The sequence below is a fragment of the Aeromonas sp. R7-2 genome, from assembly GCF_040908105.1.
Lineage (GTDB): Bacteria > Pseudomonadota > Gammaproteobacteria > Enterobacterales > Aeromonadaceae > Aeromonas > Aeromonas caviae.
On record NZ_JBFODC010000016.1, the window covers coordinates 1 to 110,930 of the forward strand.

Genomic DNA, 110,930 nt, shown 5'->3' on the forward strand with positions numbered 1-110,930 from the left:
TTACGAGGCTTTTTCGAGGCACCGACTGACTTGTTTGCGTTGCCGCTTGCCCTGTCGATGGAGGCGCATTATAGGGAGCGAATTCGTTCTGGCAACCCCTCCTCTGCAATAAAATTGCAAAAATCGGTACTTTTTTAGTTATTCATGTCCAAGCACAGCTTTTATACAGGCTTATCCACAGGAGAAGCCCTCAACGGCACTACAGCAGCCACACGCCATGACTCACGGCCTGCTTAATACGTCAGATGGACAATGACATTGCCCTACTCTGGGCTATGTAACACGAACCGCTGTCGTTCAGGTAGAGATAAAGACTTAATATAGAGACTATTGAAAAATCATCGCTCACTTACAAAGTAAGGCAGTAGAGGCAGTAGAGGCAGTAGAGGCAGTAGAGGCAGTAGAGGCAGTAGAGGCAGTAGAGGCAGTAGAGGCAGTAGAGGCAGTAGAGGCAGTATCAGAATCCACCAAAAGAAAAGCCGGGACAAGCCCGGCTTTTTCTTTTATCACTCAGCAGCTGCTTCAGCAGCGGCCGGGCGGTCTACCAGCTCAATGTAAGCCATAGGAGCGTTGTCGCCAGCACGGAAACCGCATTTCAGAATGCGAGTATAACCGCCGGCGCGCTCCAGGTAGCGCGGGCCCAGTTCATTGAACAGCTTAGCCACGATCGCGTTATCGCGAGTACGGGCAAATGCCAGGCGACGATTAGCAACGCTATCAGTCTTGGCAAGGGTGATCAGCGGTTCAACTACACGACGCAGCTCTTTTGCCTTAGGCAGAGTCGTCTTGATGATCTCATGACGAACCAGGGAGCTGGCCATGTTGCGGAACATAGCCTGACGATGGCTGCTGTTCCGGTTCAGTTGACGACCACTCAAACGATGGCGCATGACCTTATCCTTCTAACTAAATCTGTGAAACCCGTAATCTGGATTACTCGTCAGCGATGCTGGCGGGCGGCCAGTTCTCAAGGCGCATGCCAAGAGACAGACCACGGGAGGCCAACACGTCCTTGATCTCAGTCAGGGACTTCTTACCGAGGTTAGGAGTCTTAAGCAACTCAACTTCGGTACGCTGTACCAGATCACCAATATAGTGGATAGCTTCTGCCTTCAGACAGTTCGCTGAACGAACTGTCAGCTCCAAATCATCGACAGGACGCAGCAGAATCGGATCAAACTCGGGTTTCTCTTCTTTCTTCTCGGGCACGCTGACATCGCGCAGATCCACGAAGGCTTCCAGTTGCTCTGCCAGAATAGTGGCTGAACGACGGATGGCTTCTTCCGGATCCAGAGTACCATTGGTCTCCATGTCGATAACCAGCTTGTCCAAGTCGGTGCGCTGTTCCACACGTGCCGCCTCGACATTGTAGGCGATGCGAACGATGGGGCTGAACGCGGAGTCCAGCAGCAGGCGACCGATAGGACGCTCTTCATCATCGTTGTGAACACGAGCAGAAGCAGGCACATAACCACGACCGCGCTGAACTTTCAGGCGCATGCTGATCTCAGCATTTGCACCAGTCAGGTGGCAGATTACGTGCTCCGGGTTTACGATCTCGACTTCATCACCGTGAGTGATATCACCAGCGGTAACGGGGCCTGTTCCAGACTTGGTCAGGGACAGAGTTACCTCGTCCTTGCCTTCCAGCTTCACAGCGATACCTTTCAGGTTGAGCAGGATTTCAAGAATGTCTTCCTGTACACCTTCTTTGCTGCTGTACTCGTGCAGTACTCCGTCGATCTCGACTTCAGTAACCGCACAACCGGGCATAGATGACAGCAAAATACGACGCAGGGCATTGCCCAGCGTGTGGCCAAAGCCACGCTCAAGCGGCTCGAGAGTCACTTTCGCGTGAGTCGGGCTAACTTGCTCGATGTCAACTAGCCGCGGTTTAAGAAAATCTGTTACAGAACCCAGCATTGTGTCCTCTCTTTAGAAGCTAGCTTTACTTGGAGTAAAGCTCGACGATCAGCTGTTCGTTAATGTCGGCAGACAGGTCGGAACGCTCCGGCAGGCGCTTGAAGGCACCTTCCATCTTAGCAGCGTCAACCTCTACCCAAGTCGGCTTCTCGCGCTGACCAGCAACTTCCAGGGAAGCTTTGATACGCGCTTGCTTCTTAGCCTTCTCGCGAACGCAGATCACGTCCTCAGGGGATACCTGGAAAGAAGGAACATTCACAACGCGGCCGTTTACCATGATGGCTTTGTGGCTCACCAGCTGACGAGATTCAGCACGAGTGGCGCCGAAGCCCATGCGGTAGACGACGTTGTCCAGACGACCTTCCAGCAGCTGCAACAGGTTTTCACCGGTGTTACCCTTTTGACGGGCAGCGTCGCGGTAGTAGTTGCGGAACTGTTTTTCCAATACGCCGTAGATACGACGTACTTTTTGTTTCTCGCGCAGTTGCACACCGTAGTCGGACAGACGCGCTTTACGCGCACCGTGTTGACCAGGAACGGTGTCAATCTTGCACTTAGAATCAATCGCACGAACACCAGACTTCAGGAAGAGGTCGGTGCCCTCACGACGGCTAAGCTTAAGCTTAGGACCGATATATCTTGCCATCTTCTTTCTCCAACAATCCTAGACCAAGTAGCTACAGCGTTACACGCGGCGCTTCTTGGGAGGACGACAACCGTTGTGCGGGATCGGAGTCACATCAGTAATGTTAGTGATGCGGAAACCAGCCGCGTTCAGAGCGCGGATGGAAGACTCACGACCGGGACCCGGACCTTTGACCATGACTTCCAGGTTCTTCACGCCGTATTCTTTGGCGATCTCACCAGCACGCTCAGCAGCTACCTGGGCAGCAAACGGAGTGGACTTACGGGAACCACGGAAACCGGAACCACCAGAGGTAGCCCAAGACAGAGCATTGCCCTGACGGTCAGTAATGGTCACGATTGTGTTGTTGAAAGATGCATGAACGTGCGCAATACCGTCGCTCACTTGCTTTTTAACGCGCTTGCGAGCACGAGTCGGAGTTTTAGCCATTTTCTACCTTCCCGTTACTTCTTGATAGCCTTGCGCGGACCCTTACGGGTACGAGCGTTGGTCTTGGTACGTTGACCACGAACAGGCAGGCTACGACGGTGACGCAAACCACGGTAGCAACCCAGATCCATCAATCGCTTGATGTTCATGGAAATCTGACGACGCAGGTCACCTTCAACGGTGAATTTACCTACTTGTTCACGCAGACTCTCGATCTGAGCTTCGTCCAGGTCTTTAATTTTCACATTCTCAGCGATACCGGCTGCGGCACAGATTGCCTTGGAGCGGGTACGACCGACGCCATAAATAGCAGTCAACGCAATGACTGCATGTTTATGGTCAGGAATGTTAATGCCAGCGATACGGGCCACTATTCACTCCTACATATAGTAGATAACGACCACCACAAAGCCCGTGAGCGGATACGTGGCGGTCAACCAATACACAACAAAAGTTGGCTGGCTATATTAGCCAGCACAACTATTTGTTGCAAGTACTAACCGTAAAAAATTAGCCTTGGCGCTGTTTATGCTTTGGCTCGCTGCAAATCACACGCACCACACCGTGACGCTTGATGATTTTGCAGTTACGGCAGATTGCCTTAACGGAAGCACGAACTTTCATTGCTTAACTCCGTAACTACGCCGACCTTTAGCGGCCGTAGCCCTTCAGGTTGGCCTTCCTCAGGACGTCGCCATATTGATGAGACATCATATGGGTTTGAACCTGAGCCATGAAGTCCATGATAACTACCACGATAATCAGCAGCGAGGTGCCACCGAAGTAGAACTGTACGTTCCAGGCAGTCATCAGGAACTGGGGTACCAGACAGATAAAGGTAATATAGAGCGCACCTGCCAATGTCAGGCGAGTCATAACCTTATCGATGTAACGTGCTGTCTGCTCGCCCGGGCGGATCCCCGGGATAAAGGCTCCACTCTTCTTCAGGTTATCTGCTGTCTCGCGGGGGTTGAACACCAGCGCGGTATAGAAGAAGCAGAAGAAGATAATGGCTGCTGCATAGAGCATCTCGTACAAGGGCTGACCCGGCTGCAGGACCATAGAGACCTGTTGCAGAATGTCAGCGATCTTGCCCTCGCCCTGACCAAACCAGGAGGTAATGGTACCCGGGAAGAGGATGATGCTGGATGCGAAAATCGCAGGAATCACACCGGCCATATTCACTTTCAACGGCAGGTGTGTGCTTTGCGCAGCGAATACCTGGCGGCCTTGTTGACGCTTGGCATAGTTAACGACGATACGACGCTGACCACGCTCCACGAACACCACAAAGTAAGTCACAGCGAAAACAATCAAGCCCAGCAACAACAACAGCAGGATGTGCAATTCCCCTTGACGTGCCTGTTCGGCCGTAGCGCCAATGGCATGAGGCAGACCGGCGACGATACCTGTGAAGATAATCAACGAGATACCATTACCAATCCCACGCTCGGTAATCTGTTCACCCAACCACATCAAGAACATGGTACCGGTGACCAGACTCACAACGGCTGTGAAATAGAAGCCCAAACCCGGATGAGTCACGAGTCCTTGCATCATATTCGGCAGACCTGTTGCAATACCAATGGCCTGGAACGTTCCCAAAACCAGCGTGCCCCAACGGGTATATTGGCTAATCTTGCGACGGCCGGATTCACCTTCTTTCTTGAGTTCAGCAAGAGCAGGGTGAACCACAGTCAGCAACTGGATAATGATCGACGCCGAAATGTACGGCATGATCCCCAGTGCAAGAATAGAAGCACGCGAGAGTGCACCACCACTGAACATGTTGAACATCTCAATGATGGTGCCCTTCTGTTGTTGGAACAACTCGGCCAGTACGGCGGCGTCAATACCAGGGATCGGCACATAAGAGCCTGCACGGAACACGATAATTGCCCCGAGAACGAAGAGCAGACGGCTCTTCAGTTCGCTCAGACCACCTTGTGCTTTAACATCCAATCCTGGTTTCTTAGCCATTGTACTGATTATTCCTCGATTTTACCGCCAGCGGCCTCGATGGCTGCACGTGCACCCTTGGTGACGGACAGACCACGAACGGTCACAGCACGGTCAATGTTGCCAGACAGAACAACTTTAGCGAACACGATGTTTTTGGTAATAACACCGGCTTGCTTCAGAGTGCTCACGTCGACCACATCACCTTCTACCAGGGCGATTTCGTTCAGGCGCACTTCGGCAGAAACCAAAGATTTGCGAGAGAAGAAACCGAACTTCGGCAGACGGATTTTCAAAGGCATCTGGCCGCCTTCGAAACCGTTGCGGACCTTGCCGCCACCGGAACGAGAGGTTTGACCTTTAACACCACGACCACCGGTCTTGCCCAGACCAGAACCGATACCACGGCCCGGACGGTGCTTGACGCGCTTGGAGCCAGCGGCCGGAGACAGAGTATTCAGACGCATGCTTAGCCCTCCACCTTAACCATGTAATAAACCTGGTTGATCATGCCGCGTACGCAGGGAGTATCTTCCAGCTCAACGGTGTGACCAATGCGACGCAGACCCAGACCACGCAGAGTCGCCTTGTGCTTTGGCAGACGGCCGATAGAGCTGCGAGTTTGAGTTACTTTTACAGTGTTAGCCATGTCGCATTACCCCAGAATTTCTTCAACGCGCAGACCACGCTTGGCCGCGATCTGTTCCGGTGATTGACCGTGAACCAGAGCGTCGACAGTTGCGCGAACAACGTTGATTGGGTTGGTGGAACCGTAGGTCTTGGCCAGCACGTTGTGGATACCAGCAACTTCCAGTACGGCACGCATGGCGCCGCCTGCAATGATACCAGTACCTTGGGAGGCCGGCTTCATGAACACGGTGGAACCAGAGTGAACGCCACGCACCGGGTGGTGCAGGGTGCCGTTGTTCAGCTCAACCTTGTTCAGGTTACGCTTAGCCTGTTCCATCGCCTTTTGAATGGCGGCCGGAACTTCACGGGCCTTACCGTAACCGTAACCTACACGGCCGTTACCATCACCCACCACGGTCAACGCGGTGAAGGACATGATACGACCACCTTTAACAGTTTTCGAAACACGGTTTACTGCAATGAGCTTTTCTTGCAGTTCGCCGGCTTGAGATTCGACTTTAGCCATCTTCGACTCCTAGCTTAGAACTGAAGACCAGCGTCACGAGCAGCGGCAGCCAGAGCGGCTACACGACCGTGATACTTGAAACCGGAACGATCGAAAGATACGTTCTGAACGCCTTTGGCAATAGCACGCTCAGCGATAGCCTTACCTACAGCGGTAGCAGCATCTGCGTTACCGGTGTATTTCAGAGCTTCACTGATGGCTTTCTCTACTGTGGAAGCAGAGGCCAGAACTTCGGAACCGTTGGCTGCAATAACCTGCGCATAGATATGACGCGGGGTACGGTGAACAACCAGACGGGTAGCTCCCAGTTCCTGCATCTTTTTCCGAGCACGAGTAGCACGACGGAGACGAGCTGCTTTCTTGTCCATAGTGTTACCTTACTTCTTCTTAGCTTCTTTAGTACGCACTTGCTCGTTGGCATAGCGTACACCCTTGCCCTTGTAGGGCTCCGGAGCGCGGTAAGCACGGATATCGGCGGCGACTTGGCCAACCAGCTGCTTGTCCACACCACGCAGAACGATCTCGGTGGCGGACGGACATTCAGCGGTGACACCAGCCGGCAGCGCATGCTCTACCGGGTGAGAGAAGCCCAGTGCCAGCGCAACAGCATTGCCCTTGATGGAGGCTTTGTAACCTACACCAACCAGCTGCAGCTTGCGCTCGAAGCCTTGGGTAACACCGACTACCATGTTGTTGACCAATGCACGGGCAGTACCGGCCTGAGCGTCAGCACCAGCGATGCCGTCGCGCGGGGCGAACTTCAGTACATTGTCTTCTTTGGTCACTTCTACACCGGCGTGGATGGAACGAACCAGGGAACCCTTGCCACCTTTGATGGACAGTTCTTGGCCGTTCAGAGTCACCTCTACGCCAGCAGGAATAGTGACGGGTGCCTTAGCAACGCGAGACATTTCCGACCTCCTATTAAGCGACGTAGCAGATGATCTCACCACCCATGCTTGCCTTGCGGGCAGCACGGTCGGTCATCACACCTTTAGACGTGGACACGATAGCAACACCGAGACCGCCCATGACTTTCGGCAGATCAGTAGTGCGCTTGTAAATACGCAGGCCGGGACGGCTCACGCGTTGGATCAGTTCTACAACCGGCTTGCCCTGGAAATACTTCAGTTCGATTTCCAGTTCCGGTTTCACGTCACCAGCTACGTTGTAGCCAGCGATGTAACCTTCTTCTTTCAGCACTTTGGCGATAGCCACTTTCAGCTTGGAAGAAGGCATGGAAACCGCAACTTTGCTCGCCGCCTGACCGTTACGGATGCGGGTCAGCATATCCGCGATCGGATCTTGCATGCTCATAGTCTAACTCCCGAGATTCTTACCAAGAGGCCTTTTTGAGGCCCGGAATTTCGCCCTTCATGGCATGCTCACGCACCTTGATGCGAGAGAGGCCAAACTTCCGCAGGAAACCGTGCGGACGACCAGTGATGTTGCAACGGTTACGCTGGCGGGACGGACTGGAATCACGGGGCAGCTGTTGCAGTTGCAAGACAGCATCCCAACGCGCTTCTTCAGAAGCGTTCATATCAACGATGATAGCTTTCAGCTCGGTACGCTTGGTCGCGAACTTGGCTGCCAGCTTCGCACGCTTTGCTTCACGTGCTTTCATGGATGTTTTAGCCATAACCCTAACCTTACTTGCGGAATGGGAAGTTAAAGGCAGCCAGCAGAGCACGGCCTTCTTCGTCGGTATTCGCGGAAGTGGTGATGGTGATATCCAGACCACGGACGCGATCGACCTTGTCATAGTCGATTTCCGGGAAGATGATTTGCTCACGCACGCCCATGGAGTAGTTACCACGGCCATCGAACGCCTTGGCGTTCAGACCACGGAAGTCACGGATACGCGGTACGGAGATGCAAATCAGCCGTTCCAGGAACTCCCACATACGCTCGCCACGCAGGGTTACTTTACAACCTATCGGGTAGCCTTCACGAATCTTGAAGCCCGCAACAGATTTGCGTGCTTTGGTGATCAGCGGTTTCTGACCGGAAATGGCAGCCATATCGGCAGCAGCATTTTCCAGCAACTTCTTGTCAGAGATCGCTTCACCAACACCCATGTTCAGGGTGATTTTCTCGATCCGAGGGACTTGCATGATAGTCTTGTAACCGAACTGCTTGGACAGTTCATTTACTACATCGGATTTGTAGTAATCATGCAGTTTCGCCATCGTTAAACTCCAATTACTTCACAAGTTCGCCGGTGGATTTGAAGAAACGGACTTTCTTGCCGTCTTCAATCCGGAAACCAACGCGGTCAGCCTTGCCAGTGGCAGAGTTGAACAGCGCGACGTTAGATACATCGATGGGGGCTTCTTTGGTGACGATGCCGCCAGCCTGACCCAGTGCGGGTACCGGCTTTTGGTGTTTCTTCACCTGGTTGATGCCTTCCACGATTACCTTACCTTTTGCAATCAGGACTTGAGTGACTTTGCCACGCTTGCCCTTGTCTTTGCCGGTAAGAACAATTACTTCGTCTTCGCGACGGATTTTAGCTGCCATCGTTCGACTCCTTACAGTACTTCGGGTGCCAGGGACACAATCTTCATGAACTTCTCGTTACGGAGTTCACGGGTCACCGGGCCAAAAATACGAGTACCGATTGGCTGTTGGTTGTTGTTAAGCAACACAGCCGCATTGTTGTCGAAACGGATGACAGAGCCGTCCGGACGACGAACGCCTTTACGGGTGCGTACGACCACCGCGTTATACACATCACCTTTCTTCACTTTACCGCGAGGAATGGCTTCCTTGATGGAAACCTTGATGATGTCGCCGATGCCGGCATAACGGCGGTGCGAACCACCCAGAACCTTAATACACATTACACTGCGAGCGCCGGAGTTGTCGGCAACACCCAGCATACTTTGCATCTGGATCATCTTAGTGCTCCGCTTTGTTTACTTCTTATCCCTGATGGGATCTGGCTGCCTTCAAAAGGCGCGAAACTATAACACAGCTATTTTTGAAAAGGTAGCCTAAAAAACAAACGGCCCCGATGGGGGGCCGTTTGGGCTAAAAAGTACCGAATTAGGCCTTTTCTACGACAGCAACCAGGGTCCAGGACTTGGTCTTGGACAGCGGGCGGCACTCGCGGATTTCCACGAGATCGCCAGCCTTGCACTCGTTGTTCTCGTCATGCACGTGCAGCTTGGTAGTACGCTTGATGATCTTACCGTAGATCGGGTGCTTTACCTTGCGCTCGATAGCGACGGTGATGGACTTGTCCATCTTGTCGCTAATTACACGACCTTGCAGAGTACGGATCTTGTCAGTCATTACGCACCTGCCTTCTCAGTCAGTACAGTCTTGATACGTGCGACGTCACGACGCACTTGTTTCAGAGTGTGAGTCTGAGCCAGCTGGCCGGTGGAAGCTTGCATGCGCATGTTGAATTGCTCACGCAGCAGACCCAGCAGCTCCTGGTTCAGTTCTTCGACGCTCTTTTGACGCAGATCTTGGGCTTTCATCACATCACCGTCTTAATTACGAAAGTGGTCTGAACAGACAGCTTAGCTGCGGCCAGGGCAAACGCTTCACGCGCCAGAGCCTCAGGTACACCATCCATCTCGTACAGAACCTTGCCAGGCTGGATCGGGCAAACCCAGTATTCCACGTTACCCTTACCTTTACCCATACGAACTTCGAGGGGCTTTTCGGTGATGGGCTTGTCCGGGAACACACGGATCCAGATCTTGCCTTGACGCTTAACGTGACGGGTCATGGCACGACGGGCTGCTTCGATTTGACGAGCAGTCAGTTGACCACGAGATGTCGCCTTCAGGCCAAAGGTACCGAAGGATACTTCGTTACCGGCATTGGCCAGACCGCGGTTACGACCCTTGTGGGTCTTGCGGAATTTAGTACGCTTAGGTTGCAACATTTACCGAATCTCCTTACTTGGCAGCGCGGCGCTTGTTGTCACGCTTGGGCTTCGCAGGAGCTTGCTCTTGAGCAGCGGCAGCATTGACTGCAGCCAGACCGCCCAGAACTTCGCCCTTGAAGATCCAAACTTTAACGCCGATCACACCGTAAGTGGTGTGGGCTTCAGAAGTTGCGTAGTCGATGTCGGCGCGCAGGGTGTGCAGGGGCACACGACCTTCACGGTACCATTCGGTACGCGCGATTTCAGCACCGCCCAGACGACCGGAAACTTCCACTTTGATGCCCTTGGCACCCAGGCGCATGGCGTTCTGTACGGCGCGCTTCATAGCACGACGGAACATTACGCGACGCTCCAGCTGGGAAGTGATGCTGTCGGCAACCAGTTTGCCATCCAGCTCCGGCTTGCGGACTTCGGAAATGTTGATCTGAGCAGGCACGCCAGCGATTGCGGCTACAGCTTTGCGCAGTTTTTCAACGTCTTCGCCTTTCTTGCCGATCACGACACCCGGACGAGCGGTGTGAATGGTCACACGGATGCTCTTGGCCGGACGCTCGATAGTGATCTTGGACAAGGAAGCGTTTTTCAGCTCCTTGGTCAGGAACTGGCGTACTTGGAAATCGCTGTACAGGTTGTCAGCGAAGTCTTTGGTGTTCGCGAACCAGGTAGAATTCCAAGGCTTGGTAATACCCAGGCGAATGCCATTAGGATGTACTTTCTGACCCATTGCTTATCTCCCAGCCTTAGCGTCGGATACCACTACAGTGATGTGAGCGGTACGCTTGAGGATACGATCCGCGCGACCTTTGGCACGCGGGCGGATGCGCTTCATGGAGGGACCTTCGTCTACCATGATGGTGGCAACACGCAGGGTGTCGATATCGGCACCTTCGTTGTGCTCAGCGTTGGCAATGGCAGATTCCAGCACTTTCTTCACCAGAACAGCAGCCTTTTTCGGGCTGAAGGTCAGGATGTTCAGAGCCTTGTCTACGGACAGACCACGTACTTGATCGGCTACCAGACGAGCTTTCTGGGCAGAAGTACGGGCATAACGGTGTTTAGCGATAGCTTCCATCATTTATCCCTTAGCGCTTCTTAGCCTTCTTATCAGCAGCATGGCCGCGATAAGTACGAGTCGGTGCGAATTCACCCAGTTTGTGACCGATCATTTCTTCGGTAACGAAAACCGGAACGTGCTGACGACCATTATGGACAGCGATGGTCAAACCGATCATGTTCGGGATGATCATTGAACGACGGGACCAGGTCTTAACCGGCTTTTTATCCCCGCTTTCCACCGCTTTCTCTACCTTCTTCAGCAAGTGCAGGTCGATAAATGGACCCTTCTTGAGAGAACGTGGCATGGTGATTCCTCTATGTTAACAATTACTTGTTACGACGACGTACGATGTACTTGTCGGTACGCTTGTTCTTACGGGTCTTGAAGCCCTTAGCCTTCTGGCCCCATGGGGACACAGGCTGCATGCCCTTGTTACGACCCTCACCACCACCGTGCGGGTGATCAACCGGGTTCATCGCCATACCGCGAACGGTCGGACGAATACCACGCCAGCGGTTAGCACCGGCTTTACCCAGTTGACGCAGCATGTGCTCGGAGTTACCCACTTCACCGATGGTAGCGCGGCACTCGGCCAGAACTTTACGTACTTCGCCGGAACGCAGACGCAGAGTTACATAGTTACCTTCACGAGCCAGGATCTGGATGAAAGTACCAGCGGAACGAGCCAGCTGGGCACCTTTACCAGGCTTCATCTCAACGGCGTGAACGGTAGAACCGACCGGGATGTTGCGCATCGGCAGGGTGTTACCTACCTTGATGGCAGCATCAGCACCAGAGGCGATTGCATCACCAGCTTTCAGGCCTTTCGGAGCCAGGATGTAACGACGCTCACCGTCTGCATACAGCACCAGGGCGATGTTTGCGGTACGGTTAGGATCGTATTCCAGGCGCTCAACTTTGGCCGGAATGCCGTCTTTGTCGCGCTTGAAGTCGATCAGACGGTAGTGTTGCTTGTGACCACCACCGATATGACGAGTGGTGATACGACCGTTGTTGTTACGGCCACCGGACTTGCTTTTGCTGTCCAGCAGAGCGGCGAAGGGCTTGCCCTTGTACAGCTCTTGGTTGACGATCTTGACGACGTGGCGGCGGCCCGGAGAAGTAGGCTTGCACTTAACGATTGCCATTTTTCAGAACTCCTCTTACTCGGCTGCGCCCATGAAGTCGATGTCCTGACCAGCTTTCAGGGTCACATAAGCCTTTTTCCAATCGGAACGACGGCCTACGCGTGCACCTGCGCGCTTGGTCTTACCCTTCATGTTCAGGGTACGGACGGTCTCAACTTCGACCTCGAACAGTTTCGCAACTGCAGCTTTGACTTCCGCCTTGGTGGCATCAACAGCAACTTTGAACACGATAGTGTTCTGCTTTTCTGCGACCATGGTGCTCTTTTCAGAGATGTGCGGAGCCTTCAGAACTTTCAGCAGACGCTCTTCACGGATCATGCCAGCATCTCCTCGATTTGCTTAACTGCGTCAGCAGTCATCAGAACCTTGTCGAAAGCGATCAGGCTGACCGGGTCGATACCGGCAACGTCACGCACGTCAACTTTGTACAGGTTACGAGCAGCCAGGAACAGGTTCTCATCGACTTCAGCAGTCACGATCAGAACGTCAGTCAGTTCCATTTCTTTCAGCTTGGCGATCAGTTCTTTGGTCTTCGGCGCTTCGATGCCGAACTTCTCAACAACGATCAGGCGCTCTTGACGTACCAGCTCGGACAGGATGCTACGGATAGCGCCGCGGTACATCTTCTTGTTTACTTTCTGGCTGTGATCTTGCGGCTTAGCAGCAAAGGTCACACCACCGGAACGCCAGATGGGCGAACGGATGGAGCCAGCACGGGCACGACCAGTACCCTTCTGACGCCACGGCTTTTTGCCGCCACCAGACACTTCAGAGCGAGTCAGCTGCGCACGAGTACCCTGACGGGCACCAGCGGCATATGCAACGACAACCTGGTGAACCAGAGCTTCGTTGAATTCGCGCCCGAAGGTAGTCTCGGAAACTTCAAGAGCGCTCTTGGCGTCTTTCATTACCAATTCCATTACTATCTCCTCAGACGTTACGCTTTGACGGCAGGTTTGACGATCACGTTGCCGTTGGTTGCACCCGGTACTGCGCCTTTGATGAGCAGCAGGTTGCGTTCAGCGTCAACACGAACCAGTTCCAGGTTCTGAGTCGTTACACGCTCAGCACCCATGTGACCAGCCATCTTCTTGCCCTTGAATACACGGCCCGGGGTCTGGTTTTGACCGATGGAGCCAGGTACACGGTGGGACAGGGAGTTACCGTGGGTCATATCCTGGGTACGGAAGTTCCAGCGCTTAACAGTACCGGCAAAACCTTTACCCTTGGATGTGCCGGTAACGTCTACCAGCTTAACGTCAGCGAGAAGATCTACTTTCAGCTCGCTACCAACAGTGAAAGTTTCACCGTTGTTCAGGCGGAATTCCCACAGACCGCGACCGGCTTCTACACCAGCTTTGGCGAAGTGGCCAGCTTCCGGCTTGGTTACGCGGCTGGCTTTCTTGGCGCCAGTGGTAACCTGAATAGCGTTGTAGCCGTCGGTTTCTACAGATTTGACCTGAGTTACACGGTTAGCTTCAACTTCGATAACAGTCACCGGGATAGAAACGCCATCTTCAGTGAAGATGCGAGTCATACCCACTTTGCGACCTACAAGACCGATTGTCATTGTTATCAACCTCTTTCCGTAATTAACCCAGGCTGATCTGGACGTCTACACCAGCTGCCAGATCCAGACGCATCAGAGCGTCAACGGTCTTGTCAGTCGGTTCAACGATGTCTACCAGACGCTTGTGAGTGCGGATCTCGTACTGATCACGCGCGTCTTTGTTGACGTGCGGGGAGATCAGAACGGTGAAACGCTCTTTGCGAGTCGGCAGCGGGATAGGACCGCGAACCTGCGCGCCAGTGCGCTTAGCAGTTTCAACGATTTCCGCAGTGGATTGATCGATCAGGCGATGATCAAAAGCCTTCAGGCGGATACGGATTCTTTGGTTCTGCATTGACAGAGCTCCAATAGATAAAAGAACATAAATCAACACCGCCCGACCGGGACTACTCCCGCCAGAGGTGTGATTTTTCACGTTTCCTCCCATATCGGGAGGACTGTATGGCTGGCAACTCGTAAACGGGAAGCTCAGCAAGCAGACATATCGTCTGGCTGCCTCATGGGCAAGCGGAGGGGATTATACGGATTTTTTCCACTCACGCAAGTGAAGGCGGACAGATTGTGCGCAATGTTGTGTGGCAGATGGATCTCCCTGCGATCGGCCCATCGCCCTCGGCAAGATGGTAACGACAATGTTGCAAACAGGCTGATAGACTGCGCCCTCGCCCCAGTTTGCGGAACGCATCCCATGCTCAAGAATCAGAAGAAAGCCTACCAGTACGGGCTCTGTGCCGTCGCCCTCTGGTCCACGGTGGCCAGCGCCTTCAAGATCTCCCTCGCCTACTTTGAACCGGTACAGCTGCTGCTGGTCGCGGCCTGCACCTCGACCCTGACCCTGGGGGTGATCGTGGCCTGTCAGGGCAAACTGCCGCTACTGCTCGACTACATCAAGAGTCGCCCCCTCTACTACCTCGCTCTCGGGGTCCTGAACCCCTTCCTCTATTACCTGCTGCTGTTCAAGGCATATGATCTGCTGCCCGCCCAGCAGGCACAGACTCTCAACTACACCTGGGCCATCACCCTCAGCCTGCTGGCCGTTCCCTTCCTCGGTCAAAAGCTGCGCCGCCGCGATGGCGTCGCCATCGTGCTCGGCTATTTCGGCGCCCTGGTGATCGCCACCAGGGGGGACGTGTTCGGTCTACAGTTCGACAGCCCCCTCGGCGTCACGCTGGCGCTGGTGTCGACCCTGATCTGGGCCGGTTACTGGATCCTCAACACCCGCAATCAGGGGGATCCCGTCGTCAGCCTGCTGCTCGGCTTCCTCATCAGCCTGCCCTTCATCATCGTGGCGACCTGGTTGCTCTCGGACTTTGCCATGACCGCCTGGCAGGGATGGGCTGGCGCCATCTATGTGGGGCTGTTCGAGATGGGCTTCGGTTTCGTGCTCTGGCTGATGGCCCTGCGCCACGCCACCAACACAGCCCCCATCAGTAACCTCATCTTCATCTCGCCGTTTGCCTCTCTGGTGCTGCTCAACCTGTTGATCGGCGAAACCATTCACCCGGCAACCCCCATCGGGTTGGCTCTCATCGTCGCCGCCCTGCTTATCCAGCAACTCAAATATGGCAAGCGCTACCGCAAGGTGAGCGACCCCCACCCCTGACAGACAAAAGGGCGCATCTCTCGATACGCCCTGCTTTCAATCCATCCACTCCAGCGGCTGGTTCTTGGGTAGCCGGATCTCCACCTGCAAGCCCCCCAGTTCGGAGCGCCCCAACCTGATGGTGCCGTGATGCTGGGAGACTATCTTGGCAACGATGGCCAGCCCCAGCCCGCTGCCGCCACCGGTGCGCGCCACATTGCCCTGGGTGAAGGGCTTGAGCACCCGGGAGTAGTCCTCTTCTGCGATCCCCGGGCCATTGTCGGAGAGTCGCAGCCGCACCCAGTGGCCATCATCCCTGAGCTCGGCCTGCAACCGGGTCGCGCCATAGCGCAGGGAGTTGCCCGACAGATTGTTGAGGATACGGCGAATGCTGATGGGATGGCAGGCCACACGCACCGCCTCCTCCGGCAGGAGCAGCTCCACTTCCAGTCCCTGATCGGTCTGCATCAGCAACGCATCGTGAATGAGCTGGGTCAGGTCGACGGGCCGGGCATCGAGCCCCTCGTTCGGGCGAATGTAGTCGATGAACTGATCAATGATACCGTTCGACTCATCGATGTCCGCATTGATGCTCTCCTTGAGGTACTCATCCCCCGAGGACATCATCTCGGTCGCGAGACGAATGCGGGTGAGAGGGGTGCGCAAATCGTGGGATACCCCGGCCATCATCAGGTTGCGCTCCTCGATCAGCCCCTTGATGGAGCTCGACATGTGGTTGAAGGTGCGGGTCAGGCGGCGCACCTCCCGCGAGCCCTGCTCCCCCAGGGCATCGGGAAAGTTGCCGCGCGCCACCGCCACGGCCCCCGCTTCCAGATCCTCCAGCGGTCGCACCAGCTGACGGGCAAAACGCCAGGCTGCAAACAGGGTCACCACCAGCAAGACGCTCATATAGAGGATGAGCGGTTCGATGTCGTCATCTTCAATTTCAGTCAGGGGAATGCGCACCCACATCTGGCTGGCCTGGGGAGGCTGGATCCAGATGATGTAGTGATCCTGGATTTCAACTCTGACCCTGGTATCCCCTTTCAATTCGCGGCTGATGCTCTGCTCCAGATAGGGGTAGGGCTTGGAATCATTCAGCCCGTGCTGCTCCGCCTCGCTCTGGGTATAGATGTCGCTGCCAGTGGTCACATAGACCAGCGCCTCGGCATCTTCACTGAGCGCCAGCTGGTTGTTGTCCACCGGAAAGATGAGTTTGACCTGGTTTGCCAGCAGGTGGCTGATCTGCTTGACGGTCGGCGCCAGCAGGTAGTTGTAGAAGGTAACGTAGGAGACGACTTGATAGACCACCAGCACGGCAGCCAGAAACCAGAGCATACGGGAGAACATGCTGCCCACTTTCTTCATGCGTTCTCACCGTCCGGTACGAACACATACCCCAGACCCCAGACGGTCTGCAGATAGCGAGGCTGGGCCGGGTCCTGTTCCAGCAGGCGGCGCAGGCGGGAGACCTGCACATCAATGCTGCGCTCGGTGGCCGTGTACTCGCGACCACGGGCCAGGTTCATCAGCTTGTCACGGGAGAGCGGTTCGCGAGGATGACTCACCAGCACCTTGAGCACGGCGAACTCCCCGCTGGTCAGGGCAACCGGTTCGCCATCACGGCTCAGTTCACGGGTCGCCAGATTGAGCTGGTAGGCCCCGAAACTCACCATCTTCTCAGCCGCGGAAGGGGCGCCGGGCAGCTCCACGGTATGGCGGCGCAGCACGGCGCGGATCCGGGCCAGCAGCTCACGGGGGTTGAACGGCTTGGGCAGATAATCGTCGGCCCCCATCTCCAGACCGACGATGCGATCCACTTCGTCCCCCTTGGCGGTGAGCATCAAGACAGGGATCTGGTTGCCGGCCTCGCGCAGGCGGCGGCAGATGGAGAGGCCGTCTTCCCCCGGCAGCATCAGATCAAGCACCATCAGGCTGAAGTTTTCACGCGTCAGCAGGCGATCGGCCTGCTCCCCGTTGGCGACACCTCGCACTACAAACCCCTGCTCGGTGAGGTAGCGCTCCAGCAAGGAACGCAGTTTCAGATCGTCGTCCACCACCAGGACCTTGTATTGCTGACTCATTGCCACCTCTCTTTTCTGTCTCCCCTCATACTAGAGCCGCCCCCTGCAACCACAAAGCATAAATATGTTACCGGTTATTGCCCTCATTCGGCCCCGGAGCCGGGAAGGATGGATGGCCAGCTCTGCTTTTTGCTCGACAGCGCGGCGACAATGACTAAGATCCCGAGCAACCGGATGCAATTGGCGAGGGAGTGATAACTCCATGAAAACCAAACTCATTACCCGTGAAGGCTACACCAGGCTCCGGCAGGAGCACGACATGCTCTGGCGGGAGGAGAGGCCCGATGTCACCAAAAAAGTGGCCTGGGCGGCGAGCCTGGGTGATCGCAGCGAGAATGCCGATTACCAGTACAACAAGAAACGCCTGCGGGAGATCGACCGCCGGGTTCGCTACCTGCGCAAGTGCCTGGAAGAGCTGACCATAGTCGACTACTCCCCCTCCCAGGAGGGCAAGGTCTTCTTCGGCGCCTGGGTCGAGGTAGAAAACGACGAGGGTGAGACCAAGCGCTTTCGCATCGTCGGCTATGACGAGATCTTCGGCCGCAAGGATTACATCTCCATCGACTCCCCCATGGCCCGTGCCCTGCTCAAGAAAGAGGTGGGCGATGAAGCCTTGGTGCGAACGCCAGTGGGTGACGCCTGCTGGTACGTCAATGAGATCAGCTATCCCAAATAAGCCAGGCCGACCCTGACTGCCAAATCGGCTGACAAGGCCAGGAGAGACCAAGCATGTCCGCCCACCGGGTATGAGAAACGTCATTTCTGCCGGGGTGGCATCCCGCTGCCCGACCCCATATAGTGCTCACACCCGGCGCCTTGCGGCGCCAACCGGCCCGCGCGGCAGTGGCCTGGCAGGTATCTAAAGTATCGCCAGGACAAACCCCCTGTTCGGCGACATAGCCCCACGCTGGCCAGTTAGACAGGACCCGACCAAGAGACCCTCGATGCAAAGCCACGTAATAGAACATCAGATCGCCGGTGAGCTGAATGCCCGCCCGGAACAGGTGCAGGCAGCCGTTCGCCTGCTGGACGAAGGCGCGACCGTTCCCTTCATCGCCCGTTACCGCAAAGAGGTGACCGGCGGTCTGGACGACAGCCAGCTGCGTACCCTGGAGAGCCGCCTCGGCTACCTGCGTGAACTGGCGGATCGCCGCCAGGTGATCCTGCGCTCCATTGAAGAGCAGGGCAAACTGACCCCCGAGCTGGCCCGCGAGCTGAACGACGCCGACAGCAAGACCCGGCTGGAAGACCTCTACCTCCCCTACAAGCCCAAGCGGCGCACCAAGGGGCAGATGGCCATCGAGGCGGGGCTGGAGCCACTGGCGGATTTGCTGCTGGGTGACCCCATGAAGGATCCCGAACAGGAGGCGGTTCGTTTCCTCAATGCCGAGCAGGGGATCACCGACGGCAAGGCCGCCCTCGACGGTGCCCGTTACATCCTGATGGAGCGTTTCGCCGAGCAGGCCGATCTCCTTGAGAAGTTGCGGGACTACCTGTGGCAGAACGCCACCCTGCGTGCCCGCGTGGTGGCCGGCAAGGAGCAGGAAGGGGCCAAGTTCAAGGACTACTTCGAACACGACGAACCCCTGCACAAGGCCCCCTCCCACCGGGTGCTGGCCATGTTGCGCGGCCGCAACGAGGGGATCCTCAACCTGGCGCTGGTCACCGGCGAGGATGAGGGTACCAGCCCTTGCGAGGGGATTATTGCCCATCACCTCAAGCTCAACCTGCAAAATCGCCCGGCCGACAAGTGGCTGCAAGGGGTGGTGAGCTGGACCTGGAAGATCAAGCTCTCCTTGCAGATGGAGACTGAGCTCATCGGCCGTATCCGCGAGTCAGCAGAGGAGGAGGCGATCAAGGTGTTCGCCATGAACCTCAAGGATCTGCTGATGGCGGCACCGGCCGGCATGCGTTGCACCATGGGGCTGGATCCCGGTATCCGTACCGGCGTCAAGGTGGCGGTGGTCGATGCCACCGGCAAGCTGGTCGATCACGCGACCATCTATCCGTTCGAACCCAAGCGCCAGGTTGACCAGAGTCTCAAGACCCTGAGCGAGCTGTGCCAGAAGCACAAGGTCGAGCTCATCAGCATCGGCAACGGCACCGCATCCCGGGAAACCGACCGCCTGGTGAGCGATCTGTTCGAGCGCTACCCGGCCGCCAAGGCACAGAAGATAGTAGTGAGTGAAGCGGGGGCATCGGTCTACTCCGCCTCCGAGCTCGCCTCCCAGGAATTCCCGGATCTCGACGTCTCCATTCGCGGCGCCGTCTCCATCGCCCGCCGGTTGCAGGATCCCCTGGCCGAGCTGGTCAAGATCGATCCCAAGAGCATCGGTGTGGGCCAGTACCAGCACGATGTCGGCCAGAGCCAGCTGGCCCGCCGCCTCGACGCGGTGGTCGAGGATTGCGTGAACGCTGTGGGGGTGGATGTGAATACCGCCTCGGTCGCCCTGCTCAACCGGGTTTCCGGCCTCTCCCAGACCCTGGCCCAGAACATCGTCGCCTACCGCGACGAGAACGGCGCCTTCAAGAGTCGTCAGCAGTTGCTGAAAGTTGGCCGACTCGGGCCCAAGGCATTCGAGCAATGCGCCGGCTTCCTGCGCATTCGGGGCGGCAGCAACCCGCTGGACGGCTCGGCGGTGCACCCGGAATCCTACCCGGTGGTGGAGCGGATCCTCGCCAAGCTGGAGCAGACCGTGGACAGCCTGCTCGGCAACAGCAGCCTGCTGCGCACCCTCAAGCCCACCGACTACACCGACGATCAGTTCGGGGTGCCTACCGTCACCGACATCATTGGCGAGCTGGACAAGCCCGGCCGCGACCCGCGTCCCGAGTTCAAGACCGCCACCTTCAAGGAAGGGGTGGAGAAAATCAGCGATCTGGTGCCCGAGATGGTGCTGGAGGGTGTGGTCACCAACGTCACCAACTTCGGCGCCTTCGTCGACATCGGCGTCCATCAGGACGGGCTGGTGCACATTTCTTCCCTCACCGATCGCTTCGTCAAGGATCCCCGCGAGGTGGTCAAGGCCGGTGACATCGTCCGGGTCAAGGTGCTGGAAGTCGACGTACCGCGCAAACGCATCAGTCTGACCATGCGTCTGGATGAAAAAGCCGGCCAGCCTGCACGCAAAACGGCCGAGCCGCGTCACACTGGCAACGCCCGACCGAAACAGGCGCCCCGTCAGAGCGCTCCGACCGAGGGTGCCATGGGCAACGCCTTCGCGGCTGCCCTGTCGAAACTGAAGAAATAAGCCCCCAGAATGCAAAAAAGCCCCGAAAGGGGCTTTTTCATGCCTGTACTGAGCGGGATCAAACGTCCTGACTCAGGCTATGCGGGGAGGCTGGCCTCACCGCTTGCTGATAGTGCCTGGCAATCACCTGGTTTCGATTGTCCATATAAGCACCGAGCGGGCCTGTGGTTTCCTGCCTGAGGGTCATCAGATCCTTGCGGGCCTGTGCCTCCTTGCCAGAGGCGGCACGGGCCACACTCATGTCTTGTGACGATGGTTCATCGGGAGCCAGCGCAGCGGCACGCACCTGCTGCATCTTGGCGATGGTCGCGGCGGGATCCCCGGGAATGGTCCCCATGTCGATGACCACCTCCCCCCCGGTGGCATAACGCTTGCCATCCGGCCCACGGGAAAACTGGTAGGTAGGGCTCCCCGCATGCTCGCCGCCGGCTGCCTGGTGAGCCTGCTCATGCTTGCGAACTTCGAGATCCCGTTCGACCAGCGCAGCCACCTGACGCTGCTGCTGCTTTTGCTGCTCCTGCTGTTCACCCTCCTGACGTTGTCGACGCTCCCCCTCCTCCCCCGTTGCCTCGACAAAACGGTGCGCCACCATCACGGGGCCGGTCTGGCCGTTCTCTTTCGTGGACGAGGATGGGGCGGCGGGATTGGCCTGGGCGGCCCGGGCTCTCTCTTTCTGGGAACCGACGCCTGACTCGGCGTTGGACGCCTCACTCTGGCGGCTGGGGGGCACCAGTTCTGCGCGGCGGTTGTCAGTCTGTGCCGATTCCGTCTGCGGCTGCAGTTGATTCGGAATGATGGTCGGCAGACTGACGTTGATGTTCATGTCACACCCGGATATCGATCAGGGTGCCCAGCATGTCGCTGGCCGTCTGGATCACCTTGGCGGATGCCCCGGCATGCAGCTCGGCCACCTTGAGATTCACCAGTTCATCCGGCAACTGCACCTGCTCACCCGCTGGCGTATTGAGACGGGCGATCTGGCTGGAAGCCTGGCCCGCCAACTGCTCGGCCCGTTGGAACCCCTGCACGCCCGCCGTCATGGCTGATTCGATACGCATTGGCACACTCCTCTGTAGGGTTGGCTAATTATCCATCAATCTGACGAGTTATTGAAGCCTGCCGCTCAAATCTCAGTCAATGAACCGCCGCAGGAGGGTGATGAACTGCTCTGGATGGGAGATGAAGGGGGCATGGGATGCCTTCTCCAGCACCAGACTGTGGCTGGCAGGGTAGCGCGCATCCAGCAAGGGAATGGCGGCCTTCGGCACCAGGGTATCCAGCCTGCCGTAAAGACGCAGCCAGGGCAGATCCAGGCCGATCAGTTCATCCCGCAGATCGACCTCGGCCAGCAGACCCAGACCTGCCTCCAGAGCCGCAAGCCGGGGAGCGGGTCGCTCCGCCAGCCAGTGACGCAACTGGCGAATGTCGTTTCTGGCGTGCTCGCTGCCCATGGCCTGGATCGCGAGGAAACGCTCTATGGTCTGCATGAAGTCGCCGGCCAGCATCTGGTTGAACCCCGCCAGCACCTTGGGGGCAATCCCGGGCCACTCGTCGCGGGCCATGAAGCAGGGAGAACTGGCTACGGTAATGAGAGAGTGAAGACGTTCAGGCATGGTCAGCGCCAACTGACTCGCCACCAGACCACCGAGGGACCAGCCGAGCAGATGGCATTTTTCAGGCAATATGGCCGCCACCTGCTCTGCCAGCCAGGGCAGGGTGTAGTCTGTTCCTGATTGCAGGGGGCTGTTGCCAAAGCCGGGCAGGTCCACCAGATGCAGCCGATAGTGGGCAGCCAGTTCTTGGGCAATACCGTGCCAGACGGCCCCGTTCATGCCCCAGCCATGCAACAACACCAGGTCCGGGCCCTGGCCAAACCGCTCAACCGATACGCTCATCTAGACTCAAGATCCCTGTTTATCTGCTTGGAGCCTGCATGTTAAAGCGGCTGCTCGCCAAAGCAAGTCCGATCCTTGGCACCCAGTCCGACTGGCTCGGTCTGTGCCTGCTCTGTCGCCAACCCTGTGACGAGACGCCTTTGTTGTGCTCCTGGTGCCGCCACGCCCAGCACCAGCACGACAGACGATGCCTGATGTGCGCAGTACCGCTGCCGGAGCAACATCGCGAGAGCGAACTGCTGTGCGGACGATGCCAGCGCAGACCCGCCCCCTGGGAGCGTTTGCAGGTGATCGGCGATTATCAGGCACCTTATGCCCAACTCATCCCCCGGCTGAAGTATTCCGGTCAGATCCTGCTCGCGCCGCTGCTTGCCCGCCTGCTGGCAGACCATCTGGATCTCGCCAACCCGCCGCAGGTCATCATTCCGGTTCCCCTGCACTGGTGGCGCCAGTGGTGGCGAGGCTTCAATCAGGCAGAAGAAATCGGCCATGCCCTGAGCGCACTCACCGGCATTCCTTGCGACACCCGCGTACTGCGCCGGACAAGGTCGACCCCGCAACAGACCCGGCTCAGTGCCGGCCAGCGGCGACGCAATCTGCGTGGCGCCTTCGAAATAGAACCTCACCACTACCGGCATGTGGCACTGCTCGATGATGTGGTCACCACGGGCGCCACCGCAGGTCAGCTCACCCGGTTGCTTCATGAGCACGGCGTCACCACGGTGGAGGTGTGGGCCATCTGCCGTACCCTCCGACACCTGAAATAACCGGGCAGGGATCCGGCCCGGGAGTCCGCAGGCGGCATGATTCCGATACGCCCGGGCTCACAGGCTCACCATCGGCACGCTACCCAAGCCCCGCCAAGCGAGTTATCATGAATACCCTAGTCGTACACTCAGGTTTATGAGGATAGTGATGATCAGCATTTCCGACACCGCCCAGGCCCACTTCCGCAAGTTGCTGGAGAAGCAGCCTGATGGCACCAACATCCGGGTGTTTGTGGTCAATCCGGGAACCCAGAATGCCGAGTGCGGCGTATCCTATTGCCCACCCGACGCGGTCGATCCGGAAGATCAGCACCTGCCCTTCAGCGGCTTCGACTGCCTGGTCGATCCCCTGAGCGCCCCCTTCCTGGTGGATGCCACCATCGACTTCGTCACCGATCAGATGGGCTCCCAGCTCACCCTGAAAGCCCCGAACGCCAAGATGCGCAAGGTGGCCGACGACGCCCCGCTGATCGACCGCATCGAGTACGTGCTGATGTCCGAGGTGAACCCCATGCTGGCCGGTCACGGCGGCAAGGTCACCCTGGTCGAGCTGACCGACGACAAACTGGCCATCCTGCAGTTTGGCGGCGGTTGCAACGGTTGCTCCATGGTCGACTACACCCTGAAAGAGGGGATCGAGAAGCAGTTGCTGGAGAAATTCCCGGGCGAGCTCAACGGCGTCAAGGATGCCACCGAGCACCAGCGCGGCGACCACTCCTACTACTGATTTGCCCCCTTGCGGCAAAGAAAAGGCCCCGCCAGCTGGCGGGGCCTTTTGCATGCTGCGGCTGGCAGATCACTCGTCCTTCTTGTCTCGCGACAGCAGGGCGATGGCTGCCTCTTTCGGGTTCTTGCCCTCGTACAGCACTTTGAAGATCTGTTCGCAGATGGGCATCTCGACGCCACAGCGGGCCGCCAGCAGATGCACTTCCTTGGTGTTGCGATAGCCCTCCACCACCTGGCCTATCTCGGCCATGGCGGTGTCAACCGACTTGCCCGCTCCCAGCGCCAGACCGAAACGGCGGTTGCGCGACTGGTTGTCGGTACATGTCAGCACCAGATCCCCGAGCCCCGCCATCCCCATGAAGGTCTTGGCGTCGGCCCCGAGGGCGGCGCCCAGACGCTGCATCTCCACCAGACCCCGAGTGATGAGCGCGGTTCTGGCGTTGGCGCCAAAGCCGAGTCCGTCAGAGAGACCGGCACCGATGGCAATGACGTTCTTGACCGCCCCGCCCAGCTGCAGACCGATGAAGTCCGGATTGGTATAGACCCGGAACGAGCGGCCGCAGTGCAGCAGGTGGGAGAGATCGTCGGCAAAGTCGTCGTGGGTCGAGGCCACCGAGATGGCGGTCGGCAGACCGGCGGCCAGCTCGCGGGCGAAGGTCGGGCCCGAGATGACCGCCAGTGGAATGGCATCCCCCAGCACCTCCCGCGCCACCTCTTGCAGCAGACGGCCGCTGTCCGGCTCCAGCCCCTTGGTGGCCCAGGCGATCCGGGTATCCGGGCGCAGGAAGGGTTTGACCCGGGTCAGTACCTGGCCGAACACATGGCTCGGCACCACCAGCAGCAGCACGGGAGCGGCTTGCACCGCCGCCTGCAGATCCGACGTCAGTTGCAGATCGGCCGGGAAGGGGACATCCGGCAAGAATGCCTTGTTGCAGCGATCCTGTTCCAGCTCGGCGACATGGGCAGGGTCGTGACCCCACAGCAGGGTCGGATGACCATTGCGCGCCAGAGAAATGGCAAGGGCGGAGCCATAAGACCCCGCCCCCAGGACCGAGATTGCGATCTGGTCGGCCATTATCAGGCTTCCGCAGTCGCCTGCTGGGCCTGTACCTGCGCCATGTGCTGGGCGAACAGGGCGTCGAAGTTGACCGGAGCCAGGTTCAGTTGCGGGAAGGAACCCTTGCTCACCAGGTTGGACACCGCTTCGCGGGCATACGGGAACAGGATGTTCGGGCAGAAGGCCGCCAGGCAGTGGGCCAGTTGCGGCTCAGGCAGGTTGCCGATGGTGAAGATGCCGGCTTGCTGCACTTCGCACAGGAAGGCGGTCTCGGTTTCCAGCTTGCAGGTGACGGTCAGGGTCAGCACCACTTCATAGACGCTGTCGGCCAGGACATTGGTCTTGGTGTCCATGTCCAGCTTGACGTCCGGCTGCCACTCTTTCTGGAAGATGTGCGGAGTATTCGGGGCTTCGAAGGAAACATCCTTGGTGTAGACACGCTGGATGTGGAATTCCGGTTGCACTTCCTGGTTGTTGATTTCGTCAGCCATTTCGTTTGATTCCTTTTTAAGATAATGAGTGGGCGCAGGCCCTTAAATCAGCGTTTTTTGGTCACCGGCAGATTGTCTGCACGCCATTGGGCCATGCCACCGCTGAGCACATACACCTGCTTGAAACCGGCCTTGCTCAGTTGGCGACCCGCGCCACCAGCGGTCATCCCCGACTCGCACACCACTATGATGGGGGCATCCTTGTGCTTTTCAACCGGACCCAGATTATTCGCCTGGATCTGGGCGAGCGGCAGGTGATGGGCCCCGGCCAGATGGCCCTTGGCAAATTCATCCTGACTGCGAATGTCCACGACGGTGGCATTTTCACGGTTGATAAGCAGGGTAGCGGCGTGGTTGTTGACCGCCTTCACCGGAGAAAAACGAGCACGCACAGTGGTATACACCAGAGTGCCTGCCAGGCCCAACCAGGCTGCGGTCAGCAGCGGATTGCGGGCCGCGAAATCCAAATACTCTTGCATCTTCTACTATCCAGGGACCAAGACAAGGGCCCGAGTATACATGGGGCCCTGCATAAGATCAGCCATCTTGGCGGCAAAGCGAGAGCAAGCTCCCATCAGGGATGGCTGCCGATTCTTCCTCCTCCAACCGGGCCGAACGAGAGGATGCGCCATGCCGAAAAGAGGGGGGAAACAGCGGAAAACCCGCCGCGGCAGACAAGCCGGCAACATGCCTAAAACAGCGGGATAACAGTTAAAAAGCGAGGCTGGAGAGGGACTTGGCTATCAGGTGACTATTTCGGCAGATGTAGTAATATTACGCTAGTTTCACTTCCCGCAATTCATTCCTATCCGAGAGGACATAGCCTTATGTCAACAGCTAAGAAACCGCTGGTTCTGGTCATCATGGACGGTTGGGGCTACAGCACCAAGCAAGAGTACAACGCCGTTGCTGCTGCCAAGACCCCCAATCTGGATCGCCTGGCCCGTGACTACACCAGCACCCTGATCTCCGGCTCCGGCCTGGACGTGGGTCTGCCGGACGGCCAGATGGGCAACTCCGAAGTGGGCCACACCAATATCGGTGCCGGTCGCGTCGTCTATCAGGAGCTGACCCGCATCTCCAAGGACATCCAGGACGGCGACTTCTTCCAGAACGTCGAGCTGGCCAAGGCTGTCGACGCTGCCGTGACCAAGGGCAAGGCCGTGCACATCATGGGTCTGATGTCCCCGGGTGGCGTACACAGCCACGAAGAGCACATCATGGGCATGATCGAGATGGCCGCCAAGCGTGGCGCCGAGCAGATCTACTTCCACGCCTTCCTGGATGGCCGCGACGTCCCGCCGCGCAGTGCCCAGTCCTCCATCGAGCTGTTCGACGCCCTGTTTGCCCGCCTGGGCAAGGGTCGTTTCGCCTCCATGATCGGTCGTTACTACGCCATGGACCGCGACAACCGCTGGGATCGCGTGCAGCAGGCCTATGACCTGATGACCCAGGGCAAGGGCGAATTCACCGCCGACAACGCCACCGACGCGCTGGCCGCCGCCTATGCCCGCGACGAGAACGACGAGTTCGTCAAGGCCACCCGCATCGGCGACGCTGTACCGATGATCGACGGCGATGCGCTGATCTTCATGAACTTCCGTGCCGACCGCGCCCGCGAAATCACCCGCGCCTTCGTCGATACCGACTTCACCGGCTTCGCCCGCACCGCCAACCCGGCCCTGCACTTCGTGATGCTGACCGAATACGCGGCCGACATCAAAACCGCCTGCGCCTATCCGCCCACCGCCCTGGTCAATACCCTGGGTGAGTGGCTGGCCAAGCAGGGCAAGACCCAGCTGCGCATCTCCGAGACCGAGAAGTACGCCCACGTCACCTTCTTCTTCAACGGTGGCGAAGAGGCGTGCTTCACTGGCGAAGATCGCGAAATCGTGGCGAGCCCGAAAGTGGCTACCTATGACCTGCAGCCGGAGATGAGCTCCGAAGAGCTGACCGACAAGCTGGTTGCGGCCATCAAGAGCGGCAAGTACGACGTCATCATCTGCAACTACCCGAACGGCGACATGGTCGGCCACACCGGCGTGTTCGATGCGGCCGTCAAAGCCTGTGAAGCGGTCGACCACTGCATCGGTCGCGTCACCGACGCCCTGGCGGAAGTGGGTGGCGAGTGCCTCATCACCGCCGACCATGGCAACGCCGAGAAGATGATGGACGAAGAGACTGGTCAGGCCCACACCGCCCACACCAATCTGCCGGTTCCCCTCATCTACTTCGGTCGTAAAGCCGAGGTCGCCGAAGGTGGCAAACTGTCCGATCTGGCCCCCACCATGCTGACCCTGATGGGTCTGCCGGTGCCGCCGGAAATGACTGGCAAGCCCCTGATGATTCTGAAATAATCCTGCCCCATGCGGGGATGCGAAATTATTTCACAGAAAACCAGTCGCGTCGGCCTGTTGGTCGGCGCGCTGTTTTTTTGCCTGATCGGCGGTACCGGCACAGCCCAGGCTGCGAACCAGCAGCTGGGGGCCATGCAGTCCCAGATCAAGGAACAGCAACAGACCCTCAAGCTCAGCAAGCAGGAGCTTGCCAAGCTCAACACCCAGCTCAAGGCTGACGAGCAGGCCATTTCGGCTGCCGCCGCCAAACTCGAGCAGACCAGACAGCAACTCCGGCAGAACCAGCAGAAGCTGGCGTCCCTGCAGCAGGACAAGCTGGCACTGGAGCAGCAAGCAAAACACCAGAAGCAGTTGCTGGCCAAGCAGGCGGAAAGCGCCTTCCAGGCGGGCAACCACGATTACCTCAAACTGCTGCTCAACCAGCAGGATCCGGCCAAACTGAGCCGCGCCCTCGACTATTTCGACTACCTCAACAAGGCCCGTATCGAGGCCATTGAAGCCCTGCGCGCCACCCGTGACAAGCTGGCCAAGAACCAGCAGGCCACCAGGGAGACCGAGAAACGCCTCCAGACCCTGCTCGGCGAGCAGCAGGAGCATCACCAGAGCCTGCTGGCCAGCCAGCAGAGCCGTGCCAAGGTGCGTAACCAGTTGCAGCAGTCGGTGCAGGCCGACGAGCAGAAGCTCGACAAGCTGGTCAAGGCGGAGAAAGCGCTCAAGGCGCGGCTGGAAGAGCTGCGTCGCCAGCAGGAAGAAAAGGAACGCCGCGAACGGGCCGAGCGGGAGCGCCTTGCCAAGATCAAGGCCGAGCAGGAGCGCCAGCGCCGTCTGGAGGCCCAGCGCCTGGCAGCCGAGCAGAAGCGCATCGAGGAGCAGCAGCGGATCGCGGCCCAGCAGCGCCAGGTCGGCGAACAGCAGCGGCTGGCGGCCCAGCAGCAACGCGTCGCCGAACAGCAGGCCAAGGTGGCGCAGCAGCAAGCGGCCGCCCGCAACAGCGCCAAGGCAAGCAGCAACGGCTACGGCGGTCTGAGCACGGGTGGCAACCTGCGCTGGCCGGTGCAGGGCCCCATCCTCATCTCCTACGGCTCGCCACGTACCGCCGAGCTGAAGTGGAAGGGCACTCTGATCGGCGCCAGCGAAGGGACCCAGGTCAAGGCGGTGGCACCGGGCCAGGTGGTCTACGCCGACTGGCTCGACGGCTTCGGCATGCTGCTGGTCATCGACCACGGCAAGGGCTACATGAGCCTCTACGGCCACAACCAGTCGCTGCTGCGACAGGTGGGACAAAAGGTGGAGCAGGGTGAGCCCGTGGCTCTGGTCGGCGACAGCGGCGGACAGGAGCGCTCCGGCCTCTACTTCGAGATCCGCTATCAGGGCGAGGCCATCAACCCGACCAAGTGGCTGGCCAGACGCTAAGCCCATCTTGGCGGGGCCATCAACCCGGCCAACTGCCACAGGCCAGACGCTGAGTCCACCTTTGCGGGGCCATCAACCTGGGCCAACAACATCTGGCCAGACGCTAGGGGTCAGCGCCCCTCATCCCCAGCCCTTCTCCCGCGAGGGGGGCAGGGAGCAAAAGACAGCAACACCGCGTCGTTTACCACTTCACCTGACAAAAAGTCTGCATCGCGCAGGCTTTTTACTTGGCAGGGGAGGCACCACACCGCCCGCCCCGATGATGAAAACTTACCTCTTTTCCATCCCGCTCAGGGGAAGACCACCAGCCCGATCTGCTCCAGCAGCCCCTGCTGCTGATCTTCATTGATCTGCACCCCAGCGAGGTTGACCCGGCGCAGATCCAGACCGGGCAGATCGCACTGGCGCAGATCGCAGCCTTGCAGGTTGAAGCTGGTCCAGTCGATTTGCCCGAACTCGGAGCCGCTGAGATCCGAGCCCGCCAGGGAGGCGCCCAGCAGGTTGGCCCCCTGCCAGCGGTTGCCGGCAAGCTCGCACCGCTCCAGCAGGCAGCTTTCGAAGTTGGCGTAGCTGAAGTTGTTGCCGGTGAGGTGGGCTTCGCAGAAGTAGCTTTTGGCGGTGATCCGGTTGGCGAAGCTGGCATGGGCGAAGTTGATCCCCATGGCCTGGCAGTCGCGCATCTCCAGCCCAAGACACTGGCTGCGGCCGAAGTCCGCCAGGGTGAGATCGCAGCGCAGGAAGCTCGCCTCCCTCAGATCGCAGCCCTGAAACAGGCATCCCAGCTCCCGTTCCCTGTCATAGAAGCTGCAGTCGACGAAGCGGCTCTCCCCGAGATCGAGCCAGGAGAAGTGGCAGCCGATGAAGCGGCACCCCTGGAACTGCTCCCCCTCCACCTCCTGCTGCTCGAAGTGGATCCCCTCGAAACACCTGCCCTTGATCATCCCCTGCCCCCTGTTGATGGCGTCATATGCTGACATTGCCGTGCAAAAACGGTAATGTTACGTGTAACATTTTTTGCCGGATCCCCAGATGAACGACACCCGCAAGCGCCGCCCTACCCTGCAGGACATTGCCGACCTGACCGGTGTCACCAAGATGACCGTCAGCCGCTACCTGCGCGACCCGTCCGCCGTGGCCGAAGGGACCCGCGAGCGCATCGCCGCCGCGGTGGAGGAGCTCGGCTACATCCCGAACCGGGCGCCGGACATGCTCTCGAACGCCACCAGCAAGGCGATCGGCATCCTGATCCCCTCCCTCTCCAACCAGGTCTTCTCAGCGGTGATCCACGGCATCGAGGCGGTGACCCGGCCCGCCGGCTACCAGACCCTGCTCGCCCACTACGGCTACAGCCCGGAGCGGGAGGAGGAGCAGGTCGCCTCCCTCCTCTCCTACAACGTGGACGGGCTCATCCTCTCGGACACCCAGCACACCGAGCGCACCCGCAAGATGATCGCCACCGCCGGCATCCCGGTGGTGGAGACCATGGATCTGCCCCTCTCCCCCATCGACATGGTGGTGGGCATGGATCACCGGGCCGCCGCCCGGGCCATGGTAACAGAGATGCTGCGCCGGGGACGGCGCAAGGTGATCTACCTCGGCGCCCGGCTCGACGTGCGCACCCAGCTGCGAATGGAAGGCTACTACCAGGCGATGGCCGATTTCGGTCTGACCGGCCAGCACCTGCTGACGGAGCAATCTTCCAGCTTCACCCTGGGGGGAGAGCTGCTGGCCCAGGCCATGGCGCGCTTCCCCGATCTCGACGGCCTGTTCTGCACCAACGACGACCTGGCAGTGGGAGCCCTGCTGCAATGCCAGGCCAGGTGGATCCCGGTGCCCCAGCAGGTGGCCATCGCCGGCAGCAACGCCCTCGACATCGGCCACGCCATGACCCCCAAGCTCGCCAGCATCGTTACCCCCCGCGAGACCATAGGTCGCGAAGCCGCCATCATGCTGCTGGCCCGCCTCGGCGGCCAGCCGCTGGCGACCAGGTGCAAGGACATCGGCTTCTCCCTCTATGAGGGGGAAAGCCTCGGCTGATCCCCGGCCATCATGGCGCGTTCGACCGCCATGATGGCGCCTTCCCCCCTCTCCCCTCGCCGTCCCCTGGCCTATGCTGGCTCCTCCATCCACCCTGTCAGGAGCAGACCATGCACCACACCGAACGATTGAAAGCCTGCCTGCAGCGCGTCATCTGCGATCCCGCCTTCCCCCTGGCGGAGCTCGACGCCTGGTTCACCCCCGACTACTGCCAGGAGGTGAACGGCGAGCGGCTCGACTACCCGGCGTTTCACCAGCACATCGCCACACTGCGCCGCCATCTGGCCGGGGCGAGCATCGAGTTTGTCGCCACCCTGGCGCAGGGGGAGCGGGTGCACTCGACCCATGTGGTACGGGCCACCCGCCAGGACGGCGGCACCCTGATCTGCAAGGTGAGCGGCCTCTTCACCTTTCGCGGCGATCGGATCTGCCACACCGACGAGGTGACCTGCCTGCTGGCAGGCAGCAAGGAGGATGCGGATATCGGCTCGCGGCGCTGACTGCCGGCAACCCGCAGACACCGCCATGGCGGGCAGGAAGGCAGACAATGCGCCCTCAGGCCGCCGGTTCGCGCCGGGCAAGGCGCTGGAGGGCGCGGGACAAGGCGCCGGGATCCTCGTAGCCGAGCCGATCGGCGATCTGGGCCAGCGTGAGCCCCCGGTGCTGCAACTGGCGCGCCCGTCCCAGCACCACCTGCTCCCTCCATTGGCGAAAGCTGCACCCCAGCTGCTGGAGGAAGAGCCGGTTGAGGGTGCGCACCGAGGCGCCGCAATCTGCCGCCAGCGCCGTCAGCGTCAGATGGATGGCGGGTGCCTGGCACACCCTGTCCAGCACCCGCAGCAGGCGCGGGTCCAGCTCCCCGGTGAGGGGAATGCGCGCCGCGAGCGGGTCGGCGCGCTCCAGCTCCTGGCAAAGCACTGTCAGATAGGCCCCCTTCACCTCCCCCTCGGCCAGCTCGGGCAGGCGGGCGAAGAGGCCCGCCAGCAGCGGGCTGGCCTGCAAGGGGCCGAAGGCGGTGCGGGCCGACGTCGGCACATAGAGGAGGGAGAGCCGGGAGCGGCGCAGCACGCGAAACTCGTGCTCCCACCCCGCCGGAATAAAGCAGATCTGGCCCGCCACCAGCAGTTCTCCCTCCCCTCGCCCCGTGATGATGCCGCCCCCGTCGTGCAGATAGCAGTATTGGGCATGGGGGTGGCAGTGCAGCGCGGTGAAGTGCCCTTGCGGGTAGGATGGATGCAGACAGGACATGAAGGCTCCAGGGGAGAGGGGCGGCCCCCGACCTTAAGCCAGGGCGAGGCCGGAAGCAAACGGCCCACCCCCTCCGGGGGCGGAAAAACAGCAGGCCACCCGGGGGTGGCCTGTTTAATTTTTCTAAACGATATTTGCTTAGCGTTTAACCAATTCAACCGCTTCCCGGGAGAGGCGGGTCACCTCCTCCCAGTTGCCGCTCTTGACGGCGTCTGCCGGCAGCATCCAGGAGCCGCCGACGGTGGCCACACATTTCAGCGCCAGGTAGTCGGCCACGTTTTTCGGGCCGATGCCGCCGGTGGGGCAGAATTTCACCTGGGGCAGGGGCGCCGCGATGGCGGAGAGTGCCTTGGTGCCGCCGTTCGCCTCGGCCGGGAAGAATTTGAGGTGGTCGTAGCCTGCTTCCAGCGCCTGCATCACCTCGGACGGGGTGGCCACCCCCGGGATCAGCGGCGCCGTGCTCTTGGCCGCGTGGGCCAGCAGGGCCGGGGTCATGCCCGGGGAGATGACGAAGCGGGCACCGGCAGCGACGGCGGCATCAAACTGCGCGCAGTTGAGCACGGTACCGGCACCGACCATGGCATCCGGCATCGCCTTGGCGATGAGGGCGATGGCGTCCAGCGCCACCGGGGTGCGCAGGGTGATCTCGAACACCGAGATGCCACCATCCAGCAGGGCCTTGGCCATCGGCAGGGCCTGCTCCAGGTCGTTGATGACCATCACGGGTACCAGGGGGGAGGCGGCAAACACCTCGGCAGGGGTCACTTTCCAGTTCTGCATAGCTCTTCCTTAGTCAAAGATGGTGGCGCCGCACTCGGCGCTCGATACCGCGCGACGCATCACGCTGAACAGTTCACGGCCCCACCCCTCTTGTTCCAGGGTGAGGTCGATCTCGGCCTGGGTACGGCCGCTCAAATCGGTCAGGCAGTCGAGGCGGCCAGACTCGGCATCCACCCGCAGCAGGTCGCCATCGGCGAGCAGGCCGATGGCCCCGCCGTGCAGCGCTTCCGGGGTGACGTGGATGGCGGCCGGGATCTTGCCGGAGGCGCCGGAGAGGCGACCATCGGTGACCAGGGCCACCTTGTGACCCGCCTTCTGCAGGTTGCCAAGCACCGGCATCAGCTTGTGCAGCTCCGGCATGCCGTTGGCGGCCGGGCCGTTGTGGCGCACCACGATGACGGCGTCCTGGTTCAACTCACCAGCCTTGTAGGCCGCCTCCACCGCATGCTGGGAGGAGAAGACCCGGGCCGGGGCCTCGATGACCCGATACTCGGGCGCGACGGCGGAGACCTTGACCACGGCGCGGCCCAGGTTGCCCGCCAGCAGCTTGGTGCCGCCGGTGGCCTGGAACTCGCTGCCAGAGGGGGAGAGCACGCTCGGATCCCCGCTCTCGCCCACCGGTTGCCACACCAGCTTGCCATCCACCAGTGCCGGACGGCTGAGGTAGTCCTGCATCTCGCCGAAGACCGGGGTGGCATCCATGTGGATCAGCCCTTCTTCGGCCAGACGACGCATCAGGCCGGGCACGCCCCCCGCCTGCTCGAAGGCGTTGACGTCCGCCGGGCCGTTCGGGTACATGCGCACCAGGAGCGGCACCACGTCGGAGAGATCGCTCAAGTCGTCCCAGGTCAGCTCCAGCCCGGCGGCGCGGGCCAGCGCCACCATGTGGATGCTGTGGTTGGTGCTGCCGCCGGAGGCGAGCAGGGCCACCAGGCCGTTGACCAGGGCGCGCTCGTCGATCACCGCACTCAGGGGGCGATAGGCCGGGGAGCCCGGGATCATGGCGCTGATGCGGCGGGCCGCTTCCTCGGTGAGGGCGTGGCGCAGCTCGCTGTGCGGATGCACGAAGGCGGAACCCGGCAGCATCAGGCCCATGGCTTCGAACACCAGCTGGTTGGTGTTGGCGGTGCCGTAGAAGGTGCAGGTGCCCGCCGCGTGGTAGGCGCCGCACTCCATCTTGAGCAGGGCGTCGCGGCCCACTTCACCGGCAGCGTACTGCTGGCGCACCTTCACCTTCTCGTCGTTGCTGATGCCGCTCGCCATGGGACCGGCAGGCACGAAGGCGGTGGGCAGGTGGGCGTGGGAAAGCGCCCCCATGATCTGGCCCGGGGCAATCTTGTCGCAGATGCCGAGCAGCAGGGTGGCGTCGAAGGTGTTGTGGGAGAGGGAGACCGCGGTGGCCTGGGCGATGAGGTCCCGGGAGAAGAGGGACATGTCCATCCCCGGCTGACCCTGGGTCACGCCGTCGCACATGGCGGGCACGCCGCCGGCGACCTGGGCGCTGTGGCCGAGCTCGGCCAAGGCGCCCTTGATGATGTCCGGGTAGCCCTGATAGGGCTGATGGGCACTCAGCATGTCGTTGTAGGCGGTGACGATGGCCACGTTGGCGCGGGTCATGTCGAGGATGCGCCCCTTCTCGTCACAGCTCGAGGCGGCCACGGCGTGGGCCAGGTTGCCGCAGGAGAGGGAGGCGCGGGTCTTGCCCTGATCAGCCTGGCGCTGGATGCGGGCCAGGAAGTGGGCACGGCGGGCGGTGCTGCGCTCGCGGATGCGGTTGGTCACCTGGGTGATCACGGGATGGGTCATAGCTTTATCTCCAACTCTATATACGGGCGCGGTCGGCCGCAGCCGGGCGCGCGACATGGCTCATTGCGCCTGCGTCAGCGCGGTGACGGCACGGTCGACCACCTGTTCGAAGGTCCCGTCGATATCGATGCGAAACACGCCGGGCTCGCCATCCGGTCGCTCCAGGGTATCAAACTGGCTTTGTACCATGGCTTCGCGCATGAAGTGGCCCTGCCGTGCCCGCATCCGTTCGAGAATGAGGGACTGGCTGCCATCCAGAAACAGGAAACTCACCGAGTCGTTGCCCTCGCGGATCTGGTCGCGGTACTGCTTCTTGAGGGCCGAGCAGACGATGACGCCGGGCTCGTTCTTGCGCTCCAGGCTGTAGGCCGCATCGCGGATCCGCTCAAGCCAGGGGGCTCTGTCTTCATCGTTGAGCGGGTTGCCCGCCGCCATCTTCTGGATGTTCGCGCGAGGGTGCAGATCATCGCCGTCGATGAACTTGGCCCCCAGGGCATTGGCCACCTTGAGGCCGATGCTGGACTTGCCGCTGCCACACACACCCATCACGATAATGCACTTGCCCGCCATTATTTGACCTCTCTCTCACTTTTCAAAAAACGTTCGCCTGATGGGTTCTAAGCTACCACGTTACCGGTAACATGTTACCGGTAACGTTTCGCAATGTGAAGTGCAGCACAGAAATGTGCAGAACAACAACTAGAACCATTTGAGGACAATTTTATGGACGGAGCAATGAACACACCCGATGTCGCCTATCTGCTCTCGGTAGCGGGCGGAGCCATTGTCATGTTGCTGGTGCTGATCATGCGATTCAAGGTACATGCCTTCGTGGCATTGACCCTGGTCAGCATGCTGACGGCCCTGGCCACCGGGGTCACCTATGACCAGGTGATCCCCACCATGCTGACCGGTTTCGGCGGCACCCTGGCCTCGGTCGCGCTGCTGGTCGGCCTCGGCGCCATGATAGGCAGGATCCTGGAGATGACGGGGGGTGCCAAGGTACTGGCCGATACCCTGATCAACCGCTTCGGCTCCCACCGCGCCCCCTTCGCGCTGGGTGTGGCCTCCCTGCTGTTCGGCTTCCCGATCTTCTTTGACGCCGGCCTCATCGTCATGCTGCCCATCATCTTCAGCGTGGCGAAGCAGTTCGGCGGCTCCGTCCTCAAGTATGCCCTGCCCTCCGCCGGTGCCTTTGCGGTGATGCACGCCTTCCTGCCGCCCCACCCGGGCCCGGTGGCCGCCAGCGAGCTGCTGGGTGCCAACATCGGTCTGCTCACCATCGTGGGCCTGCTGGTCGCGCTGCCCACCTGGTATCTGGGTGCTTACCTGTTCGGGCTCTGGTCCGGCAAGAAGTTTGAGCTGCCCCTGCCCCCGAGCTTCACTGCCAGTGCCGAGCAGCTCTCCGACAAGGTGCCGAGCTTCGGCCAGGTGATCTCCATCCTGCTGCTGCCGCTGGTGCTCATCTTCATGGATACCGGCCTCAATACCCTGAGCGTCATGGGCGTCATCGACAAGGGTGCGGACTGGGTCAACGTGCTGCGCATGGTCGGCAAGACCCCGGTCGCCCTGCTCATCACTGTGCTGTACGCCCTCTGGATGTTCCGCCAGAGCCAGGGCAAGGTGCAGCTCGAGAAGTTCTGCAACGACGCCCTGGCCCCGGTCTGCGCCGTCATCCTGGTCACCGGTGCCGGCGGCATGTTCGGCGGCGTATTGCGGGCGAGCGGCATCGGCACCGCGCTGGCCGACGTCCTCTCCGATACCGGCATGCCGGTGATCCTCGCAGCCTTCCTGGTGTCCGCCGCGCTGCGGGTCGCCCAGGGTTCCGCCACCGTGGCCCTGACCACTACCGCCGCCCTGATGGCGCCGACCGTGGCCGCCACCACCGGCCTGAGCGAGCTGGACCTGACCTTCATCGTCATCGCCATCGCCGGGGGCGCCACCGTGCTCTCCCACTTCAATGACTCCGGCTTCTGGCTGGTCAGCCGCTTCCTCAACATGGACGAGAAGACCACCCTCAAGACCTGGACCGTGATGGAGACCCTGCTCGGCACCATCGCCTTCCTCATCGTGGCCACGGCCAGCGCCATCCTCTGACGGAAACACATCGGGGCCGCATCCGTCGGCCCCGATGTGATATTGCACCGACTTTTTACGGATTCTTGCTTGGGCCCATCGCCACAGATTGCTAGAATTGCCTATTCTTCGCCCCGAGTGGAACGCTTCATCCCGTGATTTCAGGCTTCTCTATGCATTCATCGGCACATTATCGACAGTTGCTGACCCGCTTACCCCAGATCGCGGTCGCCGCGGATCAGTTCCAGATACTCAGCAGCGCCAAAGACTTCAAGAGCCGGATCCTGTCGCTCATCGCCCATGCGACCCAGCGCATCTATCTGATCGCGCTCTATCTGCAGGATGACGAGGCGGGACGGGAGATCCTCTCCGCCCTCTATGCCGCCAAGCAGCGCAATCCCTCTCTCGACATCAAGGTGTTCGTCGACTTCCACCGCGCCCAGCGCGGCCTGATCGGCAAGGGCAAGCAGGGGGGCAACCACCTGATGTACCAGGCCATGGCCGCCAGCCACCAACACCAGATCGAGATCTACGGCGTGCCGGTCAAGGGCCGCGAGCTGCTCGGGGTGCTGCACCTCAAGGGCTTCATCTTCGACGACACCCTGCTTTACTCCGGCGCCAGCCTCAACGACATCTACCTGCACCAGCAGGAGCGCTACCGCTTCGATCGCTATCACCAGATCCACAGCCCGGCACTGACCCGCAGCATGGTCAACTACGTGGATGACGTCTTCCTCGGCAGCGAGGCCGTCCAGCGACTGGATCGCACCGGCATCCCCGGCGCCAAGCAGCTCAAGGGACCGATCCGCCGCTTCAAGCAGCGCCTGCGCCTCTGCCAGTACCGCTTCGAGAGCATCCAGCCCAACGATCGGGAGATCGCCGTGACCCCCATGGTGGGCCTGGGCAAGCGGGGCAACCAGCTCAACCGGATGATCCGCAACCTGGTGCGGGCCACCGAGCGGGAGATCTTCATCTGCACCCCCTACTTCAACCCCCCCAAGGAGTTGAACAAGGACGTGGAGGCGCTGCTCAAACGCGGCTGCAAGGTGACCATCGTCGTGGGCGACAAGACCGCCAACGACTTCTTCATCCCCCCGGAGGAGAAGTTCTCCACCATCGGCGGTCTGCCCTATCTCTACGAGACCAACCTGCGCAAGTTTGCCGAGCGCAACCAGCACCACATCGACAACGGCCGGCTCAACCTCATGCTCTGGTGCTGCGAGAAGAACTCCTATCACCTCAAGGGGATCTTCGTGGATGAGGAGTGGGCCCTGCTCACCGGCAACAACCTCAATCCCCGAGCCTGGGCGCTGGATCTGGAGAACGGCCTGCTGGTACACGACCAGCACCATCACCTGCGCGAGCAGTTCAGTGCGGAGCGGGAGAACATCCTGGCCCACACCCGCCGCATCAGTCACTTCGACCAGATAGAGCAGATCAAGGATTACCCGGATCAGGTGCGCAAGCTGCTGGCCCGGATCCACAGGGTCAAGGCTCACCTCCTGCTCAAGCGCATCCTCTGACCGCCAGGGCGCCCCGTCAGTGAAAAGGCCTGCCGTTTCCGGCAGGCCTTTTTCATGGATGACCCTCCCCCCGCTCCCTTGCCCACCAGCCCGGAACGGCACAACGCGGCTTGCATCGAGGCCGCAACAACCCCTATCATCTGGACATATTTACAGTGTTTTCGGGCATCTAATTGATGAAATTGGATAAAATCTCCCTCGACAGCCTCAAGGGTGTCGGCAGCAAGATGCTGGAGAAACTCGAGCGGCTGGGGCTGGCCACGGTACAGGACCTGCTGTTCCACCTCCCCCTGCGCTACGAGGACCGCACCCAGGTGTGGCCCATCGGCGATCTGCCGCCCGGCCTGCACGGTGCCGTCGAGGGCGAGATCCAGGACACCCAGCTGGTGATGGGGCGCCGCCGCATGCTGGTGTGCCGTATCAGCGACGGCACCGGCAGCCTGACCCTGCGCTTCTTCAATTTCACCGCTGCCCAGAAAAACAGCCTGGCCCAGGGCCGCCTTATCCGCTGCTTTGGCGAGACACGTCCCGGCAAGTACGGCCTGGAGATGGCCCACCCCGAGTACAAGCTGCTCGGCGAGGAGCAGGCCGGCCAGACCGAAGAGGCCCTCACCCCCGTCTACCCCACCACAGAGGGGCTGCGCCAGCTCACCCTGCGCAGCCTCACGGATCAGGCCCTGGCCCAGCTCGACCTCTACGGGGTCGAGGAGCTGCTGCCTGCCGGCCTCTATCCCCAGCAGATCGATCTTGCCGCCGCCCTGAAGCTGCTGCACCGCCCGCCCCCCTCGGTGGCGCTGGCCCTGCTCGAGAGCGGCCAGCACCCGGCACAGCAGCGGCTGGTACTGGAAGAGCTGCTGGCCCACAACCTCTCGGTCTTGAAGGTGCGCGCCCAGGCACAGACCCAGCTGGCCCGTGCCCTCAAACCCGCTCCCGAGCTGGTCCGGCAGCTGCTCGGCGCCCTGCCGTTCACCCCCACCGGCGCCCAGAGCCGGGTGGTGGCGGAGATCGGCCGGGATCTGCAGCAGAGCCACCCCATGATGCGGCTGGTCCAGGGGGACGTGGGCTCAGGTAAAACGCTGGTCGCGGCACTGGCCGCCCTGCAGGCCATCGGCAACGGCTGCCAGGTGGGGCTGATGGCCCCGACCGAGCTGCTGGCCGAACAGCACGCCATCAACTTCGCCAGGTGGCTGGAACCGCTCGGCATCAAGGTCGGCTGGCTGGCGGGCAAGCAGAAGGGCAAGGCGCGGGAAGAGGCGCTGGCCGCCATCGCGGACGGCAGCGTCAAGATGGTGGTGGGCACCCACGCCATCTTCCAGGAGCAGGTGGTGTTCCAGCGTCTGGCCCTGGTCATCATCGATGAACAGCACAGGTTCGGGGTGCATCAGCGCCTCGCCCTGCGGGAAAAAGGAGAGCGGGAAGGGGTGCATCCCCACCAGCTCATCATGACCGCCACCCCCATCCCCCGCACCCTGGCGATGACCGCCTATGCGGACCTCGACACCTCCATCATCGACGAGCTGCCGCCGGGCCGCACTCCCATTACCACGGTCGCCCTGCCGGACAGTCGCCGCCAGGACGTGATCGAGCGGGTGAGGCTCGCCTGCGAGGAGGGCAAGCAGGCCTACTGGGTCTGCACCCTGATCGAGGAGTCGGAGGTGCTGGAGTGCCAGGCCGCCGAAGACACTGCCGCCGAGCTGCAAACCCTGCTGCCCGGCCTGCACATCGGCCTGGTACACGGCCGGATGCGCCCCGTCGAGAAACAGCGGGTGATGGAGGAGTTCAAGGCGGGCATACTGCAACTGCTGGTCGCCACCACCGTCATCGAGGTGGGGGTGGATGTGCCCAATGCCAGCCTGATGATCATCGAAAACCCGGAGCGACTGGGGCTGGCCCAGTTGCACCAGCTCCGCGGCCGGGTCGGGCGGGGGTCGGTGGCCTCTCACTGCGTGCTGCTCTATCATGCCCCCTTGTCCAAGACCGCCCAGAGCCGCCTCGGGGTACTGCGGGAGACCAATGACGGCTTTCTCATCGCCCAGCGGGATCTGGAACTGCGCGGCCCAGGCGAGCTGCTCGGTACCCGCCAGACCGGCCTGGCCGATCTCAAGATCGCCGATCTGGTGCGCGACCAGCCGCTCATCCCTCAGGTGCAGAAGATGGCGCGCTTCCTGATGGACAAACACCCGGCTCATGTCGAGCCCCTGATCCGCCGCTGGCTGGGCCTGCGAGACCACTACTCCAATGCTTGACCAAGGCAGATGCAGAAGAGGGTCACCTTGCCTGATGGATAAACACCCGAGCCATGTCGAGCCCCTGATCCGCCGCTGGCTGGGCCTGCGAGACCACTACTCCAATGCTTGACCAAGGCAGATGCAGAAGAGGGTCACCTTGCCTGATGGATAAACACCCGAGCCATGTCGAGCCCCTGATCCGCCGCTGGCTGGGCCTGCGAGACCACTACTCCAATGCTTGACCAAGGCAGATGCAGAAGAGGGTCACCTTGCCTGATGGATAAACACCCGAGCCATGTCGAGCCCCTGATCCGCCGCTGGCTGGGCCTGCGAGACCACTACTCCAATGCTTGACCAAGGCAGATGCAGAAGAGGGTCACCTTGCCTGATGGATAAACACCCGAGCCATGTCGAGCCCCTGATCCGCCGCTGGCTGGGCCTGCGAGACCACTACTCCAATGCTTGACCAAGGCAGATGCAGAAGAGGGTCACCTTGCCTGATGGATAAACACCCGAGCCATGTCGAGCCCCTGATCCGCCGCTGGCTGGGCCTGCGAGACCACTACTCCAATGCTTGACCAAGGCAGATGCAGAAGAGGGTCACCTTGCCTGATGAATAAACACCCGAGCCATGTCGAACCCTTGATACGATGCTGGCTCGGTCTACGGGATCACTACTCGAATGCCTGACCAAGCAACAGAAACAGGAGGAAAGCACTGATGAATTCCTGGCTGCGCGGCCTGCTCTACACCTTTGCCTTCCTGTTGCTCTTTGTCTGGGTCGGGCTCGGCCTGTTCGATGCCGAGCGGGCCAAGGAGCCCATCGCCGGCTGGCTCAGCCAGCAGACCGGCGTGCCTGTCACCATAGGCCGGCTGGTGTTCAATCCGCTGCACCCCTACACCCTGCTGGCGGAACAGGTGCGCTATGGGGATGCGGTACAGCTGGAAAAACTCTATCTGGAGATCGAGCACATCGACTGGTTGAACCGGGATGTGCGCATCGCCCACCTGGACCTCATCCGTCCCGTCATCAAGCTGCCGCTCCCCAACCAGTTGCCAAGCCTGCCGGTTCACTCCCTCACCATCAGCGACAGCACCATCGACAACCTGAGCCTGCAGAGCGAGGCCCTGACCCTGCGCGGCCTCAGTGCGTCCCTGAGTGACTGGGAACTGATCGACCCGAGACGCCAGCCCCAGGCCAACCTCACCCTGGGCATCAACCAGCTGGAGACCCCCATGTTCACCCTGGCCCGTCTCAGCCTCAAGGGGCGGCTGGAGGGGCAGGTGCTCAGCACCGACAGACTGACCACCAACCTGTTCGACGGCCTGCTCGAGACCGGCATGGTGCTGAACTGGCCAGAGCGCAGCCTGCAACTGCACGCTCTCAAGGCCCGCGCCATGCGACTCGAGCTTGGTGACATTCCCCCTGGCGAGTTCCCCCTGCGCCGCATCACCCTGGACAGGGGTCAGCTTGCCCAGGTGAGCATCAATGCCATCGATCAGGAGCTCTCCCTCAACAACTTCAACGGCCAGCTCACCGCCTTCGACTGGCAGGCGGGCAGCCAGCCCAGCGGCTATCTGGCGGGCACCCTGGGCGACATGGGCCGCGGCCTGTTCCAGCTTGAGGCCGTCGAGGGCAAGCTCGCCTTCTCCCCCCGGCAGCTGGATGCCGAGCTGCGGGGCAAGGCATACGAAGGGGAGTTCAACGTCGAGCTGGCCCTCGACACCCAGCAGCAGAAGCTCACCCTGAAGGATCTGGCCCTGAGCGGCATGGACATCAGTTTGCCCCAGGGGTGGTGGCAGGATTGGCAGGGCTGGCGCCCGCAACAGATCGACATCCGCAAACTGGCCTTCGACAAGCTCAAGGTGCTCTCTTTCGACGACACCCTGCCCCTCTCCCTGACCGGCTGGCAACTCTACCTGAACGATCTCGCCCTGCGGGGCAACCAGCCAGGCCCCCTGCTGGGGCGAGCCCGCATCGAGAGCAAGTGGTTCGAGCTGGTGTGGGACGGTCTCAGTGCCCGCAACGGCACCCTGGATGGCGAGCTGACCCCCAGCTCCTGGCAGCTCAACACCCTCGCCACCTCCCTGCCCGACGAGGGCTCCCTCAACCTGAGCGGCCAGTGGGGCAGAACGCCCGGGCAGGAGAGCCGTATGCAGTTGCAGGGCAAGCAGCTGGATCTGGAGCAGTGGGGCAAGTTGCTGCACTCCCCCGTCTCCTTCGCGGGCAAGGTGGATCTGGCAGCAGATCTGCAGGCCGACCTCAACGGGCAACCCGGCGAGCAGACGGCCAACTGGCGCCGGACCCTTCAGGGCAGCCTGAGCCTGGAGAGCAAGGATCCCTTCTGGGACAAGGTCGGCATCGACCCCCTGCTGGATGACTGGTTCAGGGAGCCGACCCCCCCCGATCTGACACCGCAGACGCTGTGGCAGGCGATGCAACGCGGAGACACCCCCTTCTATCAGATCAGGCTGGATGCCAGGGCGGAGCAGGGCAAGGTGCGGATCGAGCAAGGTGGCGCCTCCACCATCACCCACCTGCTGGCGCTGCAAGGGGGTGTCGACCTGGCCGCAGACCAGTGGCAGCTCGACCTCGGGGTCCTGAACAAGGGACGCTGCGCCGAGCTGCTCGCCCGCTGGCGCGGCCCCCTCAATGCGCCCGACCTGGGCTGGAGTTTCCCCACGGGACAGGACGCCTGTGGCTGGGAGGCGGGTGTGCGCTACCCCGCCCAGGGACGAAGCGGCCCGCTCTGGCGCCCACGGCCACCCGCCGCCCAATAACGAACAAGGCCTCGCGAAGAGGCCTTGTTGCTGTGAACATCAGGGATCAGCGTGCGCCGCGCTTGATGGGCAGCACCACGTACTGACCGACAAACTCCACCGCCAGCTTGCGGCCACTGAACAACTGCACCCGCAGGCTGAACTTGGCGGATTCTCCGCCCCTCAGCGGCTCGAGCACGGCGGGCATGCCCTCCCGGGCCACCCGCGCCTCCGGCTCTTCGCTCACCGGCCGGTAATACTTGATGTTGCCCTCGGCCAGCACGGTATCCCCTCCCAGCCCTGCCTCCTTGAGCTGCAACCAGATAAGACCCCAGCCCGCCAGCACGCACTGGCTGTAGATGCTGCCGGCGAACATGGTGTCGTGGACGTTGAGATTGGCCGCCAGGTTGGCCTTGAGGTGGAAGGTCTGGCCATCGTAGTGGGTGATGTGCACCCCCATCTTCTCGCTGATGGGAATACCCCGCGACCAGCGGGTGGTGAGATCCTGGCACCACTCCGGACGGTACTGGATGGTCTGCATGGGACTCAGGGACTTGATCATCTGGCGGTGAGGGATGCGACCGAAGGAGACGGGGCCTTCCCCTACCTCGAGGAAGCCGCAGCGGCGATAGAACTCCACCGCCTCCTGGCGGGCGTTCATCACCAGCCGTTTCACCTTCTCGTCGCGGGCAAGCTGCTCGAGATCCTCCACCATGCGGGCGCCCAGCCCCTGGCCGCGAAATTCGGGTCGCAGCGCCATAAAGCGGATCTGGGCTTCATCGCCGCCCACAAAGAGGCGACCCACGGCGATGGGCGTTCCGTCGGGTGAGAGCATCAGCCGGTGAATGGCAACGGTATCGTACTCGTCACGCTCGGAGCCAAGGGGCAGATTGAAGGGTTTGCGCAGTAGTTCCCAGCGCAACTGATAGTAAGCATCCAGCTCCGCTGGTGTTTCTGGGGTGACTACCCGGTACATAAAGCGATCCTTGAGTGTGCGCCGACTGGCAGATGGAAGGACTGACGCAACCATTTCTCCCGGCGCAGCCTGTAGTAGGTATCCAGCTCGGCTGCCGTTTGGGGGGTGACCACCCGGTACATAACAACATCCTTGAGTTACACTGGTCGAAAGCCATCTTGCCGTGCAAATTCATGGACTTCAATCTGCAAGCGTACCAAGCCGATCACTTATTGCACCTCAGTGCCAAACCCGAACGCCGCGTTTCGGTGCTTGAAAATGCCCGTCATCGCTGGCTGGAAATGGACGGCGTGGTGCAATCCGCCATGAGCCTCCACCAGCCGGCACGCCTCTGTCTGCCTCATCAACGGAGCATCGCGGAGCAGTTGCCAAAGCAGGCAAACCGGATCCTGGAGCTGGGGTTGGGCGGAGGGGATCTCACCCGTCACCTGGCGGCACGCTGGCCCGATGCCCACCACGACTGCGTGGATCTGGATGCCGAGATCCTCACCCTGTTCCAGCAGTTCTTCCTCCCCTCGTCAGGGGGCTCGCCTCGGCTGCATCACGCCGATGCGCTGCACTTCCTGCACCAGAGCCAGGAGATCTACGATCTGGTGCTGCTGGATTTGTTCAGCCAGGACGGCAACCCCCTTCTGCTGTTCCAGGCTCCGCTCTATCAGGCACTGGCCAGCCGCCTGAGCGGAACCCTAATCATCAATCTGCTGCCCCGCACCCGGCTCGAACAGGCACAGGCTCTGCGACTGGCAGAGGAGTGGATAGGCCCGACCCACGTCCACGACGTGCCCGGCTACCGCAACGTCATCCTGCACGCGACCCGTCAGCATGGCCAGGGCGGGCGAGCACCGGCAGGGTGAAGAACCTGCGAAGTATGCAGGCATCGCGTCCTGCCCCTCCGGTGAGGCCTGCCCTGCCTGCCACCCTTATACCTGCAGCCAGAAGGTGACGGGGCCGTCGTTGAGCAGCCTGACCTTCATGTCGGCGGCAAAACGGCCGGTTTCGGTCGGCACGCCGCTCTCCCTGGCGCGGGCCACGAAGTACTCATAGAGTCGCTCGGCATCTGCGGGATGGGCGCCACCGGAGAAGCTGGGTCTCATCCCCTTGCCGGTATCCGCCGCCAGGGTGAACTGGGAGACCACCAGCAGGCTGCCACCCACCTGACTCACGTTGAGGTTCATCTTGCCGTTCTCGTCAGAGAAGATGCGATAGCCGCTCACCTTGTGCAGCAGCTTGTCGGCCTTGGCCTCGTCATCCCCCTGCTCCACCCCGAGCAGCACCAGCAACCCCTGGCCGATGGCCCCGGTCACCTCTCCCTCTACCGTTACGCTGGCCTCGCTGACCCGCTGAATCAGTGCAATCACATCCCTCTCCTCTCAAAACAGCACGACCGCCCATCCTGCGGGATGAGCGGTCGTCGATGCTACCAATAAATGCCCTGCCCGGGCCAACGCCTTTGTGTCGGGATCCGGTGTGATGGCCGGCCGGCGTCAGGCCAGCTCCTCTGCACCGGGCTTCTCGTACTCCCCGAGGCAGGCGGTGGTCTCGGCCCCCAGCAACACCACCAGCCAGCTCAGATACACCCAGACGAACAGGATGGGAATGGTCGCCAGGGCGCCATAGATGGCCTGGTAGGAGGGGAAGTTGGTGATGTAGATGGCAAAGCCGCGCTTGGCCAGCTCGAACAGGGTGGCCGCCACCAGGGCACCGATGAAGGCGTGGGTCAGCCGCACGCGGCAGTTGGGCACCACGGTATAGATCAGCAGGAAGGTGAGCACGGAGAAGAGGAACGGCAGGCTGCGCAGCAGCAGATAGCCAATACCGAACAGGCTGTCAGCCGCGAACAACCTGAGCGAGAGAATGTAGGAGGAGATGGCGATGCTGGCCCCGATGAGCACGGGGCCCAGGGTCAGGATCATCCAGTACATGGCGAATGCCTGGGCCAAGGGCCGGCTTCGGGTGGATCGCCAGATGTAGTTGAGGTTCTTGTCAATGGCCGAGATGAGCATCAGGGCCACCACGATCAGGGCACCGATACCGACGGCCGTGGTGTTGGTGGCGTTGGCCACGAAGCCGTCGATGTACTCCTTGAGCATCTCGCCGGCGGTGGGGACGAAGTTGTGATAGACGAACTGCTCCATCGCCTGCTTCAGGCTCTGGAACACCGGAAAGGCCGACATCATACCGAACACCACGGCGATCATGGGCACCAGAGAGAGCAGGGTGACATAGGCCAGGTAACCGGCGGTCACCGTCAATCTGTCCTGCTGGAAGCGGCCCCAGACAAACTGGGCGAAGTGGGCACCATCGTGGCGCAAGAAGGAGAGTGCATGGGCCAGACGGCCGCGGATCTGCTGCTGCATCTTGTTTCTCGTAAGCGTGATCATGCAGACATTGTGTCAGATAGGGTGGTCATTTGGCCACCCGCAGACCGGCCGGATGCGCCTCCATCGAACTAAGGCCCCATGCGCCCTCATGTCGAGCCCATAAAAAAGAGGCCATAAGGCCTCTCTTTGGTCTGTCGATGAACAGCTATCGATCAAGCACGACCGGCGCGCTTGCGATCCATCTCGGTCAGCAATTTCTTGCGGATACGGATGGCTTTCGGGGTGATCTCCACCAGCTCGTCGTTGTCGATGAACTCGAGAGCCTGCTCCAGGGTCATGCGGATCGGCGGAGTCAGCACCTGGGCTTCGTCGGTACCGGAGGCACGCATGTTGGTCAGCTGCTTGCCTTTCAGGCAGTTGACGGTCAGGTCGTTGGAACGGGAGTGGATACCGATCACCTGGCCTTCGTACACTTCGGTCGCGTGACCGATGAACAGACGACCACGATCTTGCAGACCGAACAGGGCGAAGGTCAGGGCCTTGCCGGTGGCGTTGGAGATCAGCACGCCGTTCTGACGCTCACCGATGCTGCCACCCTTGTGCGGACCGTAGTGGTCGAAGGTGTGGTACAGCAGACCGGTACCAGAGGTCATGGTCAGGAACTCGGTCTGGAAGCCGATCAGGCCACGGCTCGGGATGATGAAGTCCAGACGGACGCGACCCTTGCCATCCGGGGTCATGTTGGTCATCTCGCCTTTACGCAGGCCGAGCTGCTCCATCACGGAACCCTGATGCGCTTCTTCCACGTCCACAGTAACGGTTTCGAACGGTTCTTGCAGTTCGCCATCCACGGTACGCAGGATAACTTCCGGACGGGATACCGCCAGTTCGTAACCTTCGCGACGCATGTTTTCGATCAGGATGGAGAGGTGCAGTTCACCACGGCCGGAGACGCGGAACTTGTCCGGATCTTCGGTCTCTTCCACGCGCAGGGCCACGTTGTGGACCAGTTCCTGGTTCAGACGCTCCAGAATGTTGCGGGAGGTGACGAACTTGCCTTCTTTACCGGCGAACGGCGAGGTGTTGACCTGGAAGGTCATGTTCACGGTCGGCTCGTCAACGGAGAGCGGCGGCAGGGCTTCGACGGCACTGTTGTCACAGATGGTGTCGGAGATCTTCAGCTCGCCCAGACCGGTGATGGCGATGATGTCGCCCGCTTGCGCGTCGGTCACTTCGGTACGGGACAGGCCCAGGTAGCCCAGCACCTGACCGACCTTGCCGGTACGCGGTTTGCCGTTGGCACTGACGATGGTGACCTGCTGGTTGGTCTTGACGCGACCACGAGTGATGCGACCGATACCGATGACGCCCACGTAGGAGTTGTAGTCCAGCTGGGAGATTTGCATCTGGAAGGCACCGTCAACGTCGCCCTTCGGGGCTTCCACGTTGTCGACGATGGCCTGGAACAGGGGTTCCATGTTCTCGGACGGGACGTCCTGATCCAGGGTGGCCCAACCGTTCAGTGCAGAGGCGTAAACAACCTTGAAGTCCAGTTGCTCATCGGTGGCACCCAGGTTGTCGAACAGATCGAAGACCTGATCCATTACCCAGTCAGGACGAGCACCCGGACGGTCGATCTTGTTGATGACCACGATGGGCTTCAGACCCTGGGCGAACGCCTTCTGGGTCACGAAACGGGTCTGCGGCATCGGGCCGTCAACGGCGTCGACCAGCAGCAGCACGGAGTCAACCATGGAGAGTACGCGCTCAACTTCACCACCGAAGTCGGCGTGACCCGGGGTATCCACGATGTTGATGCGATAGTCGTTCCAGCGGATCGCAGTGTTCTTGGCGAGAATGGTGATGCCACGTTCCCGTTCCAGATCATTGGAGTCCATGATCCGTTCCTGACCTTCGCTGGTGCGATCCAGAGTGCCGGATTGCTGCAGCAGCTTATCAACCAGAGTCGTTTTGCCGTGGTCAACGTGCGCAATAATCGCAATATTGCGTAAATTCTCTAACATTCTCGCCTCAAATCACCGGGTAAAATTGGGCGCTAATTGTACTCTCGCCTTTGTGATCTGCCTAGCAGAATTGCAACACATTCACACACAACAAAGGATCAGGATCATGGACCCCGCGGCAAAAGGCTGCTTAGATGGCCTGGATACGCTGGCGCACCATCTCGGTGCACCAAAACGATCCAAGGTTGCACCACTTTAATGCAGCAACCGGCATGAGAACGGGTTTCTCGGCAGCCTGAAACGGTGCAAGTGCCCTGAAATCAAGCTGTCACAAACTTGGCACGATACTGGCTTATGTGAATGTGACGACGCATTCACCCAAAGAGTTTTAACACCGGAGGTTACTTAGCATGTCAGCCCAGAACGTTTTGGCCCTGATCCAGGAACACGAAGTCAAGTTTGTTGATCTGCGTTTTACCGACACCAAGGGTAAAGAGCAGCACGTATCCATCCCTTCCCACCAGGTTGACGAAGACTTCTTCGAAGACGGCAAGATGTTCGATGGTTCCTCCATCGGCGGCTGGAAGGGCATCAACGAGTCTGACATGGTGCTGATGCCGGACCCGGCTTCCGCCAAACTGGACCCGTTCACCGAAGAGACCACTCTGAACATCGTCTGTGACGTGCTTGAACCCGCCACCATGCAAGGCTATGACCGTGATCCGCGCTCCATCGCCAAGCGTGCCGAAGATTTCCTGAAGTCCAGCGGCATCGCTGACACCGTGCTGTTCGGGCCGGAGCCGGAATTCTTCATGTTCGACAACATCACCTTCTCCAACACCATGGGCCACAGCTTCGTGAAGATCGAATCCGAAGAAGCTGCCTGGAACTCCGGTACCGACTACGAGCACGGCAACAAGGGTCACCGTCCGTTCGTCAAGGGTGGTTACTTCCCGGTTGCCCCGGTTGACTCCTCCCAGGACATCCGTGCCGCCATGTGCCTGGTGCTGGAAGAGATGGGCCAGGTCGTCGAAGCTCACCACCACGAAGTGGCGACTGCCGGTCAGAACGAGATCGCAACCCGCTTCAACACCCTCACCCTGAAGGCTGACGAAGTGCAGGTCCTGAAGTACGTGATCCACAACGTGGCCCACGCCTACAACAAGACCGTCACCTTCATGCCGAAACCCATGTTTGGCGACAACGGCTCCGGCATGCACTGCCACCAGTCCCTGGCCAAAGACGGCGTCAACCTGTTCGCAGGCGACCTGTATGGCGGTCTGTCCGAGATGGCACTGCACTACATCGGCGGCATCATCAAGCACGCCAAGGCCATCAACGCCTTCGCCAACCCGACCACCAACTCCTACAAGCGTCTGGTGCCGGGCTATGAAGCACCGGTCATGCTGGCCTACTCCGCCCGCAACCGCTCTGCCTCCATCCGTATCCCGGTCGTGCCGAGCCCGAAAGCCCGCCGCATCGAAGTACGCTTCCCGGATCCGGCTGCCAACCCGTACTTGGCCTTCGCTGCCCAGCTGATGGCCGGTCTGGACGGTATCATCAACAAGATCCATCCGGGCGATGCCATGGACAAGAACCTGTACGATCTGCCGCCGGAAGAAGCCGCTGAAGTGCCGACCGTTGCCGGTTCCCTGGACGAAGCGCTGTCCGCACTGGATGCAGACCGTGAGTTCCTGACCCGTGGTGGCGTGTTCAGCGATGACTTCATCAACTCCTACCTGGAACTGAAACAGCAGGATGTTGACCGCGTGCGCATGACCCCGCACCCGCTGGAGTTCGAGCTGTACTACTCCGTCTAATCCGCTTTCCCATGACAAACCCGCCATCTGGCGGGTTTTTTTCATTCTGGCAACGGAAATACCCCCAAACGGGCACGATCATGCAGAAAGATGATCCCGTTCACGGAGCCGTACCATCCTCGGCTGTTCACACCCCGACCCCGTGGTTTTTCTCTGATAGGATTAAGGTGAACCCCGTCAAGGAGAGATGGATGAACACTGTACCCTGGCTGCTGAGCCTCCTGCTGATGGCCTCCTGTTCCGCACAGGCCGCCCGCGTCTACTCCTGGGTCGATCCCCAGGGAGTGACCCACTACACCGATGCCCCCCCTCCCGGCAAGAGCGCAAAAGAGGTGGACCTGCGGGTCTCGCCGCTCATCGGCACAGCCCCCCACTCGGTCCAGGTGGACAACTTCAACAGCCTGACCGGTGTCGATGCCAGGAAAGCCCTGGAAGCGGCTCCCTTGGAGATCGACCTCATCTCTCCGGAACCGGGCAGCACATTGCGCGACAATACCGGCAACATCGTCTTCCAGGGCGAGATCTCTCCCCAGGTCCCGGTGCAATACGATGTGCGTCTGATCCTGAACGGCAAGGCGGTGCCCCTGGTGCACAACAGCCTGGCCATACGGGTGGAAAACCTCGATAGGGGCGCTTACGAGGCACGGCTCGAGTTGCTCGCCAAAGACGGTACGATCCTTGCTAAATCTAAGCCAACCACCTTTTACCTGCACAGGGCGTCGGTGAATCAGGCTCCCAGAGCCGCCCCCAAGGCCAATTAGGGGTGATGTGACGCACCGATGCGGGTAAACTTGATGCACTATATTGGTGCATTCTAGGTGTACAGCACCGTTTTAGGGAGAAACCTGTGCCAACCCGCTCGGACAACGCCAAGACACTCTTGGACAATCTGCTGACCGCCGTCATTCTCATGGATGAACGTCTCTGCATTCAATTCGTCAACCCGGCGGCAGAGCAGCTGCTTTCCCTCAGCGAACGACGACTGATCGGCATCGAACTGCCCCACCTGCTGGAACACATCTCTCTCGATCTGCAGCGTTTCAAACAGTGCCTCATTTCGGGGCAGGGCTTCACCGACAGCGAAGTCACCCTGGTGGTGGAGGGGGAGCCCAGGCTGGTGGAGATCAGCGTCAGTCCCATGGCCGATCATGAACAGCGACTGATGGTGGTAGAACTGCGCAAGATCGATCAGCAGAAGAAGATCAGCCAGGAGCTGCAGCAACACGCCCAGCAGCAGGCCGCCAAGGAGCTGGTGCGCGGCCTGGCGCACGAGATCAAGAACCCCCTGGGGGGATTGCGCGGCGCGGCCCAACTGCTGCAAAAGGAGTTGCCCGACCCGGCCTTGCGTGAATACACCGGCATCATCATCGAGCAGGCCGATCGCCTGCGGGTGCTGGTCGACAGGTTGCTCGGTCCCCAGCGTCCCGGCCGTCACCAGATGCACAACGTTCACTCCGTGCTGGAGCAGGTGCGCCGTCTGGTGGACCTGGAGCTGCCGCCGCAGATCCGCATCGAGCGGGACTACGACCCCAGCATCCCCGAATTCGAGATGGAATCGGACCAGCTGCAACAGGCGTTCCTGAACATAGTGCGCAACGCCGCCGAGGCCCTTGGGGATCAGGACGGCCTCATCCGCATCAAGACGCGCACCGCCTTCCAGATCACCATCCATGGCCAGCGCTATCGCCTGGCGGCCGAAATCAAGATCATCGACAACGGCCCCGGCATTCCCGACGCCATTCGCGACACCCTCTTCTACCCCATGATCACCGGCAAGGAAGGGGGAACGGGCCTGGGCCTCTCCATCGCCCAGAACCTGATCGATCAGCACAAGGGTCGCATCGACTGCATCAGCTGGCCGGGCCACACCGAATTCACCATTTATCTACCACTTCGCAAATAAGGGAACCTCATGACAGCAAAAGTGTGGATCGTCGATGACGACAGCTCCATCCGGTGGGTTCTGGAGCGCACCCTTGGCAGCGAAGGCTTCGAATGCGAAAGTTTCGCCGACGGCGAAGCCCTGCTGAGTTCACTGGAGATGCGCTCACCGGACGTGATCCTCTCGGATATCCGCATGCCGGGCATCGACGGCCTGAGCCTGCTGGAGCAGATCCATCGCCGCCAGGCCGATCTGCCCATCATCATCATGACGGCCCACTCGGACCTCGACAGCGCGGTCAACGCCTACCAGCGCGGTGCCTTCGAATACCTGCCCAAGCCGTTCGACATCGACGAGGCGGTCACCCTGGTACGCCGGGCCGAGAACCACCTCAAGGAGCAACGTACCAAGCGCAAGGCTCGCCAGCAGGAAGCCACCACCACCCCGGAGATCATCGGCGAAGCCCCTGCCATGCAGGAGGTGTTCCGCGCCATCGGCCGGCTGTCGCGCTCCAGCATCTCGGTGCTCATCAACGGTCAAAGCGGTACCGGCAAGGAGCTGGTTGCCCATGCCCTGCACAAGCACAGCCCCCGGGCCCACAAGAACTTCATCGCCCTCAACATGGCGGCCATCCCGAAAGATCTCATCGAATCCGAGCTGTTCGGTCATGAGAAGGGAGCCTTCACCGGCGCCAACAACATTCGTCACGGCCGCTTCGAACAGGCCGATGGCGGCACCCTGTTTCTCGACGAAATAGGCGACATGCCGCTGGACGTGCAGACACGGTTGCTGCGGGTACTGGCGGACGGGCAGTTCTACCGGGTTGGCGGCCACCAACCGGTGCAGGTGGATGTGCGGATCATTGCCGCCACCCACCAGAATCTGGAGAAGCGGGTCGCCGACGGCGAGTTTCGGGAAGACCTGTTCCACCGCCTCAACGTCATCCGCATCCATATTCCGGCCCTCAAGGAGCGCCGGGAGGACATCCCCCAGCTGGCCCAGCACTTCCTGCTGCGAGCCGCCAAGGAGCTGAACGTGGAGGCCAAGAGCCTGCACCCGGATACCCAGACCTACATCAGCCGCCTCCCCTGGCCGGGCAACGTGCGCCAGCTGGAGAACGTCTGCCGCTGGCTGACGGTGATGGCCTCGGGCCAGGAGGTGCTGGTAGGCGATCTGCCCACCGAGCTGCTGACTCCCATCACCAGCACCGCCGAGCCGGGCCAGCCCGCCCTGACCGGTGGCTGGCAGCAGCAGTTGCAGGACTGGGTGGCCGCCAAGCTGGCGCTGGGGGAGACAGATATCCTGGCGGATGCCATGCCCCAGTTCGAACGGATCATGCTGGAGACGGCACTGGATCACACCCACGGTCACAAGCAGGAGGCTGCCCGCCTGCTCGGCTGGGGCCGCAATACCCTGACCCGCAAGCTCAAGGAGCTCGACATTCCCTGAGCCTGCGGGAAAAACGATTCCCATCACGCCTTGAGGGAAAGCCTGACCAATCACACCCCGTTTGCTTGCAAACGGGGTATCTTTTTCAGGCGCCCCGCCTAGAATGGCAGGCTTTCCAACCCGACTCGCAGAAGGTGCCCCATGATTGACAGATCCCTCCCCCTGACCGACCTGCATCGCCATCTGGATGGCAACATCCGCCCGCAGACCATTCTCGAGCTGGGACGTCAGCACAACATCCGACTGCCGGCCGACGAGCTTGAAGCCCTGCGCCCGCACGTGCAGATCGTCGAGAACGAGCCGAGTCTGGTGGCCTTCCTGAAGAAACTGGACTGGGGTGTAGCCGTGCTGGCCGACTACGATGCCTGCCGCCGGGTCGCCTACGAAAACGTGGAAGATCTGCTGCGTGCCGGGATCGACTATGCCGAGCTGCGTTTCAGCCCGGCCTACATGGCGATGACCCACAAACTGCACCCGCAGGGCGTGGTCGAAGCCATCATCGACGGCGTGGCCGCAGGCAGCCGTGACTTCGGCATCAAGACCAACCTGATCGGCATCATGAGCCGTACCTTCGGCACCGAGCAGTGCAAGCAGGAGCTGGATGCCTGTCTGGCTCATCGCGATCGCCTGGTCGCCATCGATCTGGCCGGCGACGAACTGGGCTTCCCGGGCGATCTCTTCACCGACCACTTCCGCCGGGTGCGGGATGCAGGAATGCGGGTCACAGTGCACGCCGGTGAAGCCGCCGGCCCCGAGAGCATGTGGCAGGCCATTCGCGAGCTGGGAGCCGAGCGCATCGGCCACGGTGTCAAGGCCATCCAGGATCCGGCCCTGATGGCCTATCTGGCCGAACACCGCATCGGCATCGAGTCCTGCCTCACCTCCAACCTCCAGACCACCACGGTGGCGAGTCTGGCCGATCACCCGATCCGCCAGTTCCTGGCAGCCGGCGTGCTGGCCTGCCTCAATACCGACGATCCGGCGGTGGAGGGGATCGACCTGCCCCATGAATACGAGGTGGCGGCCCCGGCTGCCGGCATGACGGTGAGCGAGATCCGCACCGCCCAGCAGAACGGCCTGACCCTGGCCTTCCTGAGCGAAGCTGAGAAGGCCGAGCTGAGTGCCCGCGCGGCTCAACGCTGAGCAGGGGTAAAACCCAATAAAAAACCGCCGAAAGGCGGTTTTTTATTGTCCAACGACATTGCCCGGCCTAGATCACCCGGGAGAACTGCTGCTGGCGCGCCTTGTTGCGCAGGTAGACATCGAAGCACATGCAGATGTTGCGGATCAGCAGCTGACCGGTGGAGACCACCTCCAGCCCCTCTTCGGTCATGCGCACCAGACCGTCGTCGATGAAGGTCTGCAACAGCTTGAGATCCTCGGCAAAATACTCCTTGAACACCAGGCCGTGGGCCTGCTCCACAGCGGCAAAGTTCAGGGAAAAATCGCAGATGAGGCGCTTGATCACCTCACGACGGATCAGATCGTCCCGATTGAGGGAGCACCCCTTCCACTGGGCATGGCCCAGTGACTCGACCTGGGCGTAGTAAGTTTTGAGATCCTTCTGGTTCTGGGAATAGGCATCCCCCATCATGCTGATGGAAGAGACCCCCAGCCCCAGCAGATCGCAATCCCCCTGGGTGGTATAGCCCTGGAAGTTGCGATGCAGCTTGCCCTCGCGCTGGGCGACGGCCAGCTCGTCATCGGGCTTGGCAAAGTGGTCCATGCCGATGAACTGATAACCCTGGCCGGTCAGGAAGGCAATGGTGTCCTGCAGCATGGCCAGCTTCTCCTGCGGCGCCGGCATGTCCGCTTCTTTCAGCTTGTGCTGGGCGGCAAAACGGCTCGGCAGGTGGGCATAATTGAAGATGGAGAGGCGAGCCGGGTCGGTCTTGAGCACCTCTTCCAGGGTGTGATGGAAGCTCTCCCGGTTCTGGTGCGGCAGACCGTAGATGAGATCCAGATTGGTGGAGCGGAACCCCAGCTCGCGGGCACGGACCAGCATGGCGCGGATGAAGTCGTTGTCCTGCTCCCGATTGACCGCAACCTGGACCGCCTTGTTGAAGTCCTGAACGCCAAGGCTGATGCGGTTGAAACCGAGCTCCCGCAGCACATCCAGCATGGACAATTCGATCTCGCGGGGATCCACCTCGATGCTGATCTCCCCCTCCTCGGCGAAGTGGAAGTGCTCCCGCAACATGGCCATCAGGCGACGAGTCTGGGGTTCGCTCAGATAGGTGGGTGTGCCGCCACCCCAGTGCAGCTGGGTGACCAGTCTCTCCTTGAACAGGGGGGCCTGGGCCTTGATCTCCTGTTCGAGGTAGTCGAGGTATTGATCTGCCTTGTGCTGGTGCCGGGTAATGACCTTGTTGCAGCCGCAGTAGTAGCAGAGCTTGTGACAGAAGGGGATATGCACGTAGAGCGACAGATTGCGTGCAGGATACTGGCCCGCTGCCTGGACAAAGTCCGGATAGCCGAACCCCTCGTTGAACTCCAGCGCAGTGGGATAGGAGGTGTAACGCGGACCACTGTAGTTGTATTTTTCGATCAGGGCCTGATCCCACACAATCTGTTCTGCTTGCACGCTTGCTTCCTCTGTCTTTGTCATGGGCTCACCGGCTTAACTGAAAATCCTTCAGTCTGGCGACATCCTCAAGGATCTGCGCCTCCAGCTCGGCCTCGTAGCCGCTGCGTTCGAGATCCATCTTCATCACTTCATTGCGCTTGAGTGCCCGCCTCGCCTCATGGGTCGGCATCTCCTTCACCTTCTCATAGAGGCCGTAGAGCCCCGGGAACTCGGTGGCAAAGGCGCGGCCCCCCTTTATTTGCAAGGCATCCAGCAGATTGGTCAGCCGAATGGCACCTTCTGAGTAGTCGCACTGACCATCTCGTACCGCGTGGGCGATCACCCTGACACTCTCCAGGATCCGCTCGTTGCGGGCCGTAATGGCGTGCTGCTGCATCTCTTGCTGGCGTTTGAGACGCGCCATCAGGGTGCCGGCATAGACGGCCAGCCCCAGCAAAATCAGGCCACCCAGCAGGGCGGCCAGCATCCATCCACTCATCACTTTTTCTTCGGCTCGGGTTTGGCTTCAGGCTGGTAGTCTGCCTGAGAGAAACGTTCCCACAGCTCCTCTTCGGAGGCAGGCTGACTCGGCTCGTCAAAATCGGCATCATCAAAATCCATGTCGCCATCTTCGTCATCGCCGTTGTCGATGATACCGAGCTCGTCCATCAGCTCCTGATAACGGTCAACCCGCTGATCGACCCATGCCTGCTCTGCGGCCTCCAGGGTTTCACCGGCATCCAGACGATCCAGCAAGGCATTGAGGCGATCATCATTCTCGATGGACGCCAGCTCCTGCTCGGGGGTCATCACCACCCGCTTCTCTTTCGCAGGCTTGGTCGCCACCGGCTTGCTGCCCTTCTCGTCGGCAATCAGCGCGATGGGCTTGCGAGAGCCGATGCGTGGATCCTTGGCCTGCTTGGAGCCGCTCTTTTTGCCCGCCTGCTCGACCTGTTGGCGGGAGCCCGCCTTCAGGCCCTTGCGCTTGGCGGCGCGCTTGCGCTCACGACCTTCCTGAGCACTGGCATCTGATTCTTTGCGCTTGCCGGTAGGCTTGCGGTTGGGTTGTTTGGCCGACATGAATGACTCCGACAAATAACTGAATGGAAACCCCCGGAGCGTGTCGTCCGGGGAGGATGCTGAAGCGGGGAACAGTAAATATGGAACAAGAGTGGGATCCCGCACCAATTCGACCACTTTGGGCCGCTGAACACCGCAGGATCGGCATCCTCTGGGCATGTTGCTGGTATTTTGACACAGAATGTCTTGGCGGGTTAATGACCCAATAGAAAAAAGGCAGCCGAAGCTGCCTTTTTCCATCATGCGAGTTCCATTCCCTGGTAGCCAATCGCCTTATCCCTGGGCGAACCACGGCGCATCATTTCGTTGGATCATCCTGATCCTTATTGACCAGTCCTGAGTGTGCGTGTGTTTGTTTGTCTAACCCAAACCGGCGGCATCCTGCCTCCCATCGGGGTGGTTGCCTCCCGCAGCCCCGCTCATCCCTGGCGGTCACCATCCTGGCTTTTTGCATCTATTGCTCATCGCATGCTCCGAGCAGACATCCTGTCAAACCGAAGACGGGTCTTGCTCCCTCTCTCCGGCCAATCCTGATTGCCTACTGTAACTTCTTCGCTGGATGACTCAATCAACCAAAGCACATTTCGAACTGGTACAAAGTAATGTTCTATTTCTTAATTCATTGAAAAACAAAAAATAAAATAATATACGTGAGCAATCTTTCAGACACGACCAGCCCCGTATATAGAAGATCTCTTACAGCAATGCAGGCTGTTTACAGGCGATCGCTACAACCTCAAAAAAGAACAGGGAACACAATGGTTCCCTGTTCTTTTCAACAAGATAACGAACAGTCTATATCAGTGAAGCCCCGCCACATACTTGGAGAGCGCCTCGATGTCCTGATCCGTCAGCTTCTTGGCCACATCCCGCATCATGCCATTGGGATCGTTGTCGCGGGTCGCCGAACGAAAAGCGGTGAGCTGGGCCTTGATATAGGCGGGATGCTGCCCTGACAGGCTGGGATACTTCGCTTGCTCGACGCCGGAACCCCGTGGGCCATGACAGGCGGTACAGGCGGCCAGGCCTCGCTCCATGTCTCCCCCCATATAAAGCGCCTTGCCTGCGGCAACCACATCATCGGGCACGGCAACCGGCGTCACCTTCTGGCTGGAGAAATAAGCGGCAAGATCGTCCATATCCTGCTCGGACAACGGCAACGCCATGGGTCCCATGACGGGCGCAACCCGACCAGTTTGGCCAGAAGCTGCAGCCTTCAGTTCAACTAATTGTTTTTTGATATATGATGCGTGCTGACCAGCAATCTTGGGATACATGTCGACTGGGCTGTTGCCGTCCGGTCCATGACAGGCCGCACAGACGGCAGCCTTGGTTTGTCCCGCAGCGGCATCGCCCTTGGCTTGTGCCATCCCAGTTACGCCAACCATCAGAGCAAGTGTAATGACTAGGTTCTTCATGGCGTTCCAACTTTCTCGTTATTAGGCTTCCAGATCCCATGCCGCTGAAGGCATGTTAAAATAAACGCGTTCAAGCGACGCCATTTTACACTATTTCACAAAAAAGTAACTCTATAACCCTCTATCTCTATGGGGAATTTACGTTGGATACACAAACTCTGAATTTCAATAAGGTGCATTTTGTGACCAGCGCACCCGACATCCGCCACCTGCCAAATGATGGGGGTGTCGAGATTGCGTTTGCCGGTCGTTCCAACGCTGGCAAATCGTCTGCATTGAATACCTTGACCAAACACAAGAACCTGGCGCGAACCAGTAAGACCCCTGGCCGTACTCAGCTGATCAACCTGTTTGAGCTGGAACCGGGCAAACGCCTGGTTGACTTGCCTGGCTATGGATATGCCCAGGTTCCGCTGGAAATGAAGCTCAAGTGGCAAAAGTCACTGGCTGAATACCTGCAGCGACGGGAGTCCCTGAAAGGTCTGGTGATCCTGATGGACATCCGCCATCCGCTCAAGGAAACCGACATGAACATGCTGGAATGGAGTTCACACCGTGAACTGCCGGTGATGCTGTTGCTGACCAAGGCGGACAAGTTAAGCCCGGGGCCCCGCAACAACCAGGTGATCAAGGTTCGTCAGGCGGTGGCAGAACTGGGCCCACAGATCCAGGTTGAAGCATTCTCTTCTCTGACCAATATCGGCGTCGAGAAGCTGGCCCAGACCCTGAGCGGCTGGTATCTGTCCGAAGCAGACAACGCCCAGGCAGACGACGAAGATCATCAGAACGAGGAGTAAACGACTCCTCTCCCTGGCTGCAATTGGCGGAGTTGGACCTCCGCTGATTGAAAGGCTTTCATGATCCCCCCATCTCCGAGCCCTTTCTCCCCGCCTTCGCCACCTCTGAAGAAAAACCTCAAAAAATATATTTAAATCATACTGATAGCATGTTTCGACGCGAAAAGAATTAACTAATCATCAACCTGATACCGTTTTCATGGATATCGAGTAAAAAATCAGAGTTGAAGGCTGTAACAAACGAAACTGAAATTTAATTACATTATGAGGCAATATAGGGATAAAAATGAGGCCGGTCTTGCCATTGCAAACCGGCCTGAAGAAATGAGTTCAAAAATTTGGGAAAAAGCGAGTTCTCGAGAACAAAGACGATTGGTTTTCCTCAAGAAACGCCTTCATTTTAACAAAGAACGGCAACATTTAAAGCATTTACTCTAAATGTTGCTCATAAAAAAACGCCCCGACGATTACTCATCGGGGCTGCTATTCAGCCACATTCAATTACGTGAAATAAAAGGTCTGAAAGATAGAACATCTTACCTCTGTACCCTACGCCGACAACTGTACAGCAAAGCAGCAGAAAGTGAAAGTAATTTATGTAATTTAGTTTCAAAGATAGGGAAGAGAAAAAATATTCATAATTTTCATGCAGATAAAAAAATCCCCAGTACGAATACCGGGGAGTTATAAAGGTGACTAGCTAGCACTTCCTCAACTATCCAGTTAGTCAGCAGTCCGTTACAGAAGTTCCGCTGCTTTGAGAAAAAACTCAAAAAAATTCTGCGAGTGACGGCAAAGTAAAAGTAACTTATTGTTATGCAATGGTTTTATAAAAATGGCACCTGTTCTGCCACACACCCACCGCAGAACGACCGTTTCACATCACACGTGCCGTGCCGCATCACGAGGGAGCCCTTATCCAGAGATGCAGAATCTCTACATCAGACCTGCCGACAGCCCAATAGAACGCACAAGCTGGTTCACACGACGCCCAGATTGCGCTGCAACTCTCTCAATACCTGCTTGGTGCCGGGCCGGATCCCTCGCCATACGGTAAAGGCCTCAGCAGCCTGCTCGACCAGCATGCCCAATCCATCCATGGTATGGCGCGCGCCATGTTGTTTGGCCCAGCCGATGAAGGCTGTGTCCGTTGCGCCATACATCATGTCGTAGATCGCGATGTCCGGGTGGATAAGGGTTGGCGCCAAAGGTGGCAACTCTCCTTGCAGACTCGCTGAGGTGGAATTGATGATGAGATCGAACGGCCCCACCAGCTGTTCATAGGATTGAGCCGTGATGCTGCCCAGATCCCTGAACTCCACAGCCAGCTGTTCCGCCTTGGCATGGGTACGGTTGACCACGACAATCTCGCCCGGCGCTTCCGCCAGCAGGGGGGCCAGGGCGCCACGAGCAGCGCCACCGGCCCCCAGAAGCAGGATCCTGCTACCGGCAAGGTTCACTCCGTGAGCCTTGAGATCGGCGACCAGCCCGGCGCCGTCGGTATTATCACCCAGCAACACGCCATCATCAGTCAGTTTGATAGTGTTGACCGCTCCTGCCCGCTTGGCCCTGGGGCTCAGCCGCTCCACCAGCACGAAGGCTTGCTCCTTGAAAGGTACGGTCACGTTGCACCCCTTCCCTCCTTCGGCGAAGAAGTGGTTCAGAGCGCTGGCAAACTCATCGACAGCCGGTTCTGCCAGACCATACTCCAGCGCTTGCTGGGTCTGCCTGGCAAACAGGGTATGAATGAAGGGAGATTTGCTGTGGCGCACGGGGTGGCCAAAAACCAGATAACGATCCATCAAGGCGTTCCTTTTGAGAGCAATATCCCGATTTAACGGGTTTTCTCATGAAGGGACAAGCCGAATATCGGCCAATAAGAAGAGGCCATCATGGCCCCTCTGGTCACAACCACTCGCGCGGTTTGAGGTAGTCGCTGTAGAGCAATGCCTCCGGGCTGCCAGCCTCCGGCTGCCAGTCGTACTCCCAGCGCGCCAGCGGCGGCATCGACATCAGGATGGATTCGGTGCGCCCCCCCGTCTGCAGTCCGAACAGGGTCCCGCGGTCGTAGACCAGATTGAACTCCACGTAGCGGCCACGGCGATAAAGCTGGAACGCCCGTTCCCGCTCCCCATAAGCAAGCTCCTTGCGTCGCTCGACAATCGGCAAGTAGGCCGCTAGGTAACCCTCACCCACTGCACGCATGAAGGCAAAGCAGTCGGCAAAGGGCCAGCGGTTCAGGTCATCGAAGAAAAGACCACCCACCCCGCGCGTCTCGCCCCGATGCTTGAGGAAGAAGTAACGATCGCACCAGGATTTGAACTCGGGATAAATGTCGGTGCCGAACGGCTGACAGAGCTCATGGGAGACCTGATGCCAATGCCTCACGTCCTCTTCGAACGGATAGAAGGGCGTCAGGTCGAAGCCGCCACCAAACCACCAGATCGGCTCCTCCCCCTCTTTCTCGGCGATGAAGAACCGCACATTCGCATGGCTGGTCGGTACATAGGGATTATGCGGGTGGATCACCAGCGACACCCCCATGGCCTCAAACCTGCGGCCAGCCAGTTCGGGACGATGTGCGGTCGCGGATGCCGGCATGGCATCGCCATAGACATGGGAGAAGTTGACCCCACCTTGCTCGATCACCGCCCCCTGGCGCAGCACCCGTGTTCTACCGCCACCACCACCTTCGCGACTCCAGGCATCTTCCACAAAGCGCCCGCATCCATCGGCCTGCTCCAGGCCACGGCAGATATCATCCTGCAATTGCAGCAGGAAGGCTTTTACCTGGGCCACATCCGGTTTGCTCATTTTATCTCCTGTCAGACAGGCATCATGCATGCACTGCCTGCACTTCTCGTATTGTCATGACCTCATCGCACAACCTGCATGAAACAGGGCCGTGCCCAACTCAGGATGGGCGAATGATGGCCCCGGTGCGGGCGTCCTTGATTTCGGACGGGTTGGCTTGCCCCCCGACTTCGCCGGGCAGAATGTAAGCCAGCTGGCTTGCCAGCAGATCGCCAATATCAGCCACCCGGCGAGCGGGTTCCTCACCGGTGAGATTGGCACTGGTGGACACCAGCGGTTTGCCAAATGCCCGGCAAAGCCCTTGCACCTGGGGATGGCCTGTGACCCGCACCGCCAGAGTCTCGAACTGACCGGTCAACCAGGACGGCGTCGTCGCGCGAGCGGGCATGATCCAGGTGAAGGGACCAGGCCAGCTCGCCTGCACGCGAGCAAGCTGCTCATCGCTGAGCTGGCTCAGGTCGATGTAGTCCTGCAATTGCGCCAGATCTGCCGCGATCAGGATCAATCCCTTCTCCACCGGCCGCTGCTTGATGGCCAGCAGCCGCTGCACGGCGGCTTCGGAATCAGGATCACACCCCAGACCAAACACGGCTTCAGTGGCATAGGCGATAACCCCTTCTCCTTGAAGGGCGGCAATCGCTTGTTCAAATTCATTTGGCATAAGCACATGCGACAGCCACGCTGCCGCCTCTCATCACTGGATTGTATGTTGAACCGACATGACGGCATCGGGGCCATCACTGCTGCGATATGGGCTATATCCCTGCTCCTCTTCAGTCATGCATTTCGGTTCAGACGCTTGAGTGCATCAGTGAACCGAGCAACCGCAGGGAGCTTGAGATGGCGATCAGGTCAGGATCAGGGCAAGTTGGGCGATGTGCATCGGCTCACAACCTCACGCTGACCAGCAATCCGCCTGCCTGATCATGGGCGGCGAGATTATACCCGCTCAATCTGGTGGGAGCATTTCTTTTGCGGGCAGACCCAGCGCAGGTTTCCCCGCACCTTCTTCTCGATCATGATGCCCCAGCCACACTCGGGACAGGGTATGGGAACCGGCTTGTCATTCACCACATACTTACAGTGAGGATAGGCGTCACACGAGTAGAACTGTTTGCCATAACGGGACGTGCGGCTCACCAGATGACCTTTGCCACACTCCGGGCAGAGGATTTGGGTATCGTCACTCTCCTGAAGGGATTCGATATGCTGACAGGCCGGGTACTGGGTACATCCCACAAACAGACCGTAACGACCCTTCTTGATGGCCAGTGGATGGCCACAATCCGGACAGGACGACCCCTCGAGCACTTTCTCTATGTCGCGGCCAGAGGGGGTGAGGGAGCGAATGTAATCGCAAGCGGGATAGGCTGAACAACCAAGGAAGGGACCGTGCTTGCCCTGGCGGATCACCAGTTCAGCACCACACTGCGGGCACGGCTCGCGCTCGAAGGCATGTTCGTGGGCAGAGAAGAGGTGGTGATCGATCTTTGACATGGGCCGCGCCTTGAAATCCAGATGGCCTGAATTCTACCAGCGCGGCACCGGGCTGTCAGTGGATGACGCCGTCCGACTCGTCAAACACCAGCTCTTCCATCTGCTGGTAGGCGTTTTCACTGCCTGGCACATTGAACAGCACCATCATGACGACCCACTTCAGATCGTCCAGCTCGATGTCCGGCTTGTCCAGCTCGAGCAACCGTTCGATGCAGATTTCACGGGTTTCGGCATTCAGCACTTGCGCCTGCTCCAGGAACAGCAGGAAACCGCGACATTCAGTACTGAGGCGAACCAGCTCCTGCGGCGCATAGATCCGCATAGAGCCCTGCTGGCTTGCGGTGACATAGACTTCCCGCTCGCTGTCGTGCAGGTTGGCCAGTCGCTCCAGCCAGTTGAGCGCTTTCTCGATCTCGTCCTTGTCGAAACCGGCCCGGCTCAGTTCGTCGGTGAGTTCATCCTGCTCGACCATCACATCTGCATCGCTGTGGATGTAGGTCTCGAAAAGGTACATCAATACATCAAACATGATTCGCCCTCCTCGCTCTGACGTATCCACCGGCTACCGCCATCACTGCACCAACCAGCTCCAGCTCTACCAACCTGCCCAGTACGACATCGACAGGAAGCCGGGCCCGTTCGGCAACGGTATCCACGCTCGTGGTCTCATAATCTACGTTATCCAACAAATCGGCATAAGGCAATTCGCTATTATACTGCGCCTCGGAAGAACCGTTGACTGGTCCGGGGGGCAAGACCAGCCTTGGAAACTCTTCCAGGATATCGGCGACATTCAAGACCAGCTTGGCACCCTGTTGAAGCAGACGGTTGCAGCCTGCTGCCTGTGCATTTTGCGGGGCGCCGGGAACGGCAAAGACCTCGCGGCCCTGCTCCAGCGCATAACGGGCCGTGATGAGCGAACCACTCTGTTCTGCCGCTTCCACCACCAGTGTCCCCAGCGACAGACCACTGATGATACGGTTGCGGCGAGGGAAGTGTTCAGCCAGGGGGCCTTGCTGGGGCGCCAACTCGGAAACAAGCAGACCTTCCTGCTCGAGGATCTGCATCGCCAACCCCTGATGACGCTTGGGGTAGAGACAATCCAGACCGGATCCCAGCACCGCCAGGGTGATTCCGCCCGATGCCAGCGCCTGCTGATGGCAGACGCCATCGATGCCCAACGCGAGGCCGGAGGTGATCGCCAGACCACAGTCCACCAACTCGGCACACAAGCGTGTCGCATTGTCTTTGCCAGCATAGGTGGGGTGGCGGGTACCCACCATCGCCAACTGTGGCAGGGAGAGGGATGAGACGTTCCCGCGGCAGTAGAGCAAGAGCGGGGCGCCGGGGATCTCTTTGAGCAGGGCAGGATATGCGGGGTCATCGGGACAGAGGAGGTGATTGCCGGGCTCGGCGGCCCAGCTCAATCCCTGCTCCACGACAGGAAGAGGCCATCTCATCTGCTGAATCTGGACACTCTGCAGACCAAGAGCTCGGAGGGCGCCATCGTCTGAGTCAAACAGAGTTGTGATGTCACCACCCACATGAGCCAACAGGCGAGCGGCGGTGACCGGGCCTATGCCTGTAACGGCATCCAGCGTCAGCCATAGCGACAACCGCTCCAGTGGCAAGGACACGTCAGAAATTACTGACCTGATAACCAGAGCCGACCAGATCCTGACTCTGCAGGATAAGACCGTAACTCAATTTGTCGTAGACCTTGAACAACATGACTCTGGCAACGGCCTCGGCAGGCAGCGATGACTTGCCGGCAGAATAGAACGCCTTGTCATAGACGGATGAATATTCCCGGTATGACACCTTGCCATTCTTGTCTACCATCTCGGCTCCCGGGCGCAGGATCTCGAGCACATCGCCCGGGGCCACCTGATCACGCTCCCCCTTGTTGATGAGTACCACATCAAATTTGCCCCCACCATGTACCTTACTCGGCAGCTCGATCACATAGCCGGGAGAAATGGAGGGTGCCGCCTTTGGCATGAACACGGCAGTGATGCTCTCCTGCGACGGCAGCGGCATCACCTTGTCGCCCTGATACACCTCACGCCGGTTATGGGTCAGCGTCACTTTGGTGGTGTCGTGGGCAAGGTACTCCTCTGCCCGCACCGTGCCGACAAAAATCGCCTCCTGACCGAGCGACTCGCCAGTATGCTTGTCCTTGTATGCCACCCCCGGGCGATAGAGGCCATAACTCTGGCCCGGGTTCAAGGCTCCTTTCACATAGAGAATGTCGCCCTCCAGCATCCCGACATGCTTGTCATTGTTGCCGAGCACATAGGGCAAGTCCTTGCTCTGCTGGCTATTGGCCAGAATGTGGTCGGTCTGCAGGAAGGGCGCTATCTCACTCAGAGGCAGGGTCGGTATGGGATTGGCCTTGTTTTCATAGCGGTTCTTGGGCGAGAGACGGATGACCTGTTTGCCCCCCTGACTGGCTTTGCCGAGCCGAGGCTCACCATTGACCCAGCTCAGGTGCAGCACGTCACCGGGATAGATCCAGTGGGGATTGGCGATCTGCGGATTGATGTTCCAGAGGCGTGGCCAGAGCCAGGGTTCGGCCAGATACTGGCCCGAGATATCCCAGAGGGTGTCCCCTTTTTGCACCACATAAGTCTCGGGGTAACCGGATTTGAGCGTCAACTGCTGTGCCATGGCGCCACCGGCCAGGGCTGTCGCCAGGCAGGCGACGACGATTTGCTTCAGATACATAACACTCCCTGTTACTTCTGCACGCAAAGTGTTGCTGTTTTTTGTCGGCGTAAATGACTAGAATTACGTCAATATTGACTGCGTTTATATGAAACTAAAGAAAAAAAATTATGGCCATTCTAGATGTATTGCGTTTCCCCGATGAGCGTCTGCGCACAGTCGCGGCCCCTGTCGAAGCCTTTACACCCGAGTTACAACACATTGTAGATGATATGTTCGAAACCATGTACGCGGAGGAAGGCATCGGCCTGGCCGCGACCCAGGTCGACATTCATCAGCGCATCATCGTCATCGATGTCTCCGAGAACCGCGAAGAACAACTGGTGTTGATCAACCCGGAGATCCTGGAGCAGTCCGGCAGCACCGGCATCGAAGAGGGCTGCCTCTCCGTGCCCGGCAACCGTGCTCTGGTTCCGCGCGCCGAGTGGGTCAAGGTCAGGGCGCAAGATCGCCACGGCAACACCTTCGAGCTGGAAGCGGATGATCTGCTCGCCATCTGCATCCAACATGAGATGGATCATCTGGTCGGCAAGCTGTTTGTGGATTACTTGTCCCCGCTCAAGCGCCAGCGCATTCGTCAGAAGCTGGAAAAGATGGCCCGTGAAGATCGCAAAGTCCTCTGAGGATCCGCTCCATTGAACAAGCTGAAACTGATTTTTGCCGGTACCCCCGACTTCGCCGCCCGTCATCTGGCGGCGTTGTTGTCTTCCGGCCACGAGGTCGTCGCCGTTTATACCCAGCCGGACAAACCCGCCGGTCGCGGCCAGAAGCTCACTGCCAGCCCGGTCAAGGAGCTGGCGCTGGCCCACGATCTGCCGGTCTATCAACCTGCCTCCCTGCGCAATGAAGCGGCGCAGGCCGAACTGGCCGCTCTGGGTGCCGATCTGATGGTCGTCGTGGCTTATGGCCTCATCCTCCCCAAGGCGGTGCTCGATACGCCGCGTCTGGGTTGCATCAACGTGCACGGCTCCCTGCTGCCGCGCTGGCGCGGTGCCGCCCCGATTCAACGCTCCATCTGGGCGGGGGATGCCGAAACCGGCGTCACCATCATGCAGATGGACGTGGGGCTGGACACCGGCGCCATGATCCGCAAGGTAACCTGTCCCATCGCCAGTGATGAGACCTCTGCCAGCCTCTATGACAAGCTGGCCGGTCTGGGCCCGCAGGCACTGGTCGATACCCTGGACGCCATGGCTGCCGGCGACACCGCCGCCGAGCCCCAGGACGATGCGCTGGCCAACTACGCCGAGAAGCTCTCCAAGGAAGAGGCCCGCATCGACTGGTCGATGGACGCCGTTGCCATCGAACGCTGCATCCGCGCCTTCAACCCCTGGCCCATCAGCTGGTTCGAGGTCGCCGGACAGACCGTCAAGGTGTGGCAGGCCGAGGTCGTCGCACAGGATCACGGCCAGGCAGCCGGAACCCTGCTCAAGGCCGACAAGCAGGGGATCGAGGTTGCCACCGGTCAGGGGGTGCTGCGCCTGCTGACCCTGCAACCTCCCGGCAAGAAGGCCATGTCCGTTTCGGATCTGCTCAACTCTCGCCGCGACTGGTTTGAACCTGGCACGCAACTGATTTGATCTGGATTGAATTGACACAAGCGGGGCCCTGGCCCCGACTTGTGCATCTAAGGTAACGCTATGAAAACACGCGCACAGGCTGCTCTCGTCATTCAACAGGTGCTGGATCAGGGCCAATCTCTCTCCGCCGTTCTGCCTGCTGCCCAGGAGAAGGTCGCCCCTCGCGATCGCGCCCTCCTGCAAGAACTCTGCTACGGCACCCTGCGCTGGCTGCCCCGCCTCGATGCGGCGGTCAGCGAGATGATGGACAAGCCGCTCAAGAACAAGAGCCGCATCTTCCACTACCTCATCCTGGTCGGCCTCTACCAGCTCATCTATACCCGCATTCCGGCTCACGCCGCCGTGGCCGAGACCGTCAACGCCGTCAAGCTGCTCAAGGGTTCTTCCCTGCGCGGCCTCATCAACGGCGTACTGCGCAACTTCCAGCGCAGCGCCGAAGTGATCCTGCTGCGCATCGACCGCGTTCCCAGCGTCCGCCTCGGCCACCCCGAATGGCTCACCAAGCGCCTGCGTCAGGCCTATCCCGATGACTGGGAGTTCATCATGGAGGCCAACAACCAGCGCCCGCCCATGTGGATCCGCAACAACAGCCAGCGCCAGAGCCGCGAGGCCATGCTGGCCCGCATGAGCGAGGTGGGTATCCCGGCCATGGCCGGTGTGGAAGGGGAAGATTGCATCCTGCTGGAGCGCCCCTGCGACGTGACCAAGCTGCCCGGCTTCGAGCAGGGTGACTGCTCGGTGCAGGACGGTGCCGCCCAGCAGGCCGCCGCCCTGCTCGATCCCCAGCCGGGCGAGTGGGTGCTGGACGCCTGCGCCGCCCCCGGCGGCAAAACCGCCCACCTGCTGGAACGCCAGCCGGCCCTTGCCGGCGTGGTTGCCGTCGACGCCGATGACAACCGCCTCAAGCGGGTGCAGGAGAACCTGGATCGCATCGGCCTTCAGGCCCAAGTGATCCACGGTGATGCCAGCACGCCGGAGCTGTGGTGGCCACAGGGGCAGTTCGACCGCATCCTGCTGGATGCCCCCTGCTCCGCCACCGGCGTCATCCGTCGTCACCCCGACATCAAGTGGTTGCGCCGGGATCAGGACATCCGCGAGCTGGCCGAGCTGCAACGCCGCATTCTCGACGCCCTCTGGGGCAAGCTGAAGCAGGGCGGCACCCTGCTCTACGCCACCTGCTCCGTGTTGCCGGAAGAGAACCGGGAGCAGATCCGCGCCTTCCTGGCCGATACCCCGGATGCCCGCTTGGTGCCGTTGCATGCAGAAGACACCCCGGCCTGTCCGGGTCGCCAGTTCCTGCCCGGCGAGGCGGAGATGGACGGCTTCTACTATGCCAAGCTCATCAAGCTGTAGGCCGAACCGGCGGATGGCAGGCCCGGTGACGGGCCGCCTCATTACGAAGCAACAACCTTGAGTAAGATAGCCTTATGAAAATCATCATTCTGGGCGCAGGTCAGGTGGGGGGCACCCTGGCCGAAAATCTCGCCGGCGAGAACAACGACATCACCATCGTCGACACCGACAGCGAGCGCCTGCGCGAACTGCAGGACAAATTCGACCTGCGGGTGGTGAACGGCCACGGCGCCCATCCCAGGGTGCTGCGCGAAGCCGGCGCCCAGGATGCCGACATGCTGGTCGCCGTCACCAACAGCGACGAGACCAACATGGTCGCCTGCCAGGTCGCCTACTCCCTGTTCAACACCCCAAATAAGGTGGCGCGCATTCGGTCCCCCGCCTATCTGGTGGAGCGGGATCGCCTGTTCCTGCCCGAATCCGTCCCCGTGGATCACCTGATCGCCCCCGAGCAGTTGGTGACCGACTACGTGCGTCGCCTGATCGAGTATCCGGGGGCGTTGCAGGTGGTGGATTTTGCCGACGGCAAGGTGGGCCTGGTGGCGGTCAAGGCATATTACGGCGGCCCCCTGGTGGGCAATGCGCTCTCCACCCTGCGGGAACACATGCCCAACATCGAAACCCGGGTCGCCGCCATCTTCCGCCAGGGGCGCTCCATCCGTCCCCAGGGCACCACCATCATCGAAGCCGATGACGAGGTGTTCTTCGTGGCCGCGGCGGGCCATATCCGCGCCGTGATGTCGGAGCTGCAACGCCTCGAGAGCCCCTACCGGCGCATCATGATCGTCGGCGGCGGCAACATCGGCGCCGGCCTTGCCCGCCAGCTAGAGAAGCGCTACAGCGTCAAGCTTATCGAGCGCAACCAGAAGCGGGCGGAGCAGCTCTCCGAGCACCTGGAACACACCATCGTCTTCTGCGGCGATGCGGCGGATCAGGAGCTGCTGGCGGAGGAGCACATCGACCAGATCGACGTCTTCATCGCGGTGACCAACGAGGATGAGGCCAACATCATGTCGGCCCTGCTCGCCAAGAAGATGGGGGCCAAGAAGACCATGGTGCTGATCCAGCGCGGCGCCTACGTGGACCTGGTACAGGGCGGCTCCATCGACATCGCCATCTCCCCCCAGCAGGCCACCATCTCGGCCCTGCTGACCCATGTGCGCCGTGCCGACATCGCCAACGTCTACAGCCTGCGCCGCGGGGCGGCCGAAGCCATCGAGGCGATCGCCCACGGGGACGAGAACACCTCCAAGGTGGTGGGCAAGAAAGTGGGCGAGCTCAAGCTGCCCCCGGGCACCACCATAGGCGCAGTGGTGCGGGGTGATGAGGTGCTGATCGCCCACGATCGCACCCAGATACAGCAGGATGACCACGTGGTGATGTTCCTGGTGGACAAGAAGTACATCCCGGAAGTGGAGCGTCTGTTCCAGCCCAGTCCCTTCTTCCTGTAAGCCGGCCATGTCTCTGGCAACGGTATCCGGACCCGGCCCTTTTTCTCAGGAAAGGTCCGGGTCTTTTTTCAATCAACGACCAGGTTTTCTTGCATGATCAAGCTGCATCCCATCGTCTTCACGCTCGGGCTGGTGCTCTCCAAGCTGGCGCTCTTCATGTGGCTGCCCACCCTGCTGGCCCTGCTGACCGGTTCGGAAGGTTTCGTCGAATTTCTCAAGTCGGTCTTGATCACCCATGGTGCCGCCCTGCTCTGCCTCCATTACGGTCGCAAGGCAGAGTTTCACCTCGGCGTGCGGGAGATGTTCCTGCTCACCACCTCGGTCTGGGTGGTCGCCTGCGTCTTCGGGGCCCTGCCCTTCGTCTTCATCACCCATATCGACTTTGCCGACGCCTACTTCGAGACCATGTCGGGGGTCACCACCACGGGATCCACCGTGCTGTCGGGGCTCGACGGCATGGCCCACAGCATCCTGCTGTGGCGATCCATCCTGCAGTGGCTGGGCGGAGTCGGCTTCATCGTGATGGCGGTGGCGGTGCTGCCCTACCTCAACGTCGGTGGCATGAAGCTGTTCCAGACCGAGAGCTCAGATTGGTCCGACAAGAGCGCCCCCCGCGCCAAAACGGTGGCCAACAACATAGTGCTGGTCTATCTGGTACTCTCCATGCTCTGCTTCCTCGCCTACTGGGTGAGTGGCATGAACCTGTTCGAAGCGGTCAACCACGCCATGACGACCCTCAGCACCGGCGGCTACTCCACCTCCGATCAATCCATGTCCCACTTCTCCCACGCGGCGCACTGGATAGGCACCCTCTTCATGTTCCTCGGTGGCCTGCCCTTCCTGCTCTATGTGCAGGCTCTCTCCCGCCGTGACAACAGCCTGTTCAAGGATGCCCAGGTGCAGGGCTTCTTCTGGCTGATCGTCTGGGTGACCCTGGTCGTCACCTTCTATCTCTGGGTGAGAGACATCTACGGCTTCATGGATGCCTTGCGCATCAGCAGCTTCAATATCGTCTCCGTGCTCACCACCACGGGTTTCGGACTCGGCGACTTCGGCACCTGGGGCCCGCTCACCACCATTATCTTCATCATCCTGCTGGCACTCGGCGCCTGCTCCGGCTCCACCTCGGGCGGGCTCAAGATCTTTCGGGTCCAGGTGGCCTTCGCCCTGTTCAAGAAACAGATGCGCCAGCTGATGCACCCCTCCGCCGTGTTTCCCCAGAAGTACAACGGCCGTCCGGTCAACGACGCCATCATCCGCTCCCTGATCTCCTTCGTGCTGGTCTACTTCGCCATCATCCTGCTGATCGCCGCCCTGCTCGCCGCCATCGGGCTGGACCCCCTGACCGCCATCTCGGGCTCCATCACCGCCGTGGCCAACGTGGGCCCGGGCATGGGGCCTGTCATCGGTCCCAGCACCAACTTCGCCAGTCTGCCGGATGCGGCCAAGTGGATACTGTCGTTCGGCATGCTGCTGGGACGCCTCGAGATCCTGACGGTGGCGGTGCTCTTCTTCCCCTCCTTCTGGAAGCAATAAGCAGCCGTCCAGGCTGTTGCATGAAACGAAAAGGGCAGCCAATGGCTGCCCTTTTCGTTGTCCCGGCGAATGACGACTCCCCTCAGTCCGCCGACTCCTCCCGCTCCAGCGCCCTGTCCACCAGCGCGTCCGGCAAGGGCTTGGTCACCTCGACCCCCAGCTCGCGAAAGCGCTCAGCCTGGGCGATCAGGTTGCCACGACCGTTGACCAGCCGGCCCATCGCCTTGTCGTAACTCTCCTGCGCCTTGTGCAGGCTGCCCCCCATCTGCTGCATCTCCTCCACGAACAGCCGCAGCTTCTCGTAGAGGCGGCCGGCCCGCTCCGCTATCTGGCGCGAGTTCTGGTTCTGCCGCTCGTAGCGCCACAGGTTCTCTATGGTGCGCAGCGCCACCATCAGGTTGGTAGGGCTCACCAGCAGGATGTTGTGTTCCAGCCCGTAGCGCACCAGGGAAGGGTCCGCTTCCAGGGCAGCGAGGAAGGCAGGCTCCACCGCCACGAACATCAGCACATAGTCCAGGGTGCGCACCCCGGGCAACTGCTGGTAATCCTTGCGGCCCAGCTCGCGGATATGGTTGCGCACCGAGGCGACGTGCTCCTTGAGCGCCACCGCCTTCTCCAGATCGTCAGCGGCGTTGTACCAGCGCTCATAGGCGGTCAGCGACACCTTGGCGTCGATGATGATGTCCTTCTCCTGGGGCAGGTGGACGATGACGTCGGGCTGGTAGCGCTTGCCCTTGTCCACCTCGATGTTGACCTGGGTGTGGTACTCATGCCCCTCGCGCAGGCCGCACTCGGAGAGGATCCGCGCCAGCACCACCTCCCCCCAGTTGCCCTGCTGCTTGCTGTCGCCCTTGAGGGCCCGGGTCAGCGCCGCCGCCTCTTCGGTCATGCGGGCGTTGAGCTCGGCAAGGCGCTCCAGCTCGAACTTGAGATTGTGGCGCTGGGCCGTCTCCTGGGCGTGGGTCTCTCCCACCTGGCGGCGAAAGCCCTCCAACTGCTCCTTGAGTGGAGTCAGCAGGAGATCCATGCTGTTCTGATTCAGTTCGCGGAAGTTGCCGGCATTTTGTTCAAAGATACGATTGGCGAGGTTCTCGAACTGCTGACTGAGGCGCTGCTCAGCCTCTTGCTGCAACTGCAGCTTCTCGGCGCTGGCGATGCGTTCGCTGCGCAGAGTCGCCTCGGCCTCCTTGAGGCGGGCGGTGAGCTTGAGCAGCAGGGTCTGCTGCTGATCCAGCTTCTGCTGAGCCAACATCTTCTCGTCCTGCAGCGCGTCCCAGCGATCCTGCAACCCCTGATAACGCTCCTCCAGCAGCAGCGCCTCTTCACGGCCGCTGCGTCGCCCCCACCACCAGCCGAACAGCAGCGCCAGCCCGCCAGCCAGCATGGCAGGCCACCAGGTCAGCAGCGGGGTCATCGGCGCCCCCGCTGGCGCAGGAAGAGTTCGAGATAGCGGTTGAGCAGCAACCAGATCAGCACATAGAGCAGATAGGCCGCCAGCACCACCCACTTGTGGCTGTTGACCCCGGTATCCAGTTCACTGAACTCGATACCCTTGAGATGGCAGTAGGCCCACATCAGCAGGGGGAAGACATAGAGCAGAGAAGCACGCCACAGAAATAGCCACATGAGTTCATTCAATCCCGCAAAAAGACCCGCCTAGCTTACACAAGGGCAACCCGGCTTGCGATCCTGCCCGCCGCTATTCTCTGGCTTGCCGGCCTAAAACTGGATAAAATTAACCCCTAATAGGTATAGAGGTGGGCATGACGCATTTTTTCTGTCGCTGGCTGGCACACGCATGGGGGAGCCCCCGCAGACCCGAGGTGGTCTGCCATGAGGCACGCCCGCCCTGGGCCATCGACGAGTCCCAGTTCCTCACCCTCTGCACCCGTTGTGGCGACTGCTTCAAGGCGTGTCCCAACGGCCTCATCAAGCCCGCCGATCGCCCCGAATATGACGGCAGCCCCATCGCCGGTACCCCAGTGCTGGATCTCGCCTGTGGCCAGTGCAGCTATTGCGGCAGCTGCGCCAGAGCCTGCCCCACGGGCGCACTGGATCTCTGCCTCGGCCGTCAGGTGCAGACCCGGGTCAGGATAGAGGCGAGCTGCCAGGCCCGTCAGGGCTACTACTGCCTGCTGTGCGAAGACGCCTGCCCCCAGCAGGCGATCAAGGTCGGCAGCGAGGGAGTGACCGTCAACATGGCCGCCTGCGATGGCTGCGGCGCTTGCGGCCTCGCCTGTCTGCACGGAGCCATCACCCTTGTGCCCCAGCTCTGACCGCTGGCAATGACAGAGGGGCCCGCAGGCCCCTCTGTCATTCACCGTGGCATCATGCCATGGTCAGAATATTATCCTGCTCTATGCCGAGAAGGTGGCACAGACGAGTGGGATCCCGCACCGCATCCGCCAAAGTGTACTCCCCCAGCACCTCCAGGAAGGCGTGCATGGCGCGGCGCAGAATGCCCTGGATGCGGCAGCCCCCGGAGAGACGGCAGTTTTCGCGCTTGCAGTCCACCGGGCAGAGCACGTGCTCCATGTCCATCACCACATCGCGCAGGTTGATGGAGACGGCGGCACGGCCGAGGCGGATGCCCCCATGCTTGCCACGCACCGTCTCGATGTAACCTTTGATGCCGAGCTGATGCACTATCTTGACCACGTGATTGCGGGAGATGGCGAAGGTGTCGGCCACTTCCGTGATGGTCGACAGGCGATCACCGGGCTGGATGGCCAGGAAGGTCAGGGTACGCAGGGCGTAATCGGTAAATCGTGTCAGTTGCATGGTCGCACTTGCCTCTTACTACAAGCCAGAAATCAGGACGACAGCCGGTGGCCAAAGAGGGGGTCTGCACATGCGTGCGCACGGGATGGGCTTCTTCGACCGAGTCGTGAAGTCACAAGGGTAAGAGCAGCCCGGGCGGGTGTCGACGAAGATGTACATAAATCGACACTTTCTTTGATTGATCGCAAACTTGCCGCCTCAGCGAGGGGTTTTGGCGGTTTCCGTCGACAAACCCCCACCTCCTCTGCCATCGCCGGAGCCGTTGTCCGGCGAGTTCAGTGGGGCTGTTTCAGCCAGTTGCGCAGCGCCTGGGAGGGGATGGAGCTCTCGGAGGCCACCGCGAAGGCGCCCCAGTCCACGGCGCACTGCAGCGCATCGGCCATGGCCATGCCCCGCGCAAGACCGTGGATGAGACCGCCCGCGAAGGCATCCCCCGCCCCCGTGGTATCCACCACGGAGACCGGTCGCGCCGCCACCCTGACCTGCTCCTCCCCGTGAATGGCCACGGCGCCCGCCTTGCCCTCGGTCAGCACCAGCCATTCAAGCTGCTCCCCCGCGAGCTGGCGGGCATGCTGCCAGGGGTCGCTCACCTCGCCGAGATCGGAGCGGGAGGCCACCAGCACGTGGCAGGGGCGGCGGGCCTGCCCCCCCTTGGGATACTGGGCCACCACGAAACTCTTGGCGAGCATCTGGCGCATGTAGCCCACGATGGCGGTGCCCGGATAGTTCACATAGAGGCAGTCCACCCCTTCGGTCGGCAGATCCCCCGGCAGATCCGGACGACGTGGGCGCCTGAGGATGGTGCGCTCACCGGTGGCGTCCACCAGCACCAGCAGCTCGCCGGTCTCGCCGCCAAAGCGTTCCACATGGCTGCAATCCAGGCCGTATGAGGCCGCCTGCTCCAGCAGCCAGTCACCGGTGTCGTCCAGCCCGACCCGGGAGGCGATGATCACCTCGTGCCCCGCCCACACCAATCCGATGCCGGTATTGGCGGCGCCGCCGCCGAGCCTGCGCCCCTGATCCACATATTGCAGCCGCGCCCCCGCCACCAGGGGTTCGGCCAGGGAGAGCACATGATCACAGTTGAGATTGGCGAGCAGCAGGATGCGGGACATGGAAACCTCGGCGGGAGGAGGCCGACACCCCGGGGTGCCGGCACAGAAACGGAAGCGGGATCAGTAGACGGGCAGCTCCACCCCTGACAGCAGCTCGTCGATGCGAGCCTGGGTCGGCTGCTGCATCACGTTCTGGATCATCTCCTTGGTGAGATGGGGGGAGAAGGAGCTGATGAAGTCATACATGTAGTTCTGCAAGAGGATGCTCTTGCTGAAGCAGATCTGGGCCGGGCAGGGCTCGAACAGGTGCTCCAGATTGATGGCCACGAGGCCGGGGGCATCGCTATCGTTGGCTACCAGGGAGGAGATGATGCCGATGCCAAAGCCCAGCTCCACGTAGCGCTTGATGACGCCGGCATCCATCACCGTCATGTAGTAGTTGGGAGTGAGGCCGGCCGCCTGGAACACCTTGTCCTGCACCTGACGCCCGGTGGCGCCGCTCTCGTAGCTCAGGATGGGATACTGGCAGAGCTGCTCCAGGGTCGGCTTCTTCACCTTGGCCAGGGGGTGCTCCTGGGGCACCACCAGGGAGAGGGTCCAGAGGTAGGCGGGCAGTGCGATCAGCTCCTTGTCGAAGCCTATCTCGTGGGCCACGATGGAAAAATCCGAGTATCCCTTGCTGATCTGTTCCTTGGTGGCGGACATCACAGGATGCAGGTGGAACGAGATCTTGGGGTACTTTTTGGTGAAGTAGGTGACGCTTTTCGGCAGCAGGTAGCGGGCGATGGTGTGGGTGGTGTGGATGTTGAGGGTGCCCACGGTCGGATCCAGGTACTCCCGGGAGATGGCCTTGATCTTGCTCTCGATATTGAGCATGGCCTCGGCACACTTGATGATCTCCTCCCCCACCGGGGTGATCCGGTGCAGGTGCTTGCCGCGGCGCTCGAAGATGCGCACCCCCAGCTCGCTCTCCAGCAAGCCGATCTGCTTGCTCACCCCAGGCTGGCTGGTATAGAGCGCATCGGAGGCAACGGAGACGTTGAGATTGTGGTCCCGCACCGCGATCAGATACTTCAACTGCTGTAGTTTCAAGGTTGCCCCCTCACAGACTGACGCGGCGCTCGTCGATGGACTAGGCCGCCAAAAATGGCGGCCAGTGTATCATCCGGACTGGGCATATCGCCGCTTGATCCTTCATTTTGCTACAAAATCTAGCATCAGCGCGGTGGATATGACAAACGGGGTTCAGCGCGCGTCGGCCCCGATCGGCAGGATGCCGAGGAACTGCAGCAGCCACTGCATCATGGTGGCGGAATCCACCTCCCCTTCCAGGGAAGAGAGACTGCTCTGGTAATGTGCATCGGGCAGCCTGTCCCGTCGCCGCTCGATCAGGGCCCGGTTGTACGCCACCGAGAATTCCGGGTGCCCCTGGATGGCGACGATGTGATCCCCCTGCAGGAACATGAAGTTGGGGCAGAAGTCGTTGCCCGCGAGCAGGGTCGCCCCTGGCGGAAGCTGCTCCACCTGATCCTGGTGGCTTGCCAGGATGCGGATGGTGTCCAGACCCGGCGCCATCCAGGGTTTTGTCGTCTGCATGGCATGGACCGACACCCCCAGCCCCCACCCCTTGGTGGACTTCATTACCTCCCCTCCCAGCGCCTGGGCGATCACCTGGTGGCCGAAGCAGACCCCGGCCAGCTTGACGTTGGCATCGTGGGCCCGGCGGATCCAGTCGCGCAGCGCCAGGATCCAGGGGATGTCGCTGTAGGCATCGTGACGCGAGCCGGTAATGAGCCAGGCATCACATTCGGTCAGATCCAGGGGCAGATCGCCGTCGAGGGCGGACCAGACCCGAAATTCCAGCTCGGGGGCCAACGCCCGGAAACCCTTGATAAACATCTCGGAGTAAACGGGACCAAAATCCCCCACCAAATCGGGGTCCAGCCGGTCACAATCGAGAATACCCAGTCGCATCTGTTACTCCTTGACAGAAGCGCCCCCGCAGACCGGCGGCCTGCGGGGGCAAGAGATTAAAGCCATTGCAGCGAGCCGGCGGCTCACTTCATGGTCGGCATGGAGAACTCGGCGCCGGCGCGCAGGCTCTGGGGCCAGCGGGCGGTCACCGTCTTCATCCGGGTGTAGAAGCGCACCCCATCCGGCCCGTGCATGTTGAGCGGCCCGAAGATGGACCGTTTCCAGCCACCGAAGCTGTGAAACGCCATGGGCACCGGAATGGGAACGTTCACCCCTACCATACCGACCTGAACCCGCGTGGTGAAGTCCCTTGCGGTATCTCCGTCACCGGTGAAGATGGCGGTGCCATTGCCGTACTCGTGTTCGTTGATGAGGCGCAGGGCCGTCTCGTAGTCCGGGGCCCGCACGATGGCGAGCACGGGGCCGAAGATCTCCTCCCGGTAGATGCGCATCTCGGGGCCGACCCGATCGAACAGGCTGCCCCCGATGAAGTAGCCCTCGCCATGGCTCAGGCCCCGGCCATCCACCACCAGCTCGGCCCCCTCGGCCACTCCCTGATCCACGTAGCCGCGCACCTTGGCCAGGTGTTCCCGGCTGATGAGGGGCCCCATCTCGTTCTCCGGACTCTGACCGAGACCGGGGCCGACCCGAAGGGCCGCCACCAGGGGCGAGAGCTTCGCCACCAGGGCATCGGCGGTCTCGTCACCCACCACCACGGCCACCGAGATCGCCATGCAACGCTCGCCCGCCGCGCCATAGGCGGCCCCCATCAGGGCGGAAACCGCCTGATCCAGATTGGCATCCGGCATGACCACCATGTGGTTCTTAGCGCCGCCCAGGGCCTGCACCCGCTTGCCGTGAGCCGAGGCGGTGGCATAGATGTACTGGGCGATGGGGGTGGAGCCGACAAACGACACGGCACCGACCCTCGGGTCGGTCAGCAGCACGTCCACCACCTCCTTGTCGCCGTTGACCACGTTGAGCACCCCGTCCGGCAGGCCCGCCTGCTTGAGCAGTTCGGCCATGCGCAGAGAGAGGGACGGATCCTTCTCCGAGGGCTTGAGGATGAAGGTGTTGCCGCAGGCCAAGGCCACCGGGAACATCCAGAGCGGCACCATGGCAGGGAAGTTGAACGGGGTGATGCCGGCGCAGACCCCCACCGGCTGCATCATGGAGTGACTGTCCACCCCGCGGCCCACGTTGAGAGAGTGCTCCCCCTTGAGCAGGTGGGGAATGCCGCAGGCAAACTCCACCACCTCCAGCCCCCGGGTCAGCTCCCCCTGGGCGTCGGAGAAGACCTTGCCGTGCTCGCGGCTGATGAGCTGGGCCAGCTCGTCCCTGTGCTGCTCCATCAGCTCCTTGAAGCGAAACAGCACCCGGGCCCGCACCAGCGGCGGGGTCTGGGACCACTCCCCAAAGGCGCGCTCGGCGCAGGCAATCGCCTCGGCACACTCATCGGCCGTGCTGAGAACGACGGAGCCCTGCTGCTGGCCGGTGGCCGGATTGAAGATGGCACCGAAACGCTCGCTGCGACTCTCGGTCGTCTCGCCGTCGATGAAGTTGTCGATCCTGTAACTCATAAATCCTCCGTGATGGGTCATCCGTCCTCCCCTCGCCGCGCCGGGGCAGCACAGGGGGATGACGCCCGGGACGAGCGCCATCCTGTGTGATGTGGGGGTCAGTCCTGGGCCTGCAGGGCGTCCTGCAGCAGGGTGAAGAGATCGTCTATCTGGCTGCGCTCGATGATGAGGGGAGGCGACAGGGCGATGATGTCGCCGGTCACCCGGATAAGCGCCCCCTTCTCGAAACAGCGCACGAACACCTCGTAGGCCCGCTTGCCCGGTGCATCGGGCATGGATTCGAGCTCAATGCCCGCCACCAGGCCGTAGTTGCGCACGTCCTTCACGTGCTTGCAGCCCTTGAGGGAATGGGCAGCCTCCTCCCAGTAGCCCGCCAGCTCGGCTGCCCGGGTCAGCAGATTTTCGCTCCGGTAGATCTCGAGGGTGGCCAGACCCGCCGCCGCCGCCACCGGGTGGCCGGAGTAGGTGTAGCCGTGGAACAGCTCGATGGCCCCCTTGCCCGCCGCCATCATGTCGTCATAGATATGGTTTTGCACCAGCACGGCCCCCATGGGGATGGCGCCGTTGGTGAGCCCCTTGGCGCAGGTGATCATGTCGGGGATGACGTCGAACTCCTGGGCGGCGAAGGGGGAGCCGAGGCGGCCGAAACCGGTGATCACCTCGTCAAAAATCAGCAGGATGCCGTGTTTGGTACAGATCTCCCGCAGCCGCTTGAGATAGCCCTTGGGGGGCATGATGACCCCGGTGCTGCCGGCGATGGGCTCGACGATGACCGCCGCGATGTTGCTGGCGTCGTGCAGGAAGACAATCTTCTCCAGTTCATCGGCCAGGGTGAGGTCTTCTGCTGGCAATCCCTTAGTGAACGCATTTTTCCCTATGTTGAGGGTGTGGGGCAGATGATCCACCCCGGTCAGCAGGGAGCCGAACCACTTGCGGTTGCCGGGAATGCCCCCCACCGAGATGCCGCCAAAACCCACCCCGTGGTAGCCGCGCTCGCGGCCGATGAGCCGGGTACGGGTCCCCTGGCCGCGAGCCCGCTGCCAGGCCAGCGCAATCTTGAGCGCGGTGTCCACGGACTCCGATCCGGAGTTGGTATAAAAGACGTGACCGAATCCCTTGGGGGCGATCTCCACCAGCCGGTTGGCCAGCTCGAACGGCAGGGGGTGGCCCATCTGGAAGGTGGGGGCAAAATCGAGGTGGGAGATCTGCTGGGAGACCGCCTCGGCGATCTCGCGCCGACCATGGCCTGCGTTGCAACACCAGAGTCCGGCAGTGCCATCCAGTATCTTGCGGCCATCCTCTGAGTGATAATACATCCCCTCTGCCGACTTCAGGATGCGCGGCGCCGCCTTGAATTGCTGGTTGGCGGTGAACGGCATCCAGAATGCGGACATGTCGGGGGTATTGATGTCGCTGACAGGTTTCATGGTCACCTCATCCTTAAGGCGTTTAGTAACACCCGGCTCATGCCTATTAAATTAAACACCTGAATCCATAAAAAAGGGCTTTTATCGCCCGGCTTGGTGTCACCCCTCAGGGGTGGTATAAGATATTTAACACAATTTTAATAATAGTAAACAGTCAAGGAGTGTCTATCGATGGATATCGGTCACCGCCTCAAGGCGGTTCGCACCAAGGCGGCCCTCTCCCAGCGCGAGCTGGCAAAACGCTCCGGTGTGACCAACGGCTTTATCTCCCAGATCGAGAAAAATCAGGTGAGCCCCTCGGTGGCCTCCCTGCGCAAGGTGCTGGAAGGCATCCCCATGTCATTGGCCAGCTTCTTCACCGACGAGACGGAGATGGATTCCGAGGTGATCTTCCGTGCGGACGACATGCCGGATCTCGGCACCCACCCCATCAGCTACCGTCTGGTGGGTCACAGCCGCGCCAACCGCGCCATCGGCATGATGCAGGAGATACTGCCCCCGGGCGCCGACACCGGTGACGACATGCTGAGTCACGAAGGGGAAGAGTGCGGCATCGTCATCCGGGGTCAGGTGGAAGTCACGGTAGGCGAGCAGGTTCACCTGCTGGCACCGGGGGATGGCTACTACTTCGACAGCCGCACTCCCCACCGTTTTCGCAACGTGGGGGATCAGGAGTGCGTGCTGATCTCCGCCAACACGCCCGCCAGCTTCTGACGGGCCTTCTCCCGGAACAGCCCGCCGGGATCCCCCCTGCCCGGCCCAGGGATCAGGCCAGCGACACGGGCTCCCGCCCCGCCGCGCGACCCCCGACACCACAGGCCAGGGCCCCCGGTTTGACCCGCCGTTGGCCCGGGTTGTTCGGGGTCAGTGTTTAATGAATTGTTACAAGATGGATTTACAAGCGGCAGGATGTTTAGCATATTGATACGCGGAGACTGACTTTCTGCCGGTTCAAGGAGTGAACATGAGTGACCTGACCCTGGCCCAGTGGCAACACAAGGCCGCCCATCTGACCCTGCCCTCGCAAGCCTTTATCGACGGCACCTACCGGGATGCCGTCAACGGCGCCACCTTCGATTGCATCAATCCGGCCAACGGCCAACTGCTGACCAAGGTCGCCTCCTGCGACGCCGCCGATGCCGAGCTGGCGGTCAAGGCGGCCCGTGCCGCCTTCGACGACAAGCGCTGGTGCGGCCTCTCTCCCAAGCAGCGCAAGCTCATCATGCAGCGCTTCGCCGAGCTGATGCGCCTGAACCTGGTGGAGCTGGCACTGCTGGAGTCCCTGGATATGGGCAAGCCCATCGGCGACGCCATGGGGTATGACGCCCCCGCCGCCGCGAACTGCATCGCCTGGAACGCCGAGGCGATAGACAAGATCTACGATCAGGTCGCCCCGGTGGAAGAGTCCGCCCTGGCCCTGGTGACCCGCGAGCCCCTCGGTGTCGTGGCTGCCATCGTGCCCTGGAACTTCCCCCTGGTGATGGCCTGCTGGAAGCTGGGCCCGGCGCTCGCCACCGGTAACTCGGTGATCCTCAAACCCTCCGAGAAATCCCCCCTCACCGCCTTGCGCATCGCGGGTCTGGCGAAGGAGGCGGGCATCCCCGACGGCGTGTTCAACGTGCTGCCGGGCTTTGGTCACACCGTGGGCGAGGCGCTGGCCATGCACATGGACGTCGACTGCATCACCTTCACCGGCTCCACCAAGATCGGCAAGCATCTGGTGCAGTGCTCCGGGAAATCCAATCTGAAACGCGCCTTTATGGAGTGCGGCGGCAAGAGTCCCAACATCGTGCTGGCGGATGCACCGGATCTGGACGCCGCCGCCAGAAGCGCCGTCGGCGCCATCTTCTACAACCAGGGGGAAGTGTGCACCGCCGCCTCCCGCCTGCTGGTGCAAAACAGCATCAAGCCCCAGTTCATGGAGCGGCTGCTGGCCCACGCCCGCGAATGGATCTCGGCCAACCCGCTCGACCCCACCACCCGCATCGGCGCCATGGTGGACCACATCCAGATGGAGCAGGTCCTCAACTACATCGCCATCGGCCAGCAGGAGGGCGCCAAGCTGCTGCTGGGAGGCAAGCGCACCCAGCCCGAGGAGGGCGGCTACTATATCGAGCCCACCATCTTTGACGACGTGACCCCGACGATGCGCATCTTCCGCGAGGAGATCTTCGGCCCCGTGCTGGCGGTGACCGGCTTCGACACCCTGGAAGAGGCCATCGCCCTTGGCAACGACACCGACTACGGCCTGGCGGCCGCTATCTGGACGGCGGATCTCAACCAGGCGGTGAAGGGGTCGCGCGCCCTGCGCGCCGGCACCGTCTTCGTCAACAACTGGGATGGCGGCGACATGACCATGCCGTTTGGCGGCTTCAAGCAGTCCGGCAACGGGCGCGACAAGTCCCTGCACGCCCTGGAGAAGTACACCGAGCTGAAAAGCACCTGGATCCAGCTCGAATAACGTCATAAATGACGCTTATCAACAAAACAGGGGGAGAAATCCCCCTTTCTCATTTTTACTCTTTTATCCCCTCGCTCAATCGATATAATCGTCAAATAGCAAGCCATTAAATTTAAAGATAAAAATGCTGTTTTTTCTGGGAAGTGTACTGTTTCTGGTGGTGGGACTGCCGCTGCTGTTCTTCGTGCTGGGTCAGGGGGAAGCCTATGTCACCTGGGGCCCCTGGATCTCCGCCATCGCCCTCATGCTGTGGCTGCTGATGGACGTGGAGAAGATCCGCCGCGGGGGCGGTCGCTGAAGTCGCTCCTGCTGTTAAAATCCCGTCAGACCCATTTATTGTCTTCTTTCCCTGCAGAAGGATCGCTACACTGACTTTTTGCGATGTTTCCCGACATCCGCACTCCAGTGAAGGTTATCCGCATGCAACAACAGATCCAGCGCCAGGGCGTCCTCTATGCCCTCGGCGCCTACACCCTTTGGGGCCTGGCACCCATCTACTTCAAGTCCCTCTCCGCCGTGCCGGCCGCCGAGATCCTGACCCACCGCATGATCTGGTCCTGCGCTCTGTTGATGGTGCTGGTGCTGCTCGGACGCCAGTGGCACAAGGTGCAGGCGGTGCTGCGCCAGCCCAAGGTGCTGCTCACCCTGGCCTTCACCTCCGTCACCGTCGGCGGCAACTGGCTGCTGTTCATCTGGGCCATCAACAACGGCCACATGCTGGATGCGAGCCTGGGCTACTACATCAACCCCCTGTTCAACGTGCTGCTCGGCATGGTGTTTCTGAGCGAGAAGCTGCGCCGCCTGCAGTGGTGGGCGGTGGGGCTCGCCTTTGTCGGTGTTGCCGTCCAGCTCATCGCCTTCGGCTCCCTGCCCTGGATAGCCCTGGTGCTGGCCTCGAGCTTCGCCATCTACGGCCTCATTCGCAAGAAGCTGGCCCTGGACGCCCTCACCGGCCTGCTCATCGAGACCCTGATCATGCTGCCGCCGGCCGCCTTCTATCTGTGGGGCATCGCCGACAGCCCCACCAGCCACCTCACCCAGAATGACTGGCACCTGAACCTGCTGCTCATCGCCGCGGGCGCCGTCACCACGGCCCCCCTGCTCTGCTTCACCGCGGCGGCCACCCGGCTCAAGCTCTCCACCCTGGGCTTCTTCCAGTACATAGGCCCCAGCCTGATGTTCATCCTGGCGGTGACCCTGTATGGCGAGGCGCTGGCGCTGGACAAGATGATCACCTTTGGCTGCATCTGGAGCGCCCTGGTGCTGTTCAGCCTGGATGGCCTGCGCAGCGGCAAGCGGCGCCAGGAGGTCGGCTGAGGCGCCGGCGCAATAATCTACAAGCCAAGGGGCCGCTTTCGGGGTATCAATAGGGGATGAACGCACCCCAATCCCGCATCCACTACTGGCAATCCCGGCTGCTGCCGGGGGTTGAACTCTCCCACTCCCACCACAGGGAGTTCAGCTATGGCCGCCACGTGCATCTGGACTACCACATCGGTCTGGTGCAGCGGGGCGGCCAGAAGTTCATCCACAAGGGGAACAGCCACAACCTGGTGCGCGGCGAACTCTCCACCGTCAACCCGGACGAGATGCACGACGGCCTCAGCCTGCTGCCGGAAGGGTACGAGGTGCGGGTCTTCTCCATCGCCCCCGAGCAGCTGGCCCGCTGGCTGCCGGAACACCCCGAGCCCTTTTTCCACCAGGGATTGCAGAGCCGCCCCGACCTCTATCAGGGCTTTGCTCGCCTGCACATGCACCTGGACAGCCCCGCCCCCGACGGCCTGCTGGCGGAGAGCCAGTTGCTGGCCCTGCTGGGCGAACTGTTCCGGCTCGCCCCCGAGCGCCACGCCCTGGCGGACCCCCAGCTCAGGTACCTGCGCGACTATCTGATGGCCCGGCTGGATGAGCGCCACAGTCTGGAGGATCTGGCCGCCCTGTTCGGGCTGGATCGCTTCGCCTTTCTGCGCCAGTTCAAGAAGAAGACCGGCATGACCCCCTACGCCTGGCTCAAGCGGTTGAGGCTCGAGCAGAGCAAGCGCCTGCTCGGCAGCGGCCTGCCGGTGAGCGAGGTGGCGCTGGCAGTCGGTTTCTTCGATCAGAGCCACTTCCACCACGGTTTTCGTCAGGCGTTCGGCCTCACCCCGGCGGAGTATCGCCAGCAGATGCTGCCCGCCTGAATCACCGCCGCTGCAATCTTTTACAATCTCCCGTCCCCCGTCCTGCCCCATGCTGTCACCTCCATACCGCTGTCGGAGGTCTTTTATGTTCACCAGCCTGTTTCTGACCCTGGGTCTCGTCCACCTCGTCGCTCTGGCGAGCCCGGGCCCGGATTTCGCACTCATCCTGCGCACCAGCCTGCACAGGCCCACCGCCCTCGGAGCGGCCCTTGGCATCGCCCTCGCCATCCTGCTCCACGCCACCCTGAGCCTGACCGGCATCAGCCTGCTGATCGCAAGCCAGCCCTGGCTCTTTCTCGCCGTGAAACTGGTGGGTGCCCTCTATCTGGGCTGGCTGGGCTGGGGGGCGCTGAAGGCGGCCTGGCAGGGAAGCGGGGATCTGGCGCTGCGCGCCGGGGGCGAGCGGCCGGGCTGGCGCAAGGGGGTGAAGAGCGGGCTGGCCACCAATCTGCTCAACCCCAAGGCGATGCTGTTCTTCATGGGACTGCTGGCCGCCATGGTGACGCCCCAGGTGGATGGCCTGACCCGGGGATTGCTGATCCTGGAGCTGTTCCTGCTCTCCCTCGTCTGGTTCAGCGCCCTGGCCTGGAGCCTCTCCACCCCCCGCGCCCAGCACCTGCTCGGCCGCATCCAGCGCCCGCTCAACCTGATGACAGGCCTGCTGTTTGGCGCGGTCAGCCTCTCCATCCTGGTGGATCTGCAGGGGCACTGGCCAGCGGCCTGACCGGCACGTCCTTGTTGGCGGCAAGCAGGGAGGGGCCTTGACGGACGGCTCGACTACTCCCCGCGCCGCATCCCCTTGCGCAGGTAGACGTAACCCTCCCCCGGGCTGCCCCAGCGCTGATGGGCGCCGTTGTCATAGGCCCTGTCCAGCAGCCGGACACTGTCCGGGCCGATCCAGAGGTACTGCACCAGGGTGGTGGCACCGCCAAAATCGGTGGCGCAATGCCCGACCCGGGTCTGCCCCTTGTACTCCCCGCCCGGCTGGCGGGTCAGCCAGATCTCGCACCCTTCGCGCAGGGAGAGTTGCTGCGGGGTGAGGGAGTCGAGCAGCTCGGGCCGACGCCAGGCGCCGGCAAAATCCGTGGCCCTCGGCATGGTCAGTTCGGCCATCAGGATGCGGCCATCGGGCAGGGAGGAGAAGCGGTAGATGCGCTGGCGAAACGGTCGCTGCGCCCGCTCGGTCAGAAACTGCTCCGCATAGACCCAGCGAAAGGGGCCCTCCCCGGGCCAGATCTCCACCAGCCGCAGCTCGGCGCTGGTGAAGCGGGCATCGAAGGTGGCCTGCTCCTGGCTGGAAAACTCCCCCGAGAACCAGGAGAGCAGGGGCTCCAGCCTCCCCTGCGTGGCATGGGGGCCGGGGGCCGTCACGAAGGGGACGGGCGCCGCCCAGATCAGGCTGGCGTAAAACAGCCCCAGCAGGGCCGCCATCAGCTGTGTCATCGAATCCTTCCGAGTCGCTTGCATGGCGGCGATTATATGAGCGAACGGTGACAATAACCTCTATCTTGATCAACTCCTTGAAGAGAAAACGAAAAATCCTCTCTGCAGGCGAAAGGAGGCGACGCACCCCCGCAGGCCACGGGGATGACGGCTATCCTTGCTGCGACCCGTCCCTGTTGCCGCCAAGAGGAGTCCCCCATGAACACAGTCACCCTGCACCGCGTACTCAAGGCCCCGCCGATGCGGGTATACAGAGCCTTTATCGAGCCGGACGCCCTGGCCAAATGGCTGCCCCCCCATGGCTTCACCTGCAAGGTGGCGGCACTGGAGGCCCGGGTCGGCGGCACCTTCAGTATGTCGTTCACGAATTTCGGCACCGGCCACACCCACGCCTTCGGCGGCGAGTATCTCGCGCTGGAGCCGGGCAAGCGCATCCGCTACACCGACCGCTTCGACGACCCCAACCTGCCGGGGGAGATGCAGGTCACCATCACCCTCACCCAGGTGCTGTGCGGCACCGATCTCGCCATCGAACAGGCGGGTATTCCGGCGCTCATCCCGGTGGAGATGTGCTACCTCGGCTGGCAGGAGTCCCTGATGCAGCTCGCCACCCTGGTGGAGCCCGAGATCCCCGCCGAGTGACCCGACACGGGGGCTCCCCCGGTAGCCCCCACACAGATACCCCTTGTGAGAGAGGGGCCTGATCAGGTATCTCTGTGGGCAGGGCGGGCTGCGTTCTTGCAGCGACCATCCACCGCCAGGAGCCCCCATGAAACGAGTCTTGATGATGACCATGGCCGCCGCCCTGCTGGGCGGGTGCGCCGTGAAGAACCAGGTCACCCACAGCCTGCAGGCGATTCCGCTGACGGCCTTCCAGCAGAGTGAAAGCAACCCCAATCAGCGCATCTACAAGGAGCCCGGCGTAGATCTGCGCCAGTACCATCAGGTGCTGCTCGATCCCTTGCAGTTCATCCGCCAGGAGAACGGCCAGTGGTACCTGCTGACCGCCAACGAGCAGAACGAGATCGGCCGCTACTACCACGCCACCTTCCAGCGCGAACTGATGAGCCACGGCGTCAAGATTGCCACCGAACCCGGTCCCGGCGTGATGCGGGTGCAGGCGGCCATCACCAACTTCGACCTGACCCGGCCCGACCCCAAGCTGCGGGATCTGCTGCCCGCCAAGATCGCCATCAACGTCACCCGCGAGGTGATAGGCAAGGAGCCCTATCTGCTCAAGGTGGGCAGCATGGCCCAGTTGCTCGACGCCCAGAGCGGCAAGCTGCTGGTGCGGGTGATGGACGCGCGCGAGAGCCCGGACACCACCCACAAGGATTCCCCCATCACCGCCCTGGAGATGGAGAAGATGATCGATCAGTGGGCCGCAAGTCGCGCCAAACAACTGGCCGACAATCTGGGGCGCTGAGCCGGGCCGAAAACGACAAAGCCTGCCAGGGGGCAGGCTTTGTCGTCGCTGAAGCGCGGCTTATTGCAGGTTCAGACCGCCCAGGTAATCCCGCTTGCCCAGATCCACCCCGGCCTGGCGCAGCAGGGCATAGGTCATGGTGAGGTGGAAGTAGAAGTTCGGGATGCCGTACTCATGCACGCAGCTGTGGCCGTCCATCCCCTTGCCGCCCGCCCAGTAGGGGTAGTAGTGGCCGCTCGCATACTGGCTGAAATCGGCGTCCAGCTTGCCTTGCAGGTAGGTGAGGGTCTTGGCCACGTGGGCGCGCAGATCCGCCATGGTCTTGGGATCATCCCCCAGCACCGGCGGCTCGCTCAGGCTGGCGGTGGCCACCACGGCGCGGGCGCTGTCACAGCAGATCAGCACCTGCTTGCTCAGGGGCAGCATGTCGACGATGAGGCGCTCATTGAAGAAGTTGTCCACGTTGAATTTCTTCGCCTCGGCGTGGGCCTCGGCCTTGGCCAGACACTGGTCCAGGTTGGTCAGCATCTTGATGAACTGGGCTGCGATATCACGATTCATAATGCACTCTCGGTTGGTTGAAGGCAGTAAAACGAGCGGCTCCACTATAGCGCATCCCCCTTGCAGTTCGAGCCCGAGGGGGTGAAAAGCGAGGGCGTCCTCCCTGCCCTGCGACAGGCAGTGGCGATCACCGGCGGGCTGCGAGGCCAGAGCGCCATACCCCGTCGCCGCACCGAGTCCCTCTTTCCCCTTTTTTTGATCTGTGACAGGCATCTCGTTTTTCGAGGGGCGTAGTCTGGAGCCCGTTGCCCCGGCACGGGCCGGGGCACCCATCCCACAAGGAGAATGCCATGAAGATCTACGATCGAAACCGCAATGTGCTGACCCTGGGCCAACGGGTGATGATTGCCGCCACCGGCGCGGTCGACACCCTCAAGGAGGCGCACACCGACAACCTGACCCCCTATGAGGCGGAACATGAGAAGTGCGTGCTGCTGACGAACAGCCAGGAGCGCTACGCCCCCATCGAGTTGATTAGACTAGGCTGATCCCGTTTCCCGTCACCCTACTCTTTACAATTCACCCGGCCGCCGCGCCCCGTCAGTGGCCGGGTTTCTGCTCTCTACTCCTTCTCCGAGCCGCTGCACCTTATGAGGGCGAGGCGATGCAGCTTGCCGGTATCCAGCCTGATTGCCCCGCTTCGTTGTGAACCCAGAGCCAGCCTGCCAGCTCCCGATCCACTCGAACCCGCTCCCCCGCCGCCACGTCCAGCTCCCGGGCGGTATAGTCCTGGCGCGCCTGCGCCTCCTCGGCGCTGATCGGGGTCAGCATGGACAGGGGCGCCCACCCCTCGTTGCCGTCTGCGGTAAAGGTGCGCACCCAGCCCGGGAACTCGTCGTCCTCGTGGCCGATGCGCACCCGCTCTCCGGCCCGAAAGGCGATGGGATTGGGGTAACAGGTGTGGTGCGCCGTGGTGATCAACGCCAGCATTGTCTCTTCCTCCGACAGGTTCTGTTTGGTGACGCCCCGAGTCATACCACAAGCCGGGCCCCGTTGCGTCAACCGGGCTCACACCCTCTGGCAGAGGGCGATCTACCCCAGGGCGGGCCGACGGCTCTGATCCCCACGATTCATTACTACCAGTGAATTTTCATATCATTCGAGTGTCATTTCAGTGAACACATCACCGCCCTAGACTGCTTCTCGAACCTTAACGAGGAGTCTTGTATGAAACTCACCCATATCCCGTTGCTGGCCGGCACCCTCGCCTCGGCCTTCTCTTTCAACACCTTCGCCGGTGACATCGTCTCGGTGCAGTTCAGCGATGGCCGCCCCGCCGTGACCGGGGTCGAAGCGGTCAACAACGCGCTCAACCCCATCGGCGTCAACGTGGTCACCGTCGACATTCCCGAGGCCGCCAGGCCCCTGCTTGAAGCCTCCCACCGCCGCGCCCTGACCAAAGCGGAGCACGGCGCCCTGATCTCGGCCTTCAACCTGAGTCAGGGAGAACTGCTGGAGCAGGCCAGGCTCGCAGGGCGCGCGCCTGCGGTGCAAGGGGGCGGCGTCGCCACCGAAGAGACCGGCGTCGGCCCCTACCCCAAGGTCTATGACCTGATGGCGCTGGACGAGCGCACCCGCAGCGCCGTGCTCGGCAAATATGGCCGCATGCACGTCAACTCCGCCGAGGACGGCACCGACATCGACGAGGTGATGACGGTGGTCAGCGGCGGCCCCTTCCGCTGGGGCTTTACCCTCAAAGACGGCAGCATCGCCCGCTTCCAGATAGACAAGGTGGGCCTTGAGGACAAGGCCGTGCGGATCAGCTATCACGGGCTCGGCATGCACGCCGGGTTGATGGATGCAAAACAGGGGCTGCTGGTGGCCTTCGCCCACGGACCCAGAGCGTTCACCATGCGCTACCAGGCCGACGTGCCCCACGCCCAGCTGCTCGGCACCAACCCCTGGGCCGATGTCGGCATCACCCTGCCCCCCGCCCCTGGCAAGGTGCAGTAAGCCGGTGCGTGCCATCTGGCGGCGGGGCCCGGGCCCTGCCGCCTGCTTTTATGCCTGCCGTCACGGGCCGGGGAGCCCGGGGCTCATCGCCTCTCTTTCGTCTGCGTCTCTGCCGGGCCCGCCACGCCCGGAGGGCCATGATCCGGACCGGTCTGCCACGGGCAACTCTCTGTCTGGCGGGGGATGGGGGGTGGACACCCCGGGGATCCGCACTATTGTGATAAAAGTGCGCAATGATGGCGCCATCATTTACCAGTAGTGAATTAACGGGGGCAGGATGAACAAGATCACGGCGCTGAACGTCTTTCGCCGGGTGGTGGAAATGGGCACCTTCAGGGCGGCGGCGGACGACCTGCGCCTCTCCCAGGCGGCGGTCAGCAAGAACATCAACGAGCTGGAGGCCTTTCTCGGCATCGCCCTCATCAACCGCACCACCAGGCGGCTGAGCGTCACCGAAGCCGGCATGGCCTATTACGGCCAGATATGCGCCGTGCTGGACAGCCTGGAGGCCGCCGACCAGTCCATCATGGCCGCCTCCTTCACCCCCAGGGGCAGGCTGAGGATCGGCATGCCCATGTCCTACGGGCTGATCCGCCTCAATCCCCTCGTCTGCGCCTTCCAGCGCCGCTATCCGGAAATCGGCATCGAGGTGATCCTGAGCGACGCCTACATGGATCTGGTGGATCAGGGGCTGGACGTGGTGATCCGGGGGGCTGGCACCCTGGAGGACTCCACCCTGCGCGCCAAACCCCTGTGCGAGGTGCAGCGGGTGCTCTGCGCCGCCCCCGACTACCTGAAGGAGGCGGGCCAGCCTGCCCACCCGGCGGATCTCAAGGGCCACAACTGCCTGCGCTACAGCCTCTCCTCCTCCCCCAACAAGTGGTTCTTCACCCGGGACGCGGAGAGCGTGGCGGTGGAGCTGCCCCCCGCCAGCTTCTGCGCCAACAACGGCATCGCCCTGAAACAAGCGGCGGTGCAGGGGCTCGGGGTGATCCTGGTGCCGGATGAATTCGTGTCGGACGAACTGGCGGACGGCACCCTGGTCAGATTGCTCCCCGACTGGCAACCCGACCCCCACGCCCTGTTCGCCGTCTACCCCTTCCACAAGGAACAGTCCCGCAACGTGCGGCTCTTTATCGAATGTATCGTCAAGGCGTTTCAGCTGAGGTAAGTCAGACAGGCGGGAGCCTGGGACCCGCCTGTCTGACTTACCAATAACCTACGGACCTGCCCCATGCAGGTTAATTGTCGGAATATTGAATCCCGTCACATCGACGGCGGTTTGAGTGGTTGCCCGGCAACAAAGCCTCATGCGAACCTTTACTTTCCTCTCTTCCAACCAAAACAGAGGGCGCCGGGCAGCCGCATCTCTTACAAATCGGAGAACGATGCCACCCAGACCCTCAGTGCCGAGGCGGGCAAAAACTGTTGAGTTTGGCAGGAGGTCAAGATGGGTCTGCTGATGGCCCGCTCCAAGCTGAGTCAGGTCAGTGAGGAGGAAGACAAGCAAGGGGGAATGGGGAGTAAGTTGGATAAAAATGATCGGATGCTCTACCTAGAAAATAAGGCGTAGCCTCATCAGCTACAGAATGGTCAGAATGATCGGCACCTAAGAACTAGTCATAATTTGACAACGTTAAAAGCACCTTCATCGATACACTATTACAAGAGGCTATTCATGTATATATGTGGTGACAATCTTGATGATATATTGATGAAGTTATATAAAAAGCTTCAAGGGAAAGCTAATATAAGCCCATCAAAAGGGAAAGCAAGTGAAATTACTGGCGTATTAATCAGGATGAAAAACCCTCGAGCCAGACTAAGTCGAACAGAGGGAAGAGGGAAAGTATTTAGCGCTTTGGGCGAGTTGTTTTGGTATATGTCAGGCAGGAATGACTTGTCATTTATTCGCTATTACATACCAATGTATGATAAATTTTCCGATGATAACAAGACCATATATGGTGGATATGGCCCAAGGATTTTTGGCCCAAATGGACAGTTTGATCGAGTTATGTCATTACTTGCAGAGAAAAAAGATTCTCGCCAAGCCATAATTCAGATTTTTGATGCTGAAGATTTAAAAGAAAAGCATAATGACATTCCATGTACCTGCACACTACAATTCCTTTTGCGGAGAGATAAACTCTCTTTGATTGTGCACATGCGTTCAAATGATGTTTTCTTAGGGCTACCCCATGATATTTTTTCATTTACAATGATTCAGGAATATGCGGCCGCGAAATTAGAATGTGACATTGGTGATTATAAACATTTCGTAGGTAGTCTACATTTATATGACAAGAATAAGCCTCATGCTACACAGTATATATGTGAAGGATGGCAGGATGAATATCAGATGCCTCCGATGCCAGTTACGAACATAGCTCCAGACTTAGATGTAGTTCTAGAAAATGAACAAAAAATAAGATTGGGTGTAGATGTAAACATAGATGCTTTATCTATTAACACATATTGGAAAGATATTTTGTATCTTTTAGTGTATTTTCATGCAAAGAAACATGGGAAAGATGATTTCGTTATAAATTCAATCTTAGAAAAGATAGAAAATGAACAATATAAGATCTATATAAAATCGAAAGGAAACACGCCCACCCCATCAAAAGTACATTGCGATAAAACATATAAAAACATAACAAAAATGCTTGTCGACGCTTTGTATAACTCTACTTTGGCCAACACAGGAGTTATCTTAGATGGAAGCCCTATACCTGCCTTTGGTAACATCTCCACTGCGCAAGTAGCTACATTGGGATTAAATCCAAGTAATAATGAATTCTTTGATGACAATGGGAATGAGCTGGAAGGAGACGAGAGGCGTTTCCATACAAAAAAGTCATTGCAGATTAATGACTGGAGCGACCTTAATGATCAGAAATTAGATCTAATAATGGAAACCTGTAATTCATATTTTCTCAGAAAACCATACGATCGATGGTTTAGGCCATTAGATAACTTATTGCTTAAGTCTGGCTTTAGTTTTTATGGAGTGAATGGCAATGCATGCCATTTAGACCTTGTCCCTTTTGCCACCTATGAAAAATGGTCAGCACTTAATGTTAAAGAAAAAAAGCTACTATTATCAAGAACATCGTCATCATTAGGCGCCATAATAAAAAACTCAACTATAGGGTTATTAATATTAAATGGAAGGACTATTGTCGAGCAACTAAAGTTTATCTCTGACTTAGAACTAAATGAAACCTGTGTAGAGTCCTTATCCCTAAAAAGAAAGACAGGTAAAAACATTCATGGCTATGAGTACACAGGAAAACTGACGCACATATCAGGAATAGACATTGGAAGAACTATATATATATATGGATTTAACCATAATATACAAAGTAGTTTTGGTGTGACCAATAAAGTCAAAGATGAAATAAGTAATAGATTATGCAATTACTTGGGGGTATTGAAAAATGAAGGAAAGTGATCGAGCATTCGCTGAAAAGATCAGAGTTAAACTTATAAATCATAGTGGCAGTGTCAGGGAGCTAAAAGGAATTAACAATCCAAATAACTTAGACGTTTTATTGTTCCAGATAGTTGAAAGCAAGCGAAGAGTTGATTATGTAAAAATGCTAAATCAGCAAGAGATGAGTTATGAACGAGCAAATCCAAAAAGTGAAATGTTTGACCCTATAAAAGCTGCAGTATTAATGAGAAGAATAGGGGATATAAATGAAGCCTGTTGGTTAGCTTTTTTGGCAATTCATTTTGGAAAAAATTCAAAAAATCAATGGAGTCTGTCCAAAGGTGTATATGGTTCCCTTGATGATGAGATGATTTGGTCTTGGAAAAATGTTACATCCAATACAGATGAATTTATACAATGGTTATCAGACAACCATATAAAACTTGGAAGACTGGGTAAATTTGGCAACCATAGAAAGTATGAATCACTAAACCCAAAGAAGAGAAATTGGAATGGGGCAATAATCAAAAGCTATATTGATTGGGTTTGTTGTTTTGGTGATCATCTTGACCTAATAAAGACATTTGAAGAAAAGTCCATAAACGAAAAAGATCGGTTTAAGATGCTTTATAAGTCTATGAGCTCTGTATTAAGATTTGGCAGGACAGCAAAATTTGATTATTTAACTATGTTAGGAAAACTTGACATAATGGATATTGAAGCTGATTCAACTTACATGTCGGAAGCAACCGGCCCCAAAAGAGGGGCAAATCTACTATTTTTTGGTACAAGAACGAGTAGTTATAGTCCTGAGCTTCTAGAGAAATGGATATCGGACTTAGATATAGATTTGAATATAGGTATGCAAATAATTGAAGACTCACTATGTAATTGGCAGAAAAGCCCAAATGAATTTATTAAATTCAGGGGGTGAGGATTATACCTATAGCCATTCAAACTTTGTCTTGAGACGGTTTAAATGGCTATATGGAATGATATTTTTTTTCTGTAATTGACCGACAACAATTCCTGGTGATATTCCTATTTCTCTAGCAAAACGTAAAACTAGTCGTCCATCATTAGCTATTTCATACAACTTGCCATTATATTCTTTTGGAATTAAAAGATATTTTGAAAAGTCATTTGCTTCCTGTTCAACTTTCTCATTAATATCAACAGTATCATCATCAATAAATGTCAAATTATTATCATGCAAGATCAAATGACCCGCTTCATGGAAAAAAGTAAACCAAAAATGATCATCAGATAGATGACGAAAGCTCATAATTATCATAGCCTTGTCATTGCTAATAAACTTAGTAGCACCACTTGCCTTACAACCAGTCGGTGCCCTAACAATAACCACAGCAACACCACATGAAGCACAAGCCTCTTGCAACTTAGGCACAAAAACAGAGGGTGATTTCTCTCTAGTTAATTTTCTAATCCATGGAAGTATAGAGATAAATAAACTTTTATCCCATGAATTGCATTCTATACGCTTAGAAAGCACTTCTCCCTGCCTGATCCAAGCATCGAGCGCGCCTTGCACAGAAATAAAGTGTTGAGATGTTTTAAAGGCTACTGTTGAATGCTTATTTTGATAATCTTTTTTCCATTCATCGAGATTATCAACACCAAAAAAGTCAAGGCAATATATAAACTCTTGGAACTGAGAGATAGTTTTCGGTAACCATCCAAGCTTTACCATTTCTTTTGTAGGTAAGGAGGAAAGCCAATACTTTTTACTGTGTTCTAGTTCCTGGTTAACTCTAGCTAGAGCTTCACAATACTGCTTTTCTCGCTCTAACCAAAAAGATTGTGATGCCCCCAAAACGACAGACAATTTTTCTGCCAAAGCAGAATTAATCCTAAGCTTCCCGTCAAGGAGCTGCTTTGCGTTTAGTTCGGATAAATTTAGAAGACTCTTAAAATCAAGAAATGATATATCCCTCTCACCTAATATATCGCTTATTGTATCTCCAGGAGGACTTATCCAGTTAGGAGAATAACTATCTAGTGCATTCATATTCTTTGAATCCTAAGAATCTTAATACGGTCTACTTTTGACCAGTCAACCTTCCCTGTAGAGAGTATAGGTGTAATTTGATGGGATGAGCTAAAAATAAGAGAGTATCCATCACATAGGTCTATCATATACTCACCAGGAGGGAGTGCATTGCATTCTCTTGGGTTACCTGCTAGGAGATCATGCAAATTTGAAACTGCACGCAAGTCTGCAAGCCTACGTATCAACATATTAACTACATGTCTCGGTAGAGTCTGCTGAGCAAAGACCTCTTTGTTACAGACATTACGAATCTGTTCGCTCTCATAAGATAAGACCATCGTCATTTATATCAATATATCCCTATTATAATTGACTGGCTTCATGTCTAGTGAGGATACATTATTCTTCCGCCATTGATAAAGCAATGTTTATACGTTTTATCCAAAAGTGAGCATAACACCTTAAGATTCGGATAGAACTTAAATCATCGTTTAAGATCTATTAAAATATTATGTTAGCTGTAAGAGATTAGAGATGTAGATCACAATTGCCTTCCTTTTATCTCAGAATCTTTACTGAAGTTGATACATAGTTTCTATTATTAGTTATGGATTCATACCATTCTATGGCATACAGAGCAGATGAAAATGCTCAGACACTTAGATTCAGTCTTAAATCCGCAGGTTCATCAACTACGCATATATACCCGGCCTAAGCCGGGTTGGTTGGGTCAAAAGGCAGGAATAATCAGAGTGCCTCCAATCTCGCGTAGGCGGTGACGAGCCACTTGGCGCCGACGTCGTCGAACTGGATCTGCACCCGGCTCTGCTGGCCGACCCCTTCGAAGTTCAGCACTATGCCTTCGCCAAATTTCGGATGGAGCACCCGCTGGCCGAGCTTGATGCCACTGGCGTCGAAGCTCTGCTGCACCTCGTTCTGGCTAAAGCGGCCGTACTGGGTGGGGCGGCTCACCTGGGTGCGCAGCCGGATCTCCTCCAGACACTCGGCGGGCATCTCGCGGATAAAGCGGCTCGGCTTGTGGAACATCTCGCGGCCGTAGATGCGGCGGCTCTCCGCATAACAGATGTAGAGCTTCTCCATGGCGCGGGTCATACCGACGTAACAGAGGCGCCGCTCCTCCTCCAGCCGCCCCGACTCCTCGGTGGATTGCTGGCTGGGGAACATCCCTTCTTCCACACCGACCAGCAGCACCAGGGGATATTCCAGCCCCTTGGCGCTGTGCAATGTCATGAGTTGCACCGCGTCGGCATATTCGTCCGCCTGATTCTCGCCGGATTCCAGCGCCGCGTGGGCGAGGAAGGCGGAGAGATCGCTCATGTCCTCCAGCTCGTCCGGGCGCTGGTACTGGCGGCAGGCGGTAACCAGTTCGTCCAGGTTCTCTACCCGCGCCTGGGATTTCTCGCCCTTTTCCGCCAGATACATCGCCTTGAGGCCGGAGTGCTGGATGGCGATGTCCGCCTGCTGGTGCAGGGGCAGCAGGGAGACTTGGCTCTCCAGCGCATCGATGAGATCCACAAAGCCGCGCACGGCGTTGCCGGCGCGACCGGTCAGCACCTTGTCATTGAGCAGGGTCTTGGCCGATTGCCACAGGTTCTGGCCCTGATCCCGGGCGTTGTTACGCAATATCTCCAGGGTGCGATCGCCGATACCCCGGGTCGGGGTGTTGACCACCCGCTCGAAGCTGGCGTCGTCGCCGCGGTTGTTGATAAGCCGCAGGTAGGCCATGGCGTCCTTGATCTCCTGGCGCTCGAAGAAGCGCAGGCCACCGTAGATCCGGTACGGCATGGCGTCCTGCATCAGCGCCTCTTCCAGCACCCGGGACTGGGCGTTGGAGCGATAGAGGATGGCGCAGTCGGCGAGCAGACCCCCCTTCTCTTTCCAATCCTTGAGGCGGCCAACCACGAAGCGGGCCTCGTCCACCTCGTTGAAAGCGGCGTAAAGGGAGATCGGCTCCCCCTCAGCGCCCTCGGTCCACAGCTCCTTGCCGAGCCGCTCGGCGTTGTTGGCGATGACACTGTTGGCGGCTTTGAGGATATTGGCGGTGGAGCGGTAGTTCTGCTCGAGGCGGATGGTCTCGGCGCCCTGATAGTCGGTCAGGAAGCGCTGGATGTTCTCGATCTTGGCACCGCGCCAGCCGTAGATGGACTGGTCATCGTCGCCAACGATCATCACCTTGCCGGTGTCACCGGCCAGCATCCGCAGCCAGGCGTACTGGATGCCGTTGGTATCCTGGAACTCGTCCACCAGGATGTTCTGGAAGCGGTCGCGATAGTGCTCGAGGATGTGGGGCTTGTTCAACCACAGCTCGTGGGCGCGCAGCAGCAGCTCGGCAAAATCCACCAGCCCGGAGCGATCGCAGGTCTCCTGATAGGTCTTGTAGATCTGCTGATAGGTGCGGGTGACGGGGTCGCCGTAAAGGTCGATGTCGCCGGGGCGCAGCCCCTCGTCCTTCTTGCCGTTGATGTAGCCCATCACGGCGCGCGGGGCCCAGTGCTTCTCGTCGAGGTTGAGGGCCTTGAGCACCCGTCGAATGAGGCGGTACTGGTCGTCGGAGTCGAGGATCTGGAAATCCTGCGGCAGCCCTGCATCCAGATGGTGGGCCCGCAGCAGGCGGTGGGCGATGCCGTGGAAGGTGCCGATCCACATGCCGCGCACGCCGTCACCGATCACTTTTTCGACCCGGCCGCGCATCTCGGCCGCCGCCTTGTTGGTAAAGGTGACCGCGATGATGGAGAAGGGTGAACAGCGTTCCACCTGCATCAGCCAGGCGATACGGTGCACCAGCACCCGGGTCTTGCCCGAACCGGCACCGGCCAGCACCAGCAGGTTGCAACGGGGGGCCGCCACCGCGTCTCTTTGCTTGTCATTGAGCCCGTCGAGCAGGGTTGAAACGTCCATCACCACTCCTGTTTATTTATACAGGCGGGGATTATACGGCCTGAGCCGCCAGAGACCAACCGGCAGGATCAACGAAGGGGGCGGTGATAGTCCCGGTATTGGCCCAGTACCTCACCGGAAAAGCTGAGCAACCGGGCGCGGGGGGCATCCAGCATCTGCTGGACGGGATCAAATCGAAGTGAAGCGGCCAGCATGCGACCCTCAGGCAGGGTCACTTCCGTTTTCCCCATCACCAGCATGCCGTCCTGATAATGCCCATGCTCGAAGCGCACGATGACGTCATTCACCATCAAGGTGCCCTGCTTGAGCTGCAGTGATGCTCGTTGCATCTCTCGCAACGCAAACAGACTGGACAATGACGGACGCCCGCTGGGCATCCGCTGCAAGTATTCGTGGGTGGTCAATTGATATTGCAACTGACCCTGACGATCGAAGACTCGCTCCCGATAATCGGTGTAGCGCGTCAGCATGCCGGCAGCCTGTGCCACCGGCATCCACAACAGGAGCGCCCCCGTCAGGAGCGCTCCCACTGGTTTACAGCTGATCGGCACAGTTGACCTTGTTGTCATCCAGGTCGGTACAGGAGACGAAGACCTTGTCAAAGGTCGACCCGGCCACCGGCGTCATCTGGGTTGACCAGTCATAACCCACCCCCTTGGCATAGATGGCGGTGTGGCTCTCCTGATCTTCCTGCATCCAGCCGATGTACTTCAGTGCGCCGCGATCGCTCTGGGCAAGTGCCTTGAACTCGTCGCTCGTGATGAGACACATGGGCTCTCCCATGGCCTTGGACAGCTCGGCATCCCGCTCCCCCACGGCGCCATCACAGCCGCCGGTCACCTTGATGGTCATGTCACTGCGATCCAGCATCTCATCGAAGAACGGCAGCACATTGATGTTGTACTTCACCCCCACCTCTTGAGGCTGCCAGCCCATGCCGGTATTGACGTATCGGGTCTCGACGCTTTCCCACTGGATAGTGGGCACAGTGCCTGCAAAGTGGTTCGCCAGCTCCTTGAGAGTCGCGGCATTGGCCTCGATCTCATCCTGGGTCAACGATTCGTCCAGCTTGCTCTGATCGATGGTCAGAGCGAGGCTCACCGCATCCTTCAACTGCGACTTGGCCTTGGCCAACCGTGCCTTGGCATCGTCGGTCAAACGGAAGAAATCGGCGTGCGCCACCAGCGCATCCGGCTCGATTTCCTGCTGACTGAACTGGGTCTCGAAGGTGCTGCTGCTCTCTTCATAGGTGGTGGTCGGCTGCATGCCCCAGGTGTCCTTGATGTGCATACGCGGCAAGGTCACTTCTTCCTGCTGGGTGACATAGGCGCTGTCCGGACCGTACTGGTAGGAGGCGGCGATGTTGAGGGCCGATGCCATCGCCATCGCAGACGCCCGCAGTGCCTTGGCACCGTCGAGGTTGAGGGTGACGGTATCGTTATCGCCATAGGTGGCGCTGTAATCCGGATCCTGGATATCGGCCAGGGCAGCCGCGACGTTTTCCAGGCTGTCGGCATAGGCGCCCATCAGCTTGGCCACGTCACGGGTATATCCCTTGCCACCTTTGAGCGCCACGGAGGCGGTGCCGGGGGTATGGATGATGACATCCATCACCTTGGCCAGGCTGGTGCTGTAACCACTGCCAATGGCGGACGAGGTGAAGGCCAGGCGTTCAGCCACCACGGGGTTGTTGGTCACCTCCAGCATGGTCAGCATGGCCAGCACGATCTGGCGATCGGCCTTGCCGCTCTCACCGGTCTCGGCCTGCAGGGTCTCCTTGTACTCCTTGAACTTGCTCTCGACGTCCAGGTTTTTCAGATCGGTCAGTCCCTGCAGATCGCTCAGCACCTTGTCGACCGCCACGGAGCGGCCATTGACGCCAGCCAGGGTGGCGGAGAGGTGGGCTTTCGCCGCAGCCAGAGAGACGACGGCCTTGGTGAGGCCCGCTGTTTTCAGCGCCTCGACCAGGGAGGTGTTGAAGGCGTCATCGCTACCCAGTTCGACGATCCCCAGTTGCGCGACCAGCGCCTTGTCGAGGGTGATGCCGTTCTCCGGATTGCTGTCGCTGTCGAGCGTCTGCAGCAATGCCGCAATGCGGATCGCTTTCTCCTTGTCGTCACCCGCCAGGGTGTAAGGGGTCACCAGCGAGTTGCCCGCCTTGAGGGTCACCGCCCCCAGGCGCTGGTTGCCCAATGCGAATTCGCAGGTGTCGCCATCATCAAACAGGAATTCACCCTTGGCATTGGTGACACCGGTGTAATCGTTGCACCGATAGTCGAGGCCACCCACGACGGAATCCAGGAAGACGGCAGTGTGAAGAGGCTTGCTGCCGGTGTCGGTGCCACCGCCATTGTTGCCACCATTGCTGCCGCCACCGTTATCGTCACCACCGCCCCCGCAAGCGGTCAACATGACACCGGACAACACACAAGCCACTGCCATACTCAGCACGTTTTTTTTCATTTTTATCACCCGAACAAATGTCAAAAATACGGCCCCATCCCGGGGGCCAAGTTAATCCGGGTATAACCTAGCGTACCCATATGACAAACACCAATGCATTTCCATATGAGTGTGCTTGCCATCACGCAGGCCCCGAGCGAGCAGGAAAAACGGCCACAGACGACGGCCCTGGGAGGGGAAATAGCCACCCATCGTGGGCTGTCACACCCGGGGCGGACCTCCTGGCGATCAGCCAGCCAGCCCGCCAATGTGGCGTCGATGAGGCCGCAGGGCTGGTGCCGATGGAAGCCAGTTTTTTCATCAGGGGAGGAAAACGGTTGCGCCTAACGTCATGAATCCAAACACAAATGTCGATCGAGCCCTATTAATCCCGGAATTTAATTCTGCAAAAACACCATAAAACAAACACTTATAAGGCAATTTGCTTATATTTCAAACCGTTAACGCAAACGTTTTTCCTCTATGATCCCCTTGACCAACGGGCTGGCTCACTTACAGTTAGCCAGCGTGCTTTATGACCTGCCAAGACAGGTTGTGGACCCTCACATAACAATCAAGGATACGATCGTGACTAAAGTGCTCAAGCTGGCCACCGTGGCCGCCCTCACCCTCGCTGCCCTGTCCGCCCAGGCAGCCTCCGAGCCCGCCGTCATCTATGACACCGCAGGCAAATTCGACAAGTCCTTCAACGAAGCCGTGTTCCGCAACGGCGTCGAAGTCTACAACAAGGACAAAGGCGTCAAGGTCAAGGAGTTCGAGCCCCAGAACGAAGCCCAGCGTGAGCAGGGCCTGCGTCGTCTGGCCAGCCGTGGCAACGGCCCCATCGTCGCCGTCGGCTTCAACATGGGTTCCGCGGTAGAGAAGGTCGCCACCGAGTTCCCGAACACCCAGTTCACCATCATCGACATGGTGGTCGACAAGCCGAACGTCCAGTCCCTCATCTTCAAGGAGCATGAAGGTTCCTTCCTGGTGGGTGCCCTGGCGGCCATCGCCTCCAAGACCGGCAAGGTCGGCTTCGTGGGCGGCATGGACATCCCGCTGATCCGCAAGTTCCAGTGCGGCTATGAGCAGGGCGCCAAGTACATCAATCCGAAGATCGACGTCTATCAGAACATGACCGGCTCCACCCCGGCAGCCTTTGCTGACCCCGCCAAGGGTGCAGAACTGGCCAAGTCCCAGTTCGCCAAGGGCGCCGACGTGGTCTATGCCGCCGCCGGTGGCACCGGTATCGGTGTCTATCAGGCTGCCAAGGACGAAGGCAAGCTGGCCATCGGTGTGGATTCCAACCAGAACCACCTGCAACCGGGCACCATGCTGACCTCCATGGTCAAGTCCGTGGGTCTGGCCGCGTACAAGAGCTGGGATGACGCCGCCAAGGGCAGCTGGAAGCCGGGCATCCAGTCCCTGGGTCTGGCCGAAGGCGGGGTTGACTGGGCGCTGGACGAGAACAACGCCAAGCTGATCACCCCGGAAATGAAAGCCAAGGTCGAGAGCATCAAGGCCGACATCATCGCCGGCAAAATCAAGGTGCACGACTACATGAGCGACAACTCCTGTAAGTACTGATCCTGCAAATACCGAGTCACTGCTACGACTCTCAACCAGTGATGACCGGCCCGCACGGGCCGGTTTTTAGTCTCTACTTCATGACCCGCAAGGACTGCATCATGGACCAGACAGATCGCTATGCCATCGAATTAAGGGGTATCGATAAGCGGTTCGGCGACGTGTACGCCAACAAGCAGATCGACCTTCAGGTTCGTAAAGGCAGCATTCACGGCATCGTCGGCGAAAATGGCGCCGGCAAGTCGACCCTGATGAGCATCATTTACGGTTTCTACCACGCCGACAAAGGCGAGATGCTGATCGACGGGAATCCGTTCAAACCCCATGGCTCCCAAGATGCGATTGCCGCCGGGGTGGGCATGGTGCACCAGCACTTCATGCTGGTGAACAACTTTACCGTATTGGAAAACGTCATCCTGGGGGCCGAGAACGGCTGGCGCCTGGGCAAGAGCCTGGCGGCCGCCGAGAAGCTGCTGGGCGAGCTGGCACGGGACTATGGTCTCGAGGTGCCGCTGCACGAGAAGGTCGAGGATCTGCCGGTGGGCCTGCAACAGCGGGTCGAGATCCTCAAGGCGCTCTATCGCGGTGCCCGCATCCTGATCCTCGACGAGCCCACCGGGGTACTGACCCCGCAAGAGGCGGATCACCTGTTCGAGGTGCTCAAGAAGCTGCGAGATCAGGGGGCGACCGTCATCCTCATCACCCACAAGCTGCGGGAGATCCTGGCCATCACGGATCAGGTCTCCATCATGCGCCGGGGAGAGATGGTGGCCCATGTCGCCACCAAAGACACCGACAAGGAGCAGCTCGCCGAGCTGATGGTGGGCCGCAAGGTGCGCCTCAAGGTCGACAAGGGCACCGCCCAGCCGGGCGAGGCCAAGCTCAAGGTCGAGGGCCTCTCTTACGTCGATGATGCCGGGGTGGAACGGGTCAAATCCGTCAGCTTCGAAGTGCGGGCGGGGGAAGTGGTCGGCATCGCCGGGGTCTCCGGCAACGGCCAGTCCGAGCTGCTCAGCATGCTCGGCGGCATCCTCAAGCCCAGCAAGGGCGGCTTCACCATCGCCGGGGCGCAGCGCCACGAGGTGAGCCAGAGCCACCCGGCCGACCCGGAGCGGGTGCGCAACTTCGGCCTCGGCCACATCCCGGAAGACAGGCACAAGATGGGGCTCATCAACCGCTTCGAGGCGAAAGAGGCCTTCATCCTCGGCTATCACCGCCGTGCCCAGTACAACAAGGGCTGGCTGCAGGACAAGGAGGCGATCCGCCAGGATTGCCAGGCCAAGATGGAGAAGTGGGACGTGCGCCCGCCGAGCCCGGAGCACAAGACCGCCAACTTCTCCGGCGGCAACCAGCAGAAGCTGGTGATCGCCCGGGAAGTGGAGCAGGACCCGGATGTGCTGCTGGTCGGCCAGCCGACCCGGGGCGTCGACATCGGCGCCATCGAGTACATCCACCAGCAGATCATCGCCATGCGCGACAAGGGCAAGGCAGTGCTGCTGGTGTCGGTGGAGCTGGACGAGATCATGAGCCTCTCCGACCGCATTCTGGTCATCGCCGATGGCCGCATCGTCGGCGAGCTGGACGGCGCCAGGGCGGATGAACGCACCATCGGCCTGATGATGGCGAACATAGTTCCTGACGACGTGGCGGCAAGCCAATCACAAGGAGCCACATCATGAAGGTCACAACCACTTGTAACGGATTCGGCCTGATGATGGTCAACACACCAGTCCCCGACGATATCAAGGAGGCCCATTCATGAGCCAAGCACGTGTTCCTGCCTGGATATCCGTGGGCGTGCTGCCCGCAGTCAATATCCTGCTGGCCTTCCTGGTGTCGGCCATCCTGTTCTATTACCTCGACATCAGCCCCATCGAGGCAGCCGAAATCATGTGGTACGGCGCCTTCGGCACCGGCGAGGGGATAGGCTTCACCCTCTATTACGCCACCGGTTTTATCTTCACCGGTCTGGCGGTGGCGGTGGCCTTCCACGCCGGCCTGTTCAACATCGGCGGTGAAGGGCAGGCCTATATCGGCGGCCTCGGGGTCGGTCTGGTCTGTCTGCTGCTCGGGGACGTGCTGCCGTTCGCCCTGCTGCTGCCGCTCGCCATCATCGCCGGCGGCCTGTTCGGCGCGGCCTGGGCCTTCATCCCGGCCTGGCTGCAAGCCAAGCGGGGCAGCCACATCGTCATCACCACCATCATGTTCAACTTCATCGCCGCCTCCCTGATGGCCTACCTCTTGGTCGACGTCTTCAAGCCGCCAGGATCCATGGCCACCGAGAGCAAGGTGTTCGCCGTGGCGAGCTGGCTGCCGAAGATGAGCGAGCTGGCGGCCGGTTTCGGCATCGCCATGCCCAACAGCCCCCTCAACATCAGCTTCTTCTGGGCGCTGATCTGTGCGGCCCTGGTGTGGGTCTTCATCTGGCATACCCGCTGGGGCTACGAGATCCGCTCCGTGGGCGCAAGCCAGAGTGCCTCCGCCTATGCGGGTATCTCCTACCCCAAGGTGGTGATCCTGGCCATGGTGATCTCCGGCATGCTGGCGGGCTTCTTCGCCCTCAACGTGCTGCAGGGTGAGCTGCACCAGATCAAGCTCAACTTCGTGGAAGGCTTCGGCTTCACCGGCATCGCGGTGGCCCTGATGGGTCGCAACCACCCGGTCGGCGTCATCATCGCCAGCCTGCTGTTCGGCTTCCTCTACCAGGGCGGCGCCGAGCTCAGCTTCGAGTTCGGGGTGGACCGCAACATCGTCGTGGTGCTGCAGGGTCTGGTGATCCTGTTCTGCGGCGCCCTGGAGCACATGCTGCGCCCGCGCATCGAGCAGGCCTACCTGGCCTTCGCCAACCGCTCAGCCGCGCAAGTCAAAGGAGCCTGATCATGTTCGAAATGCTGATCCTGATGCTGGATGCCACCATCCGCACCGCGCCGCCGCTCATTCTTGCCGCTATGGCCGGGATGTTTTGTGAACGCTCCGGGGTAGTCAACATCGCCCTGGAGGGCAAGCTGCTGGCCTCCGCCTTCGCCAGTGCGGCGGCGGCCGCCGTCACCGGTTCCGCCTGGATTGGGCTGGGGGTCGGGGTGGGGATCTCCATCCTGTTCGCCCTGCTACACGGCTTCGCCACCATCACCCACCGGGGTGATCAGGTGGTGAGCGGCATGGCCATCAACATCCTGGCGGCCGGTCTCACCGTGACCCTGGGGCGCTACTGGTTCGATCAGGGTGGCCAGACCCCGGCGCTCTCCGGTGCGGCGCGCTTCGCCCCCATCGACCTGCCCTATGCCAAGGAGCTCTATGACGTGCCCGTCATCGGCCAGCTCTACAGCGAGCTCTTGAGCGGTCACTCCCTGCTGGAGTACGTGGCGTTCGCCGCCGTGCCCCTGGCCTGGTGGGTGCTGTTCCGCACCCGCTTCGGCCTGCGGCTGCGGGCGGTGGGCGAAGCCCCGGCGGCGGTGGATACCGCCGGTATCTCCGTGGTGCGGATGCGCTATACCGCCCTCATCATCGGCGGCCTGCTGGCGGGGATCGGGGGCACCTATCTGGCGGTGGCCCAGACCGCCCAGTTCATCCCCAACATGAGCGCGGGCAAGGGCTTCATGGCGCTGGCGGCCCTGGTGTTCGGCAAGTGGCGCCCCTGGAACGCCATGGCGGCCTGTCTGCTGTTCGGCTTCCTCGACGCGGTCGCCATCCGGCTGCAAGGGGTCAGCATCGGCGATTTCCCGATCCCGGTGCAGGCCATCGAGGCGCTGCCCTACATCCTGACGGTCTTCCTGCTGGCCGGTTTCATCGGCAAGGCGGTGGCCCCCAAGGCCCTCGGCACCCCCTACGTCAAGGAGCGGGAATAGCCCCGCCCTTCATGCCATGCAAAAGGCCCGCACATGCGGGCCTTTTCTTTTTCGGGCGACGGCTCAGCCGATGGGCCGAACCAGGGCGGGTTGGTGGGGATCGCTGAGGCGCTCGGCCAGATAGTCCACCAGCAGCCGCACCTTGGGGGAGAGGTGGCGGTTGTGGGGATAGAGGGCCCAGATCCCCTCCTCGGGGGCCCGCAGCTCCGGCAGCAGCTCGATGAGCTCCCCCCGGGCGAGGTGGTCGCTCACGTAGTAGTCCGGCAGCTGGATGATGCCGATCCCCTTGATGGCCGCATCCAGCAGGGCGTGGCCGCTGTTGCACTGAAGCAGACCGCGTACCCGCACGCTGTGGGGTTTACCGTTCAGGGTGAAGTGCCACTCGTCCCCGTTGCCCACCAGGCAGGTGTGACGGGCCAGCTCCGAGAGACTGTTGGGCATGCCGTGGCGGGCGGTGTAGGCAGGGGAGGCGCACACATAGGGAACCCGCTGCGCCAGCTTGCGGGCCACCAGGGTCGAATCCTTGAGGTGGCCGAGGCGGATCGCCAGATCGAACCCCTCGTGCACCAGATCCAGCAACTGGTTGGTGAGGTTGAGGGTCACCTCCAGCTGGGGGAAGCGCACCATGAAGTCGTTCACCAGGGGGGCGATGCGGCTCTCGCCGTAGGAGACCGGGGCCGTGATGCGCAAGGAGCCCTGGGGCACCGCCTGATGGCGTCCCACCGCCAGCTCCGCCTCGTAGAGGTTGTCCAGCAACTGGCGGCAGTGACGAAAATAGATCTCCCCGAGTTCGGTGAGTCGCACCTGGCGGGTGGTGCGCAGCAGCAGCTTGGCCTGCAGCCTGTCTTCGAGCTGCGCCACCTGGCGGCTCACCTGGGCCACCGACACCCCGAGCTTGCGCGCGGCCGGGGTAAAGCCCCCCTGCTCCGCCACGCTGACAAATTCACAGACCCCTTCCCAGCCGAACATTATTACCTGTGTGTAAAAGTGATTTGATACTTAGCGTTATTATCACCAAATCGGCGGGAAACTACACTGGATCTCCGAACTCATTTCCGTTCATCCAACCACTACGAGGACGTCATTCATGGCACAGGTTCAGAGCATCAAGTGTAAAGCCGCCATCGCCTGGGGACCGGGTCAGCCCCTCTCCATCGAAGAGGTCGAGGTCATGCCGCCCCAGGCCGGCGAGGTGCGGGTGCGCATCGTCGCGACCGGCGTCTGCCACACCGATGCCTTCACCCTCTCCGGTGAAGATCCGGAAGGGGTCTTCCCCTGCATCCTGGGCCATGAAGGGGGCGGTATCGTCGAGTCCGTCGGCGAGGGCGTCACCAGCGTCAAGGTCGGCGATCACGTGATCCCGCTCTACACCCCCGAGTGCGGCGAGTGCAAGTTCTGCAAATCCGGCAAGACCAACCTGTGCCAGAAGATCCGCGCCACCCAGGGCAAGGGGCTGATGCCGGACGGCACCACCCGCTTCTCCAAGGACGGCCAGCCCATCTACCACTACATGGGCACCTCCACCTTCAGCGAATACACGGTGCTGCCCGAGATCTCCATCGCCAAGGTGGATCCGGCCGCCCCCCTGGAAGAGGTCTGCCTGCTGGGCTGCGGCGTCACCACCGGCATCGGCGCCGTGATGAACACCGCCAAGGTGAAAGAGGGTGAGAGCGTCGCCATCTTCGGGCTGGGGGGCATCGGCCTCTCCGCCATCATAGGCGCGCGCCTGGCCAAGGCCGGCCGCATCATCGCCATCGACATCAACGAGAGCAAATTCGAGCTGGCCCGCAAGCTGGGCGCCACCGACTGCATCAACCCGAACACGTTCGACAAGCCCATTCAGGAGGTGATCGTCGAGATGACCGACGGCGGCGTCGACTTCTCCTTCGAGTGCATCGGCAACGTCAAGGTGATGCGCGCGGCGCTGGAGTGCTGCCACAAGGGCTGGGGCGAATCCGTCATCATCGGCGTGGCCGGTGCGGGCCAGGAGATCAGCACCCGTCCGTTCCAGCTGGTCACCGGCCGGGTGTGGCGCGGCAGCGCCTTCGGCGGCGTGCGCGGTCGCAGCGAGCTGCCGAGCTATGTGCAGCGCTACATGCAGGGTGAGTTCAAGCTGGACGACTTCATCACCCACACCATGCCCCTCGAGCAGATCAACGAGGCGTTCGATCTGATGCACGAAGGCAAGAGCATCCGCACCGTCATCCACTACTGATCCCATGAGCGCCCCGCCCATCGCATGGGCGGGGCAAGGAGTCCTTACATGAATCTGGACATCATCAGCAGCAACAAGAGCTTCGGCGGCTGGCACAAGCAGTATCGCCACCGCTCCAATGTGCTGGGGTGCGAGATGCGCTTCGCCATCTACCTGCCGCCCCAGGCCCTCACCGGCCAGAAAGTGCCGGTGCTCTACTGGCTCTCCGGTCTCACCTGCACCGACGAGAACTTCATGCAAAAAGCCGGGGCCCAGCGCATCGCCGCCGAGCTCGGCATCGCTCTGGTAGCGCCGGACACCAGCCCCCGCGGTGAAGGGGTGGCGGACGATCCCGGCTATGACCTCGGCATGGGGGCGGGGTTCTACGTCAACGCCACCCAGACCCCCTGGCGGGATCACTACCAGATGTACGATTACGTCACCCGGGAGCTGCCCGAGCTCATCGAGACCCACTTCCCGGTCTCGACGAAGCGCGCCATCAGCGGCCACTCCATGGGGGGCCACGGCGCCCTCATCGCCGCCCTGCG

General features: G+C 60.2%; 117 protein-coding genes and 1 pseudogene (1 of these 118 running past the window's edge). 46 read left to right on the forward strand and 72 right to left on the reverse strand.

The features are described from left to right. Window positions 1-506: 506 nt before the first annotated feature. The 28 genes from rplQ to rpsJ all read right to left on the reverse strand — a co-directional run bounded on the left by rplQ (window position 507) and on the right by rpsJ (window position 14,129). Window positions 507-890: a 50S ribosomal protein L17 gene (rplQ, locus tag AB5Y47_RS03685; protein WP_005307999.1), complete on the reverse strand. Its 384-nt coding sequence runs from the start codon at window positions 888-890 to the stop codon at window positions 507-509. Between the two features lie 43 nt (window positions 891-933). Beyond that, the gene (gene rpoA / locus AB5Y47_RS03690) at window positions 934-1,923 is read right to left on the reverse strand and encodes a DNA-directed RNA polymerase subunit alpha (protein ID WP_005307997.1); all 990 of its coding nucleotides are present in this window, start codon (window positions 1,921-1,923) and stop codon (window positions 934-936) included. A gap of 25 nt (window positions 1,924-1,948) precedes the next feature. After that, entirely contained in the window at window positions 1,949-2,569 is a 621-nt protein-coding gene (rpsD, locus tag AB5Y47_RS03695) for a 30S ribosomal protein S4 (protein WP_010672568.1), read from the reverse strand. A gap of 39 nt (window positions 2,570-2,608) precedes the next feature. Next, window positions 2,609-2,998 carry a 30S ribosomal protein S11 gene (gene rpsK / locus AB5Y47_RS03700; RefSeq protein ID WP_005319702.1) on the reverse strand — a complete coding sequence of 130 codons (390 nt, stop codon included), beginning with the start codon at window positions 2,996-2,998 and terminating at the stop codon, window positions 2,609-2,611. Window positions 2,999-3,012: 14 nt separating this feature from the next. Continuing rightward, the gene (gene rpsM, locus AB5Y47_RS03705; protein WP_005307991.1) at window positions 3,013-3,369 is read right to left on the reverse strand and encodes a 30S ribosomal protein S13; all 357 of its coding nucleotides are present in this window, start codon (window positions 3,367-3,369) and stop codon (window positions 3,013-3,015) included. A 139-nt stretch (window positions 3,370-3,508) separates the two neighbouring features. Further along, window positions 3,509-3,622, reverse strand: a complete 114-nt coding sequence (gene rpmJ / locus AB5Y47_RS03710; protein ID WP_005319705.1) for a 50S ribosomal protein L36 — start codon at window positions 3,620-3,622, stop codon at window positions 3,509-3,511. 27 nt (window positions 3,623-3,649) lie between these two features. Continuing rightward, window positions 3,650-4,978 (reverse strand): preprotein translocase subunit SecY, encoded by a 1,329-nt coding sequence (secY, locus tag AB5Y47_RS03715; RefSeq protein ID WP_010672567.1) that lies wholly within the window; start codon window positions 4,976-4,978, stop codon window positions 3,650-3,652. A gap of 8 nt (window positions 4,979-4,986) precedes the next feature. Continuing rightward, window positions 4,987-5,424 carry a 50S ribosomal protein L15 gene (gene rplO / locus AB5Y47_RS03720; RefSeq protein ID WP_005307987.1) on the reverse strand — a complete coding sequence of 146 codons (438 nt, stop codon included), beginning with the start codon at window positions 5,422-5,424 and terminating at the stop codon, window positions 4,987-4,989. 2 nt (window positions 5,425-5,426) lie between these two features. Continuing rightward, window positions 5,427-5,606 (reverse strand): 50S ribosomal protein L30, encoded by a 180-nt coding sequence (rpmD, locus tag AB5Y47_RS03725; protein ID WP_005307985.1) that lies wholly within the window; start codon window positions 5,604-5,606, stop codon window positions 5,427-5,429. A gap of 6 nt (window positions 5,607-5,612) precedes the next feature. Continuing rightward, window positions 5,613-6,113, reverse strand: coding sequence for a 30S ribosomal protein S5 (rpsE, locus tag AB5Y47_RS03730; protein WP_005340605.1), 501 nt, complete (start codon window positions 6,111-6,113; stop codon window positions 5,613-5,615). A gap of 14 nt (window positions 6,114-6,127) precedes the next feature. Continuing rightward, entirely contained in the window at window positions 6,128-6,481 is a 354-nt protein-coding gene (gene rplR, locus AB5Y47_RS03735; RefSeq protein WP_010672566.1) for a 50S ribosomal protein L18, read from the reverse strand. 9 nt (window positions 6,482-6,490) lie between these two features. Next, window positions 6,491-7,024 carry a 50S ribosomal protein L6 gene (gene rplF, locus AB5Y47_RS03740; RefSeq protein ID WP_010672565.1) on the reverse strand — a complete coding sequence of 178 codons (534 nt, stop codon included), beginning with the start codon at window positions 7,022-7,024 and terminating at the stop codon, window positions 6,491-6,493. Window positions 7,025-7,037: 13 nt separating this feature from the next. Further along, the gene (gene rpsH, locus AB5Y47_RS03745; RefSeq protein ID WP_010672564.1) at window positions 7,038-7,430 is read right to left on the reverse strand and encodes a 30S ribosomal protein S8; all 393 of its coding nucleotides are present in this window, start codon (window positions 7,428-7,430) and stop codon (window positions 7,038-7,040) included. 19 nt (window positions 7,431-7,449) lie between these two features. Next, window positions 7,450-7,755: a 30S ribosomal protein S14 gene (rpsN, locus tag AB5Y47_RS03750; RefSeq protein WP_005331161.1), complete on the reverse strand. Its 306-nt coding sequence runs from the start codon at window positions 7,753-7,755 to the stop codon at window positions 7,450-7,452. A gap of 10 nt (window positions 7,756-7,765) precedes the next feature. After that, entirely contained in the window at window positions 7,766-8,305 is a 540-nt protein-coding gene (rplE, locus tag AB5Y47_RS03755) for a 50S ribosomal protein L5 (protein ID WP_005331162.1), read from the reverse strand. A gap of 13 nt (window positions 8,306-8,318) precedes the next feature. After that, complete coding sequence (rplX, locus tag AB5Y47_RS03760) at window positions 8,319-8,636, reverse strand: 50S ribosomal protein L24 (protein WP_005307977.1); 318 nt, start codon at window positions 8,634-8,636, stop codon at window positions 8,319-8,321. A gap of 11 nt (window positions 8,637-8,647) precedes the next feature. Beyond that, the gene (gene rplN / locus AB5Y47_RS03765) at window positions 8,648-9,016 is read right to left on the reverse strand and encodes a 50S ribosomal protein L14 (RefSeq protein WP_005307975.1); all 369 of its coding nucleotides are present in this window, start codon (window positions 9,014-9,016) and stop codon (window positions 8,648-8,650) included. A gap of 148 nt (window positions 9,017-9,164) precedes the next feature. Beyond that, entirely contained in the window at window positions 9,165-9,413 is a 249-nt protein-coding gene (gene rpsQ / locus AB5Y47_RS03770) for a 30S ribosomal protein S17 (RefSeq protein WP_005307966.1), read from the reverse strand. Continuing rightward, window positions 9,413-9,604 carry a 50S ribosomal protein L29 gene (gene rpmC, locus AB5Y47_RS03775; RefSeq protein ID WP_005307965.1) on the reverse strand — a complete coding sequence of 64 codons (192 nt, stop codon included), beginning with the start codon at window positions 9,602-9,604 and terminating at the stop codon, window positions 9,413-9,415. The genes rpsQ and rpmC overlap by 1 nt, the downstream gene beginning before the upstream one ends. Further along, the gene (rplP, locus tag AB5Y47_RS03780) at window positions 9,604-10,017 is read right to left on the reverse strand and encodes a 50S ribosomal protein L16 (protein ID WP_010672562.1); all 414 of its coding nucleotides are present in this window, start codon (window positions 10,015-10,017) and stop codon (window positions 9,604-9,606) included. The genes rpmC and rplP overlap by 1 nt, the downstream gene beginning before the upstream one ends. A gap of 13 nt (window positions 10,018-10,030) precedes the next feature. Further along, complete coding sequence (rpsC, locus tag AB5Y47_RS03785; RefSeq protein WP_005331168.1) at window positions 10,031-10,744, reverse strand: 30S ribosomal protein S3; 714 nt, start codon at window positions 10,742-10,744, stop codon at window positions 10,031-10,033. 3 nt (window positions 10,745-10,747) lie between these two features. Beyond that, on the reverse strand, window positions 10,748-11,092 hold the full coding sequence (rplV, locus tag AB5Y47_RS03790) for a 50S ribosomal protein L22 (protein WP_010672561.1): 345 nt from the start codon (window positions 11,090-11,092) through the stop codon (window positions 10,748-10,750). 10 nt (window positions 11,093-11,102) lie between these two features. After that, window positions 11,103-11,381 carry a 30S ribosomal protein S19 gene (gene rpsS, locus AB5Y47_RS03795; RefSeq protein WP_005307960.1) on the reverse strand — a complete coding sequence of 93 codons (279 nt, stop codon included), beginning with the start codon at window positions 11,379-11,381 and terminating at the stop codon, window positions 11,103-11,105. A gap of 22 nt (window positions 11,382-11,403) precedes the next feature. Then, window positions 11,404-12,225 (reverse strand): 50S ribosomal protein L2, encoded by an 822-nt coding sequence (rplB, locus tag AB5Y47_RS03800; protein WP_010672560.1) that lies wholly within the window; start codon window positions 12,223-12,225, stop codon window positions 11,404-11,406. A gap of 15 nt (window positions 12,226-12,240) precedes the next feature. Next, the gene (rplW, locus tag AB5Y47_RS03805) at window positions 12,241-12,540 is read right to left on the reverse strand and encodes a 50S ribosomal protein L23 (RefSeq protein WP_342690021.1); all 300 of its coding nucleotides are present in this window, start codon (window positions 12,538-12,540) and stop codon (window positions 12,241-12,243) included. After that, entirely contained in the window at window positions 12,540-13,145 is a 606-nt protein-coding gene (gene rplD / locus AB5Y47_RS03810) for a 50S ribosomal protein L4 (RefSeq protein WP_005340616.1), read from the reverse strand. Before rplD ends, rplW begins: the two co-directional genes overlap by 1 nt. Before the next feature lie 17 nt (window positions 13,146-13,162). Continuing rightward, complete coding sequence (gene rplC, locus AB5Y47_RS03815; protein ID WP_010672559.1) at window positions 13,163-13,795, reverse strand: 50S ribosomal protein L3; 633 nt, start codon at window positions 13,793-13,795, stop codon at window positions 13,163-13,165. Window positions 13,796-13,817: 22 nt separating this feature from the next. Continuing rightward, entirely contained in the window at window positions 13,818-14,129 is a 312-nt protein-coding gene (gene rpsJ / locus AB5Y47_RS03820; RefSeq protein ID WP_005307944.1) for a 30S ribosomal protein S10, read from the reverse strand. Window positions 14,130-14,483: 354 nt separating this feature from the next. Here rpsJ and AB5Y47_RS03825 point away from each other — a divergent pair, with 354 nt between their 5' ends. Further along, window positions 14,484-15,398 (forward strand): DMT family transporter, encoded by a 915-nt coding sequence (locus AB5Y47_RS03825; RefSeq protein WP_049636697.1) that lies wholly within the window; start codon window positions 14,484-14,486, stop codon window positions 15,396-15,398. A 36-nt stretch (window positions 15,399-15,434) separates the two neighbouring features. On the opposite strand, the gene envZ is transcribed toward AB5Y47_RS03825, so the two are convergent. Then, complete coding sequence (gene envZ / locus AB5Y47_RS03830) at window positions 15,435-16,745, reverse strand: two-component system sensor histidine kinase EnvZ (protein WP_010672557.1); 1,311 nt, start codon at window positions 16,743-16,745, stop codon at window positions 15,435-15,437. Then, window positions 16,742-17,461 (reverse strand): two-component system response regulator OmpR, encoded by a 720-nt coding sequence (gene ompR, locus AB5Y47_RS03835; RefSeq protein ID WP_010672556.1) that lies wholly within the window; start codon window positions 17,459-17,461, stop codon window positions 16,742-16,744. Before ompR ends, envZ begins: the two co-directional genes overlap by 4 nt. Before the next feature lie 202 nt (window positions 17,462-17,663). Here ompR and greB point away from each other — a divergent pair, with 202 nt between their 5' ends. Both greB and AB5Y47_RS03845 read left to right on the forward strand, forming a co-directional pair. After that, window positions 17,664-18,137 carry a transcription elongation factor GreB gene (gene greB / locus AB5Y47_RS03840; RefSeq protein ID WP_049636698.1) on the forward strand — a complete coding sequence of 158 codons (474 nt, stop codon included), beginning with the start codon at window positions 17,664-17,666 and terminating at the stop codon, window positions 18,135-18,137. 268 nt (window positions 18,138-18,405) lie between these two features. Continuing rightward, window positions 18,406-20,712: a Tex family protein gene (locus AB5Y47_RS03845; protein WP_323935042.1), complete on the forward strand. Its 2,307-nt coding sequence runs from the start codon at window positions 18,406-18,408 to the stop codon at window positions 20,710-20,712. A gap of 58 nt (window positions 20,713-20,770) precedes the next feature. On the opposite strand, the gene AB5Y47_RS03850 is transcribed toward AB5Y47_RS03845, so the two are convergent. The 3 genes from AB5Y47_RS03850 to bioH form a co-directional block, all read right to left on the reverse strand. Further along, window positions 20,771-21,535: a putative metalloprotease CJM1_0395 family protein gene (locus AB5Y47_RS03850; protein WP_049636700.1), complete on the reverse strand. Its 765-nt coding sequence runs from the start codon at window positions 21,533-21,535 to the stop codon at window positions 20,771-20,773. 1 nt (window position 21,536) lies between these two features. Beyond that, complete coding sequence (locus tag AB5Y47_RS03855; RefSeq protein WP_041214075.1) at window positions 21,537-21,770, reverse strand: hypothetical protein; 234 nt, start codon at window positions 21,768-21,770, stop codon at window positions 21,537-21,539. Window positions 21,771-21,842: 72 nt separating this feature from the next. After that, window positions 21,843-22,607 (reverse strand): pimeloyl-ACP methyl ester esterase BioH, encoded by a 765-nt coding sequence (gene bioH, locus AB5Y47_RS03860; RefSeq protein ID WP_049636701.1) that lies wholly within the window; start codon window positions 22,605-22,607, stop codon window positions 21,843-21,845. A 38-nt stretch (window positions 22,608-22,645) separates the two neighbouring features. Here bioH and AB5Y47_RS03865 point away from each other — a divergent pair, with 38 nt between their 5' ends. Together AB5Y47_RS03865 and nfuA are read left to right on the forward strand one after the other, a co-directional pair. Then, window positions 22,646-23,374 carry a ComF family protein gene (locus AB5Y47_RS03865; protein WP_049636702.1) on the forward strand — a complete coding sequence of 243 codons (729 nt, stop codon included), beginning with the start codon at window positions 22,646-22,648 and terminating at the stop codon, window positions 23,372-23,374. Window positions 23,375-23,522: 148 nt separating this feature from the next. Beyond that, a complete protein-coding gene (gene nfuA, locus AB5Y47_RS03870; protein WP_010672549.1) occupies window positions 23,523-24,101 on the forward strand; it encodes a Fe-S biogenesis protein NfuA in 579 nt (192 codons plus the stop codon). Between the two features lie 69 nt (window positions 24,102-24,170). On the opposite strand, the gene gpsA is transcribed toward nfuA, so the two are convergent. The 3 genes from gpsA to AB5Y47_RS03885 are packed head-to-tail and all read right to left on the reverse strand — an operon-like array spanning window position 24,171 to window position 26,127. Beyond that, window positions 24,171-25,175, reverse strand: a complete 1,005-nt coding sequence (gene gpsA, locus AB5Y47_RS03875; protein WP_049636703.1) for an NAD(P)H-dependent glycerol-3-phosphate dehydrogenase — start codon at window positions 25,173-25,175, stop codon at window positions 24,171-24,173. A gap of 2 nt (window positions 25,176-25,177) precedes the next feature. Beyond that, on the reverse strand, window positions 25,178-25,648 hold the full coding sequence (secB, locus tag AB5Y47_RS03880) for a protein-export chaperone SecB (RefSeq protein ID WP_010672547.1): 471 nt from the start codon (window positions 25,646-25,648) through the stop codon (window positions 25,178-25,180). A gap of 47 nt (window positions 25,649-25,695) precedes the next feature. Next, window positions 25,696-26,127: a rhodanese-like domain-containing protein gene (locus AB5Y47_RS03885; protein WP_010672546.1), complete on the reverse strand. Its 432-nt coding sequence runs from the start codon at window positions 26,125-26,127 to the stop codon at window positions 25,696-25,698. A gap of 348 nt (window positions 26,128-26,475) precedes the next feature. Here AB5Y47_RS03885 and gpmM point away from each other — a divergent pair, with 348 nt between their 5' ends. Continuing rightward, window positions 26,476-28,005, forward strand: a complete 1,530-nt coding sequence (gpmM, locus tag AB5Y47_RS03890) for a 2,3-bisphosphoglycerate-independent phosphoglycerate mutase (protein WP_223953939.1) — start codon at window positions 26,476-26,478, stop codon at window positions 28,003-28,005. Window positions 28,006-28,014: 9 nt separating this feature from the next. Beyond that, the gene (locus AB5Y47_RS03895; RefSeq protein ID WP_049636705.1) at window positions 28,015-29,418 is read left to right on the forward strand and encodes a peptidoglycan DD-metalloendopeptidase family protein; all 1,404 of its coding nucleotides are present in this window, start codon (window positions 28,015-28,017) and stop codon (window positions 29,416-29,418) included. Between the two features lie 290 nt (window positions 29,419-29,708). On the opposite strand, the gene AB5Y47_RS03900 is transcribed toward AB5Y47_RS03895, so the two are convergent. Continuing rightward, window positions 29,709-30,359: a Qnr family pentapeptide repeat protein gene (locus AB5Y47_RS03900; protein ID WP_042864588.1), complete on the reverse strand. Its 651-nt coding sequence runs from the start codon at window positions 30,357-30,359 to the stop codon at window positions 29,709-29,711. 88 nt (window positions 30,360-30,447) lie between these two features. Here AB5Y47_RS03900 and AB5Y47_RS03905 point away from each other — a divergent pair, with 88 nt between their 5' ends. Together AB5Y47_RS03905 and AB5Y47_RS03910 are read left to right on the forward strand one after the other, a co-directional pair. After that, on the forward strand, window positions 30,448-31,455 hold the full coding sequence (locus tag AB5Y47_RS03905) for a substrate-binding domain-containing protein (protein WP_039039499.1): 1,008 nt from the start codon (window positions 30,448-30,450) through the stop codon (window positions 31,453-31,455). 110 nt (window positions 31,456-31,565) lie between these two features. Further along, window positions 31,566-31,955: a nuclear transport factor 2 family protein gene (locus AB5Y47_RS03910; protein ID WP_202044852.1), complete on the forward strand. Its 390-nt coding sequence runs from the start codon at window positions 31,566-31,568 to the stop codon at window positions 31,953-31,955. 55 nt (window positions 31,956-32,010) lie between these two features. Here AB5Y47_RS03910 and AB5Y47_RS03915 read toward each other — a convergent pair whose 3' ends face one another. The 4 genes from AB5Y47_RS03915 to AB5Y47_RS03930 form a co-directional block, all read right to left on the reverse strand. Then, on the reverse strand, window positions 32,011-32,703 hold the full coding sequence (locus AB5Y47_RS03915) for an AraC family transcriptional regulator (RefSeq protein WP_210556422.1): 693 nt from the start codon (window positions 32,701-32,703) through the stop codon (window positions 32,011-32,013). A 138-nt stretch (window positions 32,704-32,841) separates the two neighbouring features. Then, window positions 32,842-33,483: a bifunctional 4-hydroxy-2-oxoglutarate aldolase/2-dehydro-3-deoxy-phosphogluconate aldolase gene (locus AB5Y47_RS03920; RefSeq protein ID WP_039039502.1), complete on the reverse strand. Its 642-nt coding sequence runs from the start codon at window positions 33,481-33,483 to the stop codon at window positions 32,842-32,844. Between the two features lie 9 nt (window positions 33,484-33,492). Continuing rightward, window positions 33,493-35,289: a phosphogluconate dehydratase gene (edd, locus tag AB5Y47_RS03925; RefSeq protein ID WP_368219859.1), complete on the reverse strand. Its 1,797-nt coding sequence runs from the start codon at window positions 35,287-35,289 to the stop codon at window positions 33,493-33,495. Between the two features lie 60 nt (window positions 35,290-35,349). Beyond that, window positions 35,350-35,859: a gluconokinase gene (locus tag AB5Y47_RS03930; RefSeq protein WP_368219861.1), complete on the reverse strand. Its 510-nt coding sequence runs from the start codon at window positions 35,857-35,859 to the stop codon at window positions 35,350-35,352. 165 nt (window positions 35,860-36,024) lie between these two features. Here AB5Y47_RS03930 and AB5Y47_RS03935 point away from each other — a divergent pair, with 165 nt between their 5' ends. From AB5Y47_RS03935 to AB5Y47_RS03950, 4 genes are all read left to right on the forward strand, one after another. Next, a complete protein-coding gene (locus tag AB5Y47_RS03935; protein WP_234888195.1) occupies window positions 36,025-37,386 on the forward strand; it encodes a GntP family permease in 1,362 nt (453 codons plus the stop codon). Between the two features lie 152 nt (window positions 37,387-37,538). Next, entirely contained in the window at window positions 37,539-38,888 is a 1,350-nt protein-coding gene (gene pssA / locus AB5Y47_RS03940) for a CDP-diacylglycerol--serine O-phosphatidyltransferase (protein ID WP_266109833.1), read from the forward strand. 176 nt (window positions 38,889-39,064) lie between these two features. After that, window positions 39,065-41,134, forward strand: coding sequence for an ATP-dependent DNA helicase RecG (recG, locus tag AB5Y47_RS03945; RefSeq protein WP_048209245.1), 2,070 nt, complete (start codon window positions 39,065-39,067; stop codon window positions 41,132-41,134). 702 nt (window positions 41,135-41,836) lie between these two features. Beyond that, the gene (locus tag AB5Y47_RS03950) at window positions 41,837-43,897 is read left to right on the forward strand and encodes an AsmA-like C-terminal region-containing protein (protein ID WP_368219862.1); all 2,061 of its coding nucleotides are present in this window, start codon (window positions 41,837-41,839) and stop codon (window positions 43,895-43,897) included. Between the two features lie 46 nt (window positions 43,898-43,943). Here the strand turns inward: AB5Y47_RS03950 and AB5Y47_RS03955 are convergent, their stop codons facing one another. Then, window positions 43,944-44,852, reverse strand: coding sequence for a bifunctional GNAT family N-acetyltransferase/hotdog fold thioesterase (locus tag AB5Y47_RS03955; protein ID WP_010672532.1), 909 nt, complete (start codon window positions 44,850-44,852; stop codon window positions 43,944-43,946). A gap of 173 nt (window positions 44,853-45,025) precedes the next feature. On the opposite strand from AB5Y47_RS03955, the gene AB5Y47_RS03960 reads away from it, so the two are divergent. Further along, window positions 45,026-45,706: a methyltransferase domain-containing protein gene (locus AB5Y47_RS03960; protein ID WP_049636730.1), complete on the forward strand. Its 681-nt coding sequence runs from the start codon at window positions 45,026-45,028 to the stop codon at window positions 45,704-45,706. Between the two features lie 66 nt (window positions 45,707-45,772). Here the strand turns inward: AB5Y47_RS03960 and dtd are convergent, their stop codons facing one another. The 3 genes from dtd to typA all read right to left on the reverse strand — a co-directional run bounded on the left by dtd (window position 45,773) and on the right by typA (window position 49,197). Further along, a complete protein-coding gene (gene dtd, locus AB5Y47_RS03965) occupies window positions 45,773-46,210 on the reverse strand; it encodes a D-aminoacyl-tRNA deacylase (RefSeq protein ID WP_039039510.1) in 438 nt (145 codons plus the stop codon). A gap of 126 nt (window positions 46,211-46,336) precedes the next feature. After that, window positions 46,337-47,209: a virulence factor BrkB family protein gene (locus tag AB5Y47_RS03970; RefSeq protein ID WP_039039511.1), complete on the reverse strand. Its 873-nt coding sequence runs from the start codon at window positions 47,207-47,209 to the stop codon at window positions 46,337-46,339. Window positions 47,210-47,385: 176 nt separating this feature from the next. Then, window positions 47,386-49,197 carry a translational GTPase TypA gene (gene typA / locus AB5Y47_RS03975; protein ID WP_043153538.1) on the reverse strand — a complete coding sequence of 604 codons (1,812 nt, stop codon included), beginning with the start codon at window positions 49,195-49,197 and terminating at the stop codon, window positions 47,386-47,388. A gap of 350 nt (window positions 49,198-49,547) precedes the next feature. On the opposite strand from typA, the gene glnA reads away from it, so the two are divergent. The 5 genes from glnA (at window position 49,548) to add (ending at window position 55,431) form a co-directional block, all read left to right on the forward strand. Further along, entirely contained in the window at window positions 49,548-50,957 is a 1,410-nt protein-coding gene (gene glnA / locus AB5Y47_RS03980) for a glutamate--ammonia ligase (protein ID WP_010672526.1), read from the forward strand. A 191-nt stretch (window positions 50,958-51,148) separates the two neighbouring features. After that, window positions 51,149-51,718 (forward strand): DUF4124 domain-containing protein, encoded by a 570-nt coding sequence (locus AB5Y47_RS03985; RefSeq protein ID WP_010672525.1) that lies wholly within the window; start codon window positions 51,149-51,151, stop codon window positions 51,716-51,718. 86 nt (window positions 51,719-51,804) lie between these two features. Next, the gene (gene glnL, locus AB5Y47_RS03990; RefSeq protein WP_010672524.1) at window positions 51,805-52,860 is read left to right on the forward strand and encodes a nitrogen regulation protein NR(II); all 1,056 of its coding nucleotides are present in this window, start codon (window positions 51,805-51,807) and stop codon (window positions 52,858-52,860) included. 9 nt (window positions 52,861-52,869) lie between these two features. Continuing rightward, window positions 52,870-54,288, forward strand: coding sequence for a nitrogen regulation protein NR(I) (glnG, locus tag AB5Y47_RS03995; protein WP_010672523.1), 1,419 nt, complete (start codon window positions 52,870-52,872; stop codon window positions 54,286-54,288). A 141-nt stretch (window positions 54,289-54,429) separates the two neighbouring features. Then, window positions 54,430-55,431, forward strand: a complete 1,002-nt coding sequence (gene add, locus AB5Y47_RS04000) for an adenosine deaminase (protein WP_041212164.1) — start codon at window positions 54,430-54,432, stop codon at window positions 55,429-55,431. 67 nt (window positions 55,432-55,498) lie between these two features. On the opposite strand, the gene hemN is transcribed toward add, so the two are convergent. The 4 genes from hemN to AB5Y47_RS04020 form a co-directional block, all read right to left on the reverse strand. After that, window positions 55,499-56,872, reverse strand: a complete 1,374-nt coding sequence (hemN, locus tag AB5Y47_RS04005) for an oxygen-independent coproporphyrinogen III oxidase (protein ID WP_041212163.1) — start codon at window positions 56,870-56,872, stop codon at window positions 55,499-55,501. Window positions 56,873-56,900: 28 nt separating this feature from the next. Next, window positions 56,901-57,341 (reverse strand): DUF2489 domain-containing protein, encoded by a 441-nt coding sequence (locus AB5Y47_RS04010; RefSeq protein WP_043153541.1) that lies wholly within the window; start codon window positions 57,339-57,341, stop codon window positions 56,901-56,903. Between the two features lie 11 nt (window positions 57,342-57,352). Next, a complete protein-coding gene (gene yihI / locus AB5Y47_RS04015) occupies window positions 57,353-57,934 on the reverse strand; it encodes a Der GTPase-activating protein YihI (protein WP_279976827.1) in 582 nt (193 codons plus the stop codon). Between the two features lie 800 nt (window positions 57,935-58,734). Beyond that, the gene (locus AB5Y47_RS04020; protein ID WP_042882257.1) at window positions 58,735-59,352 is read right to left on the reverse strand and encodes a cytochrome c; all 618 of its coding nucleotides are present in this window, start codon (window positions 59,350-59,352) and stop codon (window positions 58,735-58,737) included. A gap of 143 nt (window positions 59,353-59,495) precedes the next feature. Between AB5Y47_RS04020 and yihA the strand changes: the two genes are divergently transcribed. Beyond that, window positions 59,496-60,149: a ribosome biogenesis GTP-binding protein YihA/YsxC gene (yihA, locus tag AB5Y47_RS04025; protein ID WP_041212162.1), complete on the forward strand. Its 654-nt coding sequence runs from the start codon at window positions 59,496-59,498 to the stop codon at window positions 60,147-60,149. Between the two features lie 980 nt (window positions 60,150-61,129). Here the strand turns inward: yihA and aroE are convergent. From aroE to AB5Y47_RS04060, 7 genes are all read right to left on the reverse strand, one after another. Beyond that, window positions 61,130-61,951: a shikimate dehydrogenase gene (aroE, locus tag AB5Y47_RS04030; protein ID WP_069652936.1), complete on the reverse strand. Its 822-nt coding sequence runs from the start codon at window positions 61,949-61,951 to the stop codon at window positions 61,130-61,132. A gap of 103 nt (window positions 61,952-62,054) precedes the next feature. Beyond that, window positions 62,055-62,963 (reverse strand): oxygen-dependent coproporphyrinogen oxidase, encoded by a 909-nt coding sequence (hemF, locus tag AB5Y47_RS04035; protein ID WP_103244068.1) that lies wholly within the window; start codon window positions 62,961-62,963, stop codon window positions 62,055-62,057. A 100-nt stretch (window positions 62,964-63,063) separates the two neighbouring features. Further along, on the reverse strand, window positions 63,064-63,624 hold the full coding sequence (locus tag AB5Y47_RS04040; protein ID WP_323951092.1) for a Sua5/YciO/YrdC/YwlC family protein: 561 nt from the start codon (window positions 63,622-63,624) through the stop codon (window positions 63,064-63,066). A 278-nt stretch (window positions 63,625-63,902) separates the two neighbouring features. Continuing rightward, a complete protein-coding gene (locus tag AB5Y47_RS04045; RefSeq protein ID WP_045522424.1) occupies window positions 63,903-64,460 on the reverse strand; it encodes a type I DNA topoisomerase in 558 nt (185 codons plus the stop codon). Between the two features lie 55 nt (window positions 64,461-64,515). Next, a complete protein-coding gene (locus AB5Y47_RS04050; protein WP_010672510.1) occupies window positions 64,516-64,989 on the reverse strand; it encodes a DUF494 family protein in 474 nt (157 codons plus the stop codon). Further along, complete coding sequence (gene dprA, locus AB5Y47_RS04055) at window positions 64,982-66,097, reverse strand: DNA-processing protein DprA (RefSeq protein WP_368219865.1); 1,116 nt, start codon at window positions 66,095-66,097, stop codon at window positions 64,982-64,984. Before dprA ends, AB5Y47_RS04050 begins: the two co-directional genes overlap by 8 nt. Before the next feature lies 1 nt (window position 66,098). Continuing rightward, window positions 66,099-67,187, reverse strand: a complete 1,089-nt coding sequence (locus AB5Y47_RS04060) for a LysM peptidoglycan-binding domain-containing protein (RefSeq protein ID WP_323953308.1) — start codon at window positions 67,185-67,187, stop codon at window positions 66,099-66,101. Between the two features lie 110 nt (window positions 67,188-67,297). Here AB5Y47_RS04060 and def point away from each other — a divergent pair, with 110 nt between their 5' ends. From def to AB5Y47_RS04085, 5 genes are all read left to right on the forward strand, one after another. Beyond that, window positions 67,298-67,810 (forward strand): peptide deformylase, encoded by a 513-nt coding sequence (gene def, locus AB5Y47_RS04065; protein ID WP_010672507.1) that lies wholly within the window; start codon window positions 67,298-67,300, stop codon window positions 67,808-67,810. A 12-nt stretch (window positions 67,811-67,822) separates the two neighbouring features. Continuing rightward, the gene (gene fmt / locus AB5Y47_RS04070; RefSeq protein ID WP_045522430.1) at window positions 67,823-68,767 is read left to right on the forward strand and encodes a methionyl-tRNA formyltransferase; all 945 of its coding nucleotides are present in this window, start codon (window positions 67,823-67,825) and stop codon (window positions 68,765-68,767) included. Between the two features lie 60 nt (window positions 68,768-68,827). Beyond that, complete coding sequence (gene rsmB, locus AB5Y47_RS04075; RefSeq protein WP_239052766.1) at window positions 68,828-70,120, forward strand: 16S rRNA (cytosine(967)-C(5))-methyltransferase RsmB; 1,293 nt, start codon at window positions 68,828-68,830, stop codon at window positions 70,118-70,120. A gap of 74 nt (window positions 70,121-70,194) precedes the next feature. Beyond that, window positions 70,195-71,571: a Trk system potassium transporter TrkA gene (gene trkA, locus AB5Y47_RS04080; protein ID WP_368219866.1), complete on the forward strand. Its 1,377-nt coding sequence runs from the start codon at window positions 70,195-70,197 to the stop codon at window positions 71,569-71,571. A gap of 93 nt (window positions 71,572-71,664) precedes the next feature. Continuing rightward, window positions 71,665-73,107, forward strand: a complete 1,443-nt coding sequence (locus tag AB5Y47_RS04085) for a TrkH family potassium uptake protein (protein WP_010672503.1) — start codon at window positions 71,665-71,667, stop codon at window positions 73,105-73,107. Window positions 73,108-73,189: 82 nt separating this feature from the next. On the opposite strand, the gene rmuC is transcribed toward AB5Y47_RS04085, so the two are convergent. Next, window positions 73,190-74,521 (reverse strand): DNA recombination protein RmuC, encoded by a 1,332-nt coding sequence (gene rmuC, locus AB5Y47_RS04090; RefSeq protein WP_160837014.1) that lies wholly within the window; start codon window positions 74,519-74,521, stop codon window positions 73,190-73,192. Continuing rightward, entirely contained in the window at window positions 74,518-74,733 is a 216-nt protein-coding gene (locus tag AB5Y47_RS04095; protein ID WP_010672501.1) for a hypothetical protein, read from the reverse strand. Before AB5Y47_RS04095 ends, rmuC begins: the two co-directional genes overlap by 4 nt. Before the next feature lie 137 nt (window positions 74,734-74,870). Between AB5Y47_RS04095 and AB5Y47_RS04100 the strand changes: the two genes are divergently transcribed. After that, on the forward strand, window positions 74,871-75,383 hold the full coding sequence (locus AB5Y47_RS04100) for a ferredoxin-type protein NapF (RefSeq protein ID WP_010672500.1): 513 nt from the start codon (window positions 74,871-74,873) through the stop codon (window positions 75,381-75,383). Between the two features lie 52 nt (window positions 75,384-75,435). Here AB5Y47_RS04100 and AB5Y47_RS04105 read toward each other — a convergent pair whose 3' ends face one another. The 6 genes from AB5Y47_RS04105 to AB5Y47_RS04130 all read right to left on the reverse strand — a co-directional run bounded on the left by AB5Y47_RS04105 (window position 75,436) and on the right by AB5Y47_RS04130 (window position 81,924). Continuing rightward, on the reverse strand, window positions 75,436-75,888 hold the full coding sequence (locus AB5Y47_RS04105) for an Rrf2 family transcriptional regulator (RefSeq protein ID WP_010672499.1): 453 nt from the start codon (window positions 75,886-75,888) through the stop codon (window positions 75,436-75,438). Between the two features lie 275 nt (window positions 75,889-76,163). Then, window positions 76,164-77,003: a PfkB family carbohydrate kinase gene (locus AB5Y47_RS04110; RefSeq protein ID WP_041212154.1), complete on the reverse strand. Its 840-nt coding sequence runs from the start codon at window positions 77,001-77,003 to the stop codon at window positions 76,164-76,166. A 60-nt stretch (window positions 77,004-77,063) separates the two neighbouring features. Next, window positions 77,064-78,035, reverse strand: coding sequence for a LysR substrate-binding domain-containing protein (locus AB5Y47_RS04115; RefSeq protein ID WP_029313477.1), 972 nt, complete (start codon window positions 78,033-78,035; stop codon window positions 77,064-77,066). Window positions 78,036-78,188: 153 nt separating this feature from the next. Next, window positions 78,189-78,917, reverse strand: a complete 729-nt coding sequence (locus AB5Y47_RS04120; protein ID WP_043153559.1) for a glutamine amidotransferase — start codon at window positions 78,915-78,917, stop codon at window positions 78,189-78,191. Between the two features lie 83 nt (window positions 78,918-79,000). Continuing rightward, window positions 79,001-80,497, reverse strand: coding sequence for a CoA-acylating methylmalonate-semialdehyde dehydrogenase (locus AB5Y47_RS04125; RefSeq protein ID WP_039039524.1), 1,497 nt, complete (start codon window positions 80,495-80,497; stop codon window positions 79,001-79,003). 98 nt (window positions 80,498-80,595) lie between these two features. Further along, window positions 80,596-81,924, reverse strand: a complete 1,329-nt coding sequence (locus tag AB5Y47_RS04130; RefSeq protein ID WP_045522440.1) for an aspartate aminotransferase family protein — start codon at window positions 81,922-81,924, stop codon at window positions 80,596-80,598. Window positions 81,925-82,095: 171 nt separating this feature from the next. On the opposite strand from AB5Y47_RS04130, the gene AB5Y47_RS04135 reads away from it, so the two are divergent. The 6 genes from AB5Y47_RS04135 (at window position 82,096) to AB5Y47_RS04160 (ending at window position 87,286) form a co-directional block, all read left to right on the forward strand. Next, window positions 82,096-82,638: a cupin domain-containing protein gene (locus tag AB5Y47_RS04135; RefSeq protein ID WP_010672493.1), complete on the forward strand. Its 543-nt coding sequence runs from the start codon at window positions 82,096-82,098 to the stop codon at window positions 82,636-82,638. A 250-nt stretch (window positions 82,639-82,888) separates the two neighbouring features. Beyond that, window positions 82,889-84,385 carry an aldehyde dehydrogenase gene (locus tag AB5Y47_RS04140; protein WP_041212149.1) on the forward strand — a complete coding sequence of 499 codons (1,497 nt, stop codon included), beginning with the start codon at window positions 82,889-82,891 and terminating at the stop codon, window positions 84,383-84,385. A 124-nt stretch (window positions 84,386-84,509) separates the two neighbouring features. Beyond that, window positions 84,510-84,683, forward strand: a complete 174-nt coding sequence (locus AB5Y47_RS04145) for a hypothetical protein (RefSeq protein ID WP_010672491.1) — start codon at window positions 84,510-84,512, stop codon at window positions 84,681-84,683. A 122-nt stretch (window positions 84,684-84,805) separates the two neighbouring features. Beyond that, window positions 84,806-85,702 carry an EamA family transporter RarD gene (gene rarD / locus AB5Y47_RS04150; protein ID WP_039039527.1) on the forward strand — a complete coding sequence of 299 codons (897 nt, stop codon included), beginning with the start codon at window positions 84,806-84,808 and terminating at the stop codon, window positions 85,700-85,702. A gap of 56 nt (window positions 85,703-85,758) precedes the next feature. Continuing rightward, a complete protein-coding gene (locus AB5Y47_RS04155; RefSeq protein ID WP_247631842.1) occupies window positions 85,759-86,562 on the forward strand; it encodes an AraC family transcriptional regulator in 804 nt (267 codons plus the stop codon). 85 nt (window positions 86,563-86,647) lie between these two features. Continuing rightward, window positions 86,648-87,286 (forward strand): LysE family translocator, encoded by a 639-nt coding sequence (locus AB5Y47_RS04160; protein WP_010672488.1) that lies wholly within the window; start codon window positions 86,648-86,650, stop codon window positions 87,284-87,286. 53 nt (window positions 87,287-87,339) lie between these two features. On the opposite strand, the gene AB5Y47_RS04165 is transcribed toward AB5Y47_RS04160, so the two are convergent. Continuing rightward, on the reverse strand, window positions 87,340-88,005 hold the full coding sequence (locus AB5Y47_RS04165) for a chromophore lyase CpcT/CpeT (RefSeq protein WP_041212148.1): 666 nt from the start codon (window positions 88,003-88,005) through the stop codon (window positions 87,340-87,342). Window positions 88,006-88,203: 198 nt separating this feature from the next. Here AB5Y47_RS04165 and AB5Y47_RS04170 point away from each other — a divergent pair, with 198 nt between their 5' ends. Both AB5Y47_RS04170 and AB5Y47_RS04175 read left to right on the forward strand, forming a co-directional pair. Then, window positions 88,204-88,647, forward strand: a complete 444-nt coding sequence (locus tag AB5Y47_RS04170; protein ID WP_151027786.1) for an SRPBCC family protein — start codon at window positions 88,204-88,206, stop codon at window positions 88,645-88,647. A gap of 127 nt (window positions 88,648-88,774) precedes the next feature. Continuing rightward, window positions 88,775-89,431 (forward strand): DUF3313 domain-containing protein, encoded by a 657-nt coding sequence (locus AB5Y47_RS04175; RefSeq protein ID WP_043153569.1) that lies wholly within the window; start codon window positions 88,775-88,777, stop codon window positions 89,429-89,431. A gap of 60 nt (window positions 89,432-89,491) precedes the next feature. Here AB5Y47_RS04175 and AB5Y47_RS04180 read toward each other — a convergent pair whose 3' ends face one another. Further along, a complete protein-coding gene (locus AB5Y47_RS04180; RefSeq protein ID WP_223954211.1) occupies window positions 89,492-89,992 on the reverse strand; it encodes a DUF1993 domain-containing protein in 501 nt (166 codons plus the stop codon). A 290-nt stretch (window positions 89,993-90,282) separates the two neighbouring features. Between AB5Y47_RS04180 and ydfZ the strand changes: the two genes are divergently transcribed. After that, a complete protein-coding gene (ydfZ, locus tag AB5Y47_RS04185) occupies window positions 90,283-90,480 on the forward strand; it encodes a putative selenium delivery protein YdfZ (RefSeq protein WP_010672483.1) in 198 nt (65 codons plus the stop codon). A gap of 100 nt (window positions 90,481-90,580) precedes the next feature. On the opposite strand, the gene AB5Y47_RS04190 is transcribed toward ydfZ, so the two are convergent. After that, window positions 90,581-90,922 carry an SH3 domain-containing protein gene (locus AB5Y47_RS04190; RefSeq protein WP_223954210.1) on the reverse strand — a complete coding sequence of 114 codons (342 nt, stop codon included), beginning with the start codon at window positions 90,920-90,922 and terminating at the stop codon, window positions 90,581-90,583. Between the two features lie 237 nt (window positions 90,923-91,159). Between AB5Y47_RS04190 and AB5Y47_RS04195 the strand changes: the two genes are divergently transcribed. The 5 genes and pseudogenes from AB5Y47_RS04195 to AB5Y47_RS04215 all read left to right on the forward strand — a co-directional run bounded on the left by AB5Y47_RS04195 (window position 91,160) and on the right by AB5Y47_RS04215 (window position 96,318). Further along, on the forward strand, window positions 91,160-91,945 hold the full coding sequence (locus tag AB5Y47_RS04195; RefSeq protein WP_266109845.1) for a hypothetical protein: 786 nt from the start codon (window positions 91,160-91,162) through the stop codon (window positions 91,943-91,945). A gap of 277 nt (window positions 91,946-92,222) precedes the next feature. Further along, window positions 92,223-93,116: a LysR family transcriptional regulator gene (locus AB5Y47_RS04200; protein WP_368219868.1), complete on the forward strand. Its 894-nt coding sequence runs from the start codon at window positions 92,223-92,225 to the stop codon at window positions 93,114-93,116. Window positions 93,117-93,287: 171 nt separating this feature from the next. Continuing rightward, a pseudogene (locus AB5Y47_RS04205) lies at window positions 93,288-93,518 on the forward strand (hypothetical protein); the annotation flags it as partial. A gap of 141 nt (window positions 93,519-93,659) precedes the next feature. Further along, window positions 93,660-95,402 (forward strand): thymidylate synthase, encoded by a 1,743-nt coding sequence (locus AB5Y47_RS04210; protein ID WP_368219870.1) that lies wholly within the window; start codon window positions 93,660-93,662, stop codon window positions 95,400-95,402. After that, entirely contained in the window at window positions 95,389-96,318 is a 930-nt protein-coding gene (locus AB5Y47_RS04215) for a hypothetical protein (protein ID WP_368219872.1), read from the forward strand. The genes AB5Y47_RS04210 and AB5Y47_RS04215 overlap by 14 nt, the downstream gene beginning before the upstream one ends. A gap of 9 nt (window positions 96,319-96,327) precedes the next feature. Here the strand turns inward: AB5Y47_RS04215 and AB5Y47_RS04220 are convergent, their stop codons facing one another. From AB5Y47_RS04220 to AB5Y47_RS04235, 4 genes are all read right to left on the reverse strand, one after another. Continuing rightward, entirely contained in the window at window positions 96,328-97,413 is a 1,086-nt protein-coding gene (locus tag AB5Y47_RS04220; protein ID WP_368219874.1) for an ImmA/IrrE family metallo-endopeptidase, read from the reverse strand. A gap of 729 nt (window positions 97,414-98,142) precedes the next feature. Continuing rightward, the gene (gene uvrD, locus AB5Y47_RS04225) at window positions 98,143-100,314 is read right to left on the reverse strand and encodes a DNA helicase II (RefSeq protein ID WP_368219875.1); all 2,172 of its coding nucleotides are present in this window, start codon (window positions 100,312-100,314) and stop codon (window positions 98,143-98,145) included. Between the two features lie 68 nt (window positions 100,315-100,382). Continuing rightward, complete coding sequence (locus AB5Y47_RS04230) at window positions 100,383-100,844, reverse strand: hypothetical protein (RefSeq protein WP_146054082.1); 462 nt, start codon at window positions 100,842-100,844, stop codon at window positions 100,383-100,385. Between the two features lie 4 nt (window positions 100,845-100,848). Further along, window positions 100,849-102,756 (reverse strand): hypothetical protein, encoded by a 1,908-nt coding sequence (locus AB5Y47_RS04235; protein ID WP_368219877.1) that lies wholly within the window; start codon window positions 102,754-102,756, stop codon window positions 100,849-100,851. 588 nt (window positions 102,757-103,344) lie between these two features. Here AB5Y47_RS04235 and AB5Y47_RS04240 point away from each other — a divergent pair. The 4 genes from AB5Y47_RS04240 (at window position 103,345) to AB5Y47_RS04255 (ending at window position 108,188) form a co-directional block, all read left to right on the forward strand. After that, window positions 103,345-104,343, forward strand: coding sequence for a BMP family protein (locus AB5Y47_RS04240; RefSeq protein ID WP_041212138.1), 999 nt, complete (start codon window positions 103,345-103,347; stop codon window positions 104,341-104,343). A gap of 101 nt (window positions 104,344-104,444) precedes the next feature. Beyond that, entirely contained in the window at window positions 104,445-106,022 is a 1,578-nt protein-coding gene (locus AB5Y47_RS04245) for an ABC transporter ATP-binding protein (protein ID WP_368219878.1), read from the forward strand. Between the two features lie 79 nt (window positions 106,023-106,101). Next, window positions 106,102-107,220 (forward strand): ABC transporter permease, encoded by a 1,119-nt coding sequence (locus AB5Y47_RS04250; RefSeq protein WP_109112064.1) that lies wholly within the window; start codon window positions 106,102-106,104, stop codon window positions 107,218-107,220. A 2-nt stretch (window positions 107,221-107,222) separates the two neighbouring features. Continuing rightward, window positions 107,223-108,188: an ABC transporter permease gene (locus tag AB5Y47_RS04255; protein ID WP_010672471.1), complete on the forward strand. Its 966-nt coding sequence runs from the start codon at window positions 107,223-107,225 to the stop codon at window positions 108,186-108,188. A gap of 63 nt (window positions 108,189-108,251) precedes the next feature. Here the strand turns inward: AB5Y47_RS04255 and AB5Y47_RS04260 are convergent, their stop codons facing one another. Further along, window positions 108,252-109,157, reverse strand: coding sequence for a LysR substrate-binding domain-containing protein (locus AB5Y47_RS04260; protein ID WP_039039541.1), 906 nt, complete (start codon window positions 109,155-109,157; stop codon window positions 108,252-108,254). A gap of 118 nt (window positions 109,158-109,275) precedes the next feature. Between AB5Y47_RS04260 and AB5Y47_RS04265 the strand changes: the two genes are divergently transcribed. Then, window positions 109,276-110,403: an S-(hydroxymethyl)glutathione dehydrogenase/class III alcohol dehydrogenase gene (locus tag AB5Y47_RS04265; protein ID WP_010672469.1), complete on the forward strand. Its 1,128-nt coding sequence runs from the start codon at window positions 109,276-109,278 to the stop codon at window positions 110,401-110,403. A gap of 48 nt (window positions 110,404-110,451) precedes the next feature. Continuing rightward, on the forward strand, window positions 110,452-110,930 hold the 5' portion of the coding sequence (fghA, locus tag AB5Y47_RS04270; protein WP_039039543.1) for an S-formylglutathione hydrolase. It continues 370 nt past the right edge of the window; only the first 479 of its 849 coding nucleotides appear in the window; the start codon lies at window positions 110,452-110,454; its stop codon lies off the right edge, out of view.

Excerpts from the sequence above, each read along its gene's own strand:
- rplQ (WP_005307999.1), bottom strand. The coding sequence starts at position 890 with ATGCGCCATCGTTTGAGTGGTCGTCAACTGAACCGGAACAGCAGCCAT.
- rpoA (WP_005307997.1), bottom strand. The coding sequence starts at position 1,923 with ATGCTGGGTTCTGTAACAGATTTTCTTAAACCGCGGCTAGTTGACATC.
- rpsD (WP_010672568.1), bottom strand. The coding sequence starts at position 2,569 with ATGGCAAGATATATCGGTCCTAAGCTTAAGCTTAGCCGTCGTGAGGGC.
- rpsK (WP_005319702.1), bottom strand. The coding sequence starts at position 2,998 with ATGGCTAAAACTCCGACTCGTGCTCGCAAGCGCGTTAAAAAGCAAGTG.
- rpmJ (WP_005319705.1), bottom strand. The coding sequence starts at position 3,622 with ATGAAAGTTCGTGCTTCCGTTAAGGCAATCTGCCGTAACTGCAAAATC.
- secY (WP_010672567.1), bottom strand. The coding sequence starts at position 4,978 with ATGGCTAAGAAACCAGGATTGGATGTTAAAGCACAAGGTGGTCTGAGC.
- rplO (WP_005307987.1), bottom strand. The coding sequence starts at position 5,424 with ATGCGTCTGAATACTCTGTCTCCGGCCGCTGGCTCCAAGCGCGTCAAG.
- rpmD (WP_005307985.1), bottom strand. The coding sequence starts at position 5,606 with ATGGCTAACACTGTAAAAGTAACTCAAACTCGCAGCTCTATCGGCCGT.
- rpsE (WP_005340605.1), bottom strand. The coding sequence starts at position 6,113 with ATGGCTAAAGTCGAATCTCAAGCCGGCGAACTGCAAGAAAAGCTCATT.
- rplR (WP_010672566.1), bottom strand. The coding sequence starts at position 6,481 with ATGGACAAGAAAGCAGCTCGTCTCCGTCGTGCTACTCGTGCTCGGAAA.
- rplF (WP_010672565.1), bottom strand. The coding sequence starts at position 7,024 with ATGTCTCGCGTTGCTAAGGCACCCGTCACTATTCCTGCTGGCGTAGAG.
- rpsH (WP_010672564.1), bottom strand. The coding sequence starts at position 7,430 with ATGAGCATGCAAGATCCGATCGCGGATATGCTGACCCGCATCCGTAAC.
- rpsN (WP_005331161.1), bottom strand. The coding sequence starts at position 7,755 with ATGGCTAAAACATCCATGAAAGCACGTGAAGCAAAGCGTGCGAAGCTG.
- rplE (WP_005331162.1), bottom strand. The coding sequence starts at position 8,305 with ATGGCGAAACTGCATGATTACTACAAATCCGATGTAGTAAATGAACTG.
- rplX (WP_005307977.1), bottom strand. The coding sequence starts at position 8,636 with ATGGCAGCTAAAATCCGTCGCGAAGACGAAGTAATTGTTCTTACCGGC.
- rplN (WP_005307975.1), bottom strand. The coding sequence starts at position 9,016 with ATGATCCAGATGCAAAGTATGCTGGGTGTTGCCGACAACTCCGGCGCT.
- rpsQ (WP_005307966.1), bottom strand. The coding sequence starts at position 9,413 with ATGACTGACAAGATCCGTACTCTGCAAGGTCGTGTAATTAGCGACAAG.
- rpmC (WP_005307965.1), bottom strand. The coding sequence starts at position 9,604 with ATGAAAGCCCAAGATCTGCGTCAAAAGAGCGTCGAAGAACTGAACCAG.
- rplP (WP_010672562.1), bottom strand. The coding sequence starts at position 10,017 with ATGTTGCAACCTAAGCGTACTAAATTCCGCAAGACCCACAAGGGTCGT.
- rpsC (WP_005331168.1), bottom strand. The coding sequence starts at position 10,744 with ATGGGTCAGAAAGTACATCCTAATGGCATTCGCCTGGGTATTACCAAG.
- rplV (WP_010672561.1), bottom strand. The coding sequence starts at position 11,092 with ATGGAAGCTATCGCTAAACACCGTTATGCCCGTACTTCTGCCCAGAAA.
- rpsS (WP_005307960.1), bottom strand. The coding sequence starts at position 11,381 with ATGCCACGTTCTCTCAAGAAGGGTCCATTTATCGACCTGCACTTGCTG.
- rplB (WP_010672560.1), bottom strand. The coding sequence starts at position 12,225 with ATGGCAATCGTTAAGTGCAAGCCTACTTCTCCGGGCCGCCGCCACGTC.
- rplD (WP_005340616.1), bottom strand. The coding sequence starts at position 13,145 with ATGGAATTGGTAATGAAAGACGCCAAGAGCGCTCTTGAAGTTTCCGAG.
- rplC (WP_010672559.1), bottom strand. The coding sequence starts at position 13,795 with ATGACAATCGGTCTTGTAGGTCGCAAAGTGGGTATGACTCGCATCTTC.
- rpsJ (WP_005307944.1), bottom strand. The coding sequence starts at position 14,129 with ATGCAGAACCAAAGAATCCGTATCCGCCTGAAGGCTTTTGATCATCGC.
- AB5Y47_RS03825 (WP_049636697.1), top strand. The coding sequence starts at position 14,484 with ATGCTCAAGAATCAGAAGAAAGCCTACCAGTACGGGCTCTGTGCCGTC.
- envZ (WP_010672557.1), bottom strand. The coding sequence starts at position 16,745 with ATGAAGAAAGTGGGCAGCATGTTCTCCCGTATGCTCTGGTTTCTGGCT.
- ompR (WP_010672556.1), bottom strand. The coding sequence starts at position 17,461 with ATGAGTCAGCAATACAAGGTCCTGGTGGTGGACGACGATCTGAAACTG.
- greB (WP_049636698.1), top strand. The coding sequence starts at position 17,664 with ATGAAAACCAAACTCATTACCCGTGAAGGCTACACCAGGCTCCGGCAG.
- AB5Y47_RS03845 (WP_323935042.1), top strand. The coding sequence starts at position 18,406 with ATGCAAAGCCACGTAATAGAACATCAGATCGCCGGTGAGCTGAATGCC.
- AB5Y47_RS03850 (WP_049636700.1), bottom strand. The coding sequence starts at position 21,535 with ATGAACATCAACGTCAGTCTGCCGACCATCATTCCGAATCAACTGCAG.
- AB5Y47_RS03855 (WP_041214075.1), bottom strand. The coding sequence starts at position 21,770 with ATGCGTATCGAATCAGCCATGACGGCGGGCGTGCAGGGGTTCCAACGG.
- bioH (WP_049636701.1), bottom strand. The coding sequence starts at position 22,607 with ATGAGCGTATCGGTTGAGCGGTTTGGCCAGGGCCCGGACCTGGTGTTG.
- AB5Y47_RS03865 (WP_049636702.1), top strand. The coding sequence starts at position 22,646 with ATGTTAAAGCGGCTGCTCGCCAAAGCAAGTCCGATCCTTGGCACCCAG.
- nfuA (WP_010672549.1), top strand. The coding sequence starts at position 23,523 with ATGATCAGCATTTCCGACACCGCCCAGGCCCACTTCCGCAAGTTGCTG.
- gpsA (WP_049636703.1), bottom strand. The coding sequence starts at position 25,175 with ATGGCCGACCAGATCGCAATCTCGGTCCTGGGGGCGGGGTCTTATGGC.
- secB (WP_010672547.1), bottom strand. The coding sequence starts at position 25,648 with ATGGCTGACGAAATCAACAACCAGGAAGTGCAACCGGAATTCCACATC.
- AB5Y47_RS03885 (WP_010672546.1), bottom strand. The coding sequence starts at position 26,127 with ATGCAAGAGTATTTGGATTTCGCGGCCCGCAATCCGCTGCTGACCGCA.
- gpmM (WP_223953939.1), top strand. The coding sequence starts at position 26,476 with ATGTCAACAGCTAAGAAACCGCTGGTTCTGGTCATCATGGACGGTTGG.
- AB5Y47_RS03895 (WP_049636705.1), top strand. The coding sequence starts at position 28,015 with ATGCGGGGATGCGAAATTATTTCACAGAAAACCAGTCGCGTCGGCCTG.
- AB5Y47_RS03900 (WP_042864588.1), bottom strand. The coding sequence starts at position 30,359 with ATGATCAAGGGCAGGTGTTTCGAGGGGATCCACTTCGAGCAGCAGGAG.
- AB5Y47_RS03905 (WP_039039499.1), top strand. The coding sequence starts at position 30,448 with ATGAACGACACCCGCAAGCGCCGCCCTACCCTGCAGGACATTGCCGAC.
- AB5Y47_RS03910 (WP_202044852.1), top strand. The coding sequence starts at position 31,566 with ATGCACCACACCGAACGATTGAAAGCCTGCCTGCAGCGCGTCATCTGC.
- AB5Y47_RS03915 (WP_210556422.1), bottom strand. The coding sequence starts at position 32,703 with ATGTCCTGTCTGCATCCATCCTACCCGCAAGGGCACTTCACCGCGCTG.
- AB5Y47_RS03920 (WP_039039502.1), bottom strand. The coding sequence starts at position 33,483 with ATGCAGAACTGGAAAGTGACCCCTGCCGAGGTGTTTGCCGCCTCCCCC.
- edd (WP_368219859.1), bottom strand. The coding sequence starts at position 35,289 with ATGACCCATCCCGTGATCACCCAGGTGACCAACCGCATCCGCGAGCGC.
- AB5Y47_RS03930 (WP_368219861.1), bottom strand. The coding sequence starts at position 35,859 with ATGGCGGGCAAGTGCATTATCGTGATGGGTGTGTGTGGCAGCGGCAAG.
- AB5Y47_RS03935 (WP_234888195.1), top strand. The coding sequence starts at position 36,025 with ATGAACACACCCGATGTCGCCTATCTGCTCTCGGTAGCGGGCGGAGCC.
- pssA (WP_266109833.1), top strand. The coding sequence starts at position 37,539 with ATGCATTCATCGGCACATTATCGACAGTTGCTGACCCGCTTACCCCAG.
- recG (WP_048209245.1), top strand. The coding sequence starts at position 39,065 with ATGAAATTGGATAAAATCTCCCTCGACAGCCTCAAGGGTGTCGGCAGC.
- AB5Y47_RS03950 (WP_368219862.1), top strand. The coding sequence starts at position 41,837 with ATGAATTCCTGGCTGCGCGGCCTGCTCTACACCTTTGCCTTCCTGTTG.
- AB5Y47_RS03955 (WP_010672532.1), bottom strand. The coding sequence starts at position 44,852 with ATGTACCGGGTAGTCACCCCAGAAACACCAGCGGAGCTGGATGCTTAC.
- AB5Y47_RS03960 (WP_049636730.1), top strand. The coding sequence starts at position 45,026 with ATGGACTTCAATCTGCAAGCGTACCAAGCCGATCACTTATTGCACCTC.
- AB5Y47_RS03970 (WP_039039511.1), bottom strand. The coding sequence starts at position 47,209 with ATGCAGCAGCAGATCCGCGGCCGTCTGGCCCATGCACTCTCCTTCTTG.
- typA (WP_043153538.1), bottom strand. The coding sequence starts at position 49,197 with ATGTTAGAGAATTTACGCAATATTGCGATTATTGCGCACGTTGACCAC.
- glnA (WP_010672526.1), top strand. The coding sequence starts at position 49,548 with ATGTCAGCCCAGAACGTTTTGGCCCTGATCCAGGAACACGAAGTCAAG.
- AB5Y47_RS03985 (WP_010672525.1), top strand. The coding sequence starts at position 51,149 with ATGAACACTGTACCCTGGCTGCTGAGCCTCCTGCTGATGGCCTCCTGT.
- glnG (WP_010672523.1), top strand. The coding sequence starts at position 52,870 with ATGACAGCAAAAGTGTGGATCGTCGATGACGACAGCTCCATCCGGTGG.
- add (WP_041212164.1), top strand. The coding sequence starts at position 54,430 with ATGATTGACAGATCCCTCCCCCTGACCGACCTGCATCGCCATCTGGAT.
- AB5Y47_RS04010 (WP_043153541.1), bottom strand. The coding sequence starts at position 57,341 with ATGCTGGCCGCCCTGCTGGGTGGCCTGATTTTGCTGGGGCTGGCCGTC.
- yihI (WP_279976827.1), bottom strand. The coding sequence starts at position 57,934 with ATGTCGGCCAAACAACCCAACCGCAAGCCTACCGGCAAGCGCAAAGAA.
- AB5Y47_RS04020 (WP_042882257.1), bottom strand. The coding sequence starts at position 59,352 with ATGAAGAACCTAGTCATTACACTTGCTCTGATGGTTGGCGTAACTGGG.
- aroE (WP_069652936.1), bottom strand. The coding sequence starts at position 61,951 with ATGGATCGTTATCTGGTTTTTGGCCACCCCGTGCGCCACAGCAAATCT.
- hemF (WP_103244068.1), bottom strand. The coding sequence starts at position 62,963 with ATGAGCAAACCGGATGTGGCCCAGGTAAAAGCCTTCCTGCTGCAATTG.
- AB5Y47_RS04040 (WP_323951092.1), bottom strand. The coding sequence starts at position 63,624 with ATGCCAAATGAATTTGAACAAGCGATTGCCGCCCTTCAAGGAGAAGGG.
- AB5Y47_RS04045 (WP_045522424.1), bottom strand. The coding sequence starts at position 64,460 with ATGTCAAAGATCGATCACCACCTCTTCTCTGCCCACGAACATGCCTTC.
- AB5Y47_RS04050 (WP_010672510.1), bottom strand. The coding sequence starts at position 64,989 with ATGTTTGATGTATTGATGTACCTTTTCGAGACCTACATCCACAGCGAT.
- AB5Y47_RS04060 (WP_323953308.1), bottom strand. The coding sequence starts at position 67,187 with ATGTATCTGAAGCAAATCGTCGTCGCCTGCCTGGCGACAGCCCTGGCC.
- def (WP_010672507.1), top strand. The coding sequence starts at position 67,298 with ATGGCCATTCTAGATGTATTGCGTTTCCCCGATGAGCGTCTGCGCACA.
- rsmB (WP_239052766.1), top strand. The coding sequence starts at position 68,828 with ATGAAAACACGCGCACAGGCTGCTCTCGTCATTCAACAGGTGCTGGAT.
- trkA (WP_368219866.1), top strand. The coding sequence starts at position 70,195 with ATGAAAATCATCATTCTGGGCGCAGGTCAGGTGGGGGGCACCCTGGCC.
- AB5Y47_RS04085 (WP_010672503.1), top strand. The coding sequence starts at position 71,665 with ATGATCAAGCTGCATCCCATCGTCTTCACGCTCGGGCTGGTGCTCTCC.
- rmuC (WP_160837014.1), bottom strand. The coding sequence starts at position 74,521 with ATGACCCCGCTGCTGACCTGGTGGCCTGCCATGCTGGCTGGCGGGCTG.
- AB5Y47_RS04095 (WP_010672501.1), bottom strand. The coding sequence starts at position 74,733 with ATGTGGCTATTTCTGTGGCGTGCTTCTCTGCTCTATGTCTTCCCCCTG.
- AB5Y47_RS04100 (WP_010672500.1), top strand. The coding sequence starts at position 74,871 with ATGACGCATTTTTTCTGTCGCTGGCTGGCACACGCATGGGGGAGCCCC.
- AB5Y47_RS04105 (WP_010672499.1), bottom strand. The coding sequence starts at position 75,888 with ATGCAACTGACACGATTTACCGATTACGCCCTGCGTACCCTGACCTTC.
- AB5Y47_RS04110 (WP_041212154.1), bottom strand. The coding sequence starts at position 77,003 with ATGTCCCGCATCCTGCTGCTCGCCAATCTCAACTGTGATCATGTGCTC.
- AB5Y47_RS04120 (WP_043153559.1), bottom strand. The coding sequence starts at position 78,917 with ATGCGACTGGGTATTCTCGATTGTGACCGGCTGGACCCCGATTTGGTG.
- AB5Y47_RS04125 (WP_039039524.1), bottom strand. The coding sequence starts at position 80,497 with ATGAGTTACAGGATCGACAACTTCATCGACGGCGAGACGACCGAGAGT.
- AB5Y47_RS04130 (WP_045522440.1), bottom strand. The coding sequence starts at position 81,924 with ATGAAACCTGTCAGCGACATCAATACCCCCGACATGTCCGCATTCTGG.
- AB5Y47_RS04135 (WP_010672493.1), top strand. The coding sequence starts at position 82,096 with ATGGATATCGGTCACCGCCTCAAGGCGGTTCGCACCAAGGCGGCCCTC.
- AB5Y47_RS04140 (WP_041212149.1), top strand. The coding sequence starts at position 82,889 with ATGAGTGACCTGACCCTGGCCCAGTGGCAACACAAGGCCGCCCATCTG.
- AB5Y47_RS04145 (WP_010672491.1), top strand. The coding sequence starts at position 84,510 with ATGCTGTTTTTTCTGGGAAGTGTACTGTTTCTGGTGGTGGGACTGCCG.
- rarD (WP_039039527.1), top strand. The coding sequence starts at position 84,806 with ATGCAACAACAGATCCAGCGCCAGGGCGTCCTCTATGCCCTCGGCGCC.
- AB5Y47_RS04155 (WP_247631842.1), top strand. The coding sequence starts at position 85,759 with ATGAACGCACCCCAATCCCGCATCCACTACTGGCAATCCCGGCTGCTG.
- AB5Y47_RS04160 (WP_010672488.1), top strand. The coding sequence starts at position 86,648 with ATGTTCACCAGCCTGTTTCTGACCCTGGGTCTCGTCCACCTCGTCGCT.
- AB5Y47_RS04165 (WP_041212148.1), bottom strand. The coding sequence starts at position 88,005 with ATGACACAGCTGATGGCGGCCCTGCTGGGGCTGTTTTACGCCAGCCTG.
- AB5Y47_RS04170 (WP_151027786.1), top strand. The coding sequence starts at position 88,204 with ATGAACACAGTCACCCTGCACCGCGTACTCAAGGCCCCGCCGATGCGG.
- AB5Y47_RS04175 (WP_043153569.1), top strand. The coding sequence starts at position 88,775 with ATGAAACGAGTCTTGATGATGACCATGGCCGCCGCCCTGCTGGGCGGG.
- AB5Y47_RS04180 (WP_223954211.1), bottom strand. The coding sequence starts at position 89,992 with ATGAATCGTGATATCGCAGCCCAGTTCATCAAGATGCTGACCAACCTG.
- ydfZ (WP_010672483.1), top strand. The coding sequence starts at position 90,283 with ATGAAGATCTACGATCGAAACCGCAATGTGCTGACCCTGGGCCAACGG.
- AB5Y47_RS04190 (WP_223954210.1), bottom strand. The coding sequence starts at position 90,922 with ATGCTGGCGTTGATCACCACGGCGCACCACACCTGTTACCCCAATCCC.
- AB5Y47_RS04195 (WP_266109845.1), top strand. The coding sequence starts at position 91,160 with ATGAAACTCACCCATATCCCGTTGCTGGCCGGCACCCTCGCCTCGGCC.
- AB5Y47_RS04200 (WP_368219868.1), top strand. The coding sequence starts at position 92,223 with ATGAACAAGATCACGGCGCTGAACGTCTTTCGCCGGGTGGTGGAAATG.
- AB5Y47_RS04210 (WP_368219870.1), top strand. The coding sequence starts at position 93,660 with ATGAAGTTATATAAAAAGCTTCAAGGGAAAGCTAATATAAGCCCATCA.
- AB5Y47_RS04215 (WP_368219872.1), top strand. The coding sequence starts at position 95,389 with ATGAAGGAAAGTGATCGAGCATTCGCTGAAAAGATCAGAGTTAAACTT.
- AB5Y47_RS04220 (WP_368219874.1), bottom strand. The coding sequence starts at position 97,413 with ATGAATGCACTAGATAGTTATTCTCCTAACTGGATAAGTCCTCCTGGA.
- uvrD (WP_368219875.1), bottom strand. The coding sequence starts at position 100,314 with ATGGACGTTTCAACCCTGCTCGACGGGCTCAATGACAAGCAAAGAGAC.
- AB5Y47_RS04235 (WP_368219877.1), bottom strand. The coding sequence starts at position 102,756 with ATGGCAGTGGCTTGTGTGTTGTCCGGTGTCATGTTGACCGCTTGCGGG.
- AB5Y47_RS04245 (WP_368219878.1), top strand. The coding sequence starts at position 104,445 with ATGGACCAGACAGATCGCTATGCCATCGAATTAAGGGGTATCGATAAG.
- AB5Y47_RS04250 (WP_109112064.1), top strand. The coding sequence starts at position 106,102 with ATGAGCCAAGCACGTGTTCCTGCCTGGATATCCGTGGGCGTGCTGCCC.
- AB5Y47_RS04255 (WP_010672471.1), top strand. The coding sequence starts at position 107,223 with ATGTTCGAAATGCTGATCCTGATGCTGGATGCCACCATCCGCACCGCG.
- AB5Y47_RS04260 (WP_039039541.1), bottom strand. The coding sequence starts at position 109,157 with ATGTTCGGCTGGGAAGGGGTCTGTGAATTTGTCAGCGTGGCGGAGCAG.
- AB5Y47_RS04265 (WP_010672469.1), top strand. The coding sequence starts at position 109,276 with ATGGCACAGGTTCAGAGCATCAAGTGTAAAGCCGCCATCGCCTGGGGA.